Annotated in this window: 102 protein-coding genes (2 of these 102 cut by a window edge); 65 read left to right on the forward strand and 37 right to left on the reverse strand. The window is 70.8% G+C overall.

The window, feature by feature from the left end:
- A protein-coding gene (gene tnpB / locus AB0K10_RS15295) for an IS607 family element RNA-guided endonuclease TnpB (RefSeq protein ID WP_363683741.1) crosses the window boundary here: on the forward strand, nt 1-228 show its final stretch. Its footprint begins 1152 nt before the window's first position; the window shows 228 of its 1380 coding nt (coding positions 1153-1380); the start codon falls outside the window, past its left edge; its stop codon occupies nt 226-228.
- Between the two features lie 468 nt (nt 229-696).
- Here the strand turns inward: tnpB and AB0K10_RS15300 are convergent, their stop codons facing one another.
- The 3 genes from AB0K10_RS15300 to AB0K10_RS15310 all read right to left on the reverse strand — a co-directional run bounded on the left by AB0K10_RS15300 (nt 697) and on the right by AB0K10_RS15310 (nt 3212).
- Nucleotides 697-1518, reverse strand: a complete 822-nt coding sequence (locus AB0K10_RS15300; RefSeq protein WP_363683743.1) for an ABC transporter permease — start codon at nt 1516-1518, stop codon at nt 697-699.
- On the reverse strand, nt 1515-2477 hold the full coding sequence (locus AB0K10_RS15305; RefSeq protein ID WP_363683745.1) for an ABC transporter ATP-binding protein: 963 nt from the start codon (nt 2475-2477) through the stop codon (nt 1515-1517). Before AB0K10_RS15305 ends, AB0K10_RS15300 begins: the two co-directional genes overlap by 4 nt.
- Before the next feature lie 129 nt (nt 2478-2606).
- Entirely contained in the window at nt 2607-3212 is a 606-nt protein-coding gene (locus AB0K10_RS15310; protein ID WP_363683747.1) for a response regulator transcription factor, read from the reverse strand.
- A gap of 287 nt (nt 3213-3499) precedes the next feature.
- Between AB0K10_RS15310 and AB0K10_RS15315 the strand changes: the two genes are divergently transcribed.
- From AB0K10_RS15315 to AB0K10_RS15330, 4 genes are all read left to right on the forward strand, one after another.
- Nucleotides 3500-3691 carry a hypothetical protein gene (locus AB0K10_RS15315; protein ID WP_363683749.1) on the forward strand — a complete coding sequence of 64 codons (192 nt, stop codon included), beginning with the start codon at nt 3500-3502 and terminating at the stop codon, nt 3689-3691.
- Between the two features lies 1 nt (nt 3692).
- Nucleotides 3693-5951, forward strand: coding sequence for a TOMM precursor leader peptide-binding protein (locus AB0K10_RS15320; protein WP_363683751.1), 2259 nt, complete (start codon nt 3693-3695; stop codon nt 5949-5951).
- A gap of 35 nt (nt 5952-5986) precedes the next feature.
- Nucleotides 5987-6685, forward strand: coding sequence for a hypothetical protein (locus tag AB0K10_RS15325; RefSeq protein WP_363683753.1), 699 nt, complete (start codon nt 5987-5989; stop codon nt 6683-6685).
- A gap of 122 nt (nt 6686-6807) precedes the next feature.
- Nucleotides 6808-8001: a sensor histidine kinase gene (locus tag AB0K10_RS15330; protein WP_363683755.1), complete on the forward strand. Its 1194-nt coding sequence runs from the start codon at nt 6808-6810 to the stop codon at nt 7999-8001.
- 19 nt (nt 8002-8020) lie between these two features.
- Here AB0K10_RS15330 and AB0K10_RS15335 read toward each other — a convergent pair whose 3' ends face one another.
- Complete coding sequence (locus tag AB0K10_RS15335) at nt 8021-8629, reverse strand: response regulator transcription factor (RefSeq protein WP_120688552.1); 609 nt, start codon at nt 8627-8629, stop codon at nt 8021-8023.
- A 122-nt stretch (nt 8630-8751) separates the two neighbouring features.
- On the reverse strand, nt 8752-10272 hold the full coding sequence (locus AB0K10_RS15340) for a fatty acid--CoA ligase family protein (protein WP_363683757.1): 1521 nt from the start codon (nt 10270-10272) through the stop codon (nt 8752-8754).
- 303 nt (nt 10273-10575) lie between these two features.
- On the opposite strand from AB0K10_RS15340, the gene AB0K10_RS15345 reads away from it, so the two are divergent.
- Together AB0K10_RS15345 and AB0K10_RS15350 are read left to right on the forward strand one after the other, a co-directional pair.
- Nucleotides 10576-12081 (forward strand): SagB family peptide dehydrogenase, encoded by a 1506-nt coding sequence (locus AB0K10_RS15345; protein WP_363683759.1) that lies wholly within the window; start codon nt 10576-10578, stop codon nt 12079-12081.
- 233 nt (nt 12082-12314) lie between these two features.
- On the forward strand, nt 12315-12497 hold the full coding sequence (locus tag AB0K10_RS15350) for a thiazolylpeptide-type bacteriocin (protein WP_363683761.1): 183 nt from the start codon (nt 12315-12317) through the stop codon (nt 12495-12497).
- Nucleotides 12498-12504: 7 nt separating this feature from the next.
- On the opposite strand, the gene AB0K10_RS15355 is transcribed toward AB0K10_RS15350, so the two are convergent.
- Nucleotides 12505-12690 (reverse strand): hypothetical protein, encoded by a 186-nt coding sequence (locus AB0K10_RS15355; protein ID WP_363683763.1) that lies wholly within the window; start codon nt 12688-12690, stop codon nt 12505-12507.
- The gene (locus AB0K10_RS15360; protein WP_363683765.1) at nt 12687-13262 is read right to left on the reverse strand and encodes a hypothetical protein; all 576 of its coding nucleotides are present in this window, start codon (nt 13260-13262) and stop codon (nt 12687-12689) included. The genes AB0K10_RS15355 and AB0K10_RS15360 overlap by 4 nt, the downstream gene beginning before the upstream one ends.
- Nucleotides 13263-13435: 173 nt before the next feature.
- Between AB0K10_RS15360 and AB0K10_RS15365 the strand changes: the two genes are divergently transcribed.
- From AB0K10_RS15365 to AB0K10_RS15400, 8 genes are all read left to right on the forward strand, one after another.
- Nucleotides 13436-14578: a hypothetical protein gene (locus AB0K10_RS15365; RefSeq protein WP_363683767.1), complete on the forward strand. Its 1143-nt coding sequence runs from the start codon at nt 13436-13438 to the stop codon at nt 14576-14578.
- Nucleotides 14575-17157 (forward strand): lantibiotic dehydratase, encoded by a 2583-nt coding sequence (locus AB0K10_RS15370; RefSeq protein WP_363683769.1) that lies wholly within the window; start codon nt 14575-14577, stop codon nt 17155-17157. The genes AB0K10_RS15365 and AB0K10_RS15370 overlap by 4 nt, the downstream gene beginning before the upstream one ends.
- Nucleotides 17154-18785, forward strand: coding sequence for a hypothetical protein (locus AB0K10_RS15375; protein ID WP_363683771.1), 1632 nt, complete (start codon nt 17154-17156; stop codon nt 18783-18785). The genes AB0K10_RS15370 and AB0K10_RS15375 overlap by 4 nt, the downstream gene beginning before the upstream one ends.
- The gene (locus AB0K10_RS15380) at nt 18775-20697 is read left to right on the forward strand and encodes a TOMM precursor leader peptide-binding protein (RefSeq protein WP_363683773.1); all 1923 of its coding nucleotides are present in this window, start codon (nt 18775-18777) and stop codon (nt 20695-20697) included. The genes AB0K10_RS15375 and AB0K10_RS15380 overlap by 11 nt, the downstream gene beginning before the upstream one ends.
- Nucleotides 20694-22184, forward strand: a complete 1491-nt coding sequence (locus AB0K10_RS15385; protein WP_363683775.1) for a hypothetical protein — start codon at nt 20694-20696, stop codon at nt 22182-22184. Before AB0K10_RS15380 ends, AB0K10_RS15385 begins: the two co-directional genes overlap by 4 nt.
- Nucleotides 22185-22254: 70 nt before the next feature.
- A complete protein-coding gene (locus AB0K10_RS15390) occupies nt 22255-23172 on the forward strand; it encodes a thiopeptide-type bacteriocin biosynthesis protein (protein ID WP_363683777.1) in 918 nt (305 codons plus the stop codon).
- Entirely contained in the window at nt 23169-24341 is a 1173-nt protein-coding gene (locus tag AB0K10_RS15395) for an FAD-dependent monooxygenase (protein ID WP_363683779.1), read from the forward strand. Before AB0K10_RS15390 ends, AB0K10_RS15395 begins: the two co-directional genes overlap by 4 nt.
- A complete protein-coding gene (locus tag AB0K10_RS15400; protein ID WP_363683781.1) occupies nt 24338-25507 on the forward strand; it encodes an FAD-dependent monooxygenase in 1170 nt (389 codons plus the stop codon). Before AB0K10_RS15395 ends, AB0K10_RS15400 begins: the two co-directional genes overlap by 4 nt.
- Before the next feature lie 27 nt (nt 25508-25534).
- Here the strand turns inward: AB0K10_RS15400 and AB0K10_RS15405 are convergent, their stop codons facing one another.
- Nucleotides 25535-26173, reverse strand: a complete 639-nt coding sequence (locus AB0K10_RS15405) for a TetR/AcrR family transcriptional regulator (protein WP_363683783.1) — start codon at nt 26171-26173, stop codon at nt 25535-25537.
- 85 nt (nt 26174-26258) lie between these two features.
- Between AB0K10_RS15405 and AB0K10_RS15410 the strand changes: the two genes are divergently transcribed.
- Nucleotides 26259-27059, forward strand: a complete 801-nt coding sequence (locus AB0K10_RS15410; RefSeq protein WP_363683785.1) for an SDR family NAD(P)-dependent oxidoreductase — start codon at nt 26259-26261, stop codon at nt 27057-27059.
- 162 nt (nt 27060-27221) lie between these two features.
- Nucleotides 27222-27605, forward strand: coding sequence for a nuclear transport factor 2 family protein (locus tag AB0K10_RS15415; protein WP_363683787.1), 384 nt, complete (start codon nt 27222-27224; stop codon nt 27603-27605).
- Between the two features lie 51 nt (nt 27606-27656).
- Here the strand turns inward: AB0K10_RS15415 and AB0K10_RS15420 are convergent, their stop codons facing one another.
- Nucleotides 27657-28580: an alpha/beta hydrolase gene (locus AB0K10_RS15420; protein ID WP_363683789.1), complete on the reverse strand. Its 924-nt coding sequence runs from the start codon at nt 28578-28580 to the stop codon at nt 27657-27659.
- 84 nt (nt 28581-28664) lie between these two features.
- On the reverse strand, nt 28665-28943 hold the full coding sequence (locus tag AB0K10_RS15425) for a hypothetical protein (protein WP_363683791.1): 279 nt from the start codon (nt 28941-28943) through the stop codon (nt 28665-28667).
- Between the two features lie 6 nt (nt 28944-28949).
- Between AB0K10_RS15425 and AB0K10_RS15430 the strand changes: the two genes are divergently transcribed.
- From AB0K10_RS15430 to AB0K10_RS15450, 5 genes are all read left to right on the forward strand, one after another.
- On the forward strand, nt 28950-29105 hold the full coding sequence (locus tag AB0K10_RS15430; RefSeq protein ID WP_363683792.1) for a hypothetical protein: 156 nt from the start codon (nt 28950-28952) through the stop codon (nt 29103-29105).
- Nucleotides 29102-30019, forward strand: coding sequence for a hypothetical protein (locus tag AB0K10_RS15435; RefSeq protein WP_363683794.1), 918 nt, complete (start codon nt 29102-29104; stop codon nt 30017-30019). The genes AB0K10_RS15430 and AB0K10_RS15435 overlap by 4 nt, the downstream gene beginning before the upstream one ends.
- Nucleotides 30020-30216: 197 nt before the next feature.
- Nucleotides 30217-30834 carry a TetR/AcrR family transcriptional regulator gene (locus tag AB0K10_RS15440; protein ID WP_363683796.1) on the forward strand — a complete coding sequence of 206 codons (618 nt, stop codon included), beginning with the start codon at nt 30217-30219 and terminating at the stop codon, nt 30832-30834.
- Complete coding sequence (locus AB0K10_RS15445) at nt 30831-31505, forward strand: VC0807 family protein (protein WP_363683798.1); 675 nt, start codon at nt 30831-30833, stop codon at nt 31503-31505. The genes AB0K10_RS15440 and AB0K10_RS15445 overlap by 4 nt, the downstream gene beginning before the upstream one ends.
- On the forward strand, nt 31502-32713 hold the full coding sequence (locus AB0K10_RS15450) for a glycosyltransferase (protein WP_363683800.1): 1212 nt from the start codon (nt 31502-31504) through the stop codon (nt 32711-32713). The genes AB0K10_RS15445 and AB0K10_RS15450 overlap by 4 nt, the downstream gene beginning before the upstream one ends.
- Before the next feature lie 27 nt (nt 32714-32740).
- Here AB0K10_RS15450 and AB0K10_RS15455 read toward each other — a convergent pair whose 3' ends face one another.
- From AB0K10_RS15455 to msrA, 4 genes are all read right to left on the reverse strand, one after another.
- On the reverse strand, nt 32741-33394 hold the full coding sequence (locus AB0K10_RS15455; protein WP_363683802.1) for a hypothetical protein: 654 nt from the start codon (nt 33392-33394) through the stop codon (nt 32741-32743).
- Nucleotides 33391-33846 (reverse strand): GNAT family N-acetyltransferase, encoded by a 456-nt coding sequence (locus AB0K10_RS15460; RefSeq protein WP_363683804.1) that lies wholly within the window; start codon nt 33844-33846, stop codon nt 33391-33393. Before AB0K10_RS15460 ends, AB0K10_RS15455 begins: the two co-directional genes overlap by 4 nt.
- A 152-nt stretch (nt 33847-33998) precedes the next feature.
- Nucleotides 33999-34688: a TetR/AcrR family transcriptional regulator gene (locus AB0K10_RS15465; RefSeq protein ID WP_363683806.1), complete on the reverse strand. Its 690-nt coding sequence runs from the start codon at nt 34686-34688 to the stop codon at nt 33999-34001.
- Between the two features lie 286 nt (nt 34689-34974).
- A complete protein-coding gene (gene msrA / locus AB0K10_RS15470; protein WP_363683808.1) occupies nt 34975-35481 on the reverse strand; it encodes a peptide-methionine (S)-S-oxide reductase MsrA in 507 nt (168 codons plus the stop codon).
- Nucleotides 35482-35969: 488 nt separating this feature from the next.
- Between msrA and AB0K10_RS15475 the strand changes: the two genes are divergently transcribed.
- Nucleotides 35970-36887, forward strand: a complete 918-nt coding sequence (locus tag AB0K10_RS15475; protein WP_363683810.1) for an NADP-dependent oxidoreductase — start codon at nt 35970-35972, stop codon at nt 36885-36887.
- A gap of 75 nt (nt 36888-36962) precedes the next feature.
- Here the strand turns inward: AB0K10_RS15475 and AB0K10_RS15480 are convergent, their stop codons facing one another.
- The 5 genes from AB0K10_RS15480 to AB0K10_RS15500 all read right to left on the reverse strand — a co-directional run bounded on the left by AB0K10_RS15480 (nt 36963) and on the right by AB0K10_RS15500 (nt 48609).
- Nucleotides 36963-43148: a S8 family serine peptidase gene (locus tag AB0K10_RS15480; protein WP_363683812.1), complete on the reverse strand. Its 6186-nt coding sequence runs from the start codon at nt 43146-43148 to the stop codon at nt 36963-36965.
- Nucleotides 43149-43162: 14 nt separating this feature from the next.
- Nucleotides 43163-43315: a hypothetical protein gene (locus tag AB0K10_RS15485; RefSeq protein ID WP_363683814.1), complete on the reverse strand. Its 153-nt coding sequence runs from the start codon at nt 43313-43315 to the stop codon at nt 43163-43165.
- Nucleotides 43316-43395: 80 nt separating this feature from the next.
- On the reverse strand, nt 43396-46350 hold the full coding sequence (locus AB0K10_RS15490; RefSeq protein WP_363683816.1) for an AAA family ATPase: 2955 nt from the start codon (nt 46348-46350) through the stop codon (nt 43396-43398).
- A 93-nt stretch (nt 46351-46443) separates the two neighbouring features.
- Nucleotides 46444-47355, reverse strand: a complete 912-nt coding sequence (locus AB0K10_RS15495) for an adhesin (RefSeq protein ID WP_363683818.1) — start codon at nt 47353-47355, stop codon at nt 46444-46446.
- A gap of 27 nt (nt 47356-47382) precedes the next feature.
- Complete coding sequence (locus AB0K10_RS15500) at nt 47383-48609, reverse strand: hypothetical protein (protein ID WP_363683820.1); 1227 nt, start codon at nt 48607-48609, stop codon at nt 47383-47385.
- Nucleotides 48610-48763: 154 nt separating this feature from the next.
- Here AB0K10_RS15500 and AB0K10_RS15505 point away from each other — a divergent pair, with 154 nt between their 5' ends.
- The 6 genes from AB0K10_RS15505 (at nt 48764) to AB0K10_RS15530 (ending at nt 56989) form a co-directional block, all read left to right on the forward strand.
- On the forward strand, nt 48764-51523 hold the full coding sequence (locus AB0K10_RS15505) for a hypothetical protein (protein ID WP_363683822.1): 2760 nt from the start codon (nt 48764-48766) through the stop codon (nt 51521-51523).
- Nucleotides 51524-51714: 191 nt separating this feature from the next.
- The gene (locus tag AB0K10_RS15510; RefSeq protein ID WP_363683824.1) at nt 51715-52971 is read left to right on the forward strand and encodes a hypothetical protein; all 1257 of its coding nucleotides are present in this window, start codon (nt 51715-51717) and stop codon (nt 52969-52971) included.
- Between the two features lie 9 nt (nt 52972-52980).
- Nucleotides 52981-53307 carry a hypothetical protein gene (locus AB0K10_RS15515; protein WP_363683826.1) on the forward strand — a complete coding sequence of 109 codons (327 nt, stop codon included), beginning with the start codon at nt 52981-52983 and terminating at the stop codon, nt 53305-53307.
- A 176-nt stretch (nt 53308-53483) separates the two neighbouring features.
- Entirely contained in the window at nt 53484-54911 is a 1428-nt protein-coding gene (locus tag AB0K10_RS15520; RefSeq protein WP_363683828.1) for a hypothetical protein, read from the forward strand.
- A complete protein-coding gene (locus tag AB0K10_RS15525) occupies nt 54908-56104 on the forward strand; it encodes a hypothetical protein (RefSeq protein WP_363683830.1) in 1197 nt (398 codons plus the stop codon). The genes AB0K10_RS15520 and AB0K10_RS15525 overlap by 4 nt, the downstream gene beginning before the upstream one ends.
- 48 nt (nt 56105-56152) lie before the next feature.
- On the forward strand, nt 56153-56989 hold the full coding sequence (locus AB0K10_RS15530; RefSeq protein ID WP_363683832.1) for a TIGR02452 family protein: 837 nt from the start codon (nt 56153-56155) through the stop codon (nt 56987-56989).
- A gap of 38 nt (nt 56990-57027) precedes the next feature.
- Here AB0K10_RS15530 and AB0K10_RS15535 read toward each other — a convergent pair whose 3' ends face one another.
- Both AB0K10_RS15535 and AB0K10_RS15540 read right to left on the reverse strand, forming a co-directional pair.
- A complete protein-coding gene (locus AB0K10_RS15535) occupies nt 57028-57510 on the reverse strand; it encodes a hypothetical protein (RefSeq protein WP_363683834.1) in 483 nt (160 codons plus the stop codon).
- A complete protein-coding gene (locus AB0K10_RS15540) occupies nt 57507-58274 on the reverse strand; it encodes an SDR family oxidoreductase (RefSeq protein WP_363683836.1) in 768 nt (255 codons plus the stop codon). The genes AB0K10_RS15535 and AB0K10_RS15540 overlap by 4 nt, the downstream gene beginning before the upstream one ends.
- Nucleotides 58275-58578: 304 nt before the next feature.
- On the opposite strand from AB0K10_RS15540, the gene AB0K10_RS15545 reads away from it, so the two are divergent.
- The 5 genes from AB0K10_RS15545 to AB0K10_RS15565 all read left to right on the forward strand — a co-directional run bounded on the left by AB0K10_RS15545 (nt 58579) and on the right by AB0K10_RS15565 (nt 62641).
- Nucleotides 58579-58941: a hypothetical protein gene (locus tag AB0K10_RS15545; RefSeq protein WP_363683838.1), complete on the forward strand. Its 363-nt coding sequence runs from the start codon at nt 58579-58581 to the stop codon at nt 58939-58941.
- Nucleotides 58942-59052: 111 nt separating this feature from the next.
- Nucleotides 59053-59955, forward strand: a complete 903-nt coding sequence (gene sigJ / locus AB0K10_RS15550) for an RNA polymerase sigma factor SigJ (protein ID WP_363683840.1) — start codon at nt 59053-59055, stop codon at nt 59953-59955.
- Nucleotides 59956-59967: 12 nt separating this feature from the next.
- Complete coding sequence (locus tag AB0K10_RS15555) at nt 59968-61419, forward strand: PLP-dependent aminotransferase family protein (protein WP_363683842.1); 1452 nt, start codon at nt 59968-59970, stop codon at nt 61417-61419.
- Nucleotides 61407-61811 (forward strand): cupin domain-containing protein, encoded by a 405-nt coding sequence (locus AB0K10_RS15560; protein WP_363683844.1) that lies wholly within the window; start codon nt 61407-61409, stop codon nt 61809-61811. Before AB0K10_RS15555 ends, AB0K10_RS15560 begins: the two co-directional genes overlap by 13 nt.
- Before the next feature lie 14 nt (nt 61812-61825).
- The gene (locus AB0K10_RS15565) at nt 61826-62641 is read left to right on the forward strand and encodes an NAD(P)-dependent oxidoreductase (protein WP_363683846.1); all 816 of its coding nucleotides are present in this window, start codon (nt 61826-61828) and stop codon (nt 62639-62641) included.
- A gap of 107 nt (nt 62642-62748) precedes the next feature.
- Here AB0K10_RS15565 and AB0K10_RS15570 read toward each other — a convergent pair whose 3' ends face one another.
- Nucleotides 62749-64980: a hypothetical protein gene (locus tag AB0K10_RS15570; protein WP_363683848.1), complete on the reverse strand. Its 2232-nt coding sequence runs from the start codon at nt 64978-64980 to the stop codon at nt 62749-62751.
- Between the two features lie 301 nt (nt 64981-65281).
- Between AB0K10_RS15570 and AB0K10_RS15575 the strand changes: the two genes are divergently transcribed.
- Nucleotides 65282-66169 (forward strand): helix-turn-helix transcriptional regulator, encoded by an 888-nt coding sequence (locus AB0K10_RS15575; protein ID WP_363683850.1) that lies wholly within the window; start codon nt 65282-65284, stop codon nt 66167-66169.
- 99 nt (nt 66170-66268) lie between these two features.
- Nucleotides 66269-67267: a hypothetical protein gene (locus AB0K10_RS15580; protein ID WP_363683852.1), complete on the forward strand. Its 999-nt coding sequence runs from the start codon at nt 66269-66271 to the stop codon at nt 67265-67267.
- Between the two features lie 131 nt (nt 67268-67398).
- On the opposite strand, the gene AB0K10_RS15585 is transcribed toward AB0K10_RS15580, so the two are convergent.
- Together AB0K10_RS15585 and AB0K10_RS15590 are read right to left on the reverse strand one after the other, a co-directional pair.
- Complete coding sequence (locus tag AB0K10_RS15585) at nt 67399-67797, reverse strand: hypothetical protein (protein ID WP_363683854.1); 399 nt, start codon at nt 67795-67797, stop codon at nt 67399-67401.
- Nucleotides 67798-67808: 11 nt separating this feature from the next.
- A complete protein-coding gene (locus AB0K10_RS15590; protein WP_363683856.1) occupies nt 67809-68237 on the reverse strand; it encodes a hypothetical protein in 429 nt (142 codons plus the stop codon).
- 81 nt (nt 68238-68318) lie between these two features.
- Here AB0K10_RS15590 and AB0K10_RS15595 point away from each other — a divergent pair, with 81 nt between their 5' ends.
- The 3 genes from AB0K10_RS15595 (at nt 68319) to AB0K10_RS15605 (ending at nt 73387) form a co-directional block, all read left to right on the forward strand.
- A complete protein-coding gene (locus AB0K10_RS15595) occupies nt 68319-68936 on the forward strand; it encodes a TetR/AcrR family transcriptional regulator (protein ID WP_363683858.1) in 618 nt (205 codons plus the stop codon).
- 156 nt (nt 68937-69092) lie between these two features.
- The gene (locus AB0K10_RS15600; protein WP_363683860.1) at nt 69093-69935 is read left to right on the forward strand and encodes a hypothetical protein; all 843 of its coding nucleotides are present in this window, start codon (nt 69093-69095) and stop codon (nt 69933-69935) included.
- 266 nt (nt 69936-70201) lie between these two features.
- Nucleotides 70202-73387 carry a penicillin acylase family protein gene (locus AB0K10_RS15605; RefSeq protein WP_363683861.1) on the forward strand — a complete coding sequence of 1062 codons (3186 nt, stop codon included), beginning with the start codon at nt 70202-70204 and terminating at the stop codon, nt 73385-73387.
- Nucleotides 73388-73465: 78 nt separating this feature from the next.
- Here the strand turns inward: AB0K10_RS15605 and AB0K10_RS15610 are convergent, their stop codons facing one another.
- Entirely contained in the window at nt 73466-73771 is a 306-nt protein-coding gene (locus AB0K10_RS15610) for a hypothetical protein (protein ID WP_363683863.1), read from the reverse strand.
- Nucleotides 73772-73854: 83 nt separating this feature from the next.
- Entirely contained in the window at nt 73855-74394 is a 540-nt protein-coding gene (locus AB0K10_RS15615; protein WP_363683865.1) for a hypothetical protein, read from the reverse strand.
- Nucleotides 74395-74858: 464 nt separating this feature from the next.
- Between AB0K10_RS15615 and AB0K10_RS15620 the strand changes: the two genes are divergently transcribed.
- Complete coding sequence (locus AB0K10_RS15620) at nt 74859-75254, forward strand: PPOX class F420-dependent oxidoreductase (protein WP_363683867.1); 396 nt, start codon at nt 74859-74861, stop codon at nt 75252-75254.
- A gap of 36 nt (nt 75255-75290) precedes the next feature.
- On the opposite strand, the gene AB0K10_RS15625 is transcribed toward AB0K10_RS15620, so the two are convergent.
- Complete coding sequence (locus AB0K10_RS15625; RefSeq protein WP_363683869.1) at nt 75291-75926, reverse strand: TetR/AcrR family transcriptional regulator; 636 nt, start codon at nt 75924-75926, stop codon at nt 75291-75293.
- 99 nt (nt 75927-76025) lie between these two features.
- On the opposite strand from AB0K10_RS15625, the gene AB0K10_RS15630 reads away from it, so the two are divergent.
- Together AB0K10_RS15630 and AB0K10_RS15635 are read left to right on the forward strand one after the other, a co-directional pair.
- Nucleotides 76026-76613: an NAD(P)H-dependent oxidoreductase gene (locus AB0K10_RS15630; RefSeq protein WP_363683871.1), complete on the forward strand. Its 588-nt coding sequence runs from the start codon at nt 76026-76028 to the stop codon at nt 76611-76613.
- Nucleotides 76610-78034, forward strand: coding sequence for a DHA2 family efflux MFS transporter permease subunit (locus AB0K10_RS15635; RefSeq protein ID WP_363683873.1), 1425 nt, complete (start codon nt 76610-76612; stop codon nt 78032-78034). The genes AB0K10_RS15630 and AB0K10_RS15635 overlap by 4 nt, the downstream gene beginning before the upstream one ends.
- Before the next feature lie 300 nt (nt 78035-78334).
- Here the strand turns inward: AB0K10_RS15635 and AB0K10_RS15640 are convergent, their stop codons facing one another.
- Nucleotides 78335-79690 (reverse strand): glycosyl hydrolase family 18 protein, encoded by a 1356-nt coding sequence (locus AB0K10_RS15640; RefSeq protein WP_363683875.1) that lies wholly within the window; start codon nt 79688-79690, stop codon nt 78335-78337.
- A 212-nt stretch (nt 79691-79902) separates the two neighbouring features.
- Here AB0K10_RS15640 and AB0K10_RS15645 point away from each other — a divergent pair, with 212 nt between their 5' ends.
- Nucleotides 79903-81198: a BNR repeat-containing protein gene (locus AB0K10_RS15645; RefSeq protein WP_363683877.1), complete on the forward strand. Its 1296-nt coding sequence runs from the start codon at nt 79903-79905 to the stop codon at nt 81196-81198.
- Nucleotides 81199-81280: 82 nt separating this feature from the next.
- Here AB0K10_RS15645 and AB0K10_RS15650 read toward each other — a convergent pair whose 3' ends face one another.
- A complete protein-coding gene (locus AB0K10_RS15650) occupies nt 81281-82096 on the reverse strand; it encodes an alpha/beta fold hydrolase (protein WP_363683879.1) in 816 nt (271 codons plus the stop codon).
- A gap of 53 nt (nt 82097-82149) precedes the next feature.
- On the opposite strand from AB0K10_RS15650, the gene AB0K10_RS15655 reads away from it, so the two are divergent.
- Nucleotides 82150-82554 carry a helix-turn-helix domain-containing protein gene (locus AB0K10_RS15655; RefSeq protein WP_363683881.1) on the forward strand — a complete coding sequence of 135 codons (405 nt, stop codon included), beginning with the start codon at nt 82150-82152 and terminating at the stop codon, nt 82552-82554.
- Nucleotides 82555-82567: 13 nt separating this feature from the next.
- Here AB0K10_RS15655 and AB0K10_RS15660 read toward each other — a convergent pair whose 3' ends face one another.
- Nucleotides 82568-83458: an IclR family transcriptional regulator gene (locus AB0K10_RS15660; RefSeq protein ID WP_363683883.1), complete on the reverse strand. Its 891-nt coding sequence runs from the start codon at nt 83456-83458 to the stop codon at nt 82568-82570.
- Between the two features lie 147 nt (nt 83459-83605).
- Between AB0K10_RS15660 and AB0K10_RS15665 the strand changes: the two genes are divergently transcribed.
- The 6 genes from AB0K10_RS15665 to AB0K10_RS15690 all read left to right on the forward strand — a co-directional run bounded on the left by AB0K10_RS15665 (nt 83606) and on the right by AB0K10_RS15690 (nt 90692).
- Nucleotides 83606-84811 carry a fumarylacetoacetate hydrolase family protein gene (locus AB0K10_RS15665; protein ID WP_363683885.1) on the forward strand — a complete coding sequence of 402 codons (1206 nt, stop codon included), beginning with the start codon at nt 83606-83608 and terminating at the stop codon, nt 84809-84811.
- The gene (locus tag AB0K10_RS15670; RefSeq protein ID WP_363683887.1) at nt 84808-86325 is read left to right on the forward strand and encodes an aldehyde dehydrogenase family protein; all 1518 of its coding nucleotides are present in this window, start codon (nt 84808-84810) and stop codon (nt 86323-86325) included. The genes AB0K10_RS15665 and AB0K10_RS15670 overlap by 4 nt, the downstream gene beginning before the upstream one ends.
- A 76-nt stretch (nt 86326-86401) precedes the next feature.
- Nucleotides 86402-88129 (forward strand): IlvD/Edd family dehydratase, encoded by a 1728-nt coding sequence (locus AB0K10_RS15675; RefSeq protein WP_363683889.1) that lies wholly within the window; start codon nt 86402-86404, stop codon nt 88127-88129.
- Between the two features lie 76 nt (nt 88130-88205).
- A complete protein-coding gene (locus AB0K10_RS15680; RefSeq protein WP_363683891.1) occupies nt 88206-89225 on the forward strand; it encodes a LacI family DNA-binding transcriptional regulator in 1020 nt (339 codons plus the stop codon).
- 134 nt (nt 89226-89359) lie between these two features.
- Complete coding sequence (locus tag AB0K10_RS15685) at nt 89360-90187, forward strand: SAM-dependent methyltransferase (protein ID WP_363684249.1); 828 nt, start codon at nt 89360-89362, stop codon at nt 90185-90187.
- Between the two features lie 37 nt (nt 90188-90224).
- Nucleotides 90225-90692: a hypothetical protein gene (locus AB0K10_RS15690; protein ID WP_363683893.1), complete on the forward strand. Its 468-nt coding sequence runs from the start codon at nt 90225-90227 to the stop codon at nt 90690-90692.
- A 152-nt stretch (nt 90693-90844) separates the two neighbouring features.
- Here the strand turns inward: AB0K10_RS15690 and AB0K10_RS15695 are convergent, their stop codons facing one another.
- On the reverse strand, nt 90845-92635 hold the full coding sequence (locus AB0K10_RS15695) for an extracellular solute-binding protein (RefSeq protein WP_363683895.1): 1791 nt from the start codon (nt 92633-92635) through the stop codon (nt 90845-90847).
- Nucleotides 92636-92719: 84 nt separating this feature from the next.
- Entirely contained in the window at nt 92720-94021 is a 1302-nt protein-coding gene (locus AB0K10_RS15700) for a serine/threonine-protein kinase (RefSeq protein ID WP_363683897.1), read from the reverse strand.
- A 58-nt stretch (nt 94022-94079) separates the two neighbouring features.
- Here AB0K10_RS15700 and AB0K10_RS15705 point away from each other — a divergent pair, with 58 nt between their 5' ends.
- From AB0K10_RS15705 to AB0K10_RS15725, 5 genes are all read left to right on the forward strand, one after another.
- On the forward strand, nt 94080-94229 hold the full coding sequence (locus AB0K10_RS15705) for a hypothetical protein (RefSeq protein WP_363683899.1): 150 nt from the start codon (nt 94080-94082) through the stop codon (nt 94227-94229).
- Nucleotides 94230-94330: 101 nt separating this feature from the next.
- Nucleotides 94331-95221 (forward strand): hypothetical protein, encoded by an 891-nt coding sequence (locus AB0K10_RS15710; protein ID WP_363683901.1) that lies wholly within the window; start codon nt 94331-94333, stop codon nt 95219-95221.
- Entirely contained in the window at nt 95214-95714 is a 501-nt protein-coding gene (locus tag AB0K10_RS15715) for a SigE family RNA polymerase sigma factor (RefSeq protein WP_363683903.1), read from the forward strand. Before AB0K10_RS15710 ends, AB0K10_RS15715 begins: the two co-directional genes overlap by 8 nt.
- A 383-nt stretch (nt 95715-96097) precedes the next feature.
- Entirely contained in the window at nt 96098-96559 is a 462-nt protein-coding gene (locus AB0K10_RS15720; protein ID WP_363683905.1) for a hypothetical protein, read from the forward strand.
- Nucleotides 96552-97469, forward strand: a complete 918-nt coding sequence (locus AB0K10_RS15725; RefSeq protein ID WP_363683907.1) for a serine hydrolase — start codon at nt 96552-96554, stop codon at nt 97467-97469. The genes AB0K10_RS15720 and AB0K10_RS15725 overlap by 8 nt, the downstream gene beginning before the upstream one ends.
- A 28-nt stretch (nt 97470-97497) precedes the next feature.
- On the opposite strand, the gene AB0K10_RS15730 is transcribed toward AB0K10_RS15725, so the two are convergent.
- The gene (locus tag AB0K10_RS15730) at nt 97498-98637 is read right to left on the reverse strand and encodes a substrate-binding domain-containing protein (protein ID WP_363683909.1); all 1140 of its coding nucleotides are present in this window, start codon (nt 98635-98637) and stop codon (nt 97498-97500) included.
- A gap of 504 nt (nt 98638-99141) precedes the next feature.
- On the opposite strand from AB0K10_RS15730, the gene AB0K10_RS15735 reads away from it, so the two are divergent.
- The 7 genes from AB0K10_RS15735 (at nt 99142) to iolB (ending at nt 107190) form a co-directional block, all read left to right on the forward strand.
- Entirely contained in the window at nt 99142-101145 is a 2004-nt protein-coding gene (locus AB0K10_RS15735) for a DUF2264 domain-containing protein (RefSeq protein ID WP_363683911.1), read from the forward strand.
- A gap of 41 nt (nt 101146-101186) precedes the next feature.
- On the forward strand, nt 101187-102491 hold the full coding sequence (locus AB0K10_RS15740) for an extracellular solute-binding protein (protein WP_363683913.1): 1305 nt from the start codon (nt 101187-101189) through the stop codon (nt 102489-102491).
- A 116-nt stretch (nt 102492-102607) separates the two neighbouring features.
- Nucleotides 102608-103471, forward strand: coding sequence for a sugar ABC transporter permease (locus AB0K10_RS15745; protein ID WP_363683915.1), 864 nt, complete (start codon nt 102608-102610; stop codon nt 103469-103471).
- Entirely contained in the window at nt 103471-104367 is an 897-nt protein-coding gene (locus tag AB0K10_RS15750; RefSeq protein WP_363683917.1) for a carbohydrate ABC transporter permease, read from the forward strand. Before AB0K10_RS15745 ends, AB0K10_RS15750 begins: the two co-directional genes overlap by 1 nt.
- 5 nt (nt 104368-104372) lie before the next feature.
- Nucleotides 104373-105050, forward strand: a complete 678-nt coding sequence (locus AB0K10_RS15755; RefSeq protein WP_363683919.1) for a hypothetical protein — start codon at nt 104373-104375, stop codon at nt 105048-105050.
- An 84-nt stretch (nt 105051-105134) separates the two neighbouring features.
- Nucleotides 105135-106319, forward strand: coding sequence for a glycoside hydrolase family 88 protein (locus AB0K10_RS15760; protein ID WP_363683921.1), 1185 nt, complete (start codon nt 105135-105137; stop codon nt 106317-106319).
- A gap of 46 nt (nt 106320-106365) precedes the next feature.
- Nucleotides 106366-107190: a 5-deoxy-glucuronate isomerase gene (gene iolB / locus AB0K10_RS15765; protein WP_363684251.1), complete on the forward strand. Its 825-nt coding sequence runs from the start codon at nt 106366-106368 to the stop codon at nt 107188-107190.
- A 107-nt stretch (nt 107191-107297) separates the two neighbouring features.
- On the opposite strand, the gene AB0K10_RS15770 is transcribed toward iolB, so the two are convergent.
- Nucleotides 107298-108602 (reverse strand): ricin-type beta-trefoil lectin domain protein, encoded by a 1305-nt coding sequence (locus tag AB0K10_RS15770; protein ID WP_363684253.1) that lies wholly within the window; start codon nt 108600-108602, stop codon nt 107298-107300.
- Nucleotides 108603-109247: 645 nt separating this feature from the next.
- On the opposite strand from AB0K10_RS15770, the gene AB0K10_RS15775 reads away from it, so the two are divergent.
- Complete coding sequence (locus AB0K10_RS15775; RefSeq protein ID WP_363683923.1) at nt 109248-110687, forward strand: glycoside hydrolase family 43 protein; 1440 nt, start codon at nt 109248-109250, stop codon at nt 110685-110687.
- 35 nt (nt 110688-110722) lie between these two features.
- Entirely contained in the window at nt 110723-112243 is a 1521-nt protein-coding gene (locus tag AB0K10_RS15780; RefSeq protein WP_363683925.1) for an RICIN domain-containing protein, read from the forward strand.
- A 129-nt stretch (nt 112244-112372) separates the two neighbouring features.
- On the opposite strand, the gene AB0K10_RS15785 is transcribed toward AB0K10_RS15780, so the two are convergent.
- Nucleotides 112373-112876, reverse strand: a complete 504-nt coding sequence (locus tag AB0K10_RS15785; protein ID WP_363683927.1) for a DM13 domain-containing protein — start codon at nt 112874-112876, stop codon at nt 112373-112375.
- 308 nt (nt 112877-113184) lie between these two features.
- Between AB0K10_RS15785 and AB0K10_RS15790 the strand changes: the two genes are divergently transcribed.
- Complete coding sequence (locus AB0K10_RS15790) at nt 113185-114474, forward strand: ArsB/NhaD family transporter (RefSeq protein WP_363683929.1); 1290 nt, start codon at nt 113185-113187, stop codon at nt 114472-114474.
- Nucleotides 114475-114477: 3 nt separating this feature from the next.
- On the opposite strand, the gene AB0K10_RS15795 is transcribed toward AB0K10_RS15790, so the two are convergent.
- Nucleotides 114478-114924 carry a CBS domain-containing protein gene (locus tag AB0K10_RS15795; RefSeq protein ID WP_363683931.1) on the reverse strand — a complete coding sequence of 149 codons (447 nt, stop codon included), beginning with the start codon at nt 114922-114924 and terminating at the stop codon, nt 114478-114480.
- 69 nt (nt 114925-114993) lie between these two features.
- Nucleotides 114994-115343, reverse strand: the 3' end of a protein-coding gene (gene nhaA / locus AB0K10_RS15800) for a Na+/H+ antiporter NhaA (protein WP_363683933.1). Its footprint extends 931 nt past the window's final position; 350 of the gene's 1281 nt are visible here — the last part of the coding sequence; its start codon lies off the right edge, out of view — the gene reads right to left on this strand; the stop codon is at nt 114994-114996.

The raw sequence follows: 115343 nt of genomic DNA on the forward strand, positions 1-115343 counted from the left end.
CTGGTCATCGACCGGGACCGCAACGCCTCCTTGAACCTGGCCGCTCTCGCGGCCGAGTTCGATACCGCCGGGAGTGGCCCGGTGGCAGCACGTGGAGCCGACCAGAAGACCCGCGTACGCGGGCAGGTGGCGACGAAGCGTGAACCCGGCACGGCATCCGCCGGTCAGACCGGGACCGTTCCGCCGCAAGGCAGGACTACCAACCATGTGCTTGCTAAAGCGCACTGAGAGGTAACGGTGCTGGTCAGTGCCTGTCGAGCTGCCCCATCCGTGGGGCGGGCTGGCCCGGGCGGCGCTGGCCTCGATCTGCGCCCCGAGGGTGACATCCAGGGCCCGACAGGCGGACTGCCATGCGGCGGGGCCACAACCGTGCAACCGGCCACGGGCCTGCCCGCCCCACTGGTGGGGCAGCTCGACAGGCACGACGACCAGGCACCGTGCCATCCCAACTCACGCCGTCGAGGGATGGTCCGCCGGTGGCTGACCGGCATCGCCCGGCACGACTGCGGCCAGGGTCACCGAAGAGCATGGTTCATCGTGAGCGCTCCAGCCGCGTGAGCACGGCCCGTCCCGCTGACGTGGCGCCCGCCTCGCAGCCGCGCACGAGAACGGCGACGTCCGGGCGGCGAGCTCCGGAACCAGGGCCGGAACTCACCGTCCGGACGCCGCCGCGCTGGCGGGCCGGTACGGCCGGGATCACTCCGGGCGCGGGTCCCAACGGAACCGACGGACCGCGATCAGGGTGCCGAGCACACCCCAGGCGAGCAGGACACCGTGCTGTTTCCAGTGCAGGCCGTCGCCTGTGGTGAACGCCGACAACAGGGCGTCGTTGAACGGCTTCACGGGCAGCAGCCCAGCCAGGGTGTTCAACGTGTCGGAGTGGATGGGGAAGTAGCTTCCGGAGATGAAGACGAGCGGAAACTGCACGAACTGCACCACCGCGGGCGCCGCCTCGGAGTTGCTGACCAGCGAGGCGACAGCCGCACCCAGGGCGCAGTAGCAGACCGATCCCAGCAGCAGCGTGACACCGACCGAGGCCCAGTCGGCGGGAACCGGCGCGCCGTACAGCGCACCAACGCCCACCACCAGGACGACGTCGATGACGCTGACCATCAGGCAGTGTGCGAGGAGCCCGGCGAAGTAGATCCAGGCCGGCAGCGGGGTGGCGTGCAGCCGCTTGAGCACGCCGGTCTGCCGTCGGGCGGCGAGCGCGATGGCGAGCTGGCCGTAGCAGGCTCCGAGCACCGACACGGCGGCGATCGTCGCCGAGTAGTACTGCATGCCGGTGCGGCCGTAGAAGAAGTCGCTGGCCTCGCCGCCACCGAAGACCGCACCGATGATGGCGATGAACGCGATCGGGAAGACGAACGTGAAGATCATGGCCTGCGGGTTGCGCCAGAACGACAGCTGCTCGTACCGGATCTGGTGGAGCAGCACGGCCAGGTCGCTGCGGCGGCGGGACGGGTGATCGGTGGTCTCGTCGGCGACTCCGACGGCGACGGGATTCAACGTGGTCATGCTGCCCTCCGGTTCCTGCGGCGCTGCCGGCGTGACGTGGGCGTGGCTTCGGGCCGGCCGGCGGCGTCGCCGGTCAGGCTCAGGTAGACGTCCTCCAGGGTGGGCTGCTCCACCGCGAGTCGGTGCAGCGGCGTCCCGCGTGCCAGCGCCCAGCCGGTCAGCCGGTGCAGCGCCTCGGTGGCGTCGTCCACCTCGAGGGTCACGTTCGTCTCGTCGATCTCGCTGGGGGCGACGGGCAGCTCCTCCGGTGCCACGCCGTCGGGCCGGGCGAAGCGGATCCGGGTACGGGCGGTGTCTCGGCCGCCGATCGTCTCCGGGGTGCCCTGTGCCACCACGCGGCCCGCGTTGAGCACCACGATCTGGTCGGCGAGCGCCTGCGCCTCGTCCATGTAGTGGGTGGTCAGCACGACTGTGGTGCCGAGGTCGCGCAGGCTGCGGACGACCTCCCAGGCGCCGCGGCGGGCGGTCGGGTCGAAACCGGTGGTGGGCTCGTCGAGGAAGAGCAGCTTCGGGTCGCCGATCACGCCGAGGGCGAGGTCCAGCCGGCGCTTCTGCCCGCCGGAGAGGTCCTTGACCTTGGCGTCGCGCTTCTCGTCGAGTCCGACGAGCTCGACCACCTCGTCCACGTCACGGGGGGCCGGGTAGTAGCCGGCACTGCGGGCGATCGTCTCCCGCACACGCAGGTGCGGTTCCACAGCGATGTCCTGGAGCACCAGGCCGACCCGCTCCCGCAGCCACCGACGCTCGGCCCGGTCGCCCGGGTCACGGCCCAGCACCTCCACGCGGCCGGCGTCGCGGCTGCGGAAGCCCTCCAGGATCTCCAGTGTGGTGGTCTTGCCGGCGCCGTTCGGGCCGAGGAGGGCGACGATCTCCCCCTGCTCGACGGTGAAGCCGATGCCGGCCACGGCCTCGTGGTCGCGGTACCGCTTGCGCAGTCCGTCCACGACCAAGGCGCTCATCGGGGGTGCTCCGGTGCTGCCACGGTTTTTCCCTTTCGATTGGTTTTCCAGGACGCTAGAGCGCCCTGCGGCCGGAGAGCGGCGTCGCTGACCGACATCACCGCGGTCCGGGACAGATGTCATCGCCGGTCAGAGCCAGCCCTGCTCGTAGGCGATACGGGCGGCGTCGAAACGGTTGCGCCCCTTGAGCTTGCGCATGGCGGACGAGGAGAGGTTGCGGACCGTCCCGGCGGAGAGGAAGAGCTCCTTCGCGATCTCCTTCACCGAGGCGCCGCCGACGGTGAGGCTGAGGATCTCCCTCTCGCGGTGGGACAGGGCCTGCGCCCGCGCCCCGGGCGGCCCGATCAGGGCCGGATCGATGGTGAGGCAGCCGGCGGCCACCCCGCGCACCGCGCCGACCAGGTGGGACAGGCGCGCGTGTTTCGGGATCACGCTGAGGACACCCGCCTCCACCGCGCGATCCACCAGGGCTCGGGTGGGCGCGGCGGCGATCAGAGCGACACCGCAGGAGGGGAGTGCCTCGCGTACCTGACGGGCGAGTTGAAGGCAGTCGGCGCCGGCCATCCCCATGCTCAGGATCACGATGGAGGGACGCAGCTGCCGGACCGTGGCGACCACGTGCTGGCCGCCGTTGACCAGACCGACGATCTCGAAGCCCGGGACCGTCCGCAGAGTCTCCGCGAACGCGTCCAGGACCAGAGCGTGGTCGTCACAGACGACAATTCGAATGCTCATTGGGCCACCCCGCTGGTGAGAGGATTCGTCGCTGGCCGGCGTTGCCGAGGCCATTCCGACGTTGCCCAAAAGCATGGCGGCGTGGCAGTGATCGGAACAGTGCGCCGATCCCGAGGCGAACATGAAATTACGCAGCCTGCGAACCTGAAATTCTCATGCCGCGTCGACGTGTGTTTTTCACATCGGGTCGGTGACGTCGGCACTGGCGGGGCCACCCCTCGCAACGACACCATTTTCCCATCGCAGGGCGACCCTGATCCCCTGCCCCACCTGGAACGAGGATCACCATGGCGCTTTCATCCGCACCTGACCGCGACTCCCGTGTGGCGGGTACCGCCAACGTCTTCGGCGGCCCGGCCGGTGCGATTTCCGGCCTGCGGATCAGCCAGCACGACGCGTGGACGACCTCCGACACCGCGGCCGCCGCCTTCACCTGGATCTGCCTGGCGGACGCCGCCCACGACGAGCGGGTCGCCTGAGATGACCGGGGTCGCGGAGCCGTCGCTGGTGGGCTTCCGGCGCCACCTGCGCCCGGAGGTGGTCGCCGGTGAGGCGACGTACCTCTTCTCGGAGCACGGTGTGACGGCCGTCCAGGCGGCCCGGATGGAGCACCTCACCCCGCTGCTCGACGGCACCCGCGACGTGGCGACCGTGCTGCGGGAGGCCCCGGAGGAATGCGCGGGCCTGGTCCGTGACCTGGCCGAGGCCGGGCTGCTCGTCGCCCGTACGCCCGCTGTCGGACCGCAGGACCCGCGGGCGGTGGCGTACTGGGAGTCGGCCGGGCTGGACAGCGATGCCGCGACCTCCGCCCTGACCGGCGCCGCCGTGCGGGTCCAGGCCGTGGGTGGGGTCGACGACACGGCGGTACGCGAGGCCTGCGCCACCGCCGGCCTCACCCTGTTGACCGGCGAGGGCGCCGCCGACCTCGACGTGGTGCTCTGCTCCGACTACCTCGACGCCGAACTGGCCGCGGTGAACCGGCGGCAGAGCGAGATGGCCCGGACCTGGCTGCTGGCTCGCCCGGTCGGCACCCAGCTCTGGATCGGCCCGGTGCTGCGACCGGGTCAGGCCTGCTGGCACTGCCTGGCGCACCGGCTCTGGTTGCACCGGCGGGCCGAGGCGTACGTGCAGCGCGTCCTCGGACGGATCGGGCCGGTGCCCCGCCCCGTCGCCGCCGTGCCGCCGTCGGCCGCCGTCGCCGCGCAACTCGTCGCCCTCGAAGCGACGAAGTGGCTGGCCGGCCACCGCTACGCCGGTCAGCAGGCGGTGTGGACGGTGGACACCCTCACCCTCGACGGGCGGCATCATGAGCTGCGGGCCCGCCCGCAGTGCCCCTCCTGCGGCGACCCGCAACTGGTCCGCGAGCGCACCCGCCGCCCGGTCACCCCGGTCAGCCGGCCCAAGGCGTCCACCGACGGCGGCGGGCACCGGGCGCTCTCACCGGGGCAGGTGTGGCAGCGGTACGAGCACCTCGTCAGCCCGGTGACCGGGCTGGTCCGGGAGGTTCGCCGGGACACGCACGGGCCGGAGTTCCTGCACTCCTACCGTGCGGGCGCCAACCTGGCCCTGGACGTGCGCGGCCTGGACGACCTGCGCCGCGGCCTGCGCAGCGAGCACGGCGGCAAGGGCGCCACCGCCGAGCAGGCTCGGGTGAGCGCGCTCTGTGAGGCGCTGGAACGCCAGTCGGGCACCTTCCACGGCGACGAGTTGCGCATCCGGGCCCGCTTCGCCGAGCTGGGCGACGAGGCCGTCCACCCCAACTCCGTGCAGTTGTTCGACGATCGCCAGTACGCCGACCGTGCCGCCTGGAACACCAGGCACTCGGCGTTCCAGTACGTCGGTCCGCGCTTCGACGAGCAGGCCGAGCTGGACTGGACGCCGGTGTGGTCGCTGACCGCCGGGCGGCAGCGCCTGCTCCCCACCGCCCTGCTCTACTACGGCACCCCGGCGGAGTCCAGCCAGCGCTGCCTGCGGGCCGACTCGAACGGCAACGCCGCCGGAGCCAGCCTGGAGGACGCGATCTGCCAGGGCTTCTTCGAGCTGGTGGAGCGGGACGCGGTGGCGCTGTGGTGGTACAACCGCACCCGGCAGCCCGGTGTGGACCTCGACGCCTTCGCCGACGGGTGGATGGTCGAGCTGCGGCGGGTGCACCACCGGCTGCACCGGGAGGTGTGGGCCCTGGACCTGACCGCCGACCTGGGCGTGCCGACGTTCGTGGCGCTGTCCCGACGGACGGACAAGCCGGCGGAGGACATCGTCTTCGGCTTCGGCGCGCATCTCGACCCGGCGGTGGCGCTGCGCCGGGCACTGACGGAGGTCAACCAGCTGCTGCCCGCCGTGGTGGAGGTGGACGCGCAGGGGGCTGGGTACGCCTGCGACGACCCGGAGGCCCGCCGCTGGTGGGCAAGTGCGACCGTGGCGAACCAACAGTGGCTGAGGCCGAACGCCGACGTGGCCGCCCGTACGCCCGCCGACTACGGCTACGTCCCGGGCACCGACCTGCGCGACGACATCCGTACGGTGCAGCGGGCGGTGGCGGCGCACGGCCTGGAGCTGCTGGTGCTCGACCAGACGCGGCCGGACATCGGCCTGCCGGTGGTGAAGGTTCTGGTTCCGGGACTGCGGCACTTCTGGGCCAGGTTCGCGCCGGGGCGCCTCTACGACCTGCCTGTCCAACTCGGGCGGGTCGACCAGGCCACCCGGTACGAGGACCTGAACCCGATCCCGATCTTTGTCTGATTCGTTGGCGCGTCGCCGGAGTGAGGAGGGCCCAGGTGAACAGCCACATGTCGTGGCGGCAACCCGGCCGCCAGGTCAGGACGGTCGCACTCTGGTCGTTCCCGGAGGACGTGCTCGTGGAGACCGGCGCCCCGGACGGCAGCGTGCTGCTGCTGACCCGGTGGGGTGAGATCCGGGTGGCCGATCCGGATCCGACGACTGTGGAGTCACTGCGCCGGATGAGTTTCGGCCCGGTGTCCCTGGAGAACGTTCTCCGGGGTGTCGCGGACGACGGCGTCGAGGACCTGCGTCGCCGGCTGTCCGAGCTGCTGGACGACCTTCAGCACGTGGTGATCCGGTCGGTGGGCCTGGACGACGGCCTCGGCCCGTGGCTCTCGGTCGTGCCGCTGACCCCGAGGGCGGCGTGCCGGGTGACGCCGCCACCGGCGGACCGCCCGGTGTGGCTCTCCCCGGCGGTCCAGACGCGCCGGGACTCGGGTGGCCTGGCGCTGGAGATCCCCGGCGGCCCGTACCGGGTGGTCCTGCACCGCCCGGACGGCGGCCCGCTGGTCGAGGCGCTGGCCGCGCCGAGCACCCTGGCAGCGCTGACGACGGCGGCCGGACTACCTGCGGCGCTTGTCGACGAGGCGGTCGCGCACCTGCTCGCCACGGGCCTGGCGGTCACCGGCACGCCCGCCGAGCGAGCGGCGGCGACCAGTATGGACTCGCAGTCCGCGGGTCGGGCGCACGAGTGATGCTGCCCCCCGCTCGGGCGACGCAGACCTTAACATCGAAGTCCGCCGTCACAGCGGATCCATCGCGAGGGCCCGAACGCATAGCCTCGCGCGGGCAAGACCGGCGCTTGGGGGGCGTGCACATGGACCGGACACCAGCAGACGATTCGAGACCGCTGAACGACGACGTTCGGACCGGCCCCACGGCGTCGCGACTGGCCCGGGTCGTGGTCGCCACCGTCGTCACTGGGCTCAGCCTGGTCGCGCTGCTCAACATCGTCGAGACGGCGCAGGAGCCCCGCGCGGTCGTGCTCGCCCTGGTGTCGATGAGCGGCCTCCTCTCACTGCAGCTGTTCTTCCTGACCGATCGGGCCCGTCGGCTCGGCGGGCCGGCCCGCCTGGGGCTGCTCGTCGCCCAGTCGCTGCTCGGCTTCCTCCCGTTCCTCGTCTTCGGCCAGGCCTGGGTCGGGATGCCGGGCTTCGTCGCGGGCAGTTTCCTGCTGATGCTGGCGCCTCCCCGCTCCGTCGTGGCCTTCGCGGCGACGGTCTTCGGCACCGTGGTGATCCAGTCGGCGATGACCACACAGGTCCTGCTCGTCGCGTACACGACGGTGTCCACGGTCCTGACCGGCCTCATCGTCTACGGGTTGTCCCAGATGTCCATCCTGGTCCGTGAACTGCACGCGACCCGCACCGAACTGGCCCGGCTGGCGGTGATCCGGGAACGGCTCCGCTTCTCCCGTGACCTGCACGACCTGCTCGGCTACAGCCTCTCCGCGGTCACCCTCAAGAGCGAGTTGACCCGGCGCCTCGTGGTCCGCAACCCGGACCGGGCGCTCGCGGAACTGGACGACATCCTGGGCATCTCCCGGCAGGCGCTGGCCGACGTCCGTCAGCTCGCGAGCGGCTACCGCGACATGTCGCTGGGCGACGAGGCCCGCTCGGCGCGATCCGTCCTGGCCGCCGCCGACATTCGGGTACGGATGGAGATCGACCACCCCGAGCTGCCGCAGGCGGTCAGCACCGTGCTCGCCACAGTGCTCCGCGAGGGGGTCACCAATCTGCTGCGGCACAGCAGAGCGCGCACCTGCGAGGTGCTGGTCGCCGAGCAGGACGGGCGCGTGCTGCTCACCATCGCCAACGACGGCGCCGACCTGGGGCTCCGCCAGCCGTCCGAGCACGGGGGCAGCGGGCTGCGCAACCTCTCCGAGCGGGCCGGGGCGCTCGGCGGCCGCCTGGTCACGAGTTGCTCCCCGGACGGTTGGTTCCGGCTCCGGGCGGAGCTGCCGGTCAGCCTGCCCGCCGCCGTGGAGGCGCCCGCCCAGCTCGCATCCTGACCCGGCCGGGAGGCGGGGGTCAGAGCCAGCCGGCGTCGCGGGCGATCCGGATCGCGTCGATCCGGTTTCGGGCGTTGAGTTTGGTCACCGCGGTGGTCAGATAATTGCGGACGGTCCCGGGAGACAGGAACAGCCGCGTGGCGATCTCGGTCGGCTCGGCGCCCTTCTCGGTGAGCCGGAGCACTTCGGCCTCGCGGGTGGTCAGCGGGCATTCGGCGCTGTCCCAGGCGGCGAGCGCCAACTGCGGGTCGACCACCCGCCGGCCCGCCGCCACCCCCCGGATCGCGTCGGCCAGGATCTCCGGCGGGGCGTCCTTGAGGATGAAGCCGGCGACGTGCGCCGCCATCGCCCGGCGCAGGTTGCCCGGCCGGCCGAGGCTGGTCAGCATCAGGCAGCGGCAGCTCGGCAACTGCTCGCGCAGCAGACCTGCCGCGGTCAGCCCGTTGATCCCCGGCAGGTCGATGTCGAGCACCGCGACATCCGGCCGTTGCGCCAGCGCCGCCGGCAGGATGTCGTCACCGGACGCCACCTCGGCGACCACGTCGATGTCGGGCTCCAGGGCGAGGAGTGCCAGCAGAGCGCCGCGGACCATGTTCATGTCCTCGGCGAGCAGAACCCTGATCGTCACCCGGCCAGCTTCGCATCAACCGCGTCGGCGTTAGGGGGCGACTCGTCCTACCATCGCGACTCTCCGGCCGACCGTCGTCACGGGGCGACCGTCCGTATGTGCCATCCCGGCTGAACGGAGGGTCAGTCGGCGGCGGCGCGGAGGGCGACGCGGTCGGGTTTTCCCGACACGGTCAGCGGCAGCGCGTCGAGGAACGAGAAGCCGGCCGGCACGTGTGCCGGCGACAGGCCGGCGGCGATGTGTTCGCGCAGCTGGGCGGCAGCACACCGGACCCCGGGACGCAGTTGCACCGCGGCGTGGGCGGTCTCCCCGTGACGCGTGTCGCGTCGGTCGTACACGACGGCGTCGGCCACCGCCGGATGGGTGAGGAGGACGCGCTCCACCGTGGACGGGTGAATCTTCAACCCGTTCGCCTTGATCACGCTGCCGATGCGTCCGACGAGGTGGAGGTAGCCGTAGCGGTCGAAGCGGGCCAGGTCGCCGGTGCGTAGCCAGCCGTCGTGCATCGTCTGCGCGGTCAGGGCCGGGTCGCCGAGGTAGCCGGCCATGGTGGTCGCCGCGCGTACCCAGACCTCACCCGTGGCTCCCCGAGGTGTCGCGGTAAGGCCGTCGGCCTCGCGGATCTCCAGATCGACCCACGAGAAGGGTCGGCCGACGCTGGGCAGGAGCTCCGGCTCGGCGTGATCGAGCGGCGTGAGGGTGCACATGCCGCCGGCCTCGGTGCTGCCGTACAGCTGGGTCAGCCGTTCGCCGAAGAGCGTCACCGCCTGGGCGATCCGGGTCGGCGCGGCGAAGGTGCCGCTGTAGAGGACCTGGCGCAGCGAGGGCAGCGCCCGCCGGGCGGCCTCCGGTCGGTCGACAAGTTGGTAGAGGTGCGGCACCGCCAGGTAGACGTCCGTCACCCGGTGCCGGACGACGGCGTCGACCACCTCGTCCAGGCCGAAGCCGTCGCGGAGCACCACCGCGCCCCCGCCGATCAGGACCGCGTCGACCATTGTCGCCGTGGCGTGGCTGACCGGGGTCACCGACAGCATCGTCACCGGCCAGTCCGGCGAGCCGTCGCCCGCCGACACCCGGATCCGCGCGTCGCGGGCGCCGAACGGCTGCTGTACCAGCTTCGGGTCACCGGAGCTGCCACTGGTCAGGTCGACCACCGCGATGTCGTCCGGATGCCAGGCGGCGGTCGGAAGGCGACCCGACCGGTGCCGGCGCAGATCGTCGGCGGCCACCACCGTCAGCGAGGGTGCCGCGGCGGCCAACTCCCGACCACGCCCGGCGTTCGCCGCGTCGACCACGAGGGTGCGGGCACCTGTGGCGCGCAGCACCCGCAGGCGGGCGACGCTCGAGAGATGCTCACCGTCGGCGCGGGCGTTCATCGAGCGCACGTGCGTGACGGTGGCGCCGAGCAGGTGCGCGGCGTACCGGGTGACGAGCATGGCCGGCACGTTCGGCTCGGTAAGGACGGCCACCGTCTCCCCGCGGGCCACGCCGGCGCGGGTCAGGCCGATGGCTGTCGACAGGATCGCCGCGGCGAGCGCGCCGCCTGTCGTCGCGCCCTCCGGTCGGTGCAGGACGGGCCGTCCGGGCCGCCGTTGCAGGGCGTCCAGCAGCCGCCGTACGTAGTGCGCCTCGCCGGTCTCCACCGTGACCTCCCGTCCGCGACCTCCGCCCGCCGCCGAGCAGGAGGGGGCCCGGCCAGCCTCCGCCGGACCGCACGCCCCGACCAGCCCCGCCACGATGTCCGTCACGGATGCCGGTACGTGTGTCACGAACCCGGGATGACAGGTGTCACCGGAGTGCGGTGCGAGCGTCATCCGTCGATGACAGCGGCCGAGGTGGCCGGTGACAGTGGCGGCGGCGCCTCGTTGCGTCGTGTCCGGGCGAGGTCCGGAATCCGTGGCGGCGAGACCCAAGACCCAGGTCCCGCGACGGATACGGAGTGCACCATGCAGACGACAACCCTTACCGACGGCACGGTCGTCGGGTTCCGCGACGACGTCCGGGCGGAGTTCGAAGACGGCCGGGTCGTCCTCACCAGCCCCGCCGGTGTGGTCGCGATGCGGCAGGTCGGCGACGGGCTCACCGCGGCGCTCCGCAGGCTCGCCGACGGGCCTGTCGACCCCGCCGATCTGCTCAGCGGGTTGACCGCGCGGGAGACCGCCCAGCTGCGCGGGTTCCTCGACCGGACGCCCCACCTGCTCGCCCGGGGTGTCGTCGCCGGCGACCGCGAGATGCTGCGGCTGGAGCGGACCGCACCCGGAACGGAGTACGCGCCGGTCACCGTGACGCCCACCGCCCGGGTGCGGCTGTCCCGCTTCGCGTTCTGCCGCTCCCGGGACGGCGCGCTGGTGCTGGAGTCGCCGTTGGCCCGGCACCGGGTGCTCCTGGTACACCCGGCGGCCCGACGCCTGGTGGGCGAGCTGGGCGCCCCGCGTACTCCGCTGGAGTTGGCCGGCGACGACCTCGACGTCGCGGCGGTCGCCACGCTCCTCGGTCATCTCGTCGGTGCGGGCCTGGTCGACGCGGCGGACAGCGCCGGCGGCTTCGAGTCCGAGACGGATGTGACCCTGCGCCAGTGGTCCTTCCACGACCTGCTCTTCCACTCGCGCACCCGCCCCGGTCGCTATGACGACCCGATCGGTGGGATCTACCCGCACCGGGGGGAGATCGCGCCGCTGCCGGCCGTCAAGGAGCCGCCGGCGGGCCGCACCGTGGAGCTGTACCGGCCGGAGCTCGACGACGTGCTGGCTCGGGACCCGGCGTTCACCGTGGCGCTGGAGGGCCGCCGGTCCATCCGCTCCTACGGCGAGGAGCCGCTCACCCTGCGCCAGCTCGGCGAGTTCCTCTACCGGGTGGGTCGGGTGCGGGTGCTGCGCGGCGCCGAGGGTGACCCGACCGGCAACGAGATCGTGGGGCGGCCCTATCCGACCGGCGGGTCGGCGTACGAGATCGAGCTGTACCTGACCGTGCGCCGCTGCGCGGGCCTGGACGCGGGGATCTGGTTCTACGACTCCGTGGCGCACCGGTTGGTGCTCGTCAACGACGACCCGGCGGACCAGGCGGCGATGTTGGACGTCGCGGCGGGCGCCACCGGCGGCGAGGCGGACGGTGACGTGCTGATCACCCTGACGTCCCGCTTCCAACGGTTGTCGTGGAAGTACGCGGGCATCGCCTACGGGATGACACTGCGGCACTGCGGGGTGGTCTACCAGACCATGTACCTCGTGGCGACGGCGATGGGGCTGGCGCCGTGCGGGCTGGGGATCGGCGACGCCGACCTGGCCGCCCGGGTGCTGCGGCTGGACTGGCTGCGCGAGACGTCGGTGGGGGACTTCCTGCTCGGTAGCCGGCCTGCGGGTGACCTGGGCACGTGGCGCACCGAGGACGGCTGGCAGCTGCTCAACGGCGCGGAGTGGGCGCTGCGGGCCGGCGAGGAGCTGGGTCGCGGATGACCTGCCGAAGCGCCCCTGCACGGGCCGTCCGGGCCTGGTGTGCGCCTTCTCCGAAAGGCTCTCACCTCGCCCCGGGCGGCCCTTTCGGGGTAACGGGGGGCACCGATGTAATTGCCACCGTGATATGTGTCAGCAGGCGCTGGCAAAGCATGGACACGGCCGGTGTGCGAGGCCAGAATTGATTTCACCGGAAGGGTTGAAGAAAAGCCCTTCACAGCAGAAGGAGAAATGACATGAGCATCGACGAAACCGCTGCCGCCGCCGCCCAGGACGACAAGGCCTTCGACTCGTTCGAGATCGCCGACCTGGAGGTCCTCGAGGTCGCCCAGGGCGTGGCTCTGCCGGAGCTGGGCGCGTCGAGCGGCAGCATCGGCACCTCGTCCTCCTCCTCGACCTGCTCGTCCAGCACCTGCTGAACGACGGTCAGGGTCGGACCGAGACCAGCCGGACCGGCGACGGGACACAGGGGATGAACGGCGACGGGAAACAACTGTCGCCCTCGCCCACCCGCTCGCCCAGCACCTGCTGACGCGGCTGACGTCGGCTGTGCTCGTCCAAGTCGAAGTTGGACGAGTGCAGCCGACGTCGGTGCGCCTGGCCCTCGCTCATCCGCGCCGGGACACGTCCAGCGCGGTGGACCAGAGCGCGACGGCGGCCGGTAGGCCGACCACCGCTCGCACGGTCTCGTTGCTCCTATCAAGACCGTACGCCGTTGCGCCGGCCGCTGCCACCAGGATCAGCAGTGCGCCTGTCCACCAGTAGCCGGGGACGTCGAAGATCCGGGCCAGGGGCAGGAAGTGCAGGCCGACGACCAGGCAGACAGCCACCACGATCAGTCCTGGTGAATCGGCCCGGAGCAGCCCGAAGACGGCCGCGAGGATCAGCACGGTCTGGGCCAGGTTGATCAGGTGGAACCAGCGCATCGAATGTGGGCGGACGCGGCGGACCCGGGACGGACCGCGCGCTTGCAGCCGCCGGCTCGCCACCAGGAGGGCGCCCGCACCGACCACCGCGGCCAGGTCGAGGGCGAGCCGAACCCCGGTGGGCACCGGTAGGCCGGTCACGCCCACGATCAGCCAGAGCAACCCGTAGACGATCATCGTGACGACGCCCATGGCGAGCGGGCCTCGGCGATTCACGGACTCGCCGCCCAATTGACGCGCGCCGGTGTCAGCTGACATGAGCAGACCCTAGCGTAGGTCGCTCAAAAGGCGCAAACCACCCGCCGAGACGAGCCGTCAGCGGATTGCTGACAGTTGTCAGGAACATTCTTGTGCGATCGCCGCGCGGGTCGAGAATCGAATTCCCAGTGAATTTCCTGCTCGTCGAGACAATTCCGGAAAGGTGCGTCGACATGACGACCGAGGCGTATGAGCCGGCCACCGACGTGATCGGTGTGCGGCTCCACACCAGGGGGCCACTGACGCTTCCCTGGTTGGCACGATCCGTGGTGCCGGTGGCCCGCGCGCTGCACGGCGACGGCAACGCCGTCGTCCACCTCCGTCGGGGCTGGCGGCACGGTCCGCACGTCGACGTCGTCGCCTACGGCGGCGCCGGGGGCGCGGCGGACTGGGCCACCGTCGCCGCGAAGCTGGACGCCGGCCCACTGGACCCGACCCGTGCCCTCAGCGAGGAGGACTACCTCACCCAGGCTCGCGAGTTCGGCCGGTTGGAGGCGGTGCCCCCGCCCTACCTGCCGATGGCCGAGCACGGCGCGGTGCGGCTGCTCCGCCGGGAGGACACCGGCCCGCAACAGCCGGCGCTGCGCGCCCTGCCCGGCTGGGAGGTGGCGCAGAGCGTCCTGACCACGCCGCTGCTGGACACCGTGGACGAACTCGCGCGCCGGCCCGAGCAGGGCACCGTACGCCTCGGCGAGGCCTTCGCGGCGCTCGCCGACTCCTACTTCCTGGGGCTGGCGCACGGCGTCTACTCGTTCCGGTCGCACGTCGAGGCGTTCCTGGCCTGGGCGCGGCCCACCCAGGACGTACGCCCGGTCTTCGCGCAGCGGTTGGCCCGGGAGGCGGCGGTGCTGCGCCCGGTGGTCGAGCAGCGGCTCGCCGGCACTCCCAGCGGCCCGGCGGCGGCCTGGCGGACGGCATTCGCCTACTGCGCCGGCACCTTCGACGCCGCCGTGACCGACGGCACGCTCAGCCTCGACCTGCTCGACGAGATCACCGGCGGTGTGGACACCGCGGCGATGGGCCCGCCCACCGCCCCCGACGTGGTGCCGACAGGCGACCAGCCGGACACCGAGTTCCACCGCAGGGTCGCCGCGTCGGGTGCCTACGACCGGACCACCCAGTGGTTCGCCGCCTACCGCGTGCTGATCAACCTCTTCTACCAGCAGCTTCCGCTGCTCACCGTGTCGCCGATGCAGCGCTACTACATGTGCTACGCGATCAGCGAGCTGGTCGACGAGGTGCTCGGTGAGAGCTGGCAGGACCGGCTCACCCGCGACCGGGTCCGGGTCGTCGCGACCGCGGGGAGGGCGGCATGACACTCGCCCCCGCCGCCCCGGCGCCCCTCGCCCCGATCACGACCACCTCGCCGGCGGAGCCCCTCTGGCAACTGCGGATCAACCCGCTGCGCAGGGCCCGCCTCGCCGACCCGACGCTGCGGGTGCTCCTGGCCGACCTGACCGACGTGGACAGGGCGTTGTCCGACAGCGCCGCCCGCTGCGCCGACGATCTCTACCGGCTGATCGGCGCCAGCTCGGACGAGGCCGAACGCAAGCGTCTCGTGGAGGCCCGCCGCGCCATCTCCCGGGATCGGGAGCCCCGCACCGACCTCACCCAGCTGCCCGCCGTGGCAGCCTGGGTCGCCGCCCGCCACCGCCGCGACGAACTGCGCGCCCGGCTCAGCGCCGAGCACCCGGCGGCGGCCGAGCGGGAACGGGGGACCCTCGCCGGGCTGTTGGGCGACGAGGACCTGCGCCGTTCGCTGGCCCTGCTCGCCCCCGAGGTGCACGAGGAGGCCGAGCGCTACCGGGCCGCCGTGGCCACCGGGCAACCGGTGGCCGCCCGAGCCCGCAAGTCGGAGCGCGGCCTGATCCAGTACGTCACCCGGGCCATGGTCCGGACCAGCCCGCTGGCCCGGTTCACCGCTGTCGGCATCGCGGTGCCCGGCCCCGACGGGATCGACCCGCGCGGCGTGCCGTTCACCGGGGCGCACTCCTTCCCCAGCCTGGACCGCGTCATGATCGCCTATGTGCTGGGCGGGCTGAACCCGCCGGCGGGCACGGCGCGGCTCGGTGTCTGGGTGGGGCTCTCGCCAACGTCCGCCGTGGAGCCGGAGCAGGGCGCGCTGTTCTTCCTGCGCCCCACCGAGGGCGGCTACCAGCGCCTCTCCGCGCCGCTGCGGGGCCCGATCAAGCTGCTGATGGACGCGATCGCCATGGGCCCGCGTCCGGCCCGGGCGGTGGCGGCGTACGTGTCCACGCACTCCGGCTGCCCACTGCCCGACGCCGAGCAGATCGTGCTGCGGGCGCTGGACAGCGGCATCCTGTGCACCTTCAACGAGGCCGAGAACGGCGACGCCGACCTGGCCGAGCAGCTGGACCGGCCGGACACCCCGGCCGCCGACGCCCTCGCCGACGTGCGTACCGGGTTGTCCCGGCTGGCCGACGGGCCGGTGCTGGAGCGCGGCGCTGACCTGGCGACCCTGCGCGCCGACCTGGCCCGGGTCAGCCGACTGGCGCAGCGGCCGGCCCAGGTGATGGTGGAGGAGGACTACCTCCTCCCGCCGACCACAGTGAACACCGAGCCGGTGCGGGGCAACCTGGCCGACCTGGGCGCGGCGGTGGAGCTGCTGTCTGTCTTCGACTGGCTGCACGACGTTCGCATGATGACCACCAGGGCCTTCGTGGGGCGGTTCGGCGCGGGCGCAGGCGTCTCGCTCGCCGACCACGCCGACGAACTCGTCGAGGCGGTGTCCGCACAGGCCGTGGCGGCCGGGGACTACGCCGCCACGCTCACCGACGACAGCCCTGTCGGCGACGATCCGCTGCTGCGCCTGTACGCGCTGCGCCGCCGGATCATGGCCTGGACCCGGGCGGAGATCACCCGGGCCGCCGAGGCGGGCGAGCCCGAGGTGCGGTGGTCCGCCGAGCAGGCGTACGAGCTCGTCGCCGAACTGCCCGAGGAGTTCCGGCGTGACCCACTCAGCTACGGGGTGCTCGCGCAGTGGGCGGGGGACCGGCTGGTGGTCAACGACGGACTGCCGGGGCACGGCATGCTCTACTCCCGCTTCCTCGACGGCGACCGGCGGCTCGGCGGGCGGGCGCTGCCGTACCTCGCCGACCGGCTCACCGAGCGCTTCGGCTGGGACGGCGCACGCGTCGTGGAGGACCTGGGGCTGCACCGACTCAACGTCAACGCCCATCCCCGCGTGCTGCCCGACGGGTTGGGCCCGGACGACTGGTACGCGCTGCGTCTGGTGCACGACCCGGACACCGACACGCTCGCGGTCACGGATGCCGACGGGCAGCGGCTGCGGGTGCTGCCGCTGGGCACCGGCCACCCGGGGCTGTTCCCGCCGCCCCTGTCGGTGGCGTCCTGCCTGGCGACCGGGGGCCGACTCAACAACTACCTGCTGGACCTCTGGCACGGCGGCAACCCGTGGGACCGGGCCCGTACCCGGATCGCCCCCCGGATCGCCGTCGGTGACGTGGTGGTGAGCCGCCGCCGCTGGTACGGCGGCGCCGAGCTGGACGGAGCGCTGGCCGCGCCGGAGGGCCCCGAGCGACTGCTCGCCCTCACCGGCTGGCGCGGCCGGTACGGCGTACCGGAGGAGGTGGTGGTCAAGACCGCCTTCGACGACGAGGCGCCCCGGTCGTTGCGCCCGGCCGACATCATGCCCCGCCGGCAGAAGCAGAAGCCGCAGTACGTCGACCTGACCTCCGCCCTCGGCACCCGGGTGCTGCCGCGGATGCTCGAGCGTCGGGCCGACGGAAAGGCCGTGGACTACCTGGAGGAGGCGCTTCCCGGGGTGGTCGACGGTACGCACGCGCACGAGTGGGTGGTCGAGATCGGCAGGCGCCCCGGCGGCCTGTTCCAGTACGGAGGGAAGAAGTCATGAGACTGCGCGCGCGACCGTACCTGCACTACGCGCCGACGCCCGACGGCGTCTACCTCGCCGGGGGCCGCGACCAGCTCGTCCTGCGGGGCTCGGCGCTGCTGTTCCGCGTCGCCGACACCTGTGTGCCGCTGCTGGACGTCGGCACCACCGAGGACGAGATGGTGACCGCGCTGGGCACCGAGCGGGCCAGGCCGGCCGTCCGCCACCTGGTCGACCAGCTGCGGGGGCACCACCTGCTGCTGGACTTCGCGGCGCACACCGTCGCCGAGCCGGACGAGGCCGAGCGGCAGCGGTGGGCCGGCCCGCTGGCGTACCTGGAGGCGGTGTCCGCGGATCCGTACGCCGCCTTCGCGGCGGTGCGGGCGGCACGGGTCGCGGTGGTGGGCCCCGTCGAGGTCACCGGGCCGGCGGTGCGGGGGCTGCTCCGGGCCGGGATCGGTGCGGCCGAGGCGCGGGACGCGACCGATGACCTGACCGGGTTCGACGCGGTGATCCGCTGTTTCTCCGCCGACGAGGCGCCCGAGCCGGGCGCGGCGCCGGTGCTGCCGGTGCTGCTGGACGACCGGGTGCTGGTGGCCGGACCGCTGGTGAGCGACGCCGCGACCGCCGCGGTGTGGCCGGCGTGGCGGGACCGGGTCCTGGAGCAGGCGGCGGCGGACGGCGTGCCGCCGGCCGCCCGTCCGGTCGCGGACGCGCTGGCAGGTGCGCTCGCCGCGCACCTGCTGTTCACGATCATCGCTGGTCAGGACACCCGTCGGGACGCGCACGTCGTGCATTCCGACGCGCTCACCGCCGACCGGGTGGTGCTCGGCGCGCCCCTGGCCGACGACGAGCGGTGGCACCTGCTGGACGACGCCCAACCCGTTCCGCTGCCCACGATCGACGATCTGACCCCGGCCGTCTCGGCCCTGACCACCCGCTGGACCGGCCCGTACACCCGGGGTGACCGGGAACCGGAGCTGCCCCAGCTGCCGCTGTCGCAGCGCGAACTGGCGTACCGCGACGGCCGGACCGGCTCGGTCTTCGCCGCCGGACCCGACCTCCAGACCGCGTACGTCGCGGCGGCGATCGAGGGGATGCGGCGGGCGGCCGACGGCGGCGCGGCGGGACTGACCGAGGAGACGTGGCTGCTCGACGGCGTACTGCGGCTGCTCGCCGCGGAAGCCGAGCAGGCCCACCTGGTGGACCCGGCGGACCTGGACCCGGAGACGCGCCGGATCCGGCAGAGCCTGGGTGCCCAGCCGCACGTCGTCGACCTGCGCGCGGTGCCCGGCCTGGACTGGCGGCTGGCCCGGGTGCGTACCCCGGACGGGGAGACGCTCGGCGTGGCCTGGGGGCCGGACACGGACACCGCCGTCCGGGCCGCCGTGGGAGTGGCGGTCACCGCCGCGCAGGTCCGGGCGGCCGGCGGCGAGCCGGAACCCGCCCTGCACACCGACGCCCTGCTGCTCGCCGGTGACGGCGTGGTGGACGCGCTGCGCAAGCAGGTCACCGCGCTGGCCGCGGCGACCGGCCGCCGGTTCCGCGGCCGCGCCCGGCACGCCGACCCCGTCCTGGGCGAGCTTCCGTTCTGGTACGGCCCGGTCGAGGTGACCGGCGACATCGAGGAGCAGACCGATGGGCACTGACACCGACCGGCCCAACCTCGGGCCGGGGTTCACCGCCGACGCCGCCGACGAGTGGCTCACCGCGCTGGCCCCGCTGCTCGCGGTCGACGCCACAGTGACGCTCGACCGCGGATTCGACCTGGACTGGCAGACCGGGCAGTGGCGGCGCAGCGCCGCCGACGGCCGCGAGCACCTGTCGGTGCGGGTGTACGACGACGAGGTGCAGATCGGCCCACGCTGGGTGCCGGGCACCGACGCCGGCTGCCCGGTCTGCGCCGAGTCCCGCGAGCGTTCGGTGCTGGAGCACCCGCTGCAGGCCCGACTGGACCTCAACCGCTGGCGGACCGGCACCGGCGACCCGCTGCTGCCGGACCTGCTGGCGGCGGCTGCCCGGAACCTGGCGGACGTGCCGCTGGCCCCCGGCGAGCTCGCCGTCGTCGGCCCGGCAGGTGTGCGGCGGCACCGGATCCCGCGGCACTTCTACTGCTCGTCGTGTGCTCCGCGCTTCCAGCCGGACCTGGACTGGCGACCGGAGCCGCTGACCCTGCGCAGCCACCCGGCCGCGCCGGGCGACCCCACCCGGGCCGCGGACGGTGCCCGCCTGGTCGTTCCGGGGGCGCTGCGTAACCGGGTCGTCGACGAGCGTTTCGGCCCGGTCCAGAAGATCATTCTGGAGTCGGCCGCACCCTTCGCCATGAGCATGTCGATCATGCCGGATGCGCCGGCGTGGGGACACGGCCGGGCGATGACCTTCCGGGAAGCCGAACCGGTCGGCCTCATCGAGCTCTACGAGCGCCTCGGCGGCTTCCCGTTCGACGCGCCGGTGCTCCAGGGGCTGACCTACCGCCAGGTCGCCGACCACGCACTCGACCCGGCGACCCTCGGCGGGCACACCGACGAGCAGCTCGCCCACCCCACCGCCCGGGTGCTCCCGGTGCACCCGGACAGCCCGATGGACTGGGTGTGGGGCCATGACCTCGGCACCGGGCGGCCGGTGCTGGTGCCCGCCGAGATCGGCTTCTACCAGTACGAGTACCGGTACAAGCTGAACCGCCGGGCCGCCCGCGCCGCACGCCGGGCCAACCCGCGGGAGAACCGGAAGCACTTCTACGACTCCTCCAGCGGCTGCGCGGCCGGCTCCTGCCTGGAGGAGGCGGCGCTGCACTCGCTGCTGGAGCTCGCCGAGCGGGACGCCTTCCTGATCGCCTGGCACCGGGCCACCCCGCTGCCGGTGATCCCCACCTCGACGATCACCGACCCGGACAGTCAGGCCCTTATCGACCTCATCCACGCTCGTGGCTTCGACGTCCACATCCTCGTCGCCACCCACGACGTGGCCCTGCCGATCGTGTGGACCCTCGCCGTCAACCGGACCGGCGGATTCCCCGCCACTTTCCACTCCGGAGGGTCCGGCGCCAACCCGGCCACCGCCATCCGGGGCGCCCTACGCGAGGTCGCCCAGCTCGTCACCGACCCGCAGGACCCGGACACCTCCGACATCGAGCCGATGTTGGCCGACCCGTGGAACATGGAGGAACTGGTCCACCACCCCCGCTACTACATGCATCCCGCCACGCTGGCCCGGGCCACCGCCGTGCTCGGCGGTCCGCAGACCACGATCGCCGAGGCGTTCGGCGACTGGCCCGGCCAGCTCGACCGGGCCGCCGCCGGTGACGTTCGGGGCGCCCTGGACCACGTCCGGGAGCTCTACGCGGCGGCCGGCATGGACCGGATGGTGCTTGTCGACCAGAGCACCCGGGAGCACCGGGACGTCGGCATCTCGGTGGTCAAGATGGTCGTACCCGGCATCCTGCCGATGTGCTTCGGCCACGCCCAGCAGCGGCTGCTGGGTCAGCCCCGGCTCGCCGCCGCGCTCGCCGGCACCGCCCAGGCCGGACGCCCCCTGCCCTACGATCCCCACCCGTTCCCGTGAGCGCCGGGCTGCGGGTTCCCGCCCCGTACACCGACCACACCATCGGCCGGGAGTCGCTCTGGCACGCGTACGCCACCGGGGCGGACGAGACGGTGATCCCGCCGTGGCTGTCCGAGCCGGTGCCTCCGATGGAGACGCACGTCCACCCACCCGCCCCGGCCGTCGCCGTGGGAGGCGCCCGCCGTCCACTCCCGTACGGGACGGCGGAGCTGCTGGGCCGGACCGCGTACCCGCACGGGCAGGTGGCGGGGGAGGTGGCGGACCCGATCGGGCACGCCCTGGTGGCCGCGTACGGCCCGCAGTGGTACGACCCGGACAACGTCTACAACCCCCACCGCGGCTACGCCTCGCCGCGCTGCCTGTACCCGGTGCAGGTCTTCGCCGACGACGGGGAGCACTGGGCGCTGCTGGATCCCGACCGGCACGTGCTGACCACGCTGTCGGTACCCGGGCATTCGCCCCGGGTGCGGCAGCTCGCGCTGACCGGCCGCTACACCCGCATCCCGCGCGGCTACCGCTGGTTCCGTGGCTCCCTGGTCGCCATCGAGACCGGCTACGCGCTGCGCGCCCTCGCCATCGGCCTGCACCAGTTCCGGGTGCCGGCGTGGGTGCGGCTGCCCGACGCCGGGGCCGACGCGGTCCTCGCCGAGCTGGGGCTCGACCCCGCCGGGGAGTGGTCGCTGCCGGTCACCGTCGGGTTGGGCGCGCCCCCTCCGGTGCCCGGACCGACGCCCGCCGACCCGCACGCCGAGGCGGCCGATCCGGTCCTCGCCGAGGTGGCCGGCGTGAACCGGCAGCAGGCGTTCACCGACCCACCCGCCCGACTCGGCTCCGGCGTACCGGCGGGCGCCGCCGTCGCGCCGACCGCGCCGGACTGGGCGGAGCTGACCTGGCGCCGTAACTCGGGGCGGATGCCTGCGGGCCGGCCCGGCTTCGACTCCCGCCGTCGGCGGTTACCGGCGGCGGTCGTGCACGACATCATCCGCTGGCTGGCCGTGCCGGCACCCGGACCCACCCTGGCCGCCGTCCGCGACCGGATCACCGTCTCGGTCGCCCTGCGCGACATCGAGGGGTACGTCGACGGCGTGCACCGGGTCGGGCCGGACGGCGAACTCGTCCTGCACCGAGCCGACCGAGAGATCACCGCGAAGCTGGAGGCCACCTACGGCTACCCGCTCACCCCGACCGAGGGCTGCGGTGTCCGGCACGCCTCCATGGTGTGGTTCCTGTCGGTCCGCCCCCGGGAGCTGCACGCCGCCCACGGGCCGACGGCCTGGACGGCCACCCAGTACGCCGTCGGCTGGGCCGCGCACGGCCTCTCCCTCGCGGCCAGCGCGGCAGACCTTTTCGCCCGGCCCGTCCGGGCGTTCGTGGAGAACGCGACGCGGGACCTGCTCGGCCTGGCCGGCGACGAGATGATCGCGCTCGCCGCAGTGGTGGGCACGCCGCGGCATGCCAGCGGCGGGCTGCTCGACATCAGGTTGTGAGGAGCGGTGTCGTGAGCGCGAGCAGTGACCCGGGTCTGCGAACCCCGCAATCGAGAACAGAGGAGATGCCGTGACCCAGACCGTGCTCCGCCCCGACCCCACCGCGATCCGGCCCACCGACTGGAGTTCGTGGCACCTGCACCTCGCCTCGGACGCCCGCTCGGTGCAGGACCGGGTGATCCAGGAGGTGATCCGGCCGGTGGTCGCCGAACTCGACGGCCGGCCCTGGTTCTTCATGCGTTTCTGGCAGGCCGGCACCCACCTGCGGTTCCGGGTCGGCGACCTGGACTCCGAGGCGTACCGCCGGGTGGAGGAGGCGTTGCGTGACCGGCTGGCCGAGGCAGGTCGGCTGGCCGACGACGAGGAGCCCCTCGACGAGGCCGGCTACCGGGCGGGGGCGGTGACCTTCGCCGCCACCGAGCGCGGTGCCGACCGGCAGATTCTCGACCTGATGCCCCCGGGCGTGCACCGGGCCGTCTACGAGCCGGAGCACCTGCGCTACGGCGGCAGGTCGCTGATGCCCGCCACCGAGCGGCTGTTCCAGCTCTCCAGCGAGCTCGTCGTCGCCGTGCTGCCCAGCCGGCCCTCCGAAGGGCTGCGTACCGGCCTGGGACTGCGGGGCACCATCGCCGCCGCGGCCGCCCTCGGGAGTCGTGAGCGGCAGGCCGAGTTCTACCGCCGCAGCATGGACGCCTGGCGGGTGTGGGCCGGCAACTCCGGCACGACGCCGGAGCAGCTCGCCGCCCTCTGCGCCGTCGACGCCACCGGCCCGGTGCCCGATCCGGACGCACACGGTCCGTTCCGCCGCTGGCACGCCGCGATCGCGGAGCTGGCCGAGCAGATCGCCGCCAGCGGCGACACGCCGCCCGCCCAGATCCTCTTCTCCCACGTCCACATGCTGCACAACCGACTCGGCCGCAGCCTCTTCGAGGAGCTGCGCACCTACGCCTGGCTCGCCGCGGCGTACCCGGACGGAAACCCGTCATGAGCAGCCCGCGGGTGGCGGTCGTCGGCGCCGGCATCGGCGGGCTGGCCCTGGCCGCGGCCCTCGACGCGGCCGGCACGGCCTACGAGGTGTTCGAGCGGGCCGACCGGCTCACCGAGGTCGGCGCCGGGGTCCAGCTCTCCCCGAACGCGGTCCGACCCCTGCACCGGCTCGGTCTGCGGCCGACGCTCGACGCCCGGGCCGTCCGACTCGCCGGGGCGCAGATCCACGGCTGGTCCGGCCGGCCGGTGGCCCGCACCGAACTCGGCGCCGCCTGTGAGGTGCGCTTCGGTGCGCCGTACCTGGGGATCCACCGTGCCGACCTGCGCGACGCCCTGCACGCGCGGGTGGACCCCACCCGGCTGCATCTGGGCCGGCCGTTGGTCGGTGTGGACGGTGACGGCGAGGAGGTGGTGCTCACCTTCGCCGACGGCCGTACCCACCGGGCCGACGTGGTGGTCGGCGCGGACGGGCTGCGGTCGGCGGTCCGCGCGGCGCTCGTCCCGGACACGCCGGTCTTCTCCGGCCTCGGCGTGTTCCGTGGGCTGGTGCCGATGGATCGCCTGCCGGCGGGCGCCCGTGCGCCGGTGGCCCGGATGTGGCTCGGCCCGGGCCGGCACTTCGTCTGCTACCCGGTCAGCGGCGGCCGGGCGCTCGGCTTCGCCGCCATCGCGCCCCTGCGTCAGCCGCCCGTGGAATCGTGGTCCGCCACTGTGGATCCGGCCGACCTGGTAGCCGCCTTCGACGGCTGGCACGCCCCGGTCACCGCCGTGGCGCGAGCCGCCCGCGAGGTCCGGTACTGGGCGCTCTGGGACCGGGAACCGTTGACCGCCTGGTCGGTCGGGCGGGTCACCCTGCTCGGCGACGCCGCCCATCCGATGCTGCCCTTCCTGGCGCAGGGCGCCAACCAGGCGGTCGAGGACGCCGTCGAGCTGGCCGCCTGTCTCAGCGGCGCCTCCCGCGCCGACGCCCCGGACCGGCTGCTGCGCTACCAGCGGCAGCGGATGCCCCGGGCCACCGCCGTGCAGAGCGCCTCGCGCGCGCAGGCCCGACACATGCACCTCGCCGACGGCCCCGAACAGGCCGCCCGTGACGTGGCGCTGCGCCAGGCCGCCGACCTGGACGCCCGTGCCTGGCTGTACGGGTACGAGCCGGGTGGGGTGGCGGCGTGACACGGATCGCGATCGTGGGCGGCGGGGTGGCCGGGCTGGCCGTCGCCGCGCTGCTGCGCCACCACGGGATGCCGTACCGCATCTACGAACAGTCGGCCCGGTTCGCCGCCGTCGGCGCCGGCATCCAGCTCTCCCCGAACGGAGTGCGGATCCTGCACCGCCTCGGTGTGGGCCCGACGCTGCGTGAGCACGGCGTGGCCGCCGAGTCGATCGAGATCCGGCGCTGGGACGACGGCCGGCTCCTCTGTGCCGTCCCACACGGAGACGCGTGCGTGACCGACTTCGGCGCCCCGTACGTGCTCATCCACCGTGCCGACCTGCAGCGCGGCCTGGTCGGACTCCTGCCGGCCGCCGACCTCGGGCTCGGTCGGCGCGTCGTCGGAGTCAGCGAGGACGACGAGCAGGCCACGCTGCACCTCGCCGACGGCACCAGTGAGACCGCCGACCTGGTCATCGGCGCCGACGGTGTGCACTCCGTGGTGCGCCCCGCGCTGATCGACGACAGTCCGCGCTACTCCGGCTACGCCGTCTGGCGCGGCCTGCTCCCGGTGGACGAGGTGCCCGCCCTGGGCCGGGTACCCCGGGTGCTCTTCTGGTTCGGGCCCGACGCGCACGTCACGTACTACCCGATCGCGGCCCGGCGAACGGTGCACGTCTCCGCGGTCTGCGCGCGGAACGCGGAGAACGGCGACGTGGCCGTCGAGGAGCTGACCGCCGCTCTGCACGGCTGGCATCCCGAGGTGCGTCGCGTCATCGGCGCGGCCCGCGGGGTCAGCCGCTGGGGGCTGTACGACCGGGACATCACCGGGCCCTGGCACAGCCGCCGACTGGTGCTGCTCGGCGATGCCGCGCACCCGACCCTGCCGTACCTGTCGCAGGGCGCCAACCAGGCGTTGGAGGACGCCCTGCTCGTCGCCGACCTGCTCGCCGCGGACCCGACCACGGCCCTCGACCGGTACGAGCGGGCACGCCGGCCCCGGGTGGCGGAGGTGCACCGGCAGGCCCGGCACCGGGCCGCCCTCTTCCACCTGCCCGACGGGCCGGCGCAGCGCGCCCGCGACGAGGAACTGGCCCGGCAGGTCGACCTGAGCCACCTCCGGTGGCTCTACGGCCACGACCCCGACGCGGAGCCGGCGTACGGCCTGTCGACCGGCGGGAGCGGATAGATCGGTCCGGCCGGCCTGATGGCGCCGTCAGCCGGGGCTGGTCGCGGCGGGTGCGCCATCGCCGCCGCCGGTGTCTGGCGGTGTGGCGACGATGACCTCGATCAGATCGTGCAGTTGTCGGGTGAGAGCCCCTTGATCCATGCCGGTGAGTGCCGGGGTCGCGATGACCTTGCGCATCAGCCACACTCCGGCGATCAGGGAGAGAAGCAGTTCCGCGCGTGGGGCGGCATCGGGGCCGGGCAGGATGTCGGTCAGGTGCCGTCCCACGTGCTTTTCGATGCCCGCGCGGATGATCTCGGCGGCCCGTGGATTGGCTACCGATCGCAGCATCAGCACGAACGGGTCCAGATCGTCCGCCTCTGGTGACGTCCGCGCGGCCAACCTGGCCGCCGTCCGTTCGCTCAGCACGCTCGGGTCGTCGCTGACGACGGTTCGCGGAGCGAACGAGCGGTCGACCGCCTCGGCGAACAGCTTCTCCTTGGAGCCGAAGTAGCGGTTGACAAGCATCGCCGTCACTCCGGCGCCCGCGGCGACCTCGCGGACGCCAGCGCCGTCGTAGCCCAGGCGGGTGAACGCCTCGATCGCTGAATTCAGGATCGCCTCGCGGGTGGCGGCGGCATCGCGCCGCCGCGGGCCGTCCCCGGATTCGCCTGTGTCTGCCGTCACGTCTACGAGTGTAGACTACTCCGTTCGGCGATGTCTACAGTCGTAGACATAGCAGCGTGACGCCGAGAGAGAGAAGGAGAATCCGATGGACCTGCAACTGACCGGCAGGCGTGCCCTGGTGACCGGTTCGAGCTCCGGGCTCGGTGAGGCGATGGCGCGACTGCTCGCCGCCGAAGGCGCCGAGGTGGTCGTGCACGGACGGAGCGAGAAGCGGGCCACGGCGGTGGCCGAGGCGATCCGCGCAACCGGCGGCAAAGCGGACATCGCGCTCGGTGATCTGACCACGGACGAGGGTGCGGACGCGGTAGCCGCCGCGGCCCTGGCCGGCGGCCCGGTCGACATCCTGGTCAACAACGCTGGCGCCTACAAGCACCTCTCCTGGACCGACGCCACGCCGGACTCCTGGCGGGAGACCTACGAGGGCAACGTCATCTCCGGCGTACGGATGATCCAGCGACTGGTGCCGGCCATGCGCGAGCGTGGCTGGGGACGCGTCATCACCATCGGTGGCGGGCTCGCGACCCAGCCGTTGTTCCAGCACCCGCAGTACAACGCGACCCTCGCCGCCCGACACAACCTGGCGGTGTCGCTCGCCCGGGAACTGAAGGGCACCGGCGTGACCTCGAACATCGTCGCGCCCGGAGCGATCCTCGTCGAGGCCGTCAAGGACCTGCTGATCGAGATCGCCCCCGAGCGGGGCTGGGGCGAGACCTGGGAGCAGATCGAGCAGGGCGCGACGAACGAGTTGGTGCCCAACGACATCGACCGGCTCGGCCGGCCGGAGGAGATCGCCACGGCGGTCGCCTTCCTCGCCAGCCCACTGGCCGGCTACATCAGCGGCGCCAACATCCGCGTCGACGGTGGCACCATCCGCAACGTCACCTGACCCCCGCACCCACCGCTGTGGGCTGACCGGTGCCGGTCAGACCCACAGCGGACCCCTCGGGTCGATGAGCGGGCGGCGGCGTGCGTTCCCCGCACGGCGTCCGGTAGCGGACACACTCCAGCCCGCACGGCCTGCACAGAGCCGATTCAGAAGGAACAGACAATGAGCCACGATGTTCGAGTGATCGCCGACAAGGCGTACGACGCCCTGATCGAAGGGTTTCAGACCGGTTCCTGGGAGGGCTTCTTCGACCTGTTCGACGACGAGGTGGACGTGATCCTCCCGGCCCCGCAGACCGGTCACTTCACCGGGGCCGAGGGGCGCGAGAAACTGGTCGGGTTCTTCAGCGTGTTCGCACCCGGCACCAGCCGGTTCGACACGGTCGAGGTGATCTCCAAAACCGTCGCCGAGGATCGCGTCGTCTTCGAGGACTGGGCTCGGGGCGTCTTCTTCAACGAGCCGTATGCGGCCCGGCACTGCATTCACGTCATGGTCCGAAACGGCAAGGTCGTCGGCTTCCACGAATACAACCGACCGCTCGACTGAGCACGGCCACGTGACGCCGATGTCCCGGATCGCCGCCGGGAGGGAGGCGGCTCAGACCTGCAGCACCGCGTCTGCGAAGGCCTGAGGCGCCTCCTGCGGCAGGTTGTGCCCGATGCCGCCGCTGATGGTGCGGTGTTCGTACTGGCCCGTGAACTGCTTCGCGTAGACGCTGGGGTCCACGTGGGGCGCGCCGTTGGCGTCGCCCTCCAGGCTGATGGTGGGCACCGCGATCTTCGGCTTGCCGGCCAGCCGCTGCTCGACCTCGTCGTACTGTGGTTCGCCCCCGGCGATGGCCAGCCGCCAGCGGTAGTTGTGCACCACGACGTCGACGTGATCGGGGTTGTCGAACGAGGCGGCGCTGCGGTCGAATGTCGCGTCGTCGAACGTCCACCTGGGGGACGCCGTCTGCCAGATCAATTTGGCGAAGTCGTGCCGATTCTTGTCGTACCCCTCCCGGCCGCGCTCGGTGGCGAAGTAGTACTGGTACCACCAGGCGAGCTCGGCCTTCGGGGGCAGCGGCGTCCTCCCCGACTCCTGGCTGGCGATCAGATAACCACTCACCGAGACCAGGCCGGCGCACCGCTCGGGCCACAGCGCGGCCACGATGTCGGCTGTCCGGGCACCCCAGTCGAATCCGGCCAGCTTCGCCTTCTCCACGTTGAGGGCGTCCATGAGCGCGAGGGCGTCGGTGGCCAGGGCCGCCGGCTGGCCGTTGCGCATCGCGTCGCCGGAGCGGAACCGCGTGGTGCCGTAGCCCCGCAGGTGCGGCACGATGACCCGGTAGCCGGCGTCGGTCAGCAGCGGCACGACGTCGACGAAGCTGTGAATGTCGTACGGCCAGCCGTGCAGAAGCAGCACGACAGCGCCGTCGGGCGGGCCCGCGTCGACGTAGCCGACGTTGAGTACGCCGGCGTCGACCTGTTTCACCTCGTCGAACGACGCCGTCGAACCGCTCTTCGCACTGGTCCCCGCCATCTGCGACTCCTCTGCTCGGAACTGCGGCAGGTGCGCCGGGCAGCGCTTGAAACGTAGAGCCGAACGACCGAGCACGGCGGCGGTTTACGCAAGGCCGAGCTGGCCGTCAACGCCCTGGGTACGATGCGCCGCCACCGCGTCGCTTGCCGTCCTCGGCGACAAACGGATGCGGCCGTTCCAGCCGAAGCTCGCGCCCTGCCGAACCAGTGCCACCGCGAACAGTTCGCGGGCGGGCAGCAACAGCGCTCGTACGGTCTCGGTGCCGCGGGCTGGCAGCAGCGCGGCGGCCTCCTCGTCGCCGAACTGGGCCCGAACCTTGGTGATCAGCGCAGACCCCACCGAGCGGTAGGCCGCTGGCATCATTGGCGCATGTGGCTCGGTGTCGAGGTGGGCGGTGCTGTGGTCCTCGTCGGTGGGGCGGTCGACGCGACGTGGCTCCTGCTCGACGACGGGCTTGACCGGCCGGCGGAGTGGGTCCGGGCTCGGGAACTCGCCTGTCGTGTCGGTGCTGGCGAGGAGGCGTGAGTCGTCGGGAGGCCCGGCTTGATCGGGAGATGGCCGCGTTGTTGGCGGCCAGGGCGTTCACCGAGATCCGCTATCTGGCCGCGACCGCCCGGCACGGGTCGGAGGACGGCTCCCTCGACGAGGATCTGGAGCGCATAAGGTCTCTGGCCGATCTTTGCCACCACATGCCGGGGATCGCCCGACCACGCCCGTGGCGGCCATCCCGCAGGGGAGCCACCGCCAGCAGTTCTCAGCAGGCGATGGCCGAGCGGCCGATGAGCTGGACGTGGAACACCAGCGGGCCCTCAGGGCGCGCTTGGATGCTGCGCCAGATCGAGGAGGCCGGGGCCCGGTGGACGCCGCCACCACCACTGCCGGTTCACGGCCGGACCCCGCCGCCGATGACGCTGTCGCAACGGGCCGGCGTCCTGCTGGGCCGGTGGCCGGTCAAGGCTCCGGTCGGGCGTCTGCCGCTGCCCGCGGAGGCGAGAGTTCTCAAAGCTCTCGACACCGACGCGCTGTGCGCCCTGTCCGAAGAGGCCGGACGACGTCGACTCGGCCTGGGCGGAGGCGGACCGTGGCTTCGGGCCCACCTGGACGCCGACGGGGTGCACTACCTTGTCCCGGATCCGGCGGACTACTACTGGCCGGGCAACCAGAGCGCTCGGGGCGGCACGATCCGCTGGTGGCAGTGCACCGCATTGGTGCGAATGTCCGACGGTGACCAGGTCAGCAGCATGCTCGCCGTACTCCCGGAGACCTTCACCGCATTGCCCTCGACGGTGAACCGTCGGCAACAACTGCGACTCGTCCACCTCGCCCGGGCGGCCGGGCGAGACACCTACCTCTGGGGCCGAGACCACAAGACGCAGTGCGACCCGGAACGCTGCGGCTACGTCCCCGAACCCACCGCCGTCCCTCCGACGACCACCTGACGTGTGCCGTTGTCGGGTACCCCCGACCAGCGGTCGCGTGAGCGGGCGACGCAGCTGACGCGCCGCCGGTGCGGGCGGGATCGGTAGACGTCTTCGGTCGACTCGACGAGGCCGTACGACGCGAGCTGGGCCGCCACCACCATCACGGACATGCCGTCCCTTGACATGGAGGCCCATCATCTGCTGCTATTTTATCCATGCAGATAACACCGGAGGTTGATCGGAAGACGCGGATTCTGGAGGCGGTCGTCGAGTTGCTGGCCGAGCACGGCTACGCGGGGGCGACGTTCGCGCGGATCGTCGAGACGGCGCGACTCAGCAGCACGCGGCTCATCACCTACCACTACGACACCAAGCAGGAGTTGGTCGCCGCGGCGTTGCGCCACATCGGTGAGCGGGCGCAGCAGTTCATGGTCCCGGCGATCGAGGCGGAGGCGTCGGCGCGCGGCAAGCTCGCCGCGTACCTGCGCTCGAACTTCCGCTTTCTCGGCGAACGGCCGGCGTACGCCCGTGCCGCCGTCGAGATCGCCCGTAACCTGCCCCGGGAGACGGCGGACGCGGATCTTCGCGAGGACGTGCCGCTGGTGCTGCTGGCGCAGCTGTTCGTCTCCGGTCAGGAGTCCGGGGAGCTGCGCCGGTTCGACCCGGTGGTGATGGCCGTGACGGTCCGAGCCGCTGTCGATGCCGCTGTGGAGCGGTTCGCCCGCGGAGACGGGATGGACCTGGCCGCCTACGCGGAGGAGTTGTGCGCGATCTTCGATCGCGCGACCGCCGTGGACCCGGCCTCCGGGGATCTCGGGGGAGTGCTCGCGTGAGGCCGGCCGACGACCACCCGGAGGACGCGACAGCCGCCGCCGAGGCGTGGGGGAGACGGGGTGCCCGCCGTGATCTCGTCGGACGAGTCGTCGTCGACGCGGTCCTGCCACTTGTCGTCTACTACGTGCTTCGCGCCCTGGGCGCCGACGTGCTGGCCGCCACCCTCGCCGCGGGCGCGGTCCCCGCCGCCAACGCCGCCCTGGTCGCCGCGCGCAGCCGACGGGTCGACGTCGCCGGCCTCGTCGTCGTCAGCCTGTTCGTCGCGGGGGGCGCGTTGAGCGTGGTCACCGGGGACGCGCGTCTGCTGTACATCAAGGACGGATGGCTCACCGGCCTGCTCGGCGCCTGGGTGCTGCTGTCGCTGGCCATGAAGCGGCCGTTCATGCTCCACCTCGGCACTGTCATCGCCACGGCCAAGGTCGGCGACGCGGGAGCCGCGGCGTGGCAGCAGCGCTGGATCGACGATCCCGTCTTCCGGCGCCGGCTGCGCCTGGTGAGCGTCGTGGTCGGCGTGGTCCTGATGCTGGACGCGGTGGTCCGCATCGCGATCGCCTCGGTGATCGACCTCGACGCGGTCGCGACGGTCACCAACGTGCAGTACGTCGTCATGCTCGCCGGGCTGCTGTCCTGGTTCTTCTGGTACACCGCCCGGCACGGACTGCGCGCATGAGCACGACGCCCGGCGCGCACGTCGCCGTCCTCGCCGTCGGGGCCACCGGCCACCTGCTTCCCGTACTCGACGTGATCGCCGAATTGCGGGAGCGCGGGCACCGGGTCACCTGTCTGACCCCGGACGTCGCGGCGCCCCCGGCGAGACGCGCCGGCGCGGACGTCGTCACCTACGAGTCGACGCTTGTCACGCGCCCGTCGTCGTCGGTGCCGCCGAGCGACTTCGCGGTGTGGCTGCCCTTCGTGCTGCTGGCGGAGGCAGCCGCCGTCGTACCCCAGGTCCTTCCCGTCCTGCGCGGCGACGTCCCCGACATCCTGCTCTACGACCGGGCTGCCCACCCGGCCGGTCGTGCGCTGGCGCAGCTGCTCGACCGGCCGGCGGTGGCGTTGTTCCCGTCCTTCGCCCAGGGGCCGGCGTGGTCGCTGGCCGCGGCCACCGGGCAGACGAGCGTGCTCGACCCCGCACACCCCGCCTTCACGGCGTTACAGGATCAGCTCGACCAGTTCTGCGCGCACTGGGGAGTCGAGCGCGGCACCGTACGCGACCTGGCCGAGGCGCGCGAGCAGCGATCGATCGCGTTCCTCCCGCGGTGGTTCCAGTGGAACGGTGACGAGTTCGGCACGGACCACCACTTCGTCGGACCGTGTCTGGGTTCGCGGCTCGGCGCCGCCCCTGCGGGGCGCGAACGGCTCGTGTACGTCAGCGCCGGCACCGCGGCGGCCGAGCCGGAAACGGTACGGTCGCTGGTCCGCTCCGCGGTCGCCGCGGCGCCGGACCACCGGGTGCTCGTGTCCACCGGCGGGTTCCCGGTCGCCGCCCTTCCGACGGTGTCCGACCGGGTCGAGGCGCACGAGCACGTCGACCAGCTCGCCGCGTTGGCACAGGCCGACCTCTTCGTCACGCACGCCGGGATGGGTAGCGTCATGGAGGCCCTCTGGTTCGCCGTCCCGATGGTGTGCGCACCGCGCACGAGCGAGCAGCACCTCGTCGCGGCACGGGTCGAGGCCCTCGGTCTCGGCGTGCGACTCCCGGACGACGGTGACCCGAGCGGGACCGAGGGCGTGGCCAGGATCCGCGACCTCGCGCACGATCCGACGATCCGCGAGCGGTTGCGTGCCGCCTCCGCGACGGTGCGGGCCGCCGGCGGGCGTCGAGCGGCGGCGGACGCGGTGGAGGCGGCCCTCGCGTCCGATTCTGCTACCCGGTGACGTTGCGGACCTGCTCGACCGGCGGTGCTACAGGGCGGCCAGCCAGACATGGCCCGGATGCACCTGCCTCAGTAGTGCGGACAACGTCGCGCGTTGGCGATGCGCCAGCAGCGGGAGAACGCCGTCGAAGTCCGTCTGGTCCTTCGGGCGTACGTGCTTGGCCTTGAAGAGAAGGACAAGTTCCGGGATCAGGTACGGGATCCGCTCCGGGGTGTACCTGATGATCTCGGCATACGGCAGCCTGATCGTTGCGTCTCTCCGGCAGATCCACTCATCGCCGTCGTGCTGCTCCCGGAAGACATCAAGCAGGTAGCGCCCCGTATCCGGCTCGCGCAGCCACGTCTGCCACGTGGCGCTCAGCACCTGTGGCGTCGCCGCCTCCCAGATGCGACCGGAGTGCACCGCGTCGAACGTGAGCCCGGCGAAACGCTCGCGAATCTCCGGGAACCGTCCGGCAGGTACGGCGATCTCGATGTCGTGATGGTCGCGGGTCTGCTCGCCGCGGTACAGGTCCAACGCCCAGCCTGCCGCGACGTACCAAGGCGCGGGGATCCCGGCCAGGTGGCGTGCGACGTCGCGCGGCTTCCAACAGTGCGCCCAGCGGGCTTCGAGCGCCTCGGTGTCGCCCGGCGAGACCTCGATACCGCCGCTGGGTAACCCGCCGTCCATCCGCTGGCTCACGTCACGGCCGTAGGGGCGGGCCGCGTGTAGTTGTACACGATGTAGCCCCGGTAGACGGCGAGCCTGTCGTACAGGGTGCGCGCGTCGGCGTCGATCTCGGTGTTCCAGTACAGGCGTGGGGCGCCATGCTCATCGCCATCCTTGGCCACCCACTCGATCATCGCCGTCGCGACACCTCGCCGTCGTACGTGCGGATCCACGAACAGATCCGCCAGGTAGCAGCGCCCGGCGCCCCAGACGCTGGCGTGGAACAGGTAGTGCGCGATGCCCACCATCGTGCCGTCGAGTCGCGCGCAGACGCCACGGATCTGCTCGCCGTTGACCAGGCGTTGCCACGTCCGCTCGTAGCCAGCGTCGTCAACCTCGGTCGCGGGCCGACCCGGGCGGCCGGCCCAGTGCGCGTGGAAACTTCGGGTCAACCGCTCCCACTCGTCGCGATCGGGTTCGGTCAACGGACCAATTGTCAGCACGCTGCCATCCTCACATCGCCCCCAGCGTCCGGCGCACCGGAGCTGACTGCCGCTTGATCTCGTGCACCCCCGTGGCGGATGCACCTGGCAGATTGAGCAGGGCCTCTCCCCCTGTTGGTCGTCGCTGATCGCGGTCACAGCATCTTTGCCGCTTGGTCGCCGACAGTGTGGCTGGTCGGTCGCGGTGCCGGCTGCACGAGGAACGATTTGATGTGTTCCAGCGCCATGTCCAATGCGACTTCCATGGGTGCGACGTCGTGCGCGGCGTTCGCCAGCAGGTAGCCGCCTTGCAGAGCGGCCATCAATCCCGTGGCCAATTTTTCCGGGTCGGCATCCTGGCGCAGTAGACCGCTGTCGCGCATCCGGTGCAGACCATCACTGATCAGCCTTTCCCATGCCGCGAACGTCTCCGACAGCGACGATCGAGCCTGCTCATCTTGATCAGACAGCTCGAGCGCCATTGACCCGAGGCCGCACCCGTACTTGCCGTTGTTCAGCGAATTTGCCTGGACCAGCGCGTTACGCCACCGGACCAGGCCGGAGAACGATCTCAGTCGTTCGAGCCCTCCCCGTTCACGCTGAAGCACAAGCGCGCCCCGATATCTGACTAGGGCGCGTACGAGTTCCTGCTTGTCGGCGAAGTGGTGGTAGAGCTGCGACTTGCTCGTCTGGCTTGCCTCGCGGATGTCGTCAAGGGTCGTCGCGTTCACTCCGCGCACGAGCATCAGCCGGTTCGCCGCCTCGAGGATCCGCTCTCGCGTCGCGATGCCCCGCTGACTGATCCTCCGCCCATTTGTCGGCGCAGCCGTCTGCTCGTCGCTCATCTGTCGAGTCTATCCAGCGGGCCAGATGATCTAGGAGGAACGGGACCGCGGAGTCCATCCGCCGTCAGGGCGCATTTACGTGATGGTGAAGGGCCGACGTCCGAGCCTCGGCCCAGTGAAGGCTGTACGGACAATCGCTGAATCATCGTCGGTGCGTGCTTCCCCGGACCACTTCGTCCTAAAGGCAAAAGTTTCTGCAGTTGCGGGGCCGCGCGTCGTGAGCGGCCCAGGGCGACCACCTGCGCCCGGACCGGCGCGCGGACCCGGGATCCGCGCGCCGGAGGTGTCAGGCCGTGGCCCGCTTCGGAAGCTTCCACCCGGGGCGGGGGAAGTGGCAGGTGTATCCGTTGGGGTAGGTCTGGAGGTAGTTCTGGTGCTCAGGCTCGGCCTCCCAGAAGTCACCTGCCGGGGTGACCTCGGTGACGACCTTGCCGGGCCACAGCCCCGAGGCGTCGACGTCGGCGATGGTGTCCTCGGCGACCCGCTTCTGCTCGTCGCCGGTGTAGAAGATCGCCGAGCGGTAGCTGATGCCGATGTCGTTACCCTGGCGGTTCTTCGTCGAAGGATCGTGGATCTGGAAGAAGAACTCGAGCAGCGCGCGGAAGTCGGTCTTGTCGGTGTCGTAGACGACCTCGATGGACTCCGCGTGGGTGCCGTGGTTGCGGTAGGTGGCGTTCGGGACGTCGCCGCCGCTGTAGCCGACGCGTGTGGACACGACGCCGGGCTGGCGGCGGAACAACTCCTCCATGCCCCAGAAGCAGCCGCCGGCGAGGATTGCCTTTTCGGTGTTCACGTCGTCTCCTTGCCTGTCGTCGTGCTGGGCACCTGGTAGTCAGAGCTGCGGAGCCAGGTGGAGGGCACCGGACCCGCTAGTGCAGACACTCTCCGGGTCGGCCATATTCCCGCAGCCTCCCCCTTATCTGGACCCCGTAGTCCAAGATCCGTGTCCCGCTGGGGTCCGGCGAGCCACCCTGCTGATGAGGTTGAACTGGCACTTCCCTCGCGGACACAGTAGTGGTCACGCGGCTCAATAGTGGACTTGACAGTCCAGTCTACCGTCGCTAGGTTCGGGACGCCCAGCGGGGTGCCCCCGGTAGTGACGAGGTGCCCGACGTGTCCATCGGCGTGCGGTTCGGCAGACGCTGCCGCCACGTCCGGCGCCCCAACCGCCACCGGTCGGGGTGGATGACACGGCGCCGAGGCTTGGCGCCGCCATTGCTGGGAAACGGAAATGTGCTCCTCGGGCCGGTGCAGACGAGGGCTGGATACAGGAGGTATCTGATGAAGGCGATCGTGGTGACGGACCAGGCTGCCGGAACGGCCGGAATGACGCTTGTGAAGCGGCCTGAGCCGGAACCGGCTCTCAACGACGTCATCGTCCAGATTCACGCGTCAGGTTTCGTCCCGACCGAGATGACGTGGCCCTCGACCTGGACCGATCGCCTCGGCCGTGACCGGACGCCGTCGATCCCTGGGCACGAACTGGCCGGAGTGGTCACGGCTCTCGGGTATGGCACGACGGGACTGTCGGTGGGTCAGCGGGTGTTCGGCCTCACGGACTGGACCCGCGACGGCACCCTTGCGGAGTATGTGGCCGTCGAGGCGCGCAACCTCGCGCCGCTGCCCGGCGACGTCGACTTCGCGGTGGGCGCGAGCCTGCCGATCTCTGGCCTGACCGCCTGGCAGGGACTGTTCGAGCACGGCCGCCTCCGGACGGGGCAGAGCGTCCTCGTGCACGGCGCTGCCGGTGCTGTCGGTTCGATGGTGACGCAGCTCGCACGTGAGTTCGGCGCCTACGTCATCGGCACCGGACGCGCTGCCGACCGTGCGAAGGCGCTCGACTTCGGCGTGCAGGAGTTCGTCGACCTCGAGAACGACGCCCTCGAAGCCGTCGGTGGAGTCGATCTGGTTTTCGACGTCATCGGTGGCGACATCGGGAAGCGGTCGGCAGGCCTGATTCGAGCCGGAGGAATCCTGGTGTCCGTCGTCGGACCGTCCGAGGCGCGGCCCGCGGACGGCCTGGCGATCGATTTCGTCGTGACACCTGATCGCGCCCAACTGGGGGAGATCGTCGGGCGGGTACGGGATGGGCGACTGCGGACGAACATCGGCAACGTCGCGGACCTCGACGACGCCGTCGCCGCTCTCAACCCCACTGAGCGGATCACCGGAAAGACGATCATCCGCACTCGCTCGTGAGGACTCGTGGTCAGAGCCTCCCCGGAGCTTCTTCCCGGGGAGGCTCTGACCACTGCTGGTGAATCGTCGGTCAGCTCAGAGGCGCGGGTCCTGCTGAACCTTCAGGGCGTTGAGGATCGGGTCGCTCTCTCCCTTGTCGCGGCGAAGCTCGATCGTCAGATCGCCGCCGGCGTGCTCGACGGTGACCGTGTTCGTGTCCGCGGTCAACGCGCCCACAGTCGCCTGCACGTCGTGGTCGTAGAGCACGACCTTGCCGTCGGCGAGCACATCGAAGGCGCGCTTGCCGGCCTTGACCTTCTCGATCTCCGCGAAGTCGAGGCCGATCCGGTACGTGCCGGCGGGGGCGTTCTTGAACACGTAGGTGAACGTCTGGCCGGTCCGCTGGGTGCGGAACAGCGCGTCGTCCTCGGTGCCGGCGATGTCGGCCCTGGTGGTGTTCACCTTCCCGCCGACGTGGCCCCAGGGCCGCGAGCCGAGCGCCTGGTCGGGCGCCCAGAAGAAGCCGTCGGAATCGACGTACCCCGACCCGCCCGCGTCGACGCCCTTCCAGTAGGCGGACGTCGCCAGGCGGACCGGCTTGAGCTGGGCCTCGCCCTTGCCGGCGTTCGATGCCACGAGCACGTCCCCGACGAGCACGCCGGGCTTGCTGCCGGCGTTGTCCGCCGTCACCGTGACCGTGGTGGACGTGCCGGCCGCCAGCGTGACCGTGCCCGTCGCGGCCGCGCCCGTGAGGGTCAGCCACGGCAGGTCGGCGGCCTCGTGTCCGCCGTCGCTGGTGCGTGCCTGCTCGCTGATCCGCACGTCGAGCGGGGCGGAGCCGGTGTTGGTGACCGTCACGTCGGCAGTCGCCTTCTGGTTCTTGTCCAGGAGCCAGTCGAGGTCAGCTCCGGTGACGGTGGCGATGCCCGTGGTCAGCGCCGTGTCGACCACCTCGGCCTGGTCCTTCTTCGTGATGGTCACCGGGTGGCTGGCGGTGACGTAGTTCGGCGCCTCGACCTGCACGGTGTTCTCGCCGACCAGCGCCTGGGTCTTCCAGCGGCCCTTTTCGTCGACAGTGATGACCCGTTCGCCGTTCGGCCCCTTGAGCGTGACGACCGCGTCCGCGATCGGCTTGCCGTCGTTCTTGTCGGTGACCGTGCCCTCGATCGTGCCGGCGGACGGGAGGGTGTACTCCAGGCCCAGACCGGCCTTCAGCGCGGGCTGGTCGAAGGAGAACTGGCCGGCGGGGTTGCGGGTCAGGCTCTCCACCCCGACAGTCGCCGAGGAGCCCTTGGTGAGGGGGTTGTCGCCGCCGACGCCGTCGGCGTACCCGATCTGGATCCGTCCGTCCGCGATCAGGGTGACCGAGAAGCTCACGCGGGCGGTCGGGTCACCGTAGAAGGCCACGTTGCGCCACTCGATGACCTGCGCCGCCAGCCCGTCCACGGTCGTCGTGCCGTAGTAGATGCCCGCCTCGTCGTCGACGATGAGGTCGTCCCAGAGCGGATAGATCGCGTCGATCGGGTACGGCGACGGCAGTGCCGTGTTGCTCCCCGACGTGCTGGCGCGGTCGAAGGCCAGCGTGCCGTTCGTCGTCACGCACACGCCGTCCCAGGCCGTGTCGTAGAACGGGAAGACGAAGCTGGAGTCGAACCACAGCACGCCGCAGAGGTCGTCACCGTGCCACCCGGACTCCTGCGTGCCCTGGCGGTAGAGCCCGTCGGTCACCTTCATCGCGTATGAGCGACCGGCGGGCGCCACCGGTACGGGACCCGGTGCCGGCTGCTCGGGCTCGGGGTCCGGCTCCACCGCGTCCGCGCGCGGGTCGCGCGTCACCCGCAGCGCGGCGATGCTCGGGGCCTTCAATCCCTTCGAGCCCCGCAGCTCCACGGTCAGCGGACCACCCTCGTGCTGCACGACAGCCCTACGCCAGTCGGCGGCGTTCGGCCCCACGGCTGCGGCCGTGTCGTGCGCGTAGTCCGTCAGCGCCCCGTCCACGACGACGTCGAACACGCGCTTCCCCTTGGCCACCTTGTCGATCTCGGCGAACCCGAGGTCGACCGCGTAGGTGCCCTTGGGCGCGTCGGGGAACCTGTAGAACAGTTGCTTGTCCGCCGTGGTGCGCTGCGACTGGAACAGGGCGTCGTCAGTCGTGCCGGCGATCCCGGCGTTCGTGGCGGCGACCTTGGTCTTCCCCTCGTAGCCCCACGCCTTCCTGCCGGCGGGCTGGTCGGCCGACCAGGTGTAGCCGGAGCCGTCGGTGAACTTCGGGCCGCCGGCGTTGATGCCCACCTGGTAGTTCGTGGTCGTGAGCGTCACCGGGACGTAGGTCTTGGACTGGCGTCCGGAGTCGGACCGCACCACGATGTTCGCGCCGAGGACTCCGGGCTTGGCGCCCTTCGACGAGATCGAGACCTTGACCGTCGTCGACTGACCCGGGGCGAGGGTGCCACCGGTCGAGGAGAGCGACAGCCACGGCAGGTCGGTGAGCAGGTCGTCCTCGACGTCGACGAGCACGACGTCGTCGGCGACCTGGTCCGCCGCCCACAGCGCACCTGTCGAGTCGGTCTCGAGGCCACCGCCCTGGCCCGCCTTCTGCCCGGGGAACCACCACGCGTTCACAAGCGAGCAGTCGTCGGGGTCGACCTGGAGCAGGCGGGTGGGCCGGTTCGAGGTGAGGTCGGTGTACCAGATGGTGTCGGACGCCTGGTTGTAGGCGAGGCCCATCACCTCGGGCAGCGGCGGGGTGCAGAAGGACAGCAGCGCGCCCGGGTTGTCGTGCGACGTACCGGCGACGGTGCCGATCATGCCGTTCGCCCGGCCGCCGACGTAGAACACGTCCCGGGCCGGGTTGTAGGCGAGCCCGGTCAGCTGCAGCGTGGACCAGTCACCCTTGATCTGCCTCGTCTCCTTCCCGGTGTCGGTGTTGAAGCAGTGGATGTAGCTGGCCGGGCTGTCCTCCATCTGGCACATGTCACCGGTCTTGGTGTCGAGCGCCATGTCGAACGCCCGGTAATCGGGGTTCCACGAGGCGTCGAAGACCTTCCCGGTCTTCTTGCCCGTCACCGCGTAGGCGGTGTTGGTCCGCGCGTTGTAGTCGTGGACCCAGACGTCGCCGTCGTACCCGATGCCGGACGGCTCCTTCTCGGCGATCGTGCCGGGGATGGCGATCCGGGTGATGACGTCACCGCCGGAGGTCGGACCGACCTTGGCTGCCGCCTGTGCCTCCGCGGCGCTCGCCGTCGCGGCCTTGCCGTCGACGTTCGACGGCTTCATGCCGCTCGCGCCGGCCTTCCAGGCGGCGAGGTCGATCGTGCTGGCCGCGCCCTTCCCGCTGCGCTCGGTGGCGTCGGCGCCGTCGAGCTCGGGGTGCCGCGCGGCCTCGCCCAGGTCGTACGTGAGGGGGGCGGAGCCGTTGTTGGTGAGCGTCAGCGAGCCCACGCCGTTCTGGTCGGTGCCCAGCAGCGCGTCGAGGCCGTCGGCCTTCAAGCCGGCGACGCCAGTGGTCAGACGCGCGTCGATCGTGGCCTTGGCGTAGAGCTTCTTGAGCGAGAAGGGGTACGCCGCGGTCGTGTAGTTCGGCGCGTCGACGGTCATCGTGTAGCCGCCGACCGGAAGCTGGCGATGCACGACGCCGGTCCCGTTGGTCGTGACGGTCTCGACCAGGCCGTTCTTGTTGCTGAAGGAGACCTTGGCGCCGGCCACCGGCTGCCCGTCGTTCTTGTCGACGACTGTCGCGTCGAGGTACCCGAAATCAGGCATGTCGTAGGTGACGACCATCCCGTCGCGCAGCACCGGGGCCTTGTCGGAGAACCGGATGCCGTCGACGCCGGCCCAGCCCTGGATGCCGGTGACGGCGTGCGCGCCGGCGGTCACCGGGTCGTCGGACCCGACGCCGTCGCCGTAGCCGAAGATCACCGTGCCGGAGCGGGTGAGCGTGGCCGAGAAGCTGACCGGCTCGGTGTACTCGGTCCGGTCCGGATAGGCCCAGAGCTTGGCGTTGCGGTACTCGACGACGAACGCGTCCTCACCGTTGACCTTGGTGGTTGCCGTGAAGACGCCTCCACCGGGCGCGAACTCGACGGGGGTCTCGACGTAGAACGGGAAGATGCCCGCACCGCCGTAGCCGGGGCCGGTGGCGCCGTCCGGGGCGATCACGCCGCGCAGGCCGATGCCGAGGCTGTCGTGGCTGCCGTTGTAGAGCGCGATCGGGAACGGCAGCTGCACCGTGGCCCACACGCCACTGCCGAACGTGACCGGGTCGGTGCCGCGCAGGTATTCGCCGTCGGAGACGGCACAGCTGTAGCCACCCTTGTCGACGACGAGCCCGACCGGGATCTCGGCCGACGGGTTCTGCGCGCCGACGGTCAGCGCGACGGTCGTGGGCGAGAAGCAGGCGTTGGGCTTGACGGTCAGCTTGTACGCGCCCTCGGGCACTGCGGTGATCGTGAACGCGCCGTTGGCGTCCGTGCGTACCGGCTTCAGCGGTGTGTCCGTGACGGAGACGTCCGCGTTCGGGACGGGCTGCTTCTTGTCGTCGACGACCCTGCCGCTGATGTCGTGCTTAACGGCGGCGGTGAGCGGCAGCGTGACGGCGGTGTCCTGGCCGAGGGTGATCGTGACCTTGGCGGTCGCGGTCAGGTAGCCGAAGACCCTGGTGCTGAGCTGGTAGTCGCCGGCCGGGAGGTTCGTCGTGAACCGGCCGGCCTTGTCGGTGCCGATCGACCGGCTGAACGGCCCGCTGATCGTCACGTCGGCTGCGGGGACCGGAGCGCCGTCGGCGGTGACGACACCGGTGAGGGTGCCGCCCTTGCGCGGCGCGAGCTTCAGCAGGCGGACGAGGTCGAGCCGACCCTCGCCGTACTTGTTGTTGATCTCGGCGGTGCCGCCGCACTCGGTGTCGTCGACGTCGACGGCCGACTCGCCGAGCAGGCGTCGGGTCTCCTCGACCTGCCCGATCAGGGTCGGGTCGTAGCTCCAGAGCGCGGCGACGGCGCCGGCGACGTGCGGTGCCGCCATCGACGTACCGGACATCTCGACGTAACTGTTGTTCGGATAGGACGAGCGGACGAGGTCACCCGGGGCGGAGATCTCGGGCTTGATCCGGCCGCCCTCGCCCTCGCCCTTGCGGGAGAACGGCGCGAGCGTGCCGTCCGACGAGTAGGCGCCGACCGAGTAGGCGCTCGTGGCGGAGCCGGGCGAGGAGACGGTGTCACAGTCCGCGTACGGGGTGGTGTTGCCCGACGACCAGACGCTGAACATGCCGGCCGCGCTCCATGCCTCGTCGATGGCCTGGAAGAAGTCGTCGAAGTTGTGCTCGACGGTCTGGCCCCACGAGTTGTTGATGACGTGGGGGCGCTTGGACGGGTCGGGGTTGTTGCCCTGGAGGTCGGTCGGGGCGAGCAGCCACCAGCCGGACCGCAGCAGCGACTCGACGCCGGTGCTGTCGCAGCAGCCGTTCGTCGCGATCCACTGCGCGTCCGGCGCGACGCCGACGTGGTTGGTGCCGTCGTCACCGACCATGGTGCCCATGGTGTGCGTGCCGTGTCCGTTGTCGTCGCACGGTGTTCCCGCGCACGTACCCCGGGTGGCCATCCAGTTGTAGTTGTGGTCGACGGTGCCGTCGGGCTTCGTGCCCCGGTACTGGTGCATGAGGGCGGGGTGGTCGAACTGGACACCCGAGTCGAGGTTGGACACGGTGATGCCCGCGCCGGTGGCCCCCATGGCCCACGCCTCGGGAGCGTGGATGGCGTCCAGACCCCACGTGGAGGTGCCCGCCTCGGCCGCCTTCTTTCCGGCGGCGGGTCGGGCAGCCTGGTCGGTGGGGATCTTCTCGTCAACGGGCTCGACAAGCGCGACCTGCGGCGTCGCGTGGATCTCGGCGACCTGCACCTTCGAGGCCACGTTGAGGGCGAGCTTCTCGGTGCCACCCTTGACGAGCACGGCGTTCGCGATCGGGTAGGAGGTGTACGTGACGCCGGCCCGGTCGAGGTCGGTCGAGACGGACGCCAGGGACTTCTTCGCTGCCGTGTTCAGCGCGTCGTAGACGAACTGACCACGAGCGGTCCAGTCGGCGACCTTCTTCGCCGGCGCGAGGTCGGCTCCCGTCTCGAACGTGATCCAGAAGTCGGACTGTGGTTGCGCGCGGAAGCGGTCCTTCAGATTCGGGGCGATCTTGCTGGCGGGGCCTGGGTCAGGCTCCGCGGCGGACGCCGGTGGTGCCTGGATCATGCTCAGGCCGACCGCTACGGCAAGTGTTGCCGCGAGGGGTTTGAGTCTCATGGGGGTCCTTCCGCCTACAGGGGTTGGTAGGGGTCGTGGCTCTCGCGGGCGTCGGCGTCGTGGGCGTCGGAGGCGTCGCGGGCGCTGTCACCCGGCTCGGGGGACAGCACGAGAGGCGGCTGGTGCTCGGCGGCGGAGTCGTCGTGCGAGACAGGTCGCTCAGGCATGCATCGCCCAATGGCTATGGATCATGGACTCATGCTCGGCGGGACGAGTGACCTTCGCTATCCAGCGGATACGTCAATATTCATGAAGCGTCGTCGCGGGACGCCTCTTCGGCGAACACGCCGGCCTCCACCGCCTTGACCGCGAGCGCGGTCCGGGAGCTCACCTTCAACTTGCGCATCGCCGCACGCAGCTGCTGATCCACGGTGGCCGGCGACTTGGCCAGGATCCGGCTGATCTCCCGGTTCGTCTTACCGGCGACGACCAGTTGGACGACGTCGAGCTCGCGAGGTGAGAGCTGGTCGCCGTACCCGCGTCGGCCGCCGCGCCACAGTCGCGGGACGTCGGCGCCGTGTTCGCGAAGCCGCTGCGCGACACGGTCCGCATCGCCGCGGGCGCCGAGCCGGAACAGCTGCTCGTACTGTGCCGCCAGCAGCTCGCGGCCCTGGTCGAGCCGGCCGTCCGCGATGAGCGCCTCGGCGTGACGCTCGCGGGCGAGCATGGCGTCGTAGGGGCGCGGCAACGCGCCCCAGGCGCGTGCCGCCCGATCCCATGCCGTCGCCGCGCGGGCGTGGTCTCCGACCGCGGAAAGCAGCAGGGCACGGCACACGGCGAGCGCCGCGCGAGGCGCGGGCGCCGTACGGCCGCGCAGTCCTCTGGCGAACTGGTCGCTCAGGCGTGTCGCGGCCTTCCGGTCGCCCGCGGCGAGGTGCGCCTCGATCCGGGCGGGGACGAGGTCCGTCGCCCAGATCCAGATGCCCTTTCTCCGGACCGTGTCCATCGGCTCGTCAGTGATCTGCAGCGCCCGGCCGCTGTTTCCGTCCGTCAGCCACAGTCTGGCCAGCGCGGCGGCGGCCTCCATCGTGTCGTCGGCCGCGCCGAGACGGGCAGACTCCTCAAGGACCAGCCGGAATTGCTCCTCCGCTGCGCGCCGCCGTCCGGCCGCGGCTGCCAGCCGGGCAGCGAGGCGAATGCTGCCGAGGTAGTGTGCCGGCCGGTCGCGGTCGGCATCGGCGAGTGCCGCGCTCCGCTCCGCGAGACCCTCCCACCGACCGGTGAGCCACGCCAGGTTGGCCTGTTCGAGTCGAACGTTGTGCTGCAATCGGGACGCCTGTTCGGCCTCGGCGAGGCGCTCGGCCACGCTGAGGTGCTCCTCGGCGGCGGCGTACCGGCCCCAGATCAGCGCGCCGGTCCCGACGTTCGCGTGGATGCGGGCCACGTCGAGACGCTCCGCCGCGGTCGTGCCGTCGACGGGGAGGTCCGCGACGACGTCCCAGGCCTCCTCCTCGCCGAGCATGAGCAACGCCGCGGCTCGGTTGCCGGCCAGGTTCAGCCGCTCCGCGGGAGAGTCGAACGCGGCGGCGAGCTCGGCGGCGCGATCCAGCCAGCGCCGATGCGTCGACGCCGGCCACGGGCCCGCATAGGCCCAGCCGAGGTAGGTCATTGCCCGGGCGGCCTCGACCGGATCGTGATCGAGGTTGGCCACCGCCTGCTCCAGCTCGCTGAGTGCGGCCTGCGCCTCACCCCCGGTGATCAGAAGCCGGCCCAGGGGATTGCGGATCTCCGCCTGTTGGCGGGCGGAGAGACCGGGGGTCTCCAACACCGAGCGCAGGGTACGGATCACGCGGTGGTAGACCGCGTCGACCGGTTCGCGACGGCCCAGTGCGGCGACTCCGGCGACGCGCGCGACCCGTGCCCGATCCACCGGCGGCAGCACGGCCCACGACATCAGATCGACAAGCAGGTCGACAGCCTTGGTGTGGTCACCCGAGGCCATGGCCAGCTCGGCGCCCTGCTCGGCGTACCGCGCCCAGGACTGCGTCTCGCCCGCCTCGCGGAAGTGGTGGGCAAGGCGTGCCACGGGCGGCGGATGAATGTCCTCCAGGGCCCGGCCGGCCAGCAGGTGGAAATGTCTGCGGTCGGTCAACGGGATCGCTTCGTAGACAGCCGTGGCGGCCAGCACATGTCGGAATCGCCACCGGCCACGGTCGTCCGCGTCCAGGACGCCGGCGCCGGCCGCCTCCGCGACGGCGGCTCGGCAGGCAGTCGGTGACAGACCTGCCGTCACGGCGATCGTGGCCAGCGATGAACGCTCCACCAACGTGGCCGCGGCACGCAACACCTGCTGCGCCGTCGGCGACAGACGACCCACCCGCTCCCGGGTGGAGTCGCGCACCGTTGGCGGCACCTGTAGCTCGCGCAGCTTCAGCCGCACCCACTGTCCGCCCCGGAAGACGAGGTCGGCGCGGTCGCACATGAGGCGAACCGACTCCTCCACGGCCAGCGGAACGCCACCGGTCCGCTCGTGCATGAACGTCGTGAACTCCGGTGATATCGGGTTGCCGTCCAGCATCGAGGACACCAGCGCTGCCGTGCCGTCGGGTCGCATGGGCGCCAGGGCGATCCTCAGCTGGGTCACGCCGGCGGGCAACCGGGACGTCAGCCGCAGCAACAGCGATCCGTCGTGCACCTCCTCGGGCCGGTAGGAGATGACGAGGCTGGGCCCGTCCGTCTGCTGTCGGGAGCTGACGAACAGCAGAAACTCCAGGGTCACGTCGTCGGCCCAGTGCGCGTCCTCGAGCACGAGAACGTCGACACGCAGCGCCCGCAGCAGCTCGTCCAGGGCGCGGAACAGGCGATGCCGTGCCGCCTTCGCATCGTCCAGGGGCGGCAGGGCGGGCGGCAGGTCCGCGGACCATTCCGGGAACAGGGGCCGCAACGCGCCCGCGAGCTCGGTGAGCCGCAGTTGCGACACCGGTCGATCGATCGCACGGAACGCGTCCACGATCGGCCCCAGCGTCAGCGACTCGCGAAGCGGAGGGCACACCGAGACCAGGGCGCTGCGCCTCTCCGGCGCGGCCAGCCACTCGCGCAGCAGTCGGCTCTTCCCGATCCCCGCCTCGCCCTCCACCAGCACGATCGCCGGTGGCCGGGCCAGGGCGCCCCGAAGCGCCGCCATCTCCCGATCACGACCCACGAAATGCGGCGTGGAAACGGTCGGTGCAGTCCCGTCGTCCTCGGGGGAGGGGTCGAGCATGCGTGATGATCTCTCTTTTCGCTGCTCGGGCACAAGTACCACCAACGCGGCCACCCCGATCGGGATGGCCGCGCTCGGTTCAGCACGCACCGCTCAGGTGGGTGGCCGGGGCGCCGGCGCCTGGGCGGCCGGTGGCGGGGTGTACGACGGCGTCGGGGTGACGCCCGGGGCCGGCCCGTAGCCCTGCCCGGCAAAGCCCGCGCGCAAGTCCTGCACAGGGATTTCCTGGCCGAACGTGGCGGCCAGCGGCACCACGGCGCCCTGCATGGCGACCTCGGCGCCCTCGCGGACGGCGGCGTGCACCGCCTCGCGCATCGCCCGGACCCACTCCGTGCGCAGCATCTGGTTGATCGAACCGGTGCGACCCAGCATGCCGCCGATCAGGTCCTTGACGAAGTGGCCGATCAGGGCCCCGCCGCGGCGGCTGCGCCACATCATCCAGCCCAGATAGAGGCTGCTTCCGTAGGGGAAGACCGAGACGTAGATGCTGTAGTTGCGATGCTGGATCAGCAGACGGTTGTTGACCGTCTCGGGGGCCAGCAGGTCGCTGCGGATGCGCACGGCATTGGCGTGCAGCGGGAAGCCGCGATGGCGCAGTGTCCCGTAGATCGCCGCATAGGCCGAGTCGGCCGCCTGATACCGGTCCTCCACAAGGGTTTTCCACTCGGCGATCGGCTCGTCGACCTTGGAGGCGAGCAGTACCACCCAGAAGACCGCGAAGGACAGGATCGAGGCGAGATAGAACAGGCCACTCGCCGCGGAGTCGCCGCTGAGTGACGACGACTCAGAGCCGATCGCGACCATAATGCCGAGGAAGGCGAAGAGCATCCAGACGGCGAACGCGCTCACGGCCGCACCGATCCAGAGCCGGAAGATGACCATCGCCGGGACCGACTCGTCGAGGGGGAGTTCGACCCCGCCGTACCGGAGCCCCTGCATACGGTAGGCGACGTCACCGCTGCTGGGGCCGGCGGTCGCCCATTGCCGCGGCGGCTCACCGGGCATGCTCATAGATCCTCCACTCGTGTGAGTTCAGTTCAGGGTGACCCGGATGTCGGATCCGGACGCCTGCGCGGTGCCGCGGATGTGGATGGCCGTGTCGCCGCTCTTGGTCTGCTGTACGCCTGAGAAGTCGCTGTAGGTCGCAGTCCAGTGCACGCTGCCGCTACCGTCGTCGGAGATCGACACCTGGTCGTCGTTGCCGAGTAGACCGATCGTCGCGGTGTCCACCGAGATCGCCGGGTACCTCGTTACCGACCACCGCACCGACACGTTCCAGGCATAGATGTCCGCGCGGAATGGGCACCCGCTGGGGGAGGCCGCCGTGCTGGCCGCGCACTGGTCGATCGCCGACCTCACCGACGAATCGATCCGCTCCTGCACACCGGGCGCCAGCTGCGGCGTGCCGAAGTCGAGCACTGCCGTGTACTTCAGCCTGGTGCCGGCCGGGGGCGCGGTCACGCTCGCACCGGCGAACAGTGCGCTGGCGGCGGCCTCCGCCTTGAACGCACCCGGGAAGGCGACCACCTCGTCCTGCGTGTCGTCGCTCAGTGCGACGCCGTTGACCGTGACCGCTCGCGAGAGGGTGTTCCTCAGTTCGACCTGGACGAACGGACCGTACAGATGGTAACCGTCGCCGTCCGCGGCCTCGGTGACCAGGATCGTCTGCTCAACAGTGGTGCCGCCGGCGTGATAGGTGACGTCGACGGTGCTGGTGCCCTCGTCGTACCGCCCGACTGCCTCCTTGGCGTCGCCGACCTTGACATCGCGGGGGCGGGCGTCGCGGTCGGCCAGTCCGGCGGCGGTGAGCAGCGGATACCTCGAGGGGTCGATCTCGGCTGCGCGGTACACAAGCTTCAGGGCGCCAGCCGCGTCACCGTCACCGAGCGCGTCAAAGTACGCCTCGACCGTCGACCGTGGGGTTTCCGCGACCAGTCTCGACACCACGGCGATCCCGGTCGCCAGGAGGACCAGGGCGCCGACCGCGGCGACCGCGATCAGCACCGGCTTACGGCCGATCCCCCGTTGCGGAGCCTCGCCACCGAGCGTGAGTGTCTGCTGCGGAAGCGACACTGTGGACGCGACGGGAGCGACGGTCCGCTCGGGCGAATCCGAAGTGGACACCGCCCGCGCGGGCGCGGCACCGACCAGTTCGGGAAGCACCGGCATGCCGCAGTAGTGGCAGGAGCCCTGCGCGGCCGTGACACTGCCGCCGCACTGGAAGCACACGCTGGTGGCTGCCGCCTCGGCTGAGTCCATCAACGATCGTCCCCCCGTGACGGGCATTCGAAGTGACCGGAACGGTACACCAGATACGGACCGGTCACAGACCGTCGTTGCCGCCGGATCGCGAGGTGTGGTTGCATCGTCGTCTCATGTGCAACGTCAACGTTTTCTATGACGGGGGACGCTGATGACTGCCGTGCTTGTCGCCGCAGAGCCAACCGGCGTCTGGGCGTGGACCGGCGTACGGATCGAGGCTGCGGCCGATCTGTCCGAGCTGCGCGAGTACGCCGAGTTGAAGGAGCAGGAACGGGTCGCCAAGGCGGTGTCCGAACAGGTCACGTTCCTGGCCGCGCAGCTCGGCGAGCACAGCGGGGCTCCGCTCGAGTTGCGCTGGTGGTGGCGGCCGGAGAAGGGTGCGCTCGAGGCGTATCTGCTGACCTTGGTCAGGGGCGTCACCGAAGCGGCGGCCCGCGCGGCCGCCGAGGCCGCGGCGCGCCGCCTGATGGCCGCGCCGCGCCACGTCTTCACGGCGCCGCTGACCGAGACCGGTCTGCGCGCCGCGCTGCTGCCGTTTCCCCCGCATCCGGCGGGGGCGGTCGAGGTACGCAAACGCGTGCTGGTGGAGAGGCCGCAGCGACCGGACGCCGGGGTGCTCTACTACTTCGCGGTGCAGCCGTTCACCGGCACGTCCCGGTCCTGGGAGCCGTTGCTGCGGGCGATCACCAGCCTGCCGCACCAGGTGGTGGTCACCGTCGGGCTCGATCCGATGCCGGTGCCCGGATCCCTGAACCAGGCGATCGCGCTCTCCGCCTCGCACTACAAGCGGCTGGCGGTCGACGGCGAGTTTCACCACGGCGGCCTGTACGGCGGTCGGGTCAAGCTCACCCCGGACGCGTTCGCCGTCGACGCCGAGAAGATCTACGCCGATGCGGGCCGCCGCTATCAGGGGTCGGCGTTCCGCATCCGGGTGGCGGTCTGCGCGCCGCAGCCGCTGGGCGACGACCTGCCGTCGGCGATCGGCGCGACCATCTCGCGCAGCGAGCGCGCCGAGTCGGAGACCTATCTGACCAGCAGGGCGACCGGGGCGACCTACGCCCTGGAACGCCCGGCCGGCCCGCAGTTGGAGATCTTCGCCCGCAATCTCGGGTCGCTGTCGTTCGTCGACTGGGGCGGCCACCCGGTGTGGCGCAGCGCCACCCCGCCCACCGCCGCGCTGTACCCGCTGACCTGGATCGTCGACGCCGAGGAGGCCACCGCTGCGTTCCGGCTCCCGATCGCCCCGCACGGCACGCTACCCCGCTTCCCGGTCCGCACGCGCACGCCGGCCGTGGTCGCCGACTACACCCCGGCAGGGCCGTACGTGGTCCTCGGCGGGCAGCCGGGCGCCGGCTCGCTCGGCGTCGAACTGACCGACCTGAACCGGCACGCTCTGTTCCTCGGCACCACCGGCTCCGGCAAGACCAACTCGACACTGTCGTTCGTGCGGCAACTGTGGGCGGAGCACCGCATTCCGTTCACCGTGCTGGAACCGGTCAACGCCGAGCGCGACGACTACCGCTGGCTGGCCACCCTGCCCGGCTTCGAGGATCTGCTGGTGTTCACGGTCGGGGACGAGCACACCGCGCCGCTGCGGCTCAACCCGTTCGAGGTGCCGCTCGGGGTCCGCATCGCCACCCACGCAGGCAACCTGCGAGCCTGCTTCGACGCCGCGTTCGGGCTCTGGGATCCCCTTCCGGCGATCTACGCGCGGGCGCTTCGGGAGACGTACCAGCAAGCCGGTTTCGATCTTGCGGAGATCGCCGAGGAGTCCGACACGTGGCCGGCACTGTCCGACTTCGTCACGGCGATCACCGCGGTCACCGAAGACCTCGACTACTCCGGTGAGGTGCGCTCCAACATCCTGGCGGCATCCCGCCTGCGCGCCGAATCATTGGCCGAGGGGGCCTGCGGCCCGACCCTCTCCGCGGCCCGATCATTTCCGGTCGCCGAACTGCTCAGTCGACCCGTGGTGATCGAAATGGCCGCGATCGGTGACGACACCAAGGAGCAGGCGCTTGTCATGGCACTGCTACTGAACGCGATGACCGAGCACTACAAGGCGCACCGGGAAGGGTCCCGGCTGGCCCACGTCACAGTCATCGAGGAGGCGCACCGGCTGCTTGGTCGACCCTTGCCCGGTGGCGACGGCCGGCAGGGCGATGCGCAGGCCAGGGCGGCGGAGACGTTCGCCAACACTCTCGCGGAGAACCGGAAGTACGGCGAGGGCCTGGTGATCGTCGAGCAGTCGCCGTCGAAACTGATTCCGGACGCGTACAAGAACACCAACCTCAAGGTGATGCACCAGTTGTTGTCGGCCGAGGACCGCGAGTTGATCGGCGACACCATGCGGTTCTCCGACGACCAGCGGGCGTACGCGGGGGCCCTGCCGAAGATGTCCGCCTTCGCCTTCCACTCCCGCCTCGATCGGCCCGCGTTGATAGCGGTCGACGACGTGCGAGCCCGCGACGCCGCCGAGCGCGAGCTTCCCGAGGCGCCGCTGGCCGACAATGACGAGCTGACCCGGCGGCACCGCGTCTGGCTGGCCACCAACCCCGCCGCCGCGGCAGCGATGGCACCGCAGGCATCCTGCGGCATCTGTCCGGTGCGCTGTTCCTTGGCGTACGCCGCGGAGCGCGCGGCCGCGGACCACGTAACCACGTTCCGGGAGCGCATGAAGACGTGGCCGTCCGCTCCGGCCGACCGGCCGGCGTGGTGGGACGCCACCGGCGAGCTGCTGGAGTCGTGGGGCGACAAGAGCCGTCCCCACCGCGCGGCGCCCGGAGATCAGCACTGGAGCATCGCCGTGTTCGTGGCGCTGCTCGGCAAGGCGTACAGCGGAGACACCGGCCGCTGGCGAGGCCTCTACCGCGACCACCTGATGCGCGCGGGGCAGGGCGGCGCACGATGACCGACTACCGGGAGGCCCCTCCAGATCCGGAAGCGAACCACGGAAGCGAGAGCGACGATCGCCCGCCGGCCCCCGACCCCGAGTCCCCGCCGCCGGGTTCCTTGCCGTCGGAGTCCCCGCCGCCGGAGTCCCAGCCGCCGGAGTCCCAGCCGCCGGAGTCCTCGCCGCCAGAAGGGGCCGAGCCCGTGGGCATGGAGCAAGTGACAGCGCCTGACCCGGAGGCCGGGCAGGAGACTCCGGCCGCGACTGCGGGCGAGCAGCCGCTCGCCCCGGACCCCGACCACGCCGAGCCGACGGACCAGACCCCGCAGAACACCACGCCTCCGCTGGAGAACGACGGTCAGAGCCCGCCACCGGACGCCACTTCTCACACGACGGAGGACACCGGCCCTCCCCACGACGAGCAGGATCCGCCGGCCGAGGACCCCACGGCTCGGGAGCCCGTGCCCGCCGCGGACCTCGACGACAACGTGGACGAGGTGAGGAATCCACCCGAGGACACCACCTGGACGGAGAACCAGCAACGGCCGGTCCCCGACCCGTTCGCGTCGGACCGCCCGGGGCTGGACCCCGAGCCGGGGGAGAGCCCGACTCCCGACAACGACGCACTGCCCCCAGCCCCGGCCCCGGACGAGGCAGCCGTCGAGCAGCAGGCCGACGACGCCGAGCACCAGACCGCCGCCGAACACCCGACCGCCGACGAGCACCGGGACGAGGTCGACGCGGAGCAGGACCGGGCCGAGGAAGCGGGCTGGGACGAGGTCCGTGACCTGCTCCCCGCCGACGACTCCGGCCGGCAGTTGACGCCGGAGGACTGCGTGTTCCTGGGCATCGCGCCCGACCAGGTCCGGGACTGGTCGGACCGGAGCGCCCCGCTCGGCATGACCCCGGAGCAGTACACCGATTTCCGCTCGTCCCTCAGCGACGCGCTCCGGGCCGATGGCATCGACCCGGCCGGCGTCGACGCCCGGCTGCAGGGCTCATCGGCCCACTTCTTCTCCGGCAGGCACAAGGACTTTCCCGCACGGGACGACCTTGCCGGCAATCCAGAAGCCCAGGCGAGGTACGACGAATGGATCGGCGAGGGAACGCCGCCGCAGCGCCGCCCCTTCGATTCGATGAACAGGCTGGGCGTGGAGGGCGAGGACCCCAGCGATTACGACGTCCAGCTCTCCTCCGACCAGATGGTCGAGCGGGCCGAGGCACTGCGGCAGGAGGAGTATTCCGACATTGGTCTCTTCCATCCGAAGTACGACTTCGTCACGAAGGAACTGATGGACCGCGCATTTCCCAACCTGAGCGCCTGGCGCCGCAGCCAGGAGGCGAACACCGGCCGGGAGGTCGCACCGGCGGTGTTCCCCGGAGGCGGTCCACCGGACAGGACGCTTACCTCGAAGAACGGCATGTCTGCGCACTTCCGGGATGATGATTGGAAGATCGAACTCTGAGGAGACACGATGGCCTTTTCCCGTGCCGTGGCCTACAAGCTGTCGGGCCCGCTCGACCGGGCCCCCATGGACTCGTTACGGACGAGTCTCGCCCTCAGCCCGGAGGGCCGCTTCACCGATGATCAGGATGCGATCTTCGGAAGGCGGACGGTCCCGGTCCAGGGTGGCCTGGTCGAGATCCGCCTCATCCGGGACGACGTCCGCGACGGATGGAGCGTGGACCTGAGTATCGACGGCGACACCCAAGCTGCGGCGCTCCTCCCGCTCGAGGCAGAGATCGTCGCGGCGGCAGCGGCGGCCGGCCTGACCGTGGAAAGCGTCTTTCGCCGCAGCTGAGCACCGACGAAATCGGCGGGCACCCGACTCCTCCGGCGGGCGGGTATCGTGGCCGGGCCGGCCGCGGGACTTCGGTGCGACTTCCGGAACCCGCCTCTGAAGCGATGCTTCGCAGTTCGTGCCCCCAATCCCCGGCCGGCCCCGTCATCACCGTCCGAGAGGTTGGATCGCCGTTCATGTCGCGGGCGGACCGGGTCGCGTGCGAGGACGTGGTCATGTTCGTCAACGCCGCGATCGCCTCGACGGCCCAGCGCGAGTTCCGCTCCGACGCCGCCGCGCAGCGCCTGTCGTTGGGGTTTCTGCACGAGTACGTGCTGGGCAACTACCGCGACCTGTACGCCGCGACCCTGGCCCTGGACGTCAACGACCGCAACGCCGCGCTGGTGGTGACGAACCTGCTGCGCACCGCCCGGGAGGCCAGCGCCGCGCAACGCGCGGTGGAGGGACGCCTGATCGCGGCGCGACTGCGGTCGCTGCCGCCACAGCGGGTGTACGGCGTACTCCGCGAGCTGCGCCGGTTGCGGATCAACAACAGGCGTACCCGCGCCATCGTCCGTGACTGGGTGGCGGCGCGACCCGACCCGGCGTTCGACGCGATCAAGTACCGCCGATCGTTGTCGGTGGCTGCCCGGCACAACCACCTGCCGCTTCCGGGTGAGGTCGGGACGGTGCTGTTCGACTGGCGCCGTCCGAAGCGCTACGAGACACCGATGCTGGAGGCGTGGCGACGCGCCCACTACGAGCAGCGGGCCCTGTACGAGCTGCCGTACACCGTCGCCGAGGGGCTGGCCGCCCAGCACGGTATCGACAGGGCCCGTTTTCTGACCGGCATCGCGCCCAGGCTCACCGACCGCGAACGGCTGCGGCTGCAGGGGACAGCCGCGCGGCACAGGGTCGCGTCGATAGCGATGGACCTCGCCACCGCACCCCTGACCCGCCTCGCGATCTACGCGCTGTCGCTGTCCCGACCGGAACGCACCCGACGCCGCGACGAGCTGACCGTCGCGCTCCAGGCCGCCGCGCGCCGGGCCGCGCGTCGCCAGGCCGGCACCTGGGGGCGGGTGGTGGCCGTCCTCGACGACAGCTACTCCGCCGCCGGCTCCGGCGTGAAGCGCCGCCGGCCGCTCGCCGTCGCCCTGGCCACGCACTATCTGCTGGAGGCCCTCGCCGCCGACTACACGGGGCTGTGGCTGCACCACCGGGGTGACCCGCTGCTGGTCCACCCCATCGGCGCCACCGGGTTGGGCACGCGCATCGTCGACGGCCTCGAACACCGCCCCGACCGGCTCGTCATCATCTCCGACGGCTGGGACAACGCCCCACCCGGGCAGGCCGCCGAGGTGTTGCGGGTCTGGCGTACCCGCCTCGACCCCCACCAGGTCACGAGCGTGGTGCACCTCAACCCCGTCTACGACGCCGACACCTTCGACGTACGCCGTCTCGCCGCCGGCGTGGCCACCGTCGGCGTGCGCGACGCCGAGGACGTCGCCGCGCTCGTCGAACTGGCTCGCTTCGCCACCGGCAGCGCCGGCTTCGACGAGCTGCGCCACCACCTCGCCGACCGGGTCGAGCGGTTCCTCGACGCCCCGCAGGCAGCGCCGTGACGGCCGCCACCAACGGGATCGACCTGACCGGACTGACCGCGGGGCCCGCCCAGACCTGGGGCGCGATCCGCCTCGTCCCGCTGCTGCGGCCGAGCCCCATCACCGATCTGCGCCTGCACGCCCGGCTCTACGACCCCGATGAACTGTCGGTCGTCCACGTCGAGCCCCGCAGGGCGTACGTCTCCTACATCCCGCACGCGTACGTCGCCACCTGGACCACCGACGCCACCCCGGCCGCCGCCTACGGCACGCAGCTACACGACCCCGCCGACACCCGCGCTCCCAGCGGTATCCGGCTGACGTTCCGCCGTCGCCTGGCTCGGCGGGAGGACAGGCAGCGGCTGCGTTTCCTGCCGCTGCACCTGGCCATGGAGGGTTACCTCGCGCTGCAGTTCGGTGGCCCGCCCATCGCCTGGCAGGAATGGACCCGCGACGCTGTCACCCGTGGTCTGTCCCCCCGGGTGGAGGCCGGCTACACCGGGGCCACCATCGTCGGCCTCGACGACGCGCTGCGCGTCTTCGAAATCCACCCGGACCAGTGCGGCATGCTGCTGTACGTCGCCGACGCGCTCGCGGCCGCGTTCGTCGTGCCGCACCCGGCCGACTACCGCGCCCTGCACCCCACGCTGTTGCAGGATTTCTACGGTGAGCTGCTGTTCCACTACGCGCACCTGTATCCGGCCGTCCCCGACTTCAGCTCTCGCCTCGACGACACCCGCATCGCCAGCATCGCCGACCTGCGCGCCCAGCTCGCTCAGGTCGACGCCGAATGGAGGACCTTCCACACCGGCCTGGCCGATGGCTTGCTCGCCGCCGGACGGCTCACCGTCACCCCTGTACAACGGATGGGTCGCTTCACCCTGGCCCGGTTCCTGCCCGCCTTCGACCCCGACGCCGACAACCACATCGGCGAGACCATCACCGACGAGACCGGTCGGCTCGCCTACCTGAAGACGTTTCGCTTGTCGGCGGCCCAGACCCGCCGTGGGCATCTGCTCTCCCAACTCGCCGCCAGCGACTGGGACCTCGACGCCACCGCCACCGCACTCGGCACCGCCCGGGACTCCCTGGTCCAACGCCTCGACCGCGCCGGCTTCGGCCACCTGCTCCGCCCCGACATCATCGACGCCTGCCGCAGACGTGCCCGAGAACTGCGTACCAAACCTGTTGCCGGTCGGGGCGGGACTGCCTAGCTTGCTCATCATGGTGCACGAGGGACGTAGCGCGGGCGGGCAGGCCGGGTGAGCGGTCGTCTTCGCGAGATTGCCCGGCAGACGGTCGCGATCGCCGATTCGGGTCGCTACCGCAATGCCGCCGGCGACGAGGTCGGCATCGGCGAAAAGGTACGTGCCGCAGTCGCCGGCACGCGTCTCCACCTGCCGGACGAGGTATTCGCGGCGGGAGACGCGGAGCCCGGCGCAGGCCGGGTGGAGGTGACGAACGAGTCGACGTTGCAGGCGGCCCGTCGGCTGGCGCCCGGAGCGGCCTGCCTGGTGTTCGCCTCGGCCAAGAACGCGGGTGGTGGGTTCCTTAGCGGAGCCCAGGCGCAGGAGGAGAGCGTCGCCCGCTCCTCGGCGCTGTACCCGTGTCTCCGTGCCGCCCCGGAGTTCTACGCGTTCCACCGCGCACAGCGGGACCTGCGGTACAGCGACCGTGTCATCTTCTCCCCGGACGTGCCGGTGTTCCGGGACGACAGGGGCAATCTGCTCGACCAGCCGTACACGACGTCGTTCCTGACCGCCGCGGCGCCGAACCTGGGCGCGATCCTGCGCAACCAGCCCGACCACCTGGCGGACGTACCGGCGGTGCTGGCCCGACGCGCGCGCCGAGTGCTGGAGGTCGCGGCCGCGCACGGACAGCGGACGCTGGTGTTGGGCGCGTGGGGATGTGGCGTGTTCCGCAACGATCCCGCCACGGTCGCCGACGCCTTCGCCGACGCGTTACGGGAGGTCGATCGCTTCGATCACGTGGTGTTCGCCATCCGCGACAACGTGCCGGGAACACCCGTGTTTCGCACGTTCGCGGAACGCTTTGCGGGAACCGCCGCGGATCCGTCGGTGGGTGGCGAGCGGGGGTGAGCGGCGCGTATCGCGTCGCTCTTAGCCGCAGCTGTTCTTCAGGTTCCATCGCGACGGTGCCTGGCGTCTCGGATGAGCGTCAGGGTGATGGCGAGAAGACCGAGCAGGGCGACGACGGCGTTGGCAGTCGTGAGGAACACCGCCTCGGCGGGGCTGGCGTGGTCGAGGTGCGTCAGGTGGAAGAAGAAGTGCGGTATGGCGTAGGTGGAGAACGCCGCCGCCGCGGGAATGACGAATGCGGCCCGAGGTGCGACGAGCGCGGTACCGAGGACGACGGCCAGGCCGAGGGTGGCGCCGCCGAAGTCCCGCGCGTAGTGCTCACTGAACGGCGGGGTGAGGGTGACCGTTGGGAAGTTGGTGTAGAAGCTCCCGGGGAAGAACTGGTTCCAGAACCCGACAACGAGTTGGTCGAGGAAGAGGACTGCCAGGGCGATCCGGATCAGCGCGGTCAGCCCGGAGCCCCGTCCGTCCGGTGCGGCGATTCGCGGTGCGGCGGGGACGACTGACCGGCCTTCGTTCACTGCGTCCGCCCGGCGGTTCGCTGGGCCGCGGGGGTGGCCAGCCACTGGTCGAAGGTCTGTCTGCCCCGGGGACCGGGGGTGGAGGGCAGCAGGCCGCCTCCGGCCATGGCTCGACCCGTCGCTCCCGGAAGGCGGAGAGGCAGGACGACGCGGTGACGTCCGCGGGCGCGGAGCAGACGGCGGGCCATGTCCGATATGCGCAGCTGTTGCGGACCGGCGATGTCGGGGGTCCGGCCTGCCGGATCCGTCAGGGCGAGGTCGACGAGACAGTGCGCGACTTCGTGGGCCGCGATCGGCTGGATGCACATCTGGGGCACCACCGCGATCGGTCCGGGAACCGACGCGAGCATCTGCGCGGCCAACTCGAAGAACTGCGTCGAGCGGAGCACCGTCGCGGGTACCGCCCCGTCCAGGACGAGCCTCTCCTGGCACCGTTTTCCCGCGTAGTAACCCCAGTTCACGCGGTCGACGCCGACAACCGACAGCGCCACGTGGTGCCGCACTCCGACGCGCTGGCCGGCGGCGAGCAGGTTGCCTGTCGCCGTGCCGAAGAAGGTCTCCGACTTCTTCCGGTTGATCGTCGACACGTTGCTGACGTCGATCACGACAGGCGTGCCGCTGAGCGCCTCGTCCAACCCGGAACCGCTGATCAGGTCCACGCCTGTGGAGCGGGCGAGGATGACCGGCTCGTGGCCGGCAGCTCGTACCGCGTCGACGACGAGGTGCCCGACCCAGCCGGTCCCGCCGGCTACCGCGATACGCACCGTGCTGCCTCCCGATTCGCGTTCGTCACTGTTGTCTTACCTCTCTCGCGCTTCTCCGTAAGGCCCAAAACGGGCAAAAGACCCTAACGGGTAGAGCCCTGACGCGCCGGCCCGGTCCGTCGCGCTCCACCCGCCGTGACCGAGCTAGGCATCTGCGAACTGGACCGGGCGGCCCTCCGATTCGTGACAGCGGGCCGGCCGCCGCGCCGCCTGTCACGAAACGGAGACCTGCTCGGTCCGTACTGGCGACACCGCGCGACACCGCGGCAATCCGATCTCTGCACGTCGACCGCTGGGAGAACGGATGGTCCCCGAAACGCACTGGCCATGTCGGTCAAACGCGCTACCCAGTGCGTTCTGCGCCGTCGTCGCCGAACGACGACTCCTGAAGAACCTCGCGTACCACCTGGTCGGGTCGGTCGACGTCGCCGAACGGGCGGTGAAGCAGACGTACACCGCCTGGTACACGATGGCGGACGACCAGCAGAATCGCGTCGAAAGCCCCTTCTCCTGGCTGGTCGGCACGCTCGTGCGGATCTGTCTCGGTCTGCTCGAGCCGTCGTCGCCCCCAGCGGGTGGCCAGACCGCCAGTGAAGCGGGTCGCCCCCATGTCGCTGACCCGCCGCCTCGGCGATGGGGTGTCTGGCGCGACGCACCGATGCTGTAGTGCGGCCGCTCAGGGGTAGGCGCAGACGTCGGTGCGACGGACGGCAGCGGTATCGGAATCAGTGCGAACTCACCTACGTGTTCAGGGACAGAAGCGACGAGGCGGGCGGTCATGGTGGGGCGGGGGAGAGACGGGACGCTTGTCGGCGCGTTGGAGGTGTTCGGCGCGGTCCGTCCGCGGCTCTTCGGCATCGCCTACCGGATGCTCGGAAGCGTCGCGGAGGCCGAGGATGTCGTGCAGGAAGCCTGGCTTCGCTGGCAACAGACCGATCGCAGCCAGGTACGAGATCCGACCGGGTTCCTCGTCACGACGACCTCTCGGCTGGCTCTGAACGCCGCGACATCGGCTCGCGCCCGACGCGAGCTGTATCCCGGGCAGTGGCTACCCGAGCCCGTCGACACGGCCGCCGACCCGACACTGCGGGCCGAACGCACCGAGTCGCTCGAACTGGCCGTGCTGCTCCTGTTGGAACGCCTCACCCCGGCCGAGCGGGCCGTCTACGTGCTGCGCGAGGCGTTCGACTACCCGTTCCGGCGCATCGGCGAGGTGCTCGACGTCAGCGAGGCGTACGCGCGGCAGCTCGGTCGACGTGCCCGCACGCACCTGCTCCAGCAGCGGCGCGCTCGGGTCGCGCACGCCGACCACGACCGCCTGTTGCGGGCCATTCTTGCCGCCGCCCGTTCCGGTGAGCTGACCCGGCTTGAGGAACTGCTCGCCGAGACGGCCACCTCCTACGCCGATGGCGGAGGCATCGTTCGGGCCGCCCCGGCGCCCATCGTCGGACGTGACAACGTCGCGCGTTACCTCCGGGGGCTGGTGCGGAAGTTCGGTCACGACGTCTCCCTGGAGATCGTCGAATCCAACGGTCAAGCCGCGATCCGCGCCTCGCGGTCCGCGACGACAGTCGCGTTGCTCGCCATCGAGGCATCCCCCGCCGGAATCGAGCGGGTGCTCATCATCCTCAACCCACAGAAACTCGCCCGGTTCCCGCACTACCCCAGGGCACGCGGGTGAGATCGTTGCGGTGTGGCGAAGTCGCTTGACCTGCACCTGGAGTTCGACAGGGGTGCGGGGTTCCCGGGGCGTTCGTTGGAGAGCGCGTTACGGGAGAGCATTCGGACCGGCCGGCTGCGGGCCGGGTCGCGTCTGCCCGGGAGCCGGAGCCTGGCCACCGACCTGAGCTTGGCGCGGGGCACGGTGGTGCAGGCGTACGCGCAGCTGGTGGCGGAAGGGTGGCTGGTGGCGGCACCCGGCTCGGGAACCCGGGTCGCGGACGTACTCCACGATCCGCCCGGCTCGCGCGGCCGACCCCGGCCGTCGCCCCCGGCCGGGCCGGCCATCGAGTTGCGGCCGGGGATACCCGATCTCGGTTCGTTTCCTCGAGCGGCCTGGACCGACAGCGTCCGCCGGGCACTGGCAACGGCTTCGCGCGGCACGCTCGACTACCCCGAGCCGGCGGGGCTGCCCGGATTGCGCACGGCGGTGGCCGGCTATCTCGCGCGCACCCGCGGAGTTCGCTGCGACCCGGACGCGGTGGTGATCACGGCGGGCTTCACCCAGGGACTCTCCCTGCTGGGGCGGACGCTGCACCGGCGCGGCGTACGGGCCGTCGCCACCGAGAACCCCGGCTTGGCCCCCCACCGCATGGTGCTTCGCGCCGCGGGTCTGACGGTCACGCCGCTCACCGTGGGCGCGGGCGGGGCCGATCCTGACGACGCGGCGGGTCAGGCCGCGCTGCTCACCCCGGCGCACCAGCATCCAACCGGAGTGGTGCTCGCCCCCGAGCACCGCTACCGATTCATCACCTGGGCCCGGGAGCACGACGCGTTCCTGATCGAGGACGACTACGACGGCGAGTTCCGCTATGACCAGCGCCCGGTGGGCGCCATGCAGGCGCTGGCGCCAGAACGGATCGTCTACGCGGGCAGTACGAGCAAATCGCTGGCGCCGGGCATACGTCTGGGCTGGTTCGTCGTACCCGAGCCGCTGCGCCGCGAGCTGACGACGACGATCATGGAGGCCGGCGCCGCAGTTTCCGCGATCGACCAGCTCGCCATGACCGATCTCCTCACGCGCGGCGACTACGACAGGCACGTCCGCCGCATGCGCCTGACCTATCGGCGCCGCCGGACGGAGTTGGCCGACCGCCTGGCCGAGGTGACCGCGACCCCACTGGAGGGCATCGCGGCCGGCGTGCACGCGCTGCTGCCGCTGGCGTCCGTGGCGGACGAGCGCCGGCTGATCCAGTCCGGGCGCCGCCAGGGGTTGCAGCTGATCGGCCTGCACGGCAACTGCTACTGGCACGATCCGGCGGACGAGCGGCAGGCGGCGGCCCTGGTCCTCGGATACGCGGCGCCGCCGGCTCATGCCTGGCAGGAGGCGCTGTCCGGACTCTGCCAACTGGTCCACCAGGCCGGGCTTCAAGTGGTCCATCCCGTTGGTCCGGTCGGGGATACGTTCGATTCATGCAGACCATGAAGATCGGAAACAACGAGGTTGTGCTGCTGGGCACGGCCATGCCTCCGGAGTTGCCGGAGGGCTCGCACGTGATGACCGCGACGATCGAACTACCACCGGGGGACCCGGGCACGCCACCACACCGGCACTCCGGCCCGGTCTTCGGCTACCTGCTCGAGGGCGAGATGATCTTCGAGCTGGAGGGCGAGCCCGAACGGGTGATCAGGGCCGGTGAGGCGTTCTGGGAGCCCGGCGGCGATGTCATCCACTACCGGTCCGCCAACAACCTGCCCGATCGGGTGAGCACATTCCTGGTCGTCATGGTGTGCGCGCCCGACCGGGAAATGCTGGTGCTGGTGAGCCCTGAGGAGCTCGAACAGCGCAAGGATCGCCGCTCGTCCCGGCCGAACTGACGAAGGACACCATCATGCGTATCGTTCTCGCCGGTTCGACAGGCGTCATCGGCCGCCGGCTCGGGCCGCTCCTGACCGCCCGGGGGCATGAGGTCATCGGGCTGGCCCGCAACGGCCAGCTCGCCGTCGACGTGCTCGACCGGGACGCGGTGGTGGCCGCCGTCCGCGACGCCCGCCCCGACGTGGTGATGCACCAACTGACCAGCCTGAGCAGCGGCGACCTTGCCGCCAATGCGCGGCTGCGTCGGACCGGGACCCGCAACCTGGTCGACGCCGCGCTCGCCGCCGGGGTCCGCCGGATCGTGGCACAGAGCATCGCCTGGGCGTACGAGCCGGGCGCCGAACCCGCGACCGAAGAGACCCCGCTCGACCTCGGCGCCGCAGAGCCGCGGCAGACAAGTGTGGCAGGCGTCGCCGCGCTCGAATCCGCCGTTCAGGAGGCACCCGAGTGGGTCGTGCTGCGGTACGGCACCCTCTACGGCCCGGACACCTGGTACGCCCGCGACGGCCTGATGGCCCAGTTCGCCGCCGCGGGCAAGGTCCCCGCCGACGCGGACGTGAGCAGCCTGCTGCACGTCGACGACGCCGTCGCCGGCGCGGTCGCGGCCCTGGAGTGGCCCGTCGGCGTCGTCAACATCTGCGACGACGAGCCGGCTGCGGCCGCGCAGTGGGTGCCCGCGTTCTGCGCGGCGGCCGGGGTGCCGGCACCCGTGGTGACCGGGGGTGAGCGACACGGCTGGGCGCGGGGGGCGAGCAACCAGTTCGCCCGCACGCACCTCGGCTGGGTCCCGACCCATCCCTCCTGGCGAGAGGGATTCGCCACCGTGTGAGTGGCTCGCTGCTACCGGCGGACAACCGGTCGGAGGCGGGCAGCGGCCCAGCCGCTCCGGCTCGACGGCGGGCTCTCGTTCGGGGCTGTCCTGGTTGGGTGGGTCGGTCATTGCCCGGTCGGTGGGTCTCCCGGAGGCGGCCCCGAGTCCGTCGGTCGGCGGAGGCGCTCGATCAACGTGCGGGCCGCCTCGGCGTACCGCTGGTCCGAGCCGGAGGGCCGGTGCCCCTGGATCGGTGGTGGGACGCTGTCTCCCGGAAGAGGAACCACGTCCGCGGGGTCTCGTAGCCGGCGGTCCACGGTTGCCGCCGGGTCGGCGACGGTGACCCGCGCGATTGCCCCGTGCGCGGAGAATATCCAGCCGCCGATCGAGTCGGTGTCGCGCCACAGGTTCACCCATCGCCACCCGACCCGATCGCCGATCTCGTGCAGCACCTCGTCGTCGACGAAGGCGGGAAACAGTCGCGCGTAGAGTCGGCTCAGAGGCGACCCATGGGTGAGCAGAGCGACTCGGCTGCTGACCTGGGGCGGTAACTGGAGCACTGTCGCGGCGGCCAGGACCGAACCATGGCTGTGTGCGGTCAGCAGCACGGCGTTGCCGCGCGAGACCAGGTAGATGATTCGTCGGGTCAGCTCCGGCACCGCTCGTTCGGCGTAGCAGGGTGGCGCGAACGGGTGGGCGGCCCGGGGCCAGAACGTGCCCAGGTCCCACAGGACACCGACGTGTCGCCTGAACTCGACAGTTCGGTAGGCGAAGATTCCGCCGACGGCCAGGCCGACGATGACAGCGGCGATCCCCCAGCTCCCGAGCGCGATGGCGAAGGTGATCAGGCTGCCGGGCAGCCGTGCGTAGCGCTGCACGGATTCGCTCGGGAGCCACTCCAGCAGACCGAGAGTGGTGGTGGCCGTCCCGAGCCCGGCGAGGCAGGCGTAGACGACGGCAAATGGAATCAGTCTTTCCGTGAAGCGAGCCCGAGCTATCGCCTTCTGCACCTGCCGCAGTCGGGTCGCCGCTGCGGCCGGGCGACCCGGATAGTCGCGCGCGACTATCGCCGTCGCGGCACGGAGTCGGCGGCGTCGGGAGATCAGGACGACCGGTACCGCTACGACGAGCGTGAACAGCACCGCCCGGAGGAAGCCGAAGAACGCCCAGGTGAACGCCGGCGGCAGTCCGGAGGCAAGGCCCTCTCCGGTCGGTGCGTCGCGGTCCAGGAAGTCCGCCACCCGGTAGACGAACTCGGCGGACACTGCCACCGCCAGACTGACCGCGCTGGCCGCGATCACCAGCGCGCCCAACCCGAGCAGCGGGGTGCCGCCCCGTCGCCGGCCCCGGTTCCAGAGCAGCACGGCTCCGAGGGCCGTCAGCAGGATCGTCTGGGCGACGAAGAGTGAGGTGAGGATCGCGCCGTAGCCGGGCAGGCCGCTGCCCTCGTTCCAGGGCGCCGGGCTGGCCAGGACGTGGACCGTCACCACGATCGTCAGGGCGACGGCGACCGTCCGCACCGCACGAGGGAGGCGGTCCAGTCGCTGATCCGAGGCGGATCGGTCGATCAGCCGAGGCATGCAGAGCAGGATCACGCAGGTGGCCAGCACCGTCCCGCTGGCCACGGCCAGCGCGACCGTGCCGGCCGTGGCGCCGGTTGCGGCTCGGGCGGCGAGCAGAGCGACGTCCAGTGTCGCGAACGCCGCCGCGACGTGGATCGAGCGCAGCCGACCCACCAGTGGCCCGGCGTCCCACTGGCCGATCTCGCTGAGCCGATGCGCGGAGACCTCGTCCGCCGGTGCGCGAAACGCGTCGAACACCTCCCGTGGTCGCGCGCTGGCCCGCCAGAGCAGGCCGATGGCAGCCGCCGGAACCACCGCGAGTGTCGCCAGACGCAGGCCCACCGGTTGCCCACCCAACCAGGACAACCAGATGCGCCCGTCCAGGCAGCGTGGCGAGCCCAGGCATTTCCACGCGATCAGATCCAGCGTGACGCCGGCGAAGGCAAGCACGTACAGCGCGGTGAGAGTGAGCGCCAGCAACCGACACAGGGATCTGACGAGCGCATCCGAGCCAGGGTTCGGCGGCCGCATCCAGATCGCCACGTTCGCCAGCATGAATGGCAGCAGGAACACCAGCGACAGTGTTCGAACCACGGTTCCCGAGGGCAGGTCGGCCCAGCGGTACGCCTCCAGCGTCACCCCGTCGCCGCTCCGGCACGAACATTGGCGGCGGGGTCGGTAGAAGCCCCCACTGCGGTCACCCGCTACCTGCTCGACCTGCGCGACGTCCAAGACCTGGCCGGCGCTCGCAGTGGCGGCCCCATGAACACGCAGCTCCACCACGTCGTCGGACATCCCCGACCCCTCCGGCCGAGCTGATGAACCCGACATCGGAACCCCCGGGGCGCTTCCGGTGGCAAGCCGGGCGAACCCTGCCGGGGCCCCCTCGCCACTCGCGGCGGTGTACCCCGCCCGACCGACACCAACCGTGGGCTTTCGGGGCCGACCGGAGAGTGTCTCGCCAACGCCACCCCTTCCCGCAGGGCCTGCCCTGCGCCCGGGGAGTCGTGCCGGCACGCACGGGCTGCCTCGCCCTGCGGTGCCTACCCCTGGTGGGGAGTGGTTGGCACGGGCAGGGCTCGCAATACTTCGAGCCATGAAGGCGAGAGGACAGCTCGGTGACTTCCTCCAGGCCCGGCGCTCCCAGCTGCGGCCGGAGGACACCGGCGTGGCGACGTACGGCGAGCGGCGCCGGGTGCGGGGGCTGCGCCGGGAGGAGTTGGCCCTGCTGGCCGGGGTGAGCGTGTCGTACTACTCGCGGCTGGAGCAGGGGCAGGCCGTGAACGCCTCACCCGAGGTGCTCGACGCGCTCGCCCGGGCGCTGCGGCTCGACGACGCGGAACGCCGCCACCTGACCGAGTTGGCGGCCGGGACCCGCCGCCCGCCTGCCGTGCGTCGCCCGGCCGCGGAGCGGGTGAGCCCGGCGGTACGCCAACTCGTCGCGACGCTCGGTGACGTACCCGTGGTGGTGCTCGGTCGCCGCGCCGACGTGTTGGCCTGGAACACCGCCGGTCATGCCCTGTTCGCCGGTCACCTGAATCCGGAGATCCCCCAGCGGTCGAACCCGCACCCGAACATGGCGCGACTGGTGTTCCTGGACGCGCACACCCGCGACCTGTACGCGGACTGGCCCACCAAGGCCCGCGCGGTGGTGGCGACGCTGCGGATGGCCTCCGGGCAGCACCCGGACGACCCGCTGATGGCCGCGCTGGTCGGTGAGTTGACGGTGCGCAGCCCGGAGTTCGCGACCATGTGGGCCGACCATCGGGTGAAGGTCGGCGGCGACACCGTCTACCAGATGCGTCACCCGCTGGTCGGCGCCATGGACGTGACGCAGCAGACCCTGCGTACCGACGACGATCAGACAGTTGTCATCGCCACCACCGAACCCGGCTCGGCATCGCACGCCGCGATGACGTTGCTCGTGCACGGCGCCGTCACCACCCGTGCCGGCGCTGCCCAGCCGCTCGCCAGGCGCGAATAGCGCCGTTCCCATCGGCTCGACCCGAGGTGCTCCGAAAGGAGCGCCGGACCCGTCGTGCCCTTTTCCAGCCCAGCACCATCAGCCTCAGTGAGGACAGAAATGCGCAACAGAACGATGACCCTCGCAATCGCCGTCGCCGCAGCGGGAATCGGCGTCGTGACGGTCGTACCGTCGAGCGCCGCGCCGGCCGCCACCGCGGGGGCCCGTACCGTCGGGTCGGCCCGAGCGTCCGCCGCGCCCTCGCGGATCGCGAACCACTTCGACCTGTCGAAGGGACAGATGCCGGAGAACGTCGCGGTCGGTCCGGACGGCACCGCCTACGTCACCTTCGCGGCGGCTCGACAGGTCGCCGCGGTCACCCCGTCCGGCGGTACGCGGATCCTGGCGACCCTGCCGGCCCCCGCCGATGGCGGCGTCAACACCCCGGTGCTCGCGTTCGCGCTGACCACGGGCATCGTCCGGATGACCGACGGCACCCTCTACTTCCTGTACGCGAGCGGTGATGCCGCCTCCACCGGTCTGTACCGGCTACGCCCCGGCGGGGCCCCGAACCGCATCGCGGCTCTGCCGGCCGACGGGCTGCCCAACGGCCTGGCGTTCGACGCGGAAACGAGGAGGTTCTACCTCACCGACTCGGTGCTCGGCACGATCTCCACCGTCCCCCTGGACGGCGGCCGTGTCGAGGTCTGGTCCTCGGCGCCCGAGCTCGCCGCGGCGGGTTTCCTCGGTGCCAACGGCATCAAGGTACGCGCCGGCGCGATCTGGGCGACAAACCTCGACCGGGGCACGCTGCTGCGCATTGCGGTGCGGCACGGCCGGCCCGGGCTCGTCCGGGTGGCGGCGACCGGCCTGGTCGGCATCGACGACTTCGCCTTCGTCGGTGTCGGCGACCGACAGGTCGTCGCCACACTGAACGGCCCGAACACCGTGGTCAGCATCGACGCGGCAGGCCGTGCCCGGACGCTGCTGACCGCCGCCGACGGGTTGCAGAACCCGACCTCGGTGGCCGTGCGGGGCCGCACCGTCTACGTGCTCAGTGCCGCGTACACGACAGGCGTCGACCCCAACCTGGCACTGGCCACCCTGCCGGGCCGCTGATCCGCTGAGCGTCGCCGTCAAGCAGTGGGGCCCGTTCCCTCGGTACTGAATACTCGGATCGCCCGCCACCGTCGGAGGACGGGGACGGGCGATCCGACGCCTCCGCTCACGCGGGGGGAGAGGTGGCTCGGTCACCGCGCGGCCCGGAGGTCGGGCCCTCCGCTCGACGACCCGTCGGGCGTGCGCGGGCGCCGACGACCGAGGTGGAAGACCGTACCCGCGGCCAGCGCGGCCATGACGATCAGCGCGGCGAAGAACGGGTGCATGTCCTTGGACAGGCTCGGGGCGCGGTCGGGCCCGATGGCCCAGAGGATCAGCGGTGTGGCGTACGCGGTGGCGAGCGTGACGGTCCAGCGGCGTAGGCCGCGGAGGTGGGCGTGCCGCAGGCTCACGATCAGCGCAAGGACGACCGGGACGATGGCCAGCATGGCGAACTGGCCGATGACGAGGACCGGGACGGCCCAGATCGAGATGACGGCAGTCCGGTCGGCGCGGTTTCGCCGGGTGTGGGGAGACGCGGGGGAGGGCACGGTCGTCCTCGTCAGCGGGTGGGGTCGGTGATCGCGGGACGCCATGCCAACCAGCCGCGACACAGCACGTAGGCGGCCGCGACGACGGCGACGAGACCGAAGTCGACGACGGCCGACAGGCGTGCCTCGGGGACGTCTCCGATCAGCGCCCCGAACACGACGAGGGCGGCCTTGCCGACGAGCACGATCTCCCAGACGCCTGCCGCCTGACGGGGCCGCACCGCGAGCAGGGCGAAGAGCGCGGCGAAGATGCCGAAGCTGGAGACCCGCCAGCCTTCGATGAACAGACGGTCGTCGCTGGCGTTGATGGTCAGCAGGATGCCGTTGACGAACGCGACGACGGTGGCCAGGGCGGCGAGGGCTGCCAGCCCGCAGCCGGCGAGGTCTCTGCGGCGGGCGGGGGCAGCGGGGTCGACTCGGGTAGCGGTCGCGGCGGTCATGAGAGCTCCATTCTTGGAGAACGGCTGTGAACTTACAACCGTTAACTTACGCGCTCGCCTAACGTCTGTAAAGTCAGAGGGGTGACCACACCGAGAATGCGGGCCCGCAACAAGCGCGGCGAGGGCGCCCAGCTGCGCGACGAGATCGTCGACGCCGCGATGAGGCTGCTGGAGGACGGCACGCCGCAGAACGTGACCCTGCGGGGGATCGCCCGGCAGGCCGGCATCTCCGCGCCGTCGATCTATCCGCACTTCCCGGACCTGGACTCGATCCTGCTCGCGGTCGCGCAACGCGCGTTCGGCATCCTGGAGCAGGAGCTGGGCGCGCCGGATGACGCGGATCCGGTCGAGCGCCTGCGCGCGATCTGCGCGGCCTACCTGACCTTCGCCGAACGCCGGCCGCAGCAGTACCGGCTGATGTTCGGCGCCGTCTGGGATGCCGGGCAGGCGCTTGAGCGGGCCCCGGGCATGGCTGACGAGCTCTCCGTTCTCGGCATGGGAGCGTTCGAGATCTTCCGGCGTACGCTCGCCGACTGCGTCGCGGCGGGCCGATCCGCCAGCGCGGACCCCTTCCGCGATGCGACGGCGCTCTGGGTGGGTCTGCACGGATTCGCCCAGCTCCAGGTGGCGGCACCGTTGTTCCCGTGGCCACCGGAGCTGCGCGACTCCGTCATCGACCGGATGGCGCTGCTGCGCTGACGGTGCGGTTGGCCGCGACCCCGCAGAGAGCGTGCCTCGACAACACCATGCGTCGCGGCTGATGGTCGGTGCCCACCAACTCCCCGACCCGGTGCACGGCGCGGTTCCGCCCTCGGCGGGCTGCGCTCCACGACGGCACCCTGGCAGGATGCGCCCGTGCGTCCCCGGCTTCTCCTCCTGTCCGCTGCGGCTGCGTGCGCCGTCTTCCATGTCGTGGGTGTCCTGACGGCCCGTCCGATCTGGCGTTACGCCGAGGTGGCGAGCCTCGGTCTGCTCCTCGCCTACGCTCTGGCCAGCCGACCGCCGCGCTCCCGATGGGCGCTGGGGGCAGCCCTCGCGGTGCTGCTGGTGGACGCGTTCCGGACGATGCCTGCCCCTCGGGACAGCACCGGCTACGGCTGGCAGGTGCTCGTGCCCGGCTCCGCCCCCGAGACACCGTCCGCGTTGGAGTCTGCACTGTCCCTCTGTTGGCCTGCGGCGGCCGCAGTCGGGGTGCTGCTCGTCGTTTGGCGCCGCGATGGCTGGCACCGACGATGGATGGCGCCGGGTGTCGTGGGGGCAGCGCTCATCATCGGGTACGCGACCGTCCGTATCGTTGGTATCCGGAGTGCCGTAGACGCGGAAACTCCGCGAGGGAACGACACCGGTATGGCCGACCTGATCATGGCGGTCCTGCCGCCCCTGGTTCTCGGGGTCACCGCGCTGGCGCTCGCCTCGGCGCTCGGTGGCCACGGTCGACGGATCGCCGCGATCGGCGCGGCGTTGCTGGCCCTCACGGCGCTGCCGCTGATGGACACCTGCATCGCCACGGTCCCGATGCCGCTGTACGCGGGCAGTCAGAACGCCGTGTTCGCCTGGCACGCCATCACGCCCACGCCGTCCCTGCCGCAACCGATGCCGGCGCTCACGGCGATGGTCGAACTGACCGGGTGGCTGCTGCTCGTCGTGGGCCTCAGCACATCGTCGGTGCCGACGGCCGCGTCACCGGCAGTGGCCTGAGCGGATCGGCGCCGACCGAATTGCGGTTAGCCGCTGCCTTCGGGTCCGGATCCTCACGCGTCCCGTCCGGAAGGCGGCGAAACGTCGGCATTGGCGCGTGGTGAACGACGGCTATCCGCGACGGCGATCCTGCATCGATCATTGCCGGGAGATAGACGTGAGTCAGTCTCACCTCCTAGTGGAACGTCCGGGCGCAGAGGGCGAGAGATCGGCACCGGCAGCCGGGCGTACCGAACGGCCCGACTCCGCGTCCCCGGAGGATCGCCATGCCCCGTCCCGCTTCCCGTAACCGGCTCGCGGCGTTCACCGCCGCCGCCCTGACCGCGAGCGTCCTGACGGTGACCCCGCCGTCACCGGCGCTTGCCGCCAGCACGTTCGCCGCCAACGACTACTGCCTCGGCCAGTGCGCCGACATCCTGCCCCCCGGGCAGAACGGCAATGCCACGCTTGTCGCCATCCTGGCGCACCAGGCGCTCGGCACCCGCCCGGCACACTCCAGTGACCAGCTCGACGAGTACGCGAACCTGGTCTACAACTACGCCGGGCTTACCGACGAGCAGATCGGCCACTTCTACAACGACGCCTCGTTCGGCCTGCCCGCCGCGCAGGTCGAGAGCACTGTGTCGCCGCGCGCGGACGTCACAATCGTGCGGGACAAGGCCACCGGCGTCCCGCACGTCACAGGTACCACCCGCGCGGGCACGATGTTCGGGGCCGGCTACGCCGGGGCCCAGGACCGGCTGTGGGTGATGGACCTGCTGCGGCACGTCGGCCGGGGCAACGTCACCTCGTTCGCCGGCGGCGCGCCGGGCAACCGGGAGCTGGAGCAGAGCGTCTGGGCCAACTCGCCCTACACCGAGGCGGACCTGCAGGCCCAGGTGGACGCGCTGCGCACCAAGGGCGCCCGGGGCCAGCAGCTCTACACCGACGTGGTCGACTACATCGCCGGCATCAACGCCTACATCGACAAGTCGATCGCCGACGACAACTACCCGGGGGAGTACGTGCTCGCCGGCGCCGGCAAGCCGAAGCACTTCACCATGACCGACCTGATCGCCACCGCCGGGGTGATCGGCGGGCTGTTCGGTGGAGGCGGCGGCAGCGAGATCCAGTCCGCGCTGGTCCGGGTGGCCGCCCGAGCCAAGTACGGCGCCGCCGAGGGCGACCGGGTCTGGACGGCGTTCCGGTCGCAGAACGACCCGGAGACCGTACTCACCCTGCACGACGGGCAGAGCTTCCCGTACGGGGCGACACCGCCGGGCGCGACAAGCGCGGTGCTCCCCGACGCCGGCTCGGTGGTCGCCGAGCCTCTCGCGTACGACGCCAGCGGTGGGGCAGCCGCCCGCACCGGCACCAGCACCGCCACCCAGGGGCTGCTGGGCGGCCTGTCCAACCTGCGCGCGCACGGCATGTCCAACGCGGTAGTGGTCTCCGGGCGGCACACCACCACCGGCAACCCGATCGCCGTCTTCGGGCCGCAGACCGGCTACTTCGCGCCGCAACTCCTGATGCTCCAGGAGCTGCAGGGGCCGGGGATCAGCGCGCGCGGCGCCGCGTTCGCCGGTCTGAACCTCTACGTGCTGCTCGGCCGCGGCCAGGACTACGCGTGGAGCGCGACCTCCGCCTCCCAGGACCTCACCGACACATACGCGGTGCCGCTGTGCACCACCGACGGCAGCGCGCCGACGCTGCGTACCAACCGCTACCTCTACCACGGGCAGTGCCTCGCCATGGAGGCGCTGGAGCAGCGCAACTCCTGGTCGCCGACGCTGGCCGACTCCACCCCGGCCGGCTCGTACACGCTGCGCGCGTTGCGCACGAAGTACGGGCTGGTCGCGTACCGGGGGTTGGTGAACGGGCAGCCGACCGCGTTCACCAAGCTGCGCTCGACCTACCGGCACGAGGCCGACTCGGCGATGGGCTTCCAGGCCTTCAACGACCCGTCGGCGATGGGCAGCGCGGCGGCGTTCCAGGCGTCAGCGGCCAGCGTCGGGTACGCCTTCAACTGGTTCTACGTCAACTCGACCGAGGCGGCGTACTTCAACTCCGGCTCGAACCCGGTCCGGTCGGCCACCGCCGACCCGAACCTGCCCACGAAGGCCGAGCCGGCGTACGAGTGGGCCGGCTGGAACCCGGACACCAACGACGCCACCTACGCCCAGGCGTCGGCGCATCCGCAGTCGGTGAACCAGGACTACTACGTCAGCTGGAACAACAAGCAGGCGCGGGACTTCGGGGCCGCGGACGGCAACTTCAGTTTCGGCTCCGTACACCGTGCTCAGTTGCTCGACGGCCCGGTGCGCGCCGCGATCGCCGAGCGCAAGCTCGGCCGCGCTGACGTCGTGAAGATCATGGCGGACGCGGCGGTGACCGACCTGCGTGGCCAGCAGGTCCTCGGCGACCTGCTGCGGGTGCTGGACAGCGCGCCGGTCACCGACCCGGCGCTTGCCGACGCGATCGGCAAGCTGCGGGCCTGGCAGCAGGCCGGCACTCGCCGGGTGGAGACGTCGCCCGGCTCCAAGGTCTACCAGCACGCCGATGCCATCCGGATCTTCGACGCCTGGTGGCCGCTGCTGGCCTCGGCGGAGTTCCGCCCCGGCCTCGGGCCCGACCTGTACGCCGCGCTCGTCGATGCCATCGAGGTGAACGAGGCGCCGTCGGGCGGCCAGAACGGCGGGCGCGACGGCGCCGTGAGCTGGGCGTCGCAGGGGCAGGCGCACAAGGGTTCGTCGTTCCAGCACGGCTGGTGGGGCTACGTCGACAAGGATCTGCGCACCGTGCTCGGTGACCCGGTGGCCGGTGGGCTGGGCCGCGCGTACTGCGGCGACGGCAACCTCGGCGCGTGCCGGCAGGCGTTGCTCGACGGGCTCGGCCAGGCGGCCGCGGTGCCGGCCACCACGGTGTACCCGGGGGACAAGTCCTGCTCCGCCGGCGACCAGTGGTGCGCCGACTCGATCGCCCAGTCCGGCCTCGGCGGCATCACGCAGCCGCTTATCGCCTGGCAGAACCGTCCCACCTACCAGCAGGTCGTCTCGTTCCCGGCGCACCGGGGCGACGATGTCACCAACCTGGCACAGGGGCGCCCGGCCACCGCGTCGAGCACCCAGTTCCTGACCAGCTACACGCCGGACAAGGCGGTCGACGGCAGCCTCGGCAGCCGGTGGGCCAGCAGTTACAACGACAACCAGTGGCTCCGGGTCGACCTTGGCGCGGCCCGCACCGTCAGCCGGGCGGTGCTGCGCTGGGAGTCCGCGTACGGCACGTCGTACCGGATCGAGGTCTCCGGCGACGGCAGCTCGTGGACGCCGGTGTTTGCCACCACCACCGGCAACGGCGGCGTCGACAACGTCACCTTCGCGCCGGTCACCGCCCGCTACGTGCGGGTGTACGGGACCAAGCGGGCCACCTCGTACGGATTCTCGCTCTACGAATTCGAGCTGTACGGACGGTGACCTCGGTCGGAGGGGGCGGCGGCACACACCCGCCGCCCTCTCCGAGGCCCGGGCCCGCGGTGCTCGTTCCCGCTCCCGTCAGGGGTGCCGGCCGGAAGTGCGGAGATCCTTCGCGTGTTGATGGAGCTCGTCGACCGTGGCGAGGCTCAGCTCCAGCTCGGTGAGCCACCTCCGCACCAGCGCCTTGTCCGACGCGTGGTGCAGACAGTGTCGCAAGCTCTCCTCCGGCGTCCGAAGCTTCGCCGCATAAAAAGCGACGTAGTCCTCCATGCCCGTCCGAGCGGGATAGATGGCCGCATTGAAGATCACGCCCACATCCTCGCCACCTCCCGGCGACAGCTCAGAGACACGATCGGCGATCATTGTCAGCCGTTCCTTGATCACCTCGGAGCCTTCCCAGCAGGGCGGACCGAGCGCCAGGACCCGCACGGGTTCAAACGAGCGTCGGGCACTTCCTCTCCTTTTCCTTACCCCGTCCAGGGTGAGGGTGACCGTGTAGAAGTCACTGCCTCGTCTCGCCTCGCTCGCCACAAGGGGTACGAGGAAGCGGTCGTTGCGTTCGCGGGGATCTCCTGCCTGATCGGACTGGAGTAGCGCCCCTTCTGCAGCGGAAAGTCGACCGCATACGAGGCACTGGGCCCCAGTCGCCGCTCCATCACCTGCTCACCACCGGTGACCGTTCCGCCGGGAAACCTGACTACGAGAGGCGGATCGATCGTGGGAACGCGGAGGGTGCCTTGCACGTCGAGGTGAATGCGTCGCAGCAGCCCCGGCCGATCGCCGTCGTTACGCACGAGGACGTCCAGAACTGGCCGGTCCGGCTCGATGGTTCCCACGAGGTGCGTGTCAGTGTTCGGCTCCGCCTGGATCACCTCGGCATCAGACACCAACACGTCGACGAGGCTGATCACCTCGGCCCTGCGTCGTTGCGCTCTGAGCGTCGCCCACGCCGCGACGGCGGCGGCGGCGATTGTCGACACGCCTGCCACAACGACTTCGTCAACCACGACAGATACCGCCCACATTGTCCTTCTCGTCCGTCGGTTGGCGGCCGAGTACACCAGCCATGTCACCCATCGCAGCCGACGTTCTTGGTTGAGACCATCATTCGGCAGGCAATTGGCTGCCCGACGGCGAGCCCACCGAGATGTCCACAGTGTGGCGACGCAGGCCGGGTGAATTCGACGATGAACGCCTTCACGAGGCACTGTCGCAGATCGGGTCCTCGCTTCCCGGGCCGACGCAACGAGTGGAACTCGTCGCCAGGCGACTGGCCGAGAAGTCAGGCCCGAACGGCGCACTTCTTTGACGTGCCCTGCCTGTTGGGCACCCGAAGTTCGCGATCGGAGCGACTTCGTCACATCGGGTAGAGTGCCGACGCCCGTCAGGTGACCGTCTGAGCGGTTTGTCCGTCCACGCGGGACACCTGCCGCCCGCCTCACGGGGCGTTCGACAAGCTAGCGGAGGAAACATGACCGTGTTCACCGAGCGGGAGCTGGCCTTCCTGAGCGAGCAACTTCTGGGCAGGCTGGCCACCGTCCAGCGGAACGGCACTGTGCAGAACAACCCGGTGACGTTCGGGTACAACCCCACGTTGCACACGATCGACATCGACGGCCACGGCATGGAGACCAGCCAGAAGTTCCGCAACGTGGCGGCCGGCTCCAGCGTTTCGCTGGTGGTGGACGACGTGGCCTCGACCAATCCGTGGAGCGTGCGCTGCCTGGAGATCCGCGGCGGCGCCGAGGCCCTGCCACAGGCGACGAACGCGGCGGGCGAGCCGACCGGCGCGCTCATCCGGATCCACCCCCGCCGCATCCTGAGCTTCAACATCGACCCCGACGCGGGCATCCGGTCGGTGGCGTGACGCGCGTGACCGGGCGGCGGGAAGGTCGCCGCCCGGTCACGCCTGGTAGCCGTGCAGGAAGGTGCGCACCCCGGCCGCCACCATCGCGGCCACCTCGCGCTCGGCCGGCGGACCGACCCGGTAGGGCAGATTGTCCGACGAGATCAGCACCATCAGATGGCCCGCGGCGCGCTCCGGATCGTCCATCTTGAGCGGGTGCCGCTCGGCGATCGCGCACAGCCGGTCGGCCAACTCCCGGCGCACCCGCTGCGGCCCGTTCTCCTGCCAGGCGGCGATGGCCGCGGCGGGGATGTGCTCCGCCTCCGCGTGGATCTGCCGGACCAGCGCGAAATGCGGGGCGTTGGCCGAGTTGCGCACCGAGATCCACTCGATGCCGAACGCGACGAGGTCGCCCTCCAGCTCGACGATCTTGTGCAGGTGGCGGTCGATGATCGCGAGCTGGGTCTCCACCAGCCGGCGCGAGCTTTCCTCGATCACCGCCTCGAACAGGCTCGCCTTGTCCTTGAAGTGGTTGTAGATCGTCCGGCTGGACACGCCGGCCTCGGCGGCGATCGCGTCCAGACCGGCTCGCGTGTAGCCGTCCCGCGAGAAGATCGCCAGCGCGCCCTCGATGATGGCCCGCCGTTTGTCCGGGGAGCCCCCGCCTGACCAACTGTTCGGCTTCTCCGTCACGGCCCGAGTCTAGCGCCCTTACAACGTTCATTGTAGTTAGAGCAACGTTCGTTGTAACCTGATCCTCGCCGGAGTCCATGACTGGAGAGAGAGCACCTAATGACCAAGATCGGGATCATCCTGGGCAGCACCCGTCCGGGCCGCCGGGGACAGCAGGTCGCCGAGTGGGTGGCCGAGGTCGCCGCCAAGCAGCAGGACGACGTGACCTACGAGATCGTCGACGTCGCCGACTTCGACCTGCCGCTCCTCGACGAGGAGCAGCCGGCCCTGTTCGGCACGTACGGCAAGGACCACACCCGGCGCTGGGCGGAGACGATCGCGTCGTACGACGGGTTCGTCTTCGTGACGGCGGAATACAACCACTCCGTCCCGGGGGCGCTCAAGAACGCCCTCGACTACCTGTTCGCCGAGTGGCACCACAAGCCGGCCGGCTTCGTCAGCTACGGGCTGCACGGCGGCACGCGCGCCGTCGAGCACCTGCGGCTCATCCTGGCCGAGCTCAAGGTCCCGACCGTACGCACGCAGGTCGTTTTGTCGATTTTCAACGACTTCACCATGTCGGCGCCGACCGAGACCGGCTCGTTCACGCCGGGGGCCCACAACGAGCCGACCCTGGTCACCATGCTCGGCGAGATCGTCGCCTGGTCCACGGCGCTGGAGTCGCTGCGCAGCCCGGCCCTCGTATGACCCGCGTCGACAGCCGGTCCGCGCCGCCGCTCGAGATCAGCCCCGAGACCTGGCGCCTGGCCTGGGTCGTCGCGTTCGGCGCGTTCGCCGGCGGCCTCGACACCTCGCTGATCAACATCGCGCTGAACACCATCGAGCGTGACTTCGGGGCCGATCTCGAGCTGGCTCAGTGGATCTCGAGCGCGTACTTGCTGGCCCTGGCCGTCTCCCTGCCCGTGTGCGCGTGGCTGGGGCGGCGGCTGGGGGTGGGCCGGCTCTGGCTCGGGGCGCTGGTGGCGTTCACAGTCGTCTCCGGTCTGTGCGCGGCGGCCCCGTCGATGCCGGTGCTCATCGGCCTGCGGGTGCTGCAGGGCCTGACCGCGGGCCTGCTCGTGCCGGCCGGTCAGACGATCCTCGGCCAGGCCGTCGGCCCCGGCCGGCTCGGACGGGTCATGGCTCGGATCGGCATCGCCGTGGTGCTGGCGCCGGCCCTCGGCCCGGTCCTCGGCGGGCTGCTGCTGCACGGCCTGTCCTGGCGTTGGCTGTTCCTGATCAACGTGCCGATCGGGATCCTCGCCATCCTGGCCGGGCTGAAGTGGATCCCGCACGAGAGGGGCACCCACACCGGCCCACTCGACGTGGCCGGGTTCGCCTACATCGGACTCGGCCTGCCGCTGACCGTCTACGGCCTCACCACCTGGGGGGCGCTCGGCACGCCCGAGCCCGCCCGGGTGCTGCTGTCGCTGGCTCTCGGCTGCGCCGGCATGGCCGCGTTCGTGGTGCACGCGCTGCGACGCACCGATCCGCTGCTGGACGTGACGCTCTACCGGACGTCGGCCTACACGGCGGCGAGCGTGGCGTTCGTGTTCAACGGGGCGCTGACCTTCGGCTGCGCGCTGCTGATCCCGCTCTATTTCCAGTTGCTGCGAGGTGAGGGCGTGTTCGAGACCGGTCTGCGCACGCTCGCGCTGGGTGCCGGCACGGCGGTGATGCTGCCGCTGAGCGGCCGGCTGACCGACAGGTACGGCGGTGGCCCGGTCGCCGCCACCGGCACGCTGTGCACGGCCGTCGCCACCGGCGCCTTCGCCCTCGGACTCGACCAGCAGCCGGTCCTCGAGCAGGCCATGATCTTCCTGCTCGGGATGGGCATCGGCATGGCGTCCACCCCGCTCATGGTGTCGGCGTTCACCGCGGTGCCCCGCGAGCGGCTGCCCGACGCCACCTCGCAGATCAACATCATCGTCCGCATCGGCGGTGCGCTCGGTGCGGCGATCTACGCCGTGGTTCTGGCCCGCGCGCTGCCGACCGGCCCGCATCACGCCTTCCGGGTCGCCTTCACCTGGCAGGCCGGCACCGGCCTGGCGGCCTTCGCGGGCGCCCTGCTGCTGTGGTTCATCCTGTCCCGCAACGATGACCGGGCCACCGCCCCGGCGCATCACTGAGCAGTGCCGCACCCCGCACACACCTCGCCGCTCGCCGCCCCCGTGGCGAGCGGCAAGGCTCCTCCGCAGCGAACGGGCTGTCTTACCTGGACCCCTGAGCTGCCCACCTCCGACGGCGATGTTGGAGTGCAACTGACCGCCGTCGAGATGGACCGTGCCTTGGGCGGCTCGCCCCTCGATGACGACGGCGCCTCCATTCCCCACTCGACCTGATCACCCAGCCAGGTCTCACACGACCCGCCGGCCGGTTGACGGTCGGCGGGTCGGTGCTCGCGTTCTCGCCGCAGGCTGGGGGGCCGGTCAGCGGCCCTGTAGGCGCTTGACGTTGTCGCCGAAGGTCCAGCCCTTCGACCCGTCCCAGTTCGCCGACCAGGTCATCAGGCCCTTGAGGCCGGGCACGGAGTTCCAGGCCTGCGTGACAAGTGACGTCGACAGGTAGCCGCCGCCTGCCCCGTTCTGCGCGGGCAGGCCGGGGACCTGCTTGTCGTAGGGCACGCGGATGGTGGTGCCCTGGATGGTGAGGCCGTTGTTGAGGCACTGGGTCTGCACCGTGAAGCCCTGCACGGTGCCGGCGGGGTACGAGTCGCCGGCGCAGCCGTACATGCTGCCGTTGTAGTACTGCATGTTCAGCCACCAGAGCCGGCCGTTGTCCACGTACTTCTTGATGATCGGCAGGTACGAGCCCCAGATCGAGCCGTAGACCACACTGCCGCCGGTGACGTAGGCCGTCTCGGGGGCCATGGTCAGGCCGAAGTTGGACGGCATCCGGGCCAGCACGCCGTCGATGATCCGGATCAGGTTGGCCTGCGACGTGGACAGGGTGTTGATGCTGCCGCTGCCGGTCAGGCCGGTCTCGATGTCGATGTCGATGCCGTCGAAGTGGTAGGCCGTCAGGATCGGCACGATCGTCGCGACGAACCGGTCGGCGACGGCGGTGGAGCTCAGGTCGATGCCCGCTGCGGCCCCGCCGATCGACATCAGGATGGTGGCGCCGGCCGCTTTGGCCTGGCACATCTCGGCCGGGGTGGCGACCTTCACGCCGGCGTCCATGCCGTTCTCCCAGAGGACCGTGCCGTCCGCGCGGATCACCGGGAACGCCGCGTTGATCACGTTGTAGCCGTGCTGGCCGAGCCGGCTGTCGGTGATCGGGATCCAGCCGAGACCGGGGTGTACGCCGTTGGAGGCGCCGTCCCAGTTCTCCCAGTAGCCCTGCAACACCTTGCCGGTGGGCCGCGACTTCACCGCGCAGGTCCCACCGGTCGGCGGAGGCGTGGTGGGGGGAGGTGTGGTCGGTGGGGGCGTGGTGGGGGGAGGGGTGGTGGGCGGCGCGGTCGTTGGCGGTGCCGTGGTGGGCGGCGGTGTGCTGCCCGAGCATGCGCCCAGGTCGCGCCACAGCGACGGGGTCGCGGCGGGGTTCCAGCCCGCGCCGGGGTACGCGGTGTGGGTGACCAGGGCCTGGTAGAGCCGGCCGCCGTAGGTGACCTGGGCGCCCGCCTGGTAGGTGACGCCCTCGGCCCAGGCCGGTGCGGCGCAGGCGACCATCGCTACGGTGCCCGCCGAGGACACGGCCGCCATGCTGCTGGGGACGAAGGCGACGGCGGCCGCGACAGTCATCGCCGCCCCGGCTACCACTGCGAAAATTCGACGGCTTCTCATGGCTGACTCCCCAGGCTTCGACGTCCCGTGACCTCCACATATTGACGTTCACGACGGTTATTAGCAAGGGTTGTTTACAGATCCCGGGCGGCCGGTGGATCGCCAGCGCCAGCGGTCCGGGGTGCAAAATGTCCAGACGCACTCCCCGCTATCCGTTGCCGGCGTCCTGATCGGACGGTCCGCGTTGGCACTACCCAGGAGAGGATCTTCGAATGACGGTCTCGGCGGCCTCCCCGACGGTCAACACGCCGACCACTACCACGCTGACCACCCACGGCCGCACCGCCGAGAGCTACACGGGCCTGATGAACGGCGAGTCGTTCCAGCAGGACGGCATCGTCTCGCACCGACGGTGGCAGTACGCGGCGTTCTGGGACGACGAGGGCTACGTCAACGTCTCCCGGCGTCCGACGAACGGCACGTGGCAGAGCATCCGCCTGACGGACTACCGCACCACCACCACCGATTCGCACAACGTGATCAGCATCGGGCTCTCGCACGTGGACGGAAGCATCCACCTCTCGTTCGACATGCATTCCCAGCGGTTCCGCTACCGCAAGTCGGTGGCCGGCATCGCCACCTCGCCGGACACCGCTACCTGGTCACCGGGCATCTTCGGCGCCGTGCGGAACAGCCTCGCCGGACGCGACCTGGCCGTCACGACCTATCCGCAGTTCACCACCATGCCCGACGGCAACCTGCAACTGACGATCCGTACGGGGGAGAGCGGGAACGGCAACCAGGTCCTGTTCGAGTATCAGAACGATGCGTGGAGTTTCGTCGGCATGATCATGAACGGCACCACGCTCGGCAACAACGCCTATCTGTTCGGCTTCGAGTACGACGGACCGGGTGTGCTGCACACGACCTGGACGGTCCGGGAGACCACGGACGCGAGCAGCAACCACGATCTCTACTACGCGTACAGCACGGACCGAGGCCGTACGTGGCGCAGTGGTTCGGGTGCGTTGATCGGCACCGCCGGCTCCAGCCCGATCTCGACGACCACCGCCGCGGCGCGGTTCTGGGGGATCGGGCAGAACCGCGGCCTGATGAACCAGGAATCACAGACCGTCGACTCGGCGGGGAACGTGCACGTCCTGGCGTCCCACCTGCCGCCGTCGGCACCGAGTGACGCCGTCTTCACCAACGCTCGCGCCAGCGCGGTGCTCGTGCACTACTGGCGTGAGGCGGCGACCGGCCAGTGGCGCCAGCGAATCCTCGGCTACCAGGCGGGCGTCAGCCGTGGCGACATCGGCGTCGATTCCCGGGACAATCTGTTCGTGGTGAGCGCGGCCTCGAACACGGGCGTGCTGCAGGTCGCGACGGCGTCCCGGGCCTCGGGTTGGTCGGACTGGACCGTTCGCTACCGGTCCTCGGCGATCTTCACCTCCGATCCGCTGCTCGATCACCGCCTGCTGAGGTCCCACGACATCGCCAGCGTCTTCGCGCCGCACCAGGGCGGCAGCCGGATCGACGTCCTGAACTTCACCAGCGCCGGGAACTGACCCACCCGGTCAGAGTGGCACGAGCGGGAGCAGACCGGGTTCCCGCTCGTGGCGCAGTCGTCGCGACCCGGCCGCCGCTCGGCTAACGGGACACGGCAGAGTCGCTCCAGAGCAACTGCGCGACGGCGTCCGGGCGGTCCAGCGGCACGATATGCCCGCTGCGGGGAATCAGCTCACCGGAAAGGTCGTCGGCAACACCGATGAGCTGCCGGTGGAGCAGGTCGCCGACGGTGTTGCCGCCGACGGCCAGGGTGGGCACCGTCAGCCGGCCGGCCGCGGAGATCGCCGTCGCGTTCTGCTCGGCGGCGCGGTAGTAGCCGAAGCCGCAGCGCAGTGCCTCACGACCGGTGTACGCGCTGACGAACGCGTCCCGGATCTGCGGGAGCACCCCCCGTCGCTCGAAGGTGCCGGCCGCGAGGAAGAAGTCGAGGTACTCGGCCTCGTGGCCTTCGAGCACCGTCTCGGCCAGCCCGGGGGCCGAGTGGAAGCCGAACCACCACGGTGGTGCCGGGAATCCGCCGGGCAGGCCGGGAAGGGCCGCCTCCATCAGCACCAGGCGGCGCACCCGGGTCGGGTGCAGCGCGCCGAGCAGGAAGGCGGCGGGCACGCCCGCGTCCAGGGCCACGACCTCAGCCTGCTCGACCCCCAGCGCGTCGAGCAGGCCGAGCATGTCACCGGCGCCGGTCGCCGCGTCGAACCCGTCCGCCGCGCGAGCGCTGTCGCCGAGCCCTCGAAGGTCCGGTGCGATGACGCGTCGCCGTCCACCCAGCAACGGCAGCACCTCCCGCCACACCTGCCAGGTGTGTGGCCAACCGTGCATCAGCAGCACCGGCGGGCCGGCGCCGTCCAGGGCGACGTTCAACTCGGTGCCGTTGGTCCGGATTCTGCGCAACTCCATGTCCGACCTCCGTTGGTTACCATTAGTTACCTGCTTAACATGGGAGATGCCTGATGACTTGGCAAGACGGCACTTTCGCGCCACCTGGTGAGGCCGCGGTAACCGGGGACCTGTTCAGCCCGGCGTGCCCGACCCGGCAGCTGCTCGACCGGATCGGCGACAAGTGGACGTCGATGCTGATCAAGGTGCTGGCGGAGAATCATCCGGCGGAGCTCGGGTTCGCGGAGCTCCGCCGCCGGGCCCCTGGGGTGTCGAACAAGATGTTGTCGCAGACGCTGCAGAGCCTGTGCCGCGATGGTCTGGTGACCCGACGGGTCGAGGCGAGCGTGCCGCCGCGCGTCCATTACGCGCTCACCGCCCTGGGTCTCTCCCTGGATGCCCCGCTGGCAGCGGTCCGGGCGTGGGCCGAGCAGCATATTTCTTCCATCGAAGAATGCCGTCGTCGCCCTGGTCAGTAGGGGCCGCGCGTCGTCAGGGCGCGGACCGGCCGTCACCGTCCGGGTCCACGGACGGCCGTGGGTAGCCGAGTTCGTACGAGATCTGGTCGGCGGTCTCCAGGAGGAGCGGAAGGTTGCTCTTCAGTTGGTCGAGGCTCGCGATGACCTCGATCGCGGTGATCGAGGCGGCGGCGATGACCTGACCTCGCGAATCCCTGATCGGTGCGGCCACGCACAGCACGTACGCGTCGTGCTCGCCGTTGTCCACCGCCCAGCCGCGTTCGTGGATGCGGGCGAGTTCGGCTTCGAGGGCGTCGTGGTCGGTGAGGGTGGTGTCGGTGAATCTCTCGAAGACGACGGGGGAGAGAAGTCGGTCGCGTTCCTCCCGCGGCAGGTGGGCCAGGATCGTCTTTCCCACCGCGCTCGCGTAGATCGACACCGCACGCCCGATCCGCGAGGGCAGCTTGACGGCGTCGAACGCGGGACTGTCCACCTTGTCGATATAGATGATCTCATCGCCGGTCAGTTGTGCCAGGTGCACGGTGTGGCCTGTCGCGCGTTGCAGCGCGCGGAGGTGAGCGGCGGCGGGCTGGCGCAGGTCCATCGAGCCGAGCGCGAGTTCGGACAGCTCGATGAGCCCGCTGCCGAGCACGTACGTGCCCGCCCCGGTCCGGCGGACGAAGCGAGCCGATTCCAGCGTCTGCAGGATCCGTAGGGCCGTGGACTTGTGGACGCCGAGCACGTCTGCGGCCTCCGTCAGGGACAGCGGATGTTCGGCCGAGCGCCGGATGAGGTCGATCGCGCGGCGTATGGATTGCGCCAAGGCTGCTTCTCCCCTCGCGCGGCGGCAGCACCGTGACGGCCATTGCATCATGTGCAATAGATGCGACGCAATGCGCAATCGTCTCTTGACAGCGTTGCGCATGTCGCTACGATCGTTGCAATTCCATTCGTTGACGCCAACTCGTAACAGTGGAGTGACGATGGGTCATCAGTGCGCTCGTTTCGGCTTCCCCAGGGCGACAGGTGCCCTCGGCCCGGTCGCCACCGCCCGCACGCCCGCAACGAGTACGTGTTCGCGGTGACCCGAGGGCCGGCAGCCGACGCGGACTGGTTCGGGGCGGCCGCCGATGCGTTGCCGGACGATGTGGACGCCGTCCTGATCGGCCGAATCTGGGACCCTTCCGTCGACGGCCCCACGCCCGTTGCCGTTCGAAACGGCGAGGTCATCGACCTCAGCCACCGGTTCCCCACCATCCGGGACATCTGCGAGCTACCCGACCCGGCGGCGACCGTGGCCGAGCTCGACGGCGCGCGGGTGGGCGACATCGGGGAGATCCTGGCCAACACGGTTGCCTTTACCCGGGACCGTGGCCGGCCCTGGCTGCTCGCCCCGGTCGACCTCCAGGCGCTCAAGGCCGCCGGCGTGACCTTCCCCATCTCGATGCTCGAACGCGTCATCGAGGAGCGGGCACGGGGAGACCTGGCGCTCGCGGCGGACATCCGGCAACGGATGTTCGCCGACATCGGCGTCGACCTGCACGACCTGGACCCGGGCTCGGCCGAGGCCGCCCGGCTCAAGAGCCTGCTGGTCGCCGAGGGCATGTGGAGCCAGTACCTGGAGGTGGGGATCGGCCCGGACGCCGAGATCTTCACCAAGGGGCAGATCCTCTCCGCCGTCGGCACCGCCGTCGACGTGGGCGTGCTCGCCGCGTCGACCTGGAACAACCCGGAGCCCGAGGTCACCCTCATCGTGGCGTCCAGCGGCCGGATCGTCGGCGCCACACTCGGCAACGACGTGAACCTGCGTGACATCGAGGGCCGCTCGGCGCTCCTGCTTCCCCTGGCGAAGGACAACAACGCCTCCTGCGCACTCGGCCCGCTGATCCGGCTCTTCGACGACCGGTTCGGCATGCAACAGGTCCGCGAACTCGAGGTGCGCCTGGAGGTCCGCGGCGTGGACGGCTTTCTCCTCGAGGCGGTCTCGGAGATGACCCGGATGTCGCGCGACCCGCAGGATCTGGTGCGCCAGCTGATCGGCCCGCACCACCACTATCCCGATGGCGCCGCGCTGATGCTCGGCACCATGTTCGCGCCCATTCAGGACCGGGAACGCCCCGGTGAGGGCTTCACCCACAAGATCGACGACGTGGTACGCATCAGCTGCCCGGCACTCGGCACCCTGGTCAACCGGGTGCGGCACGCCCAGGAGTGCGAGCCGTGGCACTTCGGCGTCCGCGATCTCATGGGCAATCTGGCAAGGAGAGGGCTGCTGTGAACGTGGTCAGCACGGTCGATCCGCGCGACGGTAAGCGTCGCGCGACGGATCTCACCGAGACCGACGAGTCCCGGCTGGAGGTGATCGTCGGCCAGGCGTCCCAGGCGACGCGGTGGTTGGCCGGAATCGGGAGGCTCGGCCGGGCGGACCTGCTGGACGCGGTCGCCGCGTCTCTTCAGACCCGTCGGGTGGATCTGGTCGCGGCGGCCGAGGCGGAGACCGGGCTGGCCCACGCGCGGCTGGACCAGGAGCTCACCCGGGCCGCGGTCCAGTTCCGGATGTTCGGCGACGTGCTGCGCGACGGGGCGTACGTCGAGGCGGCCATCGACCACGCCGCCGACACACCGCTCGGACCCGGCCCGGACGTGCGGCGGATGCTCGTACCCCTCGGGCCGGTCGCCGTCTTCGGGGCCAGCAACTTCCCGTTCGCCTTCTCGGTCGCCGGCGGTGACACGGCCGCCGCGCTCGCCGCGGGGTGTCCCGCGGTCCTGAAGGCCCACCCGTCCCACCCGTTGACCTCGCATGCCTCCGCCGCCGCGATCTCCTCGGCCATCGGCGACCTCGGCGGCCCCGAGGGGGTGATCGCCCTCGTGTACGGGGAGCAGGCCGGCCGCTCGCTGGTGCGTCATCCCGCGATCCGCGCGGCCGCCCTGACCGGCTCGGTCAACGCCGCCCGCGCCATCCAGGCCGCCATCGACGAACGACCCGACCCCATTCCCCTGTACGCCGAGCTGAGCAGCGTGAACCCGATAATCGTCCTGCCCGACGCGGCCGCCGACCGCGGTGACCAGATCGCCGAAGGGCTGTTCGCCTCGTTCACCGCCTCCGGTGGTCAGCTCTGCACCAAGCCCGGCCTGGCGTTCATCCCGTCGGATCCCGGCGGCGATCGGCTGGTCGACACGCTGCGGGAGAAGGTCGCCTCCGCGGGCGGCACGGTCCTGCTCAACGAGCGCATCCGGGACGCGTACGAGCGCAGGGCAACGGAGTTCGAGCGGGCCGGCGCCCGGGTTTCGGCGCGGCCCCAGGTCGACCCCGGGGAGGGCTTCACCGCCGCACCGAGGCTCCTGGAGGTCGACCTGCAGGGCCTGACCGCCGAGATCGCCGACGAGTGTTTCGGGCCGCTCATGGTCGTGGTCCGCTATCACGACGCCGGCGAACTCGACGCCGCGCTGGACGCCGTCCCGTCGTCGCTGACCGGCTCCGTCCACCGCGGCCCGGGTGACGACGCCGACGTCGTACGCCGGTTGGTAGACGTGCTCGCCGCCCGCGCGGGTCGCATCGTCTTCGACGGCTACCCCACAGGTGTACGGGTGTCGTGGGCTCAGCACCACGGTGGACCCTGGCCGTCGACGAACGCCGTGCACACGTCGGTGGGCGCGACGTCGATCCGACGGTTCCTCCGCCCGTTGGCGTGGCAGGACGCCCCGGCCTGGGTGCTTCCCGAGGAGTTGCGCGACGAATACACAGCCATTCCCCGACGTGTCGATGGGAGGTTGACGCCAGCTGTCGAATAGGGCGCCACGCCGATGAGGGAGCAGGATCAGGGCGGTGCACCTCGCCGCCGTCCACGGATGACAGAGAGGTGTGCCGATGTCGACGACGGATCGTCCGCTGCGCAGCGGGCAGTGGTTCGGTGCGGAGGGCCGCAACGGGTTCATCCATCGGTCCTGGATGCGCAACCAGGGTTTCGCGGACGACGTCTTCGACGGTCGCCCGGTGATCGGCATCGCCACCACCTGGTCGGAGCTGACGCCCTGCAACGCCCACCTGCGGGACCTGGCCGAATCGGTGAAGCGGGGCGTGTGGGAGAGCGGCGGTCTGCCGCTGGAGTTCCCGGCGATGAGCCTGGGTGAGCCGCTCATGCGACCCACCACCATGCTCTACCGCAATCTGCTGGCCATGGAGTTGGAGGAGTCGGTCCGCGCCAATCCCCTCGACGGGGTGGTCCTGCTCTCCGGCTGCGACAAGACCACTCCCGGCCTGCTGATGGGTGCGGCGAGCGTCGACCTGCCGACGCTGATGATGACCGGCGGCCCGATGCTCAACGGCAAGTTCCGCGGCCAGGACATCGGCTCCGGCACGGTCGTCTGGCGCTTCACCGAGGAGATGCGGGCCGGCCGGATGACCGCCGCCGACTGCGCGGAGGCGGAGGTCGGCATGTCCCGCAGCCGGGGCCACTGCATGACCATGGGTACGGCGTCAACGATGGCCTGCGTGACCGAGGCGTTGGGCGTGCAACTGCCCGGCGCTGCCGCCGTGCCGGCGGTCGACTCCCGGCGGTACGCACTCGCGCACACCGCCGGACGTCGGATCGTCGCCATGGTCGGCGAGGACCAGCGCCTGTCCACGGTGCTCACCCGTGCGGCGTTCGAGAACGCCATCCGGGTCAACGCCGCGATCGGCGGCTCCACAAACGCGGTCGTGCACCTGCTCGCGATCGCCGGACGCCTCGGCGTGCCCCTGTCGCTGGAGGACTTCGACACCCTCACCGCCGACGTGCCCCTGCTCGTCAACCTCATGCCGTCCGGGGCGTACCTGATGGAGGACTTCGCCTACGCGGGCGGCCTCCCGGTGGTGATGAAGGAGCTCGCCCCGCTGCTGCACAGGGATCACGTCACAGTCAGTGGCCGGAGCGTGGCCGAGAACGTCGACGGCGCCCAGTGCTGGAACACCGACGTCATCGCCACCCTGGAGGAGCCGTTCCAGCCCGCCGGTTCCGGCACCGTGGTGCTGCGCGGGTCGCTCGCGCCGTCCGGGGCGGTGCTGAAGGTTTCCGCCGCCTCCGCCCACCTCCTCACGCACACCGGCCCGGCCCTCGTCTTCGACCGGATCGAGGAGTACGTCGTCGCCGCCGACGACCCGGATCTCGATGTCACAGCCGACACGGTGATCGTCGTCCGCAACGCCGGGCCACGCGGCTACCCCGGCTTCCCCGAGGTGGGCAACGTACCCATGCCCCGCCGGTTGCTCGCCGACGGCATCACGGACATGGTGCGGATCTCGGACGCCCGCATGAGCGGCACCGGCTATGGCACGTGCGTCCTGCACGTGGCGCCGGAGGCGGCCGTGGGTGGCCCCCTCGCGCTGGTACGCACCGGCGATCTGGTCCGCGTCGACGTCACCACGCGCCGCCTGGATCTCCTGGTCGACGACGCGGAACTCGCCGAACGCCGCTCCGCCTGGGTCCCACCGCCGCCGGTGGCCGAGCGGGGGTGGACACGGCTGTACAGCGAACATGTTCTGCAGGCCGACAGCGGCGCGGACCTCGACTTCCTCGTCGGTGGCAGCGGCAGCGCGGTGCCCCGCCACTCACACTGACGGCCGGGGAACGGACGAGGAAACGCCTCATGGAAGAACGGACGGCCCGCCAGTGCGAGTTCACGCGGAGAAAGCGGTGACGGCCGCCCACCGTCCGCCGGTCATGGCGGACGTCGCCCGTCTGGCGGGCGTGTCGCACCAGACGGTGTCCCGGGTCATCAACGGGGCGCCGGCCATCAGGCGCGAGACACGGGAACGGGTTCTCGAGGCGATCCGACGGCTCGACTACCGCCCCAACACCGCCGCCCGCGCGCTGGTGCGCGGACGCTCCGGGATGATCGGCATCATCGGCACGGCCAGGACGCTGTTCGGTCCGACGAGCATCCACCGCAGCGTCGAGGACGCCGCCCGCGCCGCCGGCTACTTCGCCACCTCGGTGAGCCTGTCGGAGGTCACGGTACGGGCGCTCAGCGACGCCACCGAACACCTCATGCGCGTCGGCGTGGAAGGCGTCGTGATGATCGCCGGCAACGACGAGGCTCTCGAGGTGGTGCGGATGACCCGGTCCGGCGTCCCCTTCGTGGTCGTGGAGGGCGACGTGTCCAGGGCCAGCGTCACCGTCGGGGTCGACCAGGTGCTCGGCGCCCGGATGGCGACCGACCACCTGCTCGGCCTCGGGCACCGGGAGATCGTGCATGTGTCCGGCCCGCTCAACTGGGCCGAGGCCCGTGCCCGCCGCGACGGCTGGCGCGCGGCGATGAGTGCGGCGGGCCTACGCCCACCCGAGCCGGTCCAGGGTGACTGGAGGGCACACAGCGGCTACGTCGCCGGGCTGCGGATCTGCGAGATGCGCGGGACGACAGCGGTCTTCGTCGCCAACGACCAGATGGCCATCGGTGTGCTGCGCGCGCTGCACGAGCGCGGGCGGCGGGTGCCCCAGGACATCTCCGTCGTCGGATTCGACGACGTTCCCGAGGCGGCGTACCTGGTCCCACCGTTGACCACGATCCAGCAGGATTTCGACGCGGTCGGCCGACGGGCCATCACGGCCGTCACACAGGCCATCGACGACACCGTGCCTCAGCCCCTGCCGTTGGTCGTCCCCACGCTCGTGGTTCGAGAGAGCACGGCGCCTCTGAGCGGGACCGGCAGGTGAGCGACGGGGCCGGGGTGTGGCGCGAATTGCCGACCTTCTATTAGCGTGGCACGCCCAGGGGTGACCGCTTCCTCGACAGGTCCGCCCGCGACGGCGTAGTGTACGCGAGCGAGACGAGGGGATTCGTCGTGACCATGGAATCGCCGACGACCGGCCGGCCCGAGGCGGGCGAGGTCGGCTCCCCGCAGAACATCGACACGTCGGTGCCGCATTCGGCGCGGATCTGGAACTACTGGCTCGGTGGGAAGGACAACTTCGCTGTCGACCGCGAGGCCGGCGACCAGTACCGGCAGGTCTTCCCCGGCGTCGTCGACGTCGCCCGTGCCTCGCGGCAGTTCCTGGTCCGCTCGATCAGGTTCCTCGCCGCCGACGCGGGCATCCGCCAGTTCCTCGACGTCGGCACGGGGCTGCCGACGGCCAACAACACCCATGAGGTGGCGCAGCGGATCGCGCCGGACGCGCGGATCGTCTACGTCGACAGTGACCCTCTGGTGCTGGTGCACGCCCGCGCACTGCTGGTCGGCACGACCGAGGGCAGGACCGCCTACATCGACGGTGACCTGCGGGAGCCGGCGGCTGTCGTCGCCGAGGCCGGCAAGACGCTGGACTTTCAGCAGCCGATCGGTCTCATCCTCAGCGGCGTCATGGGCCACGTGCCCGACTACGCCACGGCCCGGTCGATCACGCGCCAGTTGGTGGCCGCCCTGCCGAGCGGCAGCTACCTCTCACTGAACGACGGTACGAGCCTGATCAGCGCCGAGATGCAGCAGGCGCAGGACGACTACAACGACAGCGGCGCGACCCCGTACACGCTGCGGTCGCCCGCCGAGATCGCCGGCTTCTTCGACGGCCTGGAGCTGGTGGAGCCCGGCGTCGTACCGTGCCCTCAGTGGCGACCCGACGACGCGGTCGACACACCCGCCGACATCGACGCCTTCGGCGGGGTGGGCCGCAAGCGCTGACACTCGCTTGGCCGGCCCACTACTGCGGAGTGTGCACGTGTTCCTGACGTTGGTGCGCCGCCGCGCCCGATACGCGGTGACGGCCACGCTGCTCACCGTCGCCGCATCCGGGTGCGGTCACGACGGCAACGAGACCCAGCGGTACGCCGACCGCATACGGGTAGAGGGATTCACGCTGGTCAAGACGGCGTACGCGAACGGCGAAGGTCGGTCCTACCTCGGCCCGGCCGGCGGCGGCGTGCCCGCGGTCACCGCGCCCGGGCTCACCCTGAGTGCGGGCGGCACTGATCTGTCCTACCTGTTCTTCGACTACCTGGCCGCCGGCGAGGGCACCGACTCGGACACCGGCAGCTGTCGGGTGACCGTGTACGAGATCCGGGACCGGACCAAGGCGGTGGGCTACCTCGATGACGACCTGACCCGCAGCCAGCAGCAGTCGGTGCGTGAGGGCACATCGAGGGTCGTGCACATCGACGTGCTCTGCGACGCGCAGGCCGACACGTGACACGGCGCCGGTCAGTGAAGACCAACGGCGGAGACCACCGCGCCCAGTGCGGAGACGCCGAGTGCGCCACCGAGCTGTCGCATGGTGTTGTTGATCGCGGAACCGACGCCGGCCGCCCGGCTCTGAGCGCGCTGGTCCGGGCAGGGAGAGCGTCAGAAGCTGCTCACCAGTTTCACGAATGCCTCGTCGATCTTGGCGGGGTCGGTGGCGTCGAAGGCCTTGCCCGACGATGCCTTGGCGATCTGGTCCAGGGTGGCGAAGTCCGACTCCCGGTCGAAGGCGATGCAGAACACCTTCACCGGACGCTTCGGGTCCAGGGCGACCTCGGCGAGCAACCGGGCCAGGTCGTTGTCCTTGCTGTACTCGTTCTTGCCGTCGGTCAACACGACGATCGCGTTGATCCGCTGCGGGTCGTACCTCTCGACAAGCTCGCGGTGTGCGGCCCGGACCGTCGCGTAGAGCGCGGTGCCACCCTCGACATGCAGGCCGGCGATCTTGCTGTTGATCCGCTTCTGGTCGAACTCGTCGAGAGGCACCTCCGTCCGGTAGGGGCCCTTCGGCCGCTTCGGGGTCTCCGAGGAGAACGACAAGAGCCCCACCCGGTCTTCGCTGTTGAGCAGCGCGAGGCCCTTGCCTGCCGCCGCCGAGGCCACCTGGAAACGGGTACGGGTGCCGACCATCGTCTGCATCGACCCCGAGGTGTCCAGGGCGATCAGGATGTTGGCCTTCTTGCGGAGCGTGCGCCAACCGTCAAGCATCGCACCGACCACCTGCGGGTCCGGGGGATCGAAGTAGCTGAGTCCGCCGCTGGGCTCGGCGCCGACGCTGGCGAGCAGCTCCGCCGAGGCGCGGCGCTCGTGGTCCCGGAAGCCGAGGCGGGCGAAGCTCTTCTGCTGGGCGTCCTCGGTCAGGAATTTCTGGAAGTCGGCCGCCGCCGCACGCTGCCGCTGATCGGCGGAGGGCAGCACCACGAACGGGTGGTCCAGGTTGAACGTGCCCTCCTTGGGATGGATGGCGACCAGCGGAACGTTCGGCCGGCGGCCCCGCTCCTGCCCGTCCTGGCGAGGGCTCAGCGCACCCGTGTTGTAGAGGTCCACCAGCTCCTCCTGCAGGACGATGGCGCTCATGTCGTCAGTGCTGCCCGCCCCGCCGGCCAGGTCCGCCTCGGCGAGGCTGCGGAGCAGGTCCACCGAGTCGTCGCTGTAGTGCGACACGTTGGCCTCGATCCGGCGGACGAACTGGGTGACCGCCGGGTCGGCCAGGTCGGACCGGGTCAGGTCGCTCGACCGTTGCACCGCCGCGTAGTAGGTGGCGATGGTCGCCGCCAGCCCGGAGGTCGACAGGTTCGGGTTGTCCTTGCCGAAGGTGAAGCGGCCCCACTCCGGCTTGCCGAAACCCGCCCACCCGTCCCGCCCGGACAGGCCCAGGATCTCCCCCCAGCCCAGCGGCCCGCGCTGGCGTAGCAACTCGGCCTTGGGCTGCGGCATCGCGATCACGAGCGGGCTGTTGGCTATCGACGGGTAGTGGTCCGGAGTCTGCAACTCCCGCCCGGCGGCCTTGTCGAGCAGGCGGAGCTGACCGGTCCACAGGCTCGACGTCGGCAGCCAGACCTGCGGCTGCGGCAGGCCGGTGTGGGTCCAGCCGGTGGCCAGCGCCTCGGTGGCCTTGCCCGAGTTCAGCGCGCTGACGTGCACCTGGGCGCAGCCGCCGCCGTCGATCGACCGGTCGCTGCGGTTGTAGCGCTGTGCCAGCTCGACCAGCAGAGCCGCCTTCTCCGTGGAGGAGTTGACCTGGAGGACGGCGGCGCAGTCACCGCGTGCCCCCTCGTTGCCCGCTTCGCGCTGCCGGACGAACACGAACGCCCCGGCGATGACCACCAGCCCGGCGGTGACGGCGGCGGTGTACGGCAACCACTGCCGCGTACGCGTAGCGGATGGGGCCATCGGGACGTCCTCCTCGGCGGGCGGCTGGTGGCAGTCAACCTATCGATCCGATGCCAGCCGGCGATCCTGACCCCAGCGCGCCTGTCACTCGTGGTCGGGTCGTCCCCCGACCGCCGTCGCGACCAGCAGTCGAACCAGGTAGACCACGATGAAGGTGACCGCCCCGGCCGCGGCGGCGGGGCCGACCGCGCTCGACGCGACGTAGCCGGCGGCGGCCCCAGCCGAACCGAGGAAGAGCGCGGTCGAGATGCCCCAGGCGTCGAGGGCCTCACCACGCAACCGCAGCCACGCGCCGCCACCACCTCCGGCACCGACGCCGGGCGTCGTCACCGGCTGGAGTGCGGGCCGTGTCGTCACCGGTCGGGTCGGCTGGGCCTGGGCCGGCACCGTCGGCGCTGTCGGCGTCTGCGGCTGTGTCGGCGTCTGCGGCTGGGTCCGGCGCGGCTGCGGCGCCGTTGGCGTGACCTGCGGCAGCGGGTCGTTCGGCGTTGGTGCGCCCGCGGTCTCGTTGCCGACCTCCAGCAGGTTGTCCCGACGTAGCGGCTCGCTGACCGTGCCGGCCTGCCGGAGCAGTCGCACCAGCACGTGCTCGGCGGCCGGCCGGTCGGCGGGGTCCTTGGCCAGGCACTCCCGGATCAGCTCGTCCAGGACGGGAGGCAACGCCGGCAGGGCGGGCGGATCGTGCAGCACCCGGTGCATCACGGCGAAGAGCGAGTCGTTGCCGAACGGTGGTTGACCACCGGCCGCGAAGGCGATCGTGGCCGCCCAGGCGAAGACGTCGCAGGGCGGACCGACGGCGTCGTTGCGGAACCGTTCGGGTGCCATGTACGCGGTGGTTCCCATGACCCGGCTGGACGCCGTCTCGGTGACACCCAGCGCGCGGGCGATGCCGAAGTCGATCACTCGGGGACCGTCCTCGCCCAGCACCACGTTGTCCGGCTTGAAATCGCAGTGCACCACGCCGGCGCTGTGGATCGCGGCGAGCGCGGTGACCGTGCCGACCGCGAGCCGGTGCAGGGCGTTTCCGGTCACCGGGCCGCGCTCGCGGACGTGGCGGTGCAGGGTCAGGCCCTCGATGAACTCGCTGACCACGTAGGGCCGTTCGCCGTCCACCTCGGCGAAGAGCACCTGTGCGGTGCAGAACGGGGCGACCCGGCGTGCGGCGGCGATCTCCTTCACGAACTGCGACCGCGCCCGGGGGTCACTCAGATCGATGTTGACCATCTTGACCGCGACCCGGTCACCGGCGTCGTCCTCACCGAGGTAGACGACCCCCTGCCCACCCGCGCCCAGCCGGCCGACCAGCCGGTACGGGCCGGCGGTGACCGGATCGTGCGTCCACAGTTTCGCCAACCCTGGCACCGGCGTGCCGGCCAGTTCTGACATCCCGACTCCATAAGCGTCGTGCCCGGCCACCGGCGGCGCAGGACACGGCCATCGTGCCATGTCGGCCGTCGACGGCGAGTCGGTCGCCACCCTCGCGGTGCCGTTGGCCGCCGAGGCCGTCCGCAGCAACGCTCCTGGCACGAGAAACATGACGCTGTGGAGGTGGCTGAACACGTTGTGGAACACCGTGTTCAGCCAACAGGTGTGACTGAGATTTCACGCCGAAATTCGGTAACCAAATCGGCTGACCAACCCGTCAGGTCAGTGATGGATCGCCACCGCGGGCGGCCAGCCGAGAAGGGATGGGACATGGGGGACGTCCGAGGGCGTTTCAGGGACGACCTGGCACGACACCCCGCCCCACCGTTGGGTGACCTGGTCCAGCAGTCGATGGTGCAGGGCCGCCGACTGCGTCGCCGACGCCGCCTGGCGCAGTTCGGCGGCGGCGGCTCGGTGTTGGCCATGCTGCTCGTGATCGGCCTGGCCGCCGGGCCGCTCGGTGTCGGTGCGGACGACGTCGGTCAGCCCGGCGGGCCGAACGTGGGTTTCCCGGGTGGGTCTGTCGACATCGGCACGCCGTCCCCGGCTGCGTCCGCCGGTGGCGCACCGGGCGGGATCGAGACGGGCGCCGACGAGGAGCACGGAGAAGCGCCCCATCGGCTCGTGCCGCCGTCTCCCTCGCCCACGGTGATCGACATCCTGAGGATGGGGCCGGAGCCGGGCGGTGAGCTGCTGACCGCCACACCGCAGGGCGCGTTGGAACTGCTGACCCGGCTGCTGCCCGCGGGAAAGACCAGCGGTTTCGCGAGTCTGCCCAGCAGCGGAGCGGGCCCCGGCATGCCGTTCGTCCAGCTCTACCTGGACCGGGGCGATGGACCGGGGATGCTGCGGCTCTCCATCTACCGGGACAGGCTCGGCGGCGACCCGGCCCCGGGGACGGTCGAGCTGACCGAGGTACCCGACAACTGCGTGGAGAACCAGATGGTCACCGTGCACCACCGCGATGGCCTCCAGGTCGATCTGATGATTTCCACCTGTCTGGCCTGGGACGGCAAGGGCAACGTGCCGGCACCGCCCGTCCTGTCCCTGAAGGAGGCGACCGAGATCGCCGCCAACCCGATCTGGGGGACGAGACTGCCGACCGAGTACGTCATCAGCGGTGCCAAGAGGTTCCCGACGCTGGCCCGGTCGAATGGCTGACGAGGACTTCCTGGAGTTCGCGCAGGCGGCCGCCGGCCGGCTGCGCGATGCCGCGTTCCTGATGTGTCGCGACTGGCATCTCGCCCAGGACCTCACCCAGACGACGCTGGCGAAGGTGTACGCCAACTGGAGGCGGGTCTGCCGGGCCGACGACCCCCACGCGTACGCCCGCAAGATACTGCTGCGCTGCATGATCGACCAGCAGCGGCGTCGCTCCAGCCGCGAGCTCGCGATGTCGGCGCCGCCGGAGCGGAGCGAGGAACATCCGGCTGAGCTGCGCATGACGTTGCTGGACGCGGTCGCCACCCTGCCGATGCGGGATCGGGCGATCATCGTCCTGCGTTACTGGGACGACCTGAGCGTGGAGGCGACCGCCGAGGTGGTGGGCGTCTCCACCGCGGTCGTCAAGAGCCAGAGCATGCGCTCCCTCAACCGCCTGCGCGAGCTGCTCGGTGAGACCCGTTCCGACCTGTTCGCCGAGGAACGCCATTGACCGCTCCCGTCCGCGGCGGGGGAGCGGCGGATTCCGGTGGTGTCATGCCGTGGGCCGTCGACCGCTGCGCCTGTGCTGCGGCGGCGACGAGCGCGCCGCCACACATCGTCGCCTGAAGCGCCACCGTGTTGGCAAGTATCTGCATGTGGGGGAGGTGTCCGGTGTCCGAGTCGAGCAGCAGGACATGCCGCGGCCGGATTCGCGGTAGGGGCCGAGTCTCGGCCGCTGTCGTGCCGGCGGTCCTGTCGGCGTTGGTCGTGATGGCCGCGGGATGCGATCGGCGGGAGTCCGACGTCGGTGCCGAGGGGCGACGCAGCGGGAACGCGGATCGGGGCGATCTGAGCCTCCTGCTGGGCGCGGGCGATCTGGGAGCGGACTGGCGTGTGGACGACGCTCGAATCGGTCTGCCGCCCTGGCCGTGGGAGCAGGACGACTGCCCCAGCTATCAGAGCGGCGACTACCCGGCCAAGTCGCACCGGCGCAACGCCGTGGAGCGCTACTACCGGCTGCCTGACGGCTCGTCGTCGGCCTACCACGTCGTGGAGACGTACGAACCTGGATGGGCCGGGCGGAACATCGATGACGTCCGTCGGCTCCTGTCGCGGTGCGCGAGCTACCCGGTCCTCGGATCCCAGGTCTCGTTCGACGTCGTCGATCCCCACTACCTGAAGGGTGCTGGCATGCTCATCCGAGGTCGCATCGCCCACCGGGACGTCCCGGATACGGTCACGTACTTCGTGATGCTGAAGCGCGGGGAGACGGTTTCGACGGTCCGCCTGCCTGATCCGGGCAGTAAGGCAGCGGTGGACTCGATCGCGGCGAGGGCGGTGGCCCGCCTTGGCTGAGCGCAGCGGTCGGCAGGTGTCGCGCCGCTGGGTCGTCTCGGCGGGCACCATCTTCCTGGCCGGTGCCGGGACGGCGGCCTTCGGTGCCACGCGCCCTCGCGACGGCGACGGAGCCGCTCCATCGCGCGGTCCCTCCCCTGCCAGTCCGATCCCCACCACGCCGGCCATCGACCGGATCGCCCAGGCGAGGACGCGCATCGAGGCCTACGTGGAGCGGTACGACGGCCACCTGGCGGTCGCGGCGCGGGACCGACAGGGGAAGGCTGCGGTGACGGTGGGCACCAGACGGTTCGAGACCGCCAGCGTCGTCAAAGTCAACATCCTCGCGGCACTGCTGCTGCGCCAGAGCCCGCAGGGCAGGGCACTGAGCGCCGGCACCCGACGGTTGGCCGAGGCCATGATCGTGTCCAGTGACAACGACGCGGCGGTAGCCCTGTGGCAGCGGATCGACGGTTCGCGCGGCCTCGCCGCCGCGAACCGTGCACTCGGTCTACGGGAGACCAAGCCCAGCTCGCACTGGGGAACCACCACGACCACGGCTGACGACCAGCTCCGTCTGCTGACCGCGCTGACGTCGCCGACGGGACCGCTGACCCCGCAGGACCGTGCTTTCATCATGGGTCTGATGAAGAAGGTGATCCCCGAGCAACGATGGGGAGTCACCGCGGCGCGGGCGTCGGACACCCGATCCTCCTACGTCAAGAACGGCTGGGACACCGCCGATGTGGACGGTGGCCACTGGCTGGTCAACAGCATCGGACGGATCGTCGAGGCCCGTCACGACTGGCTGATCGCCGTGCTCTCCGACCATCACGTGAGCCAGAAAGAGGGCATCCGCGTCGTCGAGAAGGCCGCCACGTACGCGCTCAAGGAGCTACGCGCCGCCACCGCCGGCGACGGTGCTTCTTAGCGGCCGGCGGTAGGGGCCGCAAGAGCACCTACGCCGGTGGTGGCGCGGTCGACTCCCGGATCCGCAGCGATGGGCTGATGACGACCCGATGGGTGGGGCGGTCGGGGTCGGCGAGCCGGTCGGCGACGAGACGTACGGCGGCCCATCCGATCGAGCGTCGTGGCGGTCGGACCGCGGTCAGGGGCGGGCTGAAGAGCCCAGCGACCTCGTCGTCGTACGCCACGATGGAGAGGTCACCGGGGACGGAGAGGTGCCGCTCCTCGCAGTGCTGCACGAGCGCGATCGCCTCGGCGTCGGCGTGCACCAGCAGCGCCGTCGTCCCGGTCGCCTGGCATTGGTCGAGCACGCCGTCGAGCACGGTGTCCCGCTCCGGCGACCGCGTGTCGGGTACGACGGCGACCACCGTCGCGTCCGAGTCGAGGCCGCACTGGGTGGTGGCGTCGAGCCAGCCGCGCCGCACGTGCTGACTGGTGGGGCTGTCGGCGTCGAGCACCAGGCCGACCTTGCGGTGTCCGAGCGAGGTGAGGTGGCGCACCGCCATGGCCGCGCCGAGCGCGTGGTCGGTGACCACCGATTCCATGACGGCGTGATGACTGCCGACCGTGGCGGTGCGTTCCAGCAGGACGACCGGAACGCCGACCTGGTCGAGCCACTCGATGGTGCGCTCGGCGGTCGGTGCGTCCATGCTCGGCGCGATGATCAGCGCATCGGCGCCCATCCGCTCCACCAGGCGAGCCAGCTGCGGTTGGTCGTCCTCGGAGTCGTAGGAGGAGCCGCGCAGTACCACCCGCATGTCCAGGTCGCGGGCGGCGCTCTCGACGCCGCGCGCCACGTCCGGCCAGTAGTAGTCCAGGGAGGGCACGAGCATGCCGAGCGTACGCCCGACCAGCGGGTTCAGACCTGCCGCGGGCGGCTCCTCGGCTGCCGGAACGTCGTCCGGCAGGAGCAGGGCGACTCCACCGTGGACCCGACGAACCAACCCTTCGGCGGCGAGTTCCGCGATGTCGCGCCGGATGGTGACCGGTGCGGCGCCAAGCACGTGTGACAGGTCGGAGATGCGCATCGAGCCGTCGCGTTGCAGGGCTGCCAACAGTTGCTGGCGGCGGGCGACCTGAAGCGGCGCACGGGACGTCTCCGCCGTGGCGACGACAGAACTGTCCTTGCTCATGGGGGACCTCCGAGGAACGCTTCGTGCGGCGGAAGCTCTCGCGTGGTGACGACCAGCTTGCCGGCCGGGTTGAACGCGGCTGCGTGGGCACCCCCGCCGGCAATGTCCTGCATGCCCGGCAACCCGCAGCCCGAAGCCGGCGAGGTGGTTCGCGACGACCACTGCCCTTCGAGCCGAGAGAGCAGCTATGAGCGATTCTGATCGTATCAGATCAGTTACGGCGTCGAACGGGCTGGCCGAGTCGCCGCGACGCCGGAGCCGGTCGGGTCGCGGGCCGCAGAACCACCTCCGTCCGATGCCGACGGTGCCCCGGTCGCGGCAGTTCACGACGGCTGCGTGTGCTGTTCTGATCGGATGTGCTCGAACTGGTTTGAGATCAGCATTGACTTGATCTGATGTGAGCGTTTTACTTCGGAAACCTCGTGGAAGCCGGTGCGTCACATTCGTGAGCGACGCCCCGCTCGCCACCCTCCATGGAGACGGATCGATGCGACAGGATCTGGGATGACGTCCGGGACGACCGGCCGGTTGGTACCGGGAACGGCTGCGGATGCCGCTACCGCCGTGACCTGGGGCCGGGCTGACTGGTTGGCCCTCGCCGACCGGATGCTCGCCGCCACCCGACCGTTCGCGTCACCCGGCCACGCTCTGGTCACCCTTCCCGGCCCCGAGGGTGGCTACGGACGGGCCGTCGACGGCCTGGAGGGCTTCGCCCGCACCTTCCTCCTGGCCGCTTTCCGCATCACCGGCGCCCGGGGAGTGGGCGTGGACGAGCTCCTGGACCGGTACGCGGCCGGCATCGCCGCCGGCACCGACCCGCGCTCTCCGGACCGGTGGGTACGCCTGGACGAGCACCCCCAGGCGAAGGTGGAGGCCGCCTCCATCGCGCTCGCCCTGGACCTGACCCGTCCGTGGATCTGGGATCGGCTGCCGTCCGGGGTGCAGGAGCGGGTCGTCGACTACCTGCGCCCGGCGGTCGGTGACGACACGTATCCACGGATCAACTGGGTCTGGTTCCGGCTGGTCGTCCAGACGTTCCTGCGGTCGGTGGGCGGGCCGCACTCACTCGACGAGATGGCCGAGGACCTGCACACGCACGACGGCTTCGCCCGCGGGGACGGCTGGATGTCCGACGGGCCGGACCGTGCCTACGACCACTACGTGGGCTGGGCCCTGCACCTGTACCCGACGCTGTGGGCCCGCATGGCCGGCGCTGCCGACCTGGCCGAGCAGCGCCGCGATCGGGACCGGGCCAGCCTCGACCGCTTCCTGGGTGACGCGGTCGCGCTCGTGGGCGCCGACGGATCACCGTTGATCCAGGGACGGAGCCTGATCTACCGCTTCGCCGCGGCAGCGCCGTTCTGGGTCGGCGCGATCGCCGGCGTGCCCTCGGTCAGCCTCGGTCAGTTGCGCGGCGCGGCCACCCGCATCGTGCGCCACTTCGTCGCCAACGACGCCCTGGACGAACGCGGCCTGCTCACCGTCGGTTGGCACCGGCCGTGGCCGCGACTGGCGCAGTCGTACTCCGGGCCGGGTTCGCCGTACTGGGCCAGCAAGGGCCTGCTCGGCATCGCGCTGCCCGCGGATCATCCGGTGTGGACGACGCCCGAGGAGCCGCTGCCGGTCGAGGAGCGCGACGAGGTGCGGGCGATACACGCACCCGGCTGGCTGGTCTCCGGCACCCGTAGCGACGGGATCGTCCGCGTCGTCAACCACGGCACCGACCACGCGGTCGAGGGTGCCACCGTCGGAGATTCCCCGCTCTACGCCCGGCTGGGCTACTCCACCGCCACCAGCCCCGTCCTCGACGACAGCGGCTGGCTCGGTCCGCTCGACCAGTCCGTCACCCTCGTCGACGACGCGGGCCGGGTCACCCACCGCGCCGGCATGCGCCTGCTGACCGTGCACGTTGACACCGACGGCGTGGGTGTGGCCGGATCACGTGCCCTCGCCCACTGGGTCGACCCGGATCCGGGTCAGCGCGATCACGGCGGCGGCCGCCTGGGCCGGTCCCGACCGGCCGGGCACCTCACCGTGTACTCGCTGGTCCGCGGCCCCTGGGAGCTGCGTCTGACCCGCGTCGACGGCCTCGCCGAGGGCATCGAGGTGGATGCGCTGCGACTGCGGATCGGTGGCTGGGCCATCGCCGGGGAGGCGACGGCAACTATTCGCGGCAGCGTGGCGGCCGTGACCGGCACCGGTCTGACCAGTCGGATCGAGAGCGTGCACGGCGGCGGAACCGCCGACGCCACCACCGTTCCGAACGGCGGCCCTCTGGCCGGCGGGCTGGTCGTGCCCTGGCTGGATCACCCCGTCCGGCCGGGCGCATGGGCCGCCACCCTCATCGAGCTGTCCACGGCCCCGACGACCACTGCCGGGCAGGCGTGCCGGGCCGTGATCGACGAGGACGCCCGCGGCCTCCACGTGGCAGTCGACTGGCCCGACGGGATCAGCACATCGACCCGTCCGGACACGAAGCACTCCAGGCCCAGCCAGGCGACCTGGTAGCAGTGCGGGCCCATCTGGGCCCCTGACCTAAGGAGAAAGGGATGAAGCGCACGATACCGGCCGTCATCAGCGCCGCGATGGCCCTGACACTTGTTCTCACCGGCTGCGGGGGCGGAGACGAGCCAGTCGACCCCAACGCCCCGGTGACGATCACCCTGGCCGGCTGGAGCCTGTCGTCCACGCCGGAGTTCAAGACGCTCGCCGACGGCTTCAAGGCGACCCACCCGAACGTGACGGTGGAGCTCAAGGAGTACGCCCCCGGCAACGACTACGACACCCAGATGATCACGGACCTGGCCGCCGGCACCGCCCCGGACGTCTACGTCATGAAGAACCTCAAGAACTTCTACACGTACCAGAGCGGTGGTCAGCTGCTCGACGTCTCGGAGGTCGCCTCCGGTCTCGGCTCGAGCCCTGCGCTCGCGTCGTACCAGGTGGACGGCAAGGCGTACGCGGTGCCGTACCGGCAGGACTCCTGGGTGCTCTACTACAACAAGGACCTGTTCGCCAAGGCGAAGGTGGCGCTGCCGGACGGCAGTTGGACCTGGGACGACTACACCGACGCGGCGAAGCGACTGCACACCGGGCTGAAGGGGGCCGGCTCGAACGCGACAGGCGCGTACCAGCACACCTTCCAGTCGACAGTGCAGGGATTCGCGCTCGCCCAGACCCCCAACGCGGACCTGCTCTCCGGCGACTTCGGCTTCATGAAGCCGTACTACGAGCGGTCACTGGATCTGCAGGCGGCCGGCGCGCAGCCGACCTTCGGCACCGCGAAGACCAACAAGCTCACCTACCAGGCGCAGTTCGGCAAGCAGCAGTCGGCGATGCTGCTGATGGGCACCTGGTACGTGGCCACGCTGCTCAACCAGCGCAAGAGCGGTGACGCCGACACGTTCCAGTGGGGGATGGCACCGGCGCCGCAGTTCGACAAGTCCACCACCGGCACCTCCGCCACGCCCGTCACCTTCGGTGACCCGACCGGCCTGGGGATCAACCCGAAGATCAGCAAGTCGAAGGCCGCCGCCGCCAAGGACTTCCTCAAGTACGCGGCCGGCCCGGAAGCCGGCAAGGCACTTGCCGGGATCGGCCTCACCCCGGCCCAGGTCACCGACGCGGTCACCGCGAGCCTGTTCGGGCTGGACGGCGTACCGCAGGACGACCTGTCGAAGTTCGCCTACACCAAGCACACCATCAAGCCGGAGAACCCGGTGTCGAAGCACACCGCCGGCCTGCAGAACCTCCTCAACGAGACGCATTCGGCGATCCTCTCCGACAACAAGGGCGTCGACGCGGAGCTGAGCAAGGCGCAGACCCGCGCCAAGAACGAAGTTCTCAACCAGTGAGCTGATGGCGGGACCGGCGCGCCTGCGCCGCACGCCGGTCCCGCCGCCAGGCCGAACGCTTCCGGAGACTCCCTATGGCAACATTGCCGCGTACGAGACCCAGGAACCGGCGGCTGGTGTCGCGCAACACGGTCGCCGGCTGGTCGTTCATCCTGCCCAACTTCCTCGGCTTCGCCGTGCTCACCCTGCTACCCGTCCTGGTGCTGTTCTACGTGGCCTTCACCAACTGGAACGTCTTCGGGGTGGCCGAGTGGACCGGCACCGCCAACTTCCGGCGCATGTGGGGCGACGCGAGCTTCTGGACCGCACTGCGGAACACGCTCTACTACACCGTCTTCCACATCCCGCTGACCCTTGCGGCGTCACTCGGGCTGGCGCTGCTGCTCAACCGCAAACTGCGCGGCGTGAGGTTCTTCCGCACCGTCGCCTTCTTCCCCTACATCACCTCGATCGTGGCGATCGCGATCGTCTGGAACCAGTTGTTCAGCCCGGAGTACGGCCCGATCAACGCCTTCCTCCGTGCCCTCGGGGTGGACGACGCGCCGGGCTGGACCACGTCGTCGACCTGGTCGATGCCGGCGATCATCATCGTCGGCACCTGGCGGTACATGGGCTACTACATGCTGTTGTTCCTGGCCGGCCTGCAGACCATCCCGGCCCAGCTCTACGAGGCGGCCGAGACCGACGGCGCCACACCGTGGCAGCGGTTCGTGCACGTGACCCTCCCCGGGCTGCGACACACCACCTTCTTCGTCACCGTGCTGCTCACCATCGAGAGTTTCAAGGTCTTCGACCTCATCCTGCTGATGACCGGCGGCGGACCTGGCCAGTCGACACTGGTGCTCTCGCAGTACATCTACCAGAAGGGCTTCGAGGAGAACCAGTTCGGCTACGCCTCGGCGGTGTCCGTCGTCCTGTTCGCCATCTGCTTCGGCATCACGATCATCCAGTTCATGGTCAACAAGCGGGGGAACAGCTGATGACCGCGACCGACCTCTCCACGCCTGTCCCGGCCATCGCCGCACCCGGCAACCAGCGGCCGTCCACCCGACCGGTCCGGTCCCGGGGCTGGCGGCTCGTCGGGTACGCCGTCCTCGTGCTCGCGGCAGTCGGGCTGCTGCTGCCGTTCTTCTGGATGGTGGTGTCGTCGTTGAAGACCAACAACGACGTCTTCACCATCCCCATCACCTGGCTCCCCGATCCCGTGGTGTGGCGCAACTACCTCGACATCTGGCAGCGCTCGGACATGACGACGTGGCTGCGCAACACGCTGCTGCTGGCGGTGGTCGTCACCCTCCTGCAGGTGGTCACCGGCAGCTTCGCCGCCTACGGCTTCGCCCGCGTCCGCTTTCCCGGCCGCAACGCGCTCTTCCTGGCGTACGTCGGGACGATAGCGGTGCCCTGGCAGTCGTACATGATTCCGCAGTTCATCCTCATGTCGAAGTTGCAGTTGTCGAACACGCTGTGGTCGATCGTCGCGCTGCAGGCGTTCGGCGCGTTCGGCGTGTTCCTGATGAAGCAGTTCTACGAGACGATTCCCGAGGAACTCAGCGAAGCGGCGCGGGTGGACGGGCTCAGCGAGTTCGGCATCTACCGACGGATCATGCTGCCGCTGTCCCGGCCGGCGCTTGCCAGCCTGGCCCTGCTGACGTTCGTGACCACCTGGAACGACTACCTCGGCCCGCTTGTCTACCTGCGCAGTCCGGAGTTGCGCACCATCCAGTTGGGGCTGAACACCTTCGTCTCCCAGTACAACGCCGAGTACGCGCTGATCATGACGGGCTCGGTGCTGTCCGTGCTGCCCGTCGCTGTCATCTTCCTGCTCGGCCAGCGCCACTTCATCGAGGGCATCGCCTCGACCGGACTGAAGGGCTGAGGTCCATGCGTTCGCGCCACACCATCCTCACCGCCGTCTTCGACGGGTTCTACGTCGCGCTCGTCACCAACCTGTTGCTGGTGCTCGGTTGCCTGCCCCTGGTGACGCTCGCGTTCACCACCGAGGCGGCGCGCTCCTGGCCCCTGTACGCGCTGACCGCCCCGCTCTGCGCGCCGGGGCTCTGTGCGGTCTTCGCCGTCATGTCCGCCTACTCGGCCGGCGACACCGGCGGCGTGCTGCGCACCTACGGCCGCGCCTGGCGAGCCACTGCCCGGCCGGCGATGCTCTGGACGGCGGTAGCCATGGTTGCCGTGGTGGTGCTCGCCGTCGACGCCCGCGCCGCGTGGGGCCACCGGGTCGGAGCACTCGCCCTGCCGGTGCTGGCGACCCTGCTGGTGCTCACCGTCGCGACCACGCTGCTCGGGTTGGTGACAGTCGCCGAGCGACCCACCGCGTCGCTGCGCGAGGTGGCCCGCGCCTGCGTGTATCTGGCGGTACGCCGGTGGTACCTCACCGCCGCGTCCCTGCTCGTGCTCGCGCTGCTCGCCCAGATTCTGGCGGCCCGCCCCGCGATCGCGCTCGGCCTCGCCGCCGCGCCACTGCTCTACGTCGTCTGGGCCAACAGCCGCTTCACCCTGCGCGCCGCCCTCGACCCACCGACGGCAGCACCACAGCGCGCCTGACCACCATGTTCCGGCCCTCCAGCCGGGACGCCCATGACACACCTGCCCGGCATCGGACCGGACCCACGAGGGAGAACAGCATCCATGACGGCGACCGACGTCCGTCCCAGCTCCGACGCAGAGGCCACGGCGGCCGCGGTTGCCGCCGCCATACGCACCGTCGACGCGAACATCGCCACCTTCGGCGACCGGTACCCCGCGGACACCACCGCCGCGAACCGCTACCCGCTCCGGCCCCCGAGCGCTGGCCACCCCGAGGGCGCCAACGTCGGTTGGACCACCAGCTTCTGGCCCGGCCAGCTCTGGCTGGCACACGACCTGAGCGGTGACGACCGCCACCTGCGGGCGGCGCTGTCCCACGTGGACAGCTTCGCGGAGCGCGTGCACCGCGGCATCGACCTGGACACCCACGACCTTGGTTTCCTCTACACCCTCTCCTGCGTCACCCCGGCCCGCCGCACCGGCGACCCCCGGGCCCGGAACGCGGCTCTCGCCGCCGCCGACCACCTGATGACGCGCGTCCTCGAACCCGCCGGGATCATCCAGGCCTGGGGTGACCTGAACGACAGCCGCCAACGCGGCCGCACGATCATCGACAGCCTCATGAACACGCCGCTGCTCTTCTGGGCCAGCCAGACCACCGGCGACGACCGCTACGCCGCCGCGGCCCGCCGGCACACCGCTCAACTGCGCCAGCACATCCTGCGCCCGGACGGCACCACCTTCCACACCTTCTACTGGGACACGGACAGCGGCGCACCACTGCGCGGGGAGACCGAGCAGGGCCACGCCGACCACTCCTGCTGGGCCCGCGGGCAGGCCTGGGGCATCTACGGCTTCAGCCTCAACCACCGGCACATCGGCGACCCCGCACTGCTCACCGCCGCGCGGACCTGCGCGGACCGCTTCCTGGCCAGCCTGCCCGACGACCACGTCGCGTACTGGGATCTGGAGTTCGGCGACGGCAGCGGCCAGGAGCGGGACAGCTCCGCCGCGGCCATCGCCGTCTGCGGCCTTGTCGAACTGGCCGACAACCTCGCCGACCCGGCCAGCGCCGGCCGGTACCGGACGGCCGCCGCGGCGATCCTGCGCTCACTCATCGACCACTACTCCACAGGCGGCCATCCGGTCTCGAACGCGCTGATCCTGCACGGCGTCTACGACAAACCCAAGGACGTCGGCGTCGACGAGGGAACCCTGTGGGGCGACTACTTCTACCTGGAAGCCCTCACCCGCGCCACGATCCCCGGCTGGACCAGCCCCTGGTGACCGCCAGGACCGATCCGCACCGCCCCGCATCCTGAGAAAGGTGACCATGGACTACCGCTACCACTGCTCGATTCCCGCCGCCGACGGCCGGAACACGCTGCCCTTCAATCCCTGCCGGCTGCTGGACTTCACCCTGCTGCGGCTGTCGGCGGGTGAGTCCTGGACCGGCGAGTCCGGTGACCGGGAGATCCTGGCCGTCATCCTCGGTGGCACCGCCAGCTTCACCGTCGCCGGCCACCACTTCCCGCAGGTCGGCGGTCGTCCGGACGTGTTCTCCGGCAAGCCGCACTCCGTCTACCTCCCGGCCGGCTCCTCGATCACCGTCGAGGCCGTCACCGACGTGGAGATCGCCCTCCCCAGCGCCCCCAGCGAACTGGCCACCGACCCCTATGTCATCGCGCCGGAGCAGGTCGCCACCGGCCGTTGGGGAGCGGCCAACTTCGGTCGCACCTATCACCAGATCCTCACCGAGATCGCGCAACCGGACCTGCCCGCCCGCCGGCTCATCGTCGGCGAGACGTACACGCCCTCGGGTAACTGGAGCACCTACCCGCCACACCGGCACAGGGTCGACGACCTGCCCGCCGAGGCCGCGCACGAGGAGATGTACTACTACCGCGTCAACCCGGGGAACGGGTTCGGCATCAGCCGGGTCTACACCGACGAGGGGTACGAGGAGAACGTCACCATCCGCGACCACGTGATGCAGATGATGCCCGAGGGGTACCACACGGTGGTCAGCGCGCCCGGCTACACCACGTACTTCCTGTGGTTCCTGGCCGGCACACAACGCACCCAGGGCGCCCGCGAGGACGCCGACCTCGCCTGGGTGGGTCAGACCGTACCGACCCTGCGCAGCGTGGGCCTGTAGCGATGCGTGCCCCGTTCGGCCGCCCGCACCGCCGGACGGCAACGCGCCGCCCGGGACATGACCCGGGCGGCGCGTCTCCGGCAGGCTCAGCGTTGCCGGATGCGGCACTAGGCGCGCGTGCTCCACTGCTGGTTGGCGCTGCCTTGGCAGGCCCAGAGGTGCAGTTGCGTTCCGTTGGCCGTGCCGGAGTTGACGGCGTCGAGGCAGAGCCCCGACTGGACTCCGGTGATGGTGCCGTTGGAGTTCAGGTTCCACTGCTGGTTGGGTTGGCCGTTGCAGTCCCAGATGATGACCGCCGTGCCGTTGCTGCTGCCCGCCCCGCTGGCGTCCAGGCACTTGTTGCCGTAGACGGTCAGGGTGCGGCCGGAGGTGTGGGTCCAGCGTTGGTTGGTGCGGCCGTGACAGTCCCACAGCGCCGGGCGGGCCCCGTTGGTGGTGCTGGAACCGGGGACGTCGATGCAGCGGCCCGACTGGCTACCCGCGATCAGCACGTTCTGCTGGCCGGAGGGCGGGGGAGTGCTGGGCGGGGGAGTGCTGGGCGGGGGGCTGGTGGGCGGCACTGTCGACCCGAACTGGCTGAAGAACCTCCACACCTCCTGCTTGACCCAGCTCCGCGCGCCGCTCTCGCAGCCGGCACACCCATCCACCGGGCCCTGCTGGTGGCCACCGTCGAAGGCGGCCCAGAGCACCGGATAGCCGGCCCGACACGAGTAGGCGGTGGTGATGTGGGTCAGGCTGCCCGCCCTTGGTTCCGGCGGGTTCTGCGCGGCGCAACCGTTGTTCCGGACGAACCTGTCGCGCAACGCCCGGCCGTTCGGGATGTTGTCGTTGACGCCGTGAATCCCCAGGTACGCCACTGGCTGGGTGCCACCGCTGCAGCCGCTGATCGCCCCCGGGGCGGCGATCGCCGCGACCGCACGGAACACGGTGGGCCGGGAACACGCCAACGAGTAGCTCATCGCGCCGCCGTAGCTGAACCCGACCGAGAAGAGTTGCGTCGTGTCGACGCAGAGCGCGTTCTCGATGACGCGGACCATGTCGTCGGTGAAGGTCACGTCCTCACCGTTGGAGTTGCCCCAGCCGTTCCCGATGCCCTGCGGGGCGACGAAGATCGTGGTGTTGTTCGACTGGGAGAGCATGCCGTAGTAGGCCCACGGTGCTCCGTCGCTGCCGCCCGACGCGACCTGCTCGGCGGTGCCCCCCAACCAGTGGAACCCGAAGGCCAGCCGGTGGGCGTAGGTGTTGTTGTAGCTGTCGGGCAGCCGAAGGATGAAGCTGCGGTTCTTTCCGCTGCTCTGGATCGTGTGGGTGCCGCTGCTCAGACCGGGCGCCTTGCCGCAGCCGGCGGTGGTGGCGGCGGACGCCGATCCGCCGGCCATGAGGACGTACGCCCCGACGGCGACGAGAACCATGACCGCCATGGCGGCCCCTATCCAGGGGCTGGAGAGTTTGCGAAGTGGCACAGCTGCGCCTCCCTGTGGTGGTGGTGGTGGACGAACATCGGTGGTTGGTTGTTGCTGCTGGCGTTCGGGATCACCGGCCAGCGATGGCGCCGACGGCGGTCCTTCGTGGACCGTCACCGGCACCGCCGGCACCGCGGCGTCCGGTTCTGGTCGCCGGGCCGCCGACTGGCAGTGAGCCACGCCACAAATAGACTAGCATCGTCGTGTGACGTATGACGTCATCCGTCGCCGTGGAGCGGTCTGCCGAATCGGATCCGGCCGTCGGGACGCCCCCTCCGGCCAACCCGAGCGAGCATCGTCGATTCCTTGACACTCTAGATGGGATCGCTAACACTTGTCGGCAACACGTACTTAATGATCTGGACACATGGCGTCTGCCTCGCCGGCGACCCCGGTGTGGCACGTCATTCGCCACCCACGGCGGCGCGGCCCGAGAACACACCGCCCCAGTGCTGTTAACGCTCACACGTGAAGTCGATCCGAGGGTGTTGGCACCCGCGACACCCGGCGAAGGTTCGAGGCGACGCAGGCATCCGCCCCGTCGCCGGGCCCTCCCAGCTGAGTCGTCTGCCCCTCCGCGAAGGAGAAGGACCGATGTCGAGAGTCCTCGCCCGGCTCTACGCGGTGTCGCTCGCCGCGTGCCTGTTGTTCACCACCTGGTCGGTGGCGACACCGAAGGAAGCAGCCGCGCTCGACCCGACCGTCGGCTACCTGATGGCACACTTCACCGGAGAGTCCTCGACCGGCCAACAGATCTACCTCGCCCACAGCACCGACGGCCTGCGGTGGACGGACCTCAACAACGGCGGGCCCGTGCTGCGTTCCACGGTCGGCACCCGCGGCGTCCGCGACCCCGCCCTGGTCCGCTCGCCCGCCGGTGACCGGTACTGGATCATCGCCACCGACCTGTGCATCGGCTGCGGCCAGGACTGGTCGACCGCCATCAACAACGGCAGCCGCAACCTCGTCGTGTGGGAGTCCACCGACCTGGTCAACTGGTCGGCGCCGTGGCTGCTGAACGTCGCCGGCGCGATCCCGGACGGACGCAACGCCTGGGCCCCGGAGGCGATCTGGAACCCGGCGACCGGCGACTACGTCCTCTACTGGGCGACGAACGTCCCGGTCAACGGGGCGACCAAGCACCGCATCTACTACGCCCGCACGCCGGACTTCCGCGGCATCAGCACGCCGCAGGTCTACCTCGACCGTCCTGGCAGCCAGGAGATCATCGACACCCAGATCGTCGAGGTGCCGGCCGGCGTCGGCGCCTACCGCTACGTCCGCGCCTCCCGGGACGGCCAGATCACCATCGAGGGCAGCAACTCCATCCTCGGCACCTGGACCAACCTCGGAAACCTGTCCGGCATCGGGCTGACCGGCTCCCAGGTCGAGGGGCCGATGTGGATGAAGTTCAACTCCCGTAACGAGTGGGTCCTCTATCTGGACCAGTACTCCAGCGGGCGCGGCTACCTGCCGGTTCTGACCACCGACCCGTCGAGCGCGGGCAGCTACCGATTGCCGGTGTCCGGCTCGTACGCCATGGGTGGCACCAGGAAGCGGCACGGCTCGATCCTCAACCTGACCGCCGCCGAACAGAGCCGCGTGCTCGCTCGCTGGCCCGTCACGGCGATCAACCGGATCCAGTCGTACAACTTCCAGGACCGGTACGTGCGGCACTACGACTACGACGTCCGCATCGACCCGAACGTCAGCCCCGCCCAGGACGGCCAGTGGCGGCTGGTGCCCGGCCTGGCCGGCTCCGGCACCGTCTCCATCCAGTCGGTCAACTACCCGGGCTACTACCTGCGCCACTACGGGTTCGACTTCCGGCTGGAAGCCAACGACGGCACCGCCACCTTCGCCGCCGACGCCACCTTCCGGCAGGTCCCCGGCCTCGCCAACTCCTCCTGGACATCGTTCCAGTCGTACAGCCACCCGGATCGCTACATCCGGCACTACAGCTACCTGCTCCGGCTCGACCCGGTCAGCGACACGACTAGCCGCGCCGACGCCACCTTCCGCCTGACCACCTGACCACCGACTGCCACCCCACACCGATTGGACCTGTCATGAAACGGAAAAGGCTGTCCCACGGACACGTGTCGCCGAGCACCCCGCCGCTGCGCCGGCTCCTGATCGCTCTGGTGAGCGCGGTGACCGCGCTGGTCGGCATCGTCGTCGTCACATCGTCGCCGGCCACTGCCGCCACCAGCCAGTTCCGCGGCATGAACTGGGCCATGCTGGGTGACAACTTCAAGACCAGCCCGCTCGTCGTGCAGGGCCTGAGCATGTCCGACAGCAACGCGACCGTACGGGCCAAGGCCAACGCGCTCTACGACGACATGGCCGCCACCATGGGGGTCAACACCGTCCGGCTGCCCATCAACACCCACACGGTGGGTACCGCCTGGTGGGAGGCGTACCGAGGTGCCATCGACGCCGCCACCGCCCGCGGGTTCAAAGTCATCCTCGCCTACTGGGAGGACGCCGCCGCCTCCGGCGGCAGAATCACGAACCTGGCCGCGTGGAACACGATGTGGTCCACGGTGACCAACACGTACGGCTCGAACCCCAACGTCTACTTCGAGCCGATGAACGAGCCGCACGGCTACAGCTCGACGGAATGGCGCAACGTCGCCGCGAACTGGCTCAGCTACCACACCTCAGCGGTGCCCGGCCGGGTGCTGATCGGCGGCACCGGCTTCAGCCAGGACCTGCGCGACATCTGCAACGACAGCCGCTTCAACTCGACGCTGCTGTCCTTCCACTACTACGCCTTCTTCTACGGCGCGATGACCTACGACGGCTTCCGCAGCCACATCCGGGAACGCCTCGGCAACTGCGCCTCCCGCGCGGTCGCGACCGAGTTCGGCGGCCCCATGAACGACGGTCGCAACTACGCCGACGCGGGTAGCACCGACAACTTCGTGCGCTACATCCGCGCCATGGCCCAGGTCATGCGGGACAACCAGATGGGCGGCACCTACTGGCCCGCCCTCGGGGGCAAGACCGGCACCATCGGCTACGACTGGTACTCGATGTTCGCCCTCAGCGGCAGCGGCACCGACCTCAACCTCACCGTCCGCAACACCTCCGGCGCCGACCGGATCCGGTACGCCTGGGGCGACACCATCGGCGGCGGCGACCCGACGACGCCTCCGCCCACGACGGGAACGTTCTACCGGATCAACGTGCGGCACAGCGGCAAGGCCATGGACGTCCAGTCACCGAACACCGACAACGGCGCCCGCGTCGGCCAGTACACCTACGGTGGCAACGCATGGCAGCAGTGGCAGTTCCAGGACGCCGGCAGCGGCTACTGGCGCATCATCAGCCGGAACAGCGGAAAGTGCCTCGACGTGGTGAGCGCGTCGACAGCCGACGGCGCCGAGCTCGTCCAGTACACCTGCGGCAGCGGCACCAACCAGCAGTTCCAGATGGTCACCAACGGCAGCTACTTCCAGCTCCGCGCCCGGCACAGCAACAAGTGCGTGGACGTGCCGGCGGCCTCGACCGCGGACGGCGTGGTCCTCAAGCAGTACACCTGCAACACCGGCGCCAACCAGCAGTGGTCGCGTACGGCGGTATGACGGTCTTCTCGACGTGACGACCGATCCACGGTGACCCACACCCCCGGTACCGAGCTGGTGACCGGCACCGGGGGTGTGCGCCGTACCGACGGCGCATCCGTGCAGCGGGTGAGCCCGGCGATTCCCGCGTCAGGCGGCCCTGAGGTCGGCCGCGCCGAAGGAGACGGCGAATCGCTTGCACCAGATGGAGACGCTTCGGAAGTCGCGGGGGTCGACCGAGGCCGGTATCTCGTACACCTGGTTGCCCTTGTTGCCCTTGAGACGGGCCAGCTCGACCCATTCGCCGTCATCGAACACCCGCCACCCAGCCCTGCCGAGGGTGACCGGCTGGTCGCTCAGCCACACTCGCAGGTCCGGTCCGCTCGACGTACTCAGGTTCCGGATGACGAGCTGGTGACGCCCGTTGGCGAGCCGGTGGATCTCGGCGGTGCCGGTCGTCGCGTGCTCATGCGTGAGGAACTCGCCGGCGGTCAGGATCTCGTTCCCGGCCGGTGTCGCCGCCGGCGCGGCGGGCGCCGCGGGAGTGGGCGTCGGCGTGGTCGATGTCGCCCGCACCGGGGGAACCGCCTCGTCGACGTACGTGTCGGTGAACAGCTTCCACGGCTGGAACCAGTAGAGGGCCAGAGCCGTCACGAGGACAGCGGAGGCGAGACCGGCCCAGGCCACTCGCGACCGGAAGATCCTTTTTCTCACCCCCGGAGCGTACGACCGTTGCGGCCGTCGGAGAGCTCGCGAGCCCTTTCGGAACGCTTACGACGCTCCGGGCTCCAGCCTGCGTCAGTTGGCGTCGGCGCACAGGTGGTGCGGTGCCGCTGCGGGTCGGCCAGACGGCACACACCACACCCGATGCTGATCGCCCAGGCTGATAGGTTGATGTGAGGTGTGCCGGGAAGCCTGGTCGGCGTTGCGATGACGGCTGACCAGAACCGGAGAAGCGCCGAATGAGCACCCTGGCCTGGATCGCGGTGGCCGTTTTCGTTGCCGCCTACGTCCTCATCGCCACCGAGAAGATCAACCGGGTGGCGGTGGCCCTGGGTGGTGCGTCGATCATGCTGGCGATCGGGGCAACCGACGCCGAGCACGCGTTCTTCTCCGAAGAGGCGGGCATCGACTGGAACGTCATCTTCCTGCTGCTGGGGATGATGTTGATCGTCGGTGTGCTGAAACGCACCGGCCTGTTCGAGTATCTGGCGATCTGGAGTGCCAAGAAGGCCCGAGGCCGCCCGTTCCCGATCATGGTCATCCTGGTCGTGGTGACCGCAGTCGTGTCGGCGGCGCTGGACAACGTCACTACGGTGCTGCTGGTGGCGCCGGTGACGCTGCTGGTGTGCGAGCGGCTCGGTGTGCCGCCGGTCCCGTTCCTGATCGCCGAGGTGATGGCGTCCAACATCGGTGGTGCGGCCACCCTCGTTGGCGACCCGCCGAACATCATCATCGGCAGCCGTTCGGGGCTCAGCTTCACCGACTTCCTGAACGTCATGACCCCGCTGGTGCTGATCGTGCTCGTCGTGTTCATCGGGCTGTGCCGGATCATGTTCCGCAGGGCGTTCCGCTACGACGCCGAGCGCGTTGCCAGGGTGATGGCGCTGCGGGAGGCCGACGCGATTCGTGACCCCCGACTCGTGGTGATCAGCCTGGTGGTGCTCGGCGCGGTGCTTGTCGCGTTCAGCCTGCACACGGTGCTGCACCTGGAGCCGTCGGTGGTGGCCATCCTCGGCGGCCTGCTGCTGCTGGCGTTGTCCCGACTGGACGCGGAGGACGTGGCCAAGGAGGTCGAGTGGCCAACGCTTGTGTTCTTCGCCGGCCTGTTCATCATGGTCGGGGCCCTGGTCGCCACCGGAGTGATCGACAGCATCGCCCGGTCGGCCACCGGGGCCGTTCAGGGCAAGCTGTGGCCGGCCACCATGTTGCTGCTCTGGGCGTCGGCGGGGCTGTCGGCGATCGTGGACAACATCCCGTACGTGGCGACGATGAGCCCGATCGTGAGCGAGCTGGTGAACGCCGAGGGCGGGCTCGACAAGGCTCAGGTGCTGTGGTGGGCGCTCGCCATCGGGGCTGACTTCGGCGGCAACGCCACCGCCGTCGGCGCCTCGGCGAACGTGGTGGTGCTCGGCATCGCCGACCGCGCCGGGCACAAGATCACATTCTGGGGATTCACCAAGTACGGTCTGATCGTCACCGTGATCTCGGTGGCGATCGCGGTGCCGTATCTGTGGCTGCGGTTCTTCTGAGGCTCAGGTGCCGAGCATCCGGTCGAGCAGACCGTCCAGGGTGATCGCACCGGTCATCACCCGGTTGCCGTCGACGACGGCGACCAGCGGCACGTTCGATCGGGCCATCACCGAGGCGACCTCGAGCAGAGTGGCGTCGGCGCTGACCACCGGCAGCCCCGGACGGTTGCGGGGCAGCAGGTCCGCCACGGTGCGGTCACCGATTCCCTCCAGGATCACGTCGGCAGCGGCCTCGTCGATCACCCGGGCCAGCGCCGGATCGTCCTGGCAGTAGGACGGCAGCGCCATCCGCAGCACCTGCGTACCGGCCAGCACCGTCGAGGGACGGCCCATGGTGTCCACCACGATCAGGCCGGGCAGGTCCTGCGCCGCCAGGATCCGCGCGGCCTCCCGGGCCGGCATGTCCTCGGTAACGGTTTCCATCTGGATCGCCACATCGCGCGCGCGCACGCACCGACGATACGCCCGGGCGCCGTGTCGACCGCTCTGATGCCGCCTGTCAGGCCGCCTGCGGCAGACCTACTGCTGGTAGACGTCGGGAACGTCGTCGCGGTCACGATCGACCTGCTCGGCCTCGTAGATCTGACGGTAGGCGCGATTGCGCGTCCGCAAGATGATCATGGCGAGTGCGGCAGCGATCACCGAGCCCGCCAGTACGGCGATCTTGACCCGGCCGTCGGCGTCGCTGCCGATGCCGAAGGCGAGTTCGCCGATCAGCAGCGAGACGGTGAAGCCGATGCCGGCCAGCACGGCCAGGCCGACCACGTCGATCCAGGCCAGTTCCGAGTCCAGCCGGGCCCGGGTGAACCGGGCGACGAGCCAGGTTGCCAGCAGAATGCCTATCGGCTTGCCGACGACCAGGCCGAGCG

This window comes from Micromonospora sp. NPDC049274, assembly GCF_040678875.1.
Classification (GTDB): Bacteria; Actinomycetota; Actinomycetes; order Mycobacteriales; family Micromonosporaceae; genus Micromonospora.

What these genes read in the sequence shown, in the direction of transcription:
- AB0K10_RS15300 (WP_363683743.1), bottom strand. Translation starts at nt 1,518, where the DNA reads ATGACCACGTTGAATCCCGTCGCCGTCGGAGTCGCCGACGAGACCACC.
- AB0K10_RS15305 (WP_363683745.1), bottom strand. Translation starts at nt 2,477, where the DNA reads ATGAGCGCCTTGGTCGTGGACGGACTGCGCAAGCGGTACCGCGACCAC.
- AB0K10_RS15310 (WP_363683747.1), bottom strand. Translation starts at nt 3,212, where the DNA reads ATGAGCATTCGAATTGTCGTCTGTGACGACCACGCTCTGGTCCTGGAC.
- AB0K10_RS15315 (WP_363683749.1), top strand. Translation starts at nt 3,500, where the DNA reads ATGGCGCTTTCATCCGCACCTGACCGCGACTCCCGTGTGGCGGGTACC.
- AB0K10_RS15320 (WP_363683751.1), top strand. Translation starts at nt 3,693, where the DNA reads ATGACCGGGGTCGCGGAGCCGTCGCTGGTGGGCTTCCGGCGCCACCTG.
- AB0K10_RS15330 (WP_363683755.1), top strand. Translation starts at nt 6,808, where the DNA reads ATGGACCGGACACCAGCAGACGATTCGAGACCGCTGAACGACGACGTT.
- AB0K10_RS15345 (WP_363683759.1), top strand. Translation starts at nt 10,576, where the DNA reads ATGCAGACGACAACCCTTACCGACGGCACGGTCGTCGGGTTCCGCGAC.
- AB0K10_RS15350 (WP_363683761.1), top strand. Translation starts at nt 12,315, where the DNA reads ATGAGCATCGACGAAACCGCTGCCGCCGCCGCCCAGGACGACAAGGCC.
- AB0K10_RS15355 (WP_363683763.1), bottom strand. Translation starts at nt 12,690, where the DNA reads ATGAGCGAGGGCCAGGCGCACCGACGTCGGCTGCACTCGTCCAACTTC.
- AB0K10_RS15360 (WP_363683765.1), bottom strand. Translation starts at nt 13,262, where the DNA reads ATGTCAGCTGACACCGGCGCGCGTCAATTGGGCGGCGAGTCCGTGAAT.
- AB0K10_RS15365 (WP_363683767.1), top strand. Translation starts at nt 13,436, where the DNA reads ATGACGACCGAGGCGTATGAGCCGGCCACCGACGTGATCGGTGTGCGG.
- AB0K10_RS15370 (WP_363683769.1), top strand. Translation starts at nt 14,575, where the DNA reads ATGACACTCGCCCCCGCCGCCCCGGCGCCCCTCGCCCCGATCACGACC.
- AB0K10_RS15375 (WP_363683771.1), top strand. Translation starts at nt 17,154, where the DNA reads ATGAGACTGCGCGCGCGACCGTACCTGCACTACGCGCCGACGCCCGAC.
- AB0K10_RS15380 (WP_363683773.1), top strand. Translation starts at nt 18,775, where the DNA reads ATGGGCACTGACACCGACCGGCCCAACCTCGGGCCGGGGTTCACCGCC.
- AB0K10_RS15395 (WP_363683779.1), top strand. Translation starts at nt 23,169, where the DNA reads ATGAGCAGCCCGCGGGTGGCGGTCGTCGGCGCCGGCATCGGCGGGCTG.
- AB0K10_RS15410 (WP_363683785.1), top strand. Translation starts at nt 26,259, where the DNA reads ATGGACCTGCAACTGACCGGCAGGCGTGCCCTGGTGACCGGTTCGAGC.
- AB0K10_RS15415 (WP_363683787.1), top strand. Translation starts at nt 27,222, where the DNA reads ATGAGCCACGATGTTCGAGTGATCGCCGACAAGGCGTACGACGCCCTG.
- AB0K10_RS15420 (WP_363683789.1), bottom strand. Translation starts at nt 28,580, where the DNA reads ATGGCGGGGACCAGTGCGAAGAGCGGTTCGACGGCGTCGTTCGACGAG.
- AB0K10_RS15425 (WP_363683791.1), bottom strand. Translation starts at nt 28,943, where the DNA reads ATGATGCCAGCGGCCTACCGCTCGGTGGGGTCTGCGCTGATCACCAAG.
- AB0K10_RS15430 (WP_363683792.1), top strand. Translation starts at nt 28,950, where the DNA reads ATGTGGCTCGGTGTCGAGGTGGGCGGTGCTGTGGTCCTCGTCGGTGGG.
- AB0K10_RS15440 (WP_363683796.1), top strand. Translation starts at nt 30,217, where the DNA reads ATGCAGATAACACCGGAGGTTGATCGGAAGACGCGGATTCTGGAGGCG.
- AB0K10_RS15450 (WP_363683800.1), top strand. Translation starts at nt 31,502, where the DNA reads ATGAGCACGACGCCCGGCGCGCACGTCGCCGTCCTCGCCGTCGGGGCC.
- AB0K10_RS15465 (WP_363683806.1), bottom strand. Translation starts at nt 34,688, where the DNA reads ATGAGCGACGAGCAGACGGCTGCGCCGACAAATGGGCGGAGGATCAGT.
- AB0K10_RS15475 (WP_363683810.1), top strand. Translation starts at nt 35,970, where the DNA reads ATGAAGGCGATCGTGGTGACGGACCAGGCTGCCGGAACGGCCGGAATG.
- AB0K10_RS15480 (WP_363683812.1), bottom strand. Translation starts at nt 43,148, where the DNA reads ATGAGACTCAAACCCCTCGCGGCAACACTTGCCGTAGCGGTCGGCCTG.
- AB0K10_RS15485 (WP_363683814.1), bottom strand. Translation starts at nt 43,315, where the DNA reads ATGCCTGAGCGACCTGTCTCGCACGACGACTCCGCCGCCGAGCACCAG.
- AB0K10_RS15490 (WP_363683816.1), bottom strand. Translation starts at nt 46,350, where the DNA reads ATGCTCGACCCCTCCCCCGAGGACGACGGGACTGCACCGACCGTTTCC.
- AB0K10_RS15495 (WP_363683818.1), bottom strand. Translation starts at nt 47,355, where the DNA reads ATGCCCGGTGAGCCGCCGCGGCAATGGGCGACCGCCGGCCCCAGCAGC.
- AB0K10_RS15500 (WP_363683820.1), bottom strand. Translation starts at nt 48,609, where the DNA reads ATGGACTCAGCCGAGGCGGCAGCCACCAGCGTGTGCTTCCAGTGCGGC.
- AB0K10_RS15505 (WP_363683822.1), top strand. Translation starts at nt 48,764, where the DNA reads ATGACTGCCGTGCTTGTCGCCGCAGAGCCAACCGGCGTCTGGGCGTGG.
- AB0K10_RS15510 (WP_363683824.1), top strand. Translation starts at nt 51,715, where the DNA reads ATGGAGCAAGTGACAGCGCCTGACCCGGAGGCCGGGCAGGAGACTCCG.
- AB0K10_RS15515 (WP_363683826.1), top strand. Translation starts at nt 52,981, where the DNA reads ATGGCCTTTTCCCGTGCCGTGGCCTACAAGCTGTCGGGCCCGCTCGAC.
- AB0K10_RS15520 (WP_363683828.1), top strand. Translation starts at nt 53,484, where the DNA reads ATGTCGCGGGCGGACCGGGTCGCGTGCGAGGACGTGGTCATGTTCGTC.
- AB0K10_RS15545 (WP_363683838.1), top strand. Translation starts at nt 58,579, where the DNA reads ATGGTCCCCGAAACGCACTGGCCATGTCGGTCAAACGCGCTACCCAGT.
- sigJ (WP_363683840.1), top strand. Translation starts at nt 59,053, where the DNA reads ATGGTGGGGCGGGGGAGAGACGGGACGCTTGTCGGCGCGTTGGAGGTG.
- AB0K10_RS15560 (WP_363683844.1), top strand. Translation starts at nt 61,407, where the DNA reads ATGCAGACCATGAAGATCGGAAACAACGAGGTTGTGCTGCTGGGCACG.
- AB0K10_RS15565 (WP_363683846.1), top strand. Translation starts at nt 61,826, where the DNA reads ATGCGTATCGTTCTCGCCGGTTCGACAGGCGTCATCGGCCGCCGGCTC.
- AB0K10_RS15570 (WP_363683848.1), bottom strand. Translation starts at nt 64,980, where the DNA reads ATGTCCGACGACGTGGTGGAGCTGCGTGTTCATGGGGCCGCCACTGCG.
- AB0K10_RS15575 (WP_363683850.1), top strand. Translation starts at nt 65,282, where the DNA reads ATGAAGGCGAGAGGACAGCTCGGTGACTTCCTCCAGGCCCGGCGCTCC.
- AB0K10_RS15580 (WP_363683852.1), top strand. Translation starts at nt 66,269, where the DNA reads ATGCGCAACAGAACGATGACCCTCGCAATCGCCGTCGCCGCAGCGGGA.
- AB0K10_RS15590 (WP_363683856.1), bottom strand. Translation starts at nt 68,237, where the DNA reads ATGACCGCCGCGACCGCTACCCGAGTCGACCCCGCTGCCCCCGCCCGC.
- AB0K10_RS15605 (WP_363683861.1), top strand. Translation starts at nt 70,202, where the DNA reads ATGCCCCGTCCCGCTTCCCGTAACCGGCTCGCGGCGTTCACCGCCGCC.
- AB0K10_RS15620 (WP_363683867.1), top strand. Translation starts at nt 74,859, where the DNA reads ATGACCGTGTTCACCGAGCGGGAGCTGGCCTTCCTGAGCGAGCAACTT.
- AB0K10_RS15630 (WP_363683871.1), top strand. Translation starts at nt 76,026, where the DNA reads ATGACCAAGATCGGGATCATCCTGGGCAGCACCCGTCCGGGCCGCCGG.
- AB0K10_RS15635 (WP_363683873.1), top strand. Translation starts at nt 76,610, where the DNA reads ATGACCCGCGTCGACAGCCGGTCCGCGCCGCCGCTCGAGATCAGCCCC.
- AB0K10_RS15640 (WP_363683875.1), bottom strand. Translation starts at nt 79,690, where the DNA reads ATGAGAAGCCGTCGAATTTTCGCAGTGGTAGCCGGGGCGGCGATGACT.
- AB0K10_RS15645 (WP_363683877.1), top strand. Translation starts at nt 79,903, where the DNA reads ATGACGGTCTCGGCGGCCTCCCCGACGGTCAACACGCCGACCACTACC.
- AB0K10_RS15650 (WP_363683879.1), bottom strand. Translation starts at nt 82,096, where the DNA reads ATGGAGTTGCGCAGAATCCGGACCAACGGCACCGAGTTGAACGTCGCC.
- AB0K10_RS15655 (WP_363683881.1), top strand. Translation starts at nt 82,150, where the DNA reads ATGACTTGGCAAGACGGCACTTTCGCGCCACCTGGTGAGGCCGCGGTA.
- AB0K10_RS15660 (WP_363683883.1), bottom strand. Translation starts at nt 83,458, where the DNA reads ATGCGCAACGCTGTCAAGAGACGATTGCGCATTGCGTCGCATCTATTG.
- AB0K10_RS15675 (WP_363683889.1), top strand. Translation starts at nt 86,402, where the DNA reads ATGTCGACGACGGATCGTCCGCTGCGCAGCGGGCAGTGGTTCGGTGCG.
- AB0K10_RS15685 (WP_363684249.1), top strand. Translation starts at nt 89,360, where the DNA reads ATGGAATCGCCGACGACCGGCCGGCCCGAGGCGGGCGAGGTCGGCTCC.
- AB0K10_RS15695 (WP_363683895.1), bottom strand. Translation starts at nt 92,635, where the DNA reads ATGGCCCCATCCGCTACGCGTACGCGGCAGTGGTTGCCGTACACCGCC.
- AB0K10_RS15700 (WP_363683897.1), bottom strand. Translation starts at nt 94,021, where the DNA reads ATGTCAGAACTGGCCGGCACGCCGGTGCCAGGGTTGGCGAAACTGTGG.
- AB0K10_RS15705 (WP_363683899.1), top strand. Translation starts at nt 94,080, where the DNA reads ATGTCGGCCGTCGACGGCGAGTCGGTCGCCACCCTCGCGGTGCCGTTG.
- AB0K10_RS15710 (WP_363683901.1), top strand. Translation starts at nt 94,331, where the DNA reads ATGGGGGACGTCCGAGGGCGTTTCAGGGACGACCTGGCACGACACCCC.
- AB0K10_RS15715 (WP_363683903.1), top strand. Translation starts at nt 95,214, where the DNA reads ATGGCTGACGAGGACTTCCTGGAGTTCGCGCAGGCGGCCGCCGGCCGG.
- AB0K10_RS15730 (WP_363683909.1), bottom strand. Translation starts at nt 98,637, where the DNA reads ATGAGCAAGGACAGTTCTGTCGTCGCCACGGCGGAGACGTCCCGTGCG.
- AB0K10_RS15735 (WP_363683911.1), top strand. Translation starts at nt 99,142, where the DNA reads ATGACGTCCGGGACGACCGGCCGGTTGGTACCGGGAACGGCTGCGGAT.
- AB0K10_RS15740 (WP_363683913.1), top strand. Translation starts at nt 101,187, where the DNA reads ATGAAGCGCACGATACCGGCCGTCATCAGCGCCGCGATGGCCCTGACA.
- AB0K10_RS15750 (WP_363683917.1), top strand. Translation starts at nt 103,471, where the DNA reads ATGACCGCGACCGACCTCTCCACGCCTGTCCCGGCCATCGCCGCACCC.
- AB0K10_RS15755 (WP_363683919.1), top strand. Translation starts at nt 104,373, where the DNA reads ATGCGTTCGCGCCACACCATCCTCACCGCCGTCTTCGACGGGTTCTAC.
- AB0K10_RS15760 (WP_363683921.1), top strand. Translation starts at nt 105,135, where the DNA reads ATGACGGCGACCGACGTCCGTCCCAGCTCCGACGCAGAGGCCACGGCG.
- iolB (WP_363684251.1), top strand. Translation starts at nt 106,366, where the DNA reads ATGGACTACCGCTACCACTGCTCGATTCCCGCCGCCGACGGCCGGAAC.
- AB0K10_RS15770 (WP_363684253.1), bottom strand. Translation starts at nt 108,602, where the DNA reads ATGGTTCTCGTCGCCGTCGGGGCGTACGTCCTCATGGCCGGCGGATCG.
- AB0K10_RS15775 (WP_363683923.1), top strand. Translation starts at nt 109,248, where the DNA reads ATGTCGAGAGTCCTCGCCCGGCTCTACGCGGTGTCGCTCGCCGCGTGC.
- AB0K10_RS15780 (WP_363683925.1), top strand. Translation starts at nt 110,723, where the DNA reads ATGAAACGGAAAAGGCTGTCCCACGGACACGTGTCGCCGAGCACCCCG.
- AB0K10_RS15790 (WP_363683929.1), top strand. Translation starts at nt 113,185, where the DNA reads ATGAGCACCCTGGCCTGGATCGCGGTGGCCGTTTTCGTTGCCGCCTAC.